This is a genomic window from Nocardiopsis sp. CC223A (assembly GCF_030766825.1).
GTDB lineage: Bacteria > Actinomycetota > Actinomycetes > Streptosporangiales > Streptosporangiaceae > Nocardiopsis.
This window is the reverse complement of sequence record NZ_JASFDV010000002.1, coordinates 1-112,884: the sequence shown is the minus strand read 5'-3', so window position 1 is coordinate 112,884 and position 112,884 is coordinate 1. Positions and strand designations below refer to the sequence as shown.

Annotated in this window: 102 protein-coding genes, 1 tRNA gene, 2 pseudogenes and 1 CRISPR repeat array (2 of these 106 cut by a window edge); of the genes and pseudogenes, 35 read left to right on the top strand and 70 right to left on the bottom strand. The window is 72.1% G+C overall.

Annotated elements, in window-relative coordinates; genetic code table 11:
• On the bottom strand, positions 1-2 hold a 2-nt sliver of the coding sequence (gene prmC, locus QJS33_RS01555) for a peptide chain release factor N(5)-glutamine methyltransferase (RefSeq protein ID WP_306366005.1). It extends 862 nt beyond the left edge of the window; a 2-nt sliver of its 864-nt coding sequence is all that appears in the window; its start codon straddles the left edge of the window (only 2 of its three bases are visible, at positions 1-2); its stop codon lies beyond the left edge, outside the window.
• On the bottom strand, positions 1-1,069 hold the 5' portion of the coding sequence (gene prfA, locus QJS33_RS01550) for a peptide chain release factor 1 (protein WP_306366064.1). It extends 2 nt beyond the left edge of the window; 1,069 of the gene's 1,071 nt are visible here — the first part of the coding sequence; its start codon is at positions 1,067-1,069; only part of the stop codon is in view: it crosses the left edge, with 1 base visible at position 1. Before prfA ends, prmC begins: the two co-directional genes overlap by 4 nt.
• A 109-nt stretch (positions 1,070-1,178) precedes the next feature.
• Complete coding sequence (rpmE, locus tag QJS33_RS01545) at positions 1,179-1,391, bottom strand: 50S ribosomal protein L31 (RefSeq protein ID WP_306366004.1); 213 nt, start codon at positions 1,389-1,391, stop codon at positions 1,179-1,181.
• Positions 1,392-1,728: 337 nt separating this feature from the next.
• Complete coding sequence (rho, locus tag QJS33_RS01540; protein WP_306366003.1) at positions 1,729-3,690, bottom strand: transcription termination factor Rho; 1,962 nt, start codon at positions 3,688-3,690, stop codon at positions 1,729-1,731.
• A 442-nt stretch (positions 3,691-4,132) separates the two neighbouring features.
• On the bottom strand, positions 4,133-5,095 hold the full coding sequence (thrB, locus tag QJS33_RS01535) for a homoserine kinase (protein WP_306366002.1): 963 nt from the start codon (positions 5,093-5,095) through the stop codon (positions 4,133-4,135).
• 78 nt (positions 5,096-5,173) lie between these two features.
• The gene (thrC, locus tag QJS33_RS01530; protein ID WP_306366001.1) at positions 5,174-6,238 is read right to left on the bottom strand and encodes a threonine synthase; all 1,065 of its coding nucleotides are present in this window, start codon (positions 6,236-6,238) and stop codon (positions 5,174-5,176) included.
• A gap of 232 nt (positions 6,239-6,470) precedes the next feature.
• Positions 6,471-7,757: a homoserine dehydrogenase gene (locus QJS33_RS01525; protein ID WP_306366000.1), complete on the bottom strand. Its 1,287-nt coding sequence runs from the start codon at positions 7,755-7,757 to the stop codon at positions 6,471-6,473.
• Positions 7,758-7,812: 55 nt separating this feature from the next.
• Positions 7,813-9,198, bottom strand: a complete 1,386-nt coding sequence (lysA, locus tag QJS33_RS01520) for a diaminopimelate decarboxylase (protein WP_306365999.1) — start codon at positions 9,196-9,198, stop codon at positions 7,813-7,815.
• A 111-nt stretch (positions 9,199-9,309) separates the two neighbouring features.
• A complete protein-coding gene (locus QJS33_RS01515) occupies positions 9,310-10,398 on the bottom strand; it encodes a DALR anticodon-binding domain-containing protein (protein WP_306365998.1) in 1,089 nt (362 codons plus the stop codon).
• A complete protein-coding gene (locus tag QJS33_RS01510) occupies positions 10,395-10,778 on the bottom strand; it encodes a response regulator (RefSeq protein WP_306365997.1) in 384 nt (127 codons plus the stop codon). Before QJS33_RS01510 ends, QJS33_RS01515 begins: the two co-directional genes overlap by 4 nt.
• 118 nt (positions 10,779-10,896) lie before the next feature.
• On the opposite strand from QJS33_RS01510, the gene QJS33_RS01505 reads away from it, so the two are divergent.
• Positions 10,897-10,968 (top strand) — tRNA-Arg (locus tag QJS33_RS01505).
• A 231-nt stretch (positions 10,969-11,199) separates the two neighbouring features.
• Here QJS33_RS01505 and QJS33_RS01500 read toward each other — a convergent pair.
• The 20 genes from QJS33_RS01500 to QJS33_RS01405 all read right to left on the bottom strand — a co-directional run bounded on the left by QJS33_RS01500 (position 11,200) and on the right by QJS33_RS01405 (position 29,727).
• Positions 11,200-12,600 (bottom strand): tyrosine-type recombinase/integrase, encoded by a 1,401-nt coding sequence (locus QJS33_RS01500; protein ID WP_306365996.1) that lies wholly within the window; start codon positions 12,598-12,600, stop codon positions 11,200-11,202.
• Positions 12,600-12,806 carry an AlpA family transcriptional regulator gene (locus tag QJS33_RS01495; protein WP_306365995.1) on the bottom strand — a complete coding sequence of 69 codons (207 nt, stop codon included), beginning with the start codon at positions 12,804-12,806 and terminating at the stop codon, positions 12,600-12,602. Before QJS33_RS01495 ends, QJS33_RS01500 begins: the two co-directional genes overlap by 1 nt.
• On the bottom strand, positions 12,803-12,988 hold the full coding sequence (locus tag QJS33_RS01490) for a hypothetical protein (RefSeq protein WP_306365994.1): 186 nt from the start codon (positions 12,986-12,988) through the stop codon (positions 12,803-12,805). The genes QJS33_RS01495 and QJS33_RS01490 overlap by 4 nt, the downstream gene beginning before the upstream one ends.
• A 59-nt stretch (positions 12,989-13,047) precedes the next feature.
• On the bottom strand, positions 13,048-14,796 hold the full coding sequence (locus QJS33_RS01485) for an ATP-binding protein (RefSeq protein WP_306365993.1): 1,749 nt from the start codon (positions 14,794-14,796) through the stop codon (positions 13,048-13,050).
• On the bottom strand, positions 14,797-15,783 hold the full coding sequence (locus QJS33_RS01480) for a bifunctional DNA primase/polymerase (protein WP_306365992.1): 987 nt from the start codon (positions 15,781-15,783) through the stop codon (positions 14,797-14,799).
• Between the two features lie 182 nt (positions 15,784-15,965).
• Positions 15,966-16,391: a hypothetical protein gene (locus QJS33_RS01475; RefSeq protein WP_306365991.1), complete on the bottom strand. Its 426-nt coding sequence runs from the start codon at positions 16,389-16,391 to the stop codon at positions 15,966-15,968.
• Positions 16,392-16,579: 188 nt separating this feature from the next.
• Complete coding sequence (locus tag QJS33_RS31330; RefSeq protein ID WP_372339563.1) at positions 16,580-18,880, bottom strand: DNA cytosine methyltransferase; 2,301 nt, start codon at positions 18,878-18,880, stop codon at positions 16,580-16,582.
• A gap of 131 nt (positions 18,881-19,011) precedes the next feature.
• Positions 19,012-20,163, bottom strand: coding sequence for a DNA polymerase III subunit beta (gene dnaN, locus QJS33_RS01465; RefSeq protein ID WP_306365989.1), 1,152 nt, complete (start codon positions 20,161-20,163; stop codon positions 19,012-19,014).
• Between the two features lie 87 nt (positions 20,164-20,250).
• Complete coding sequence (locus tag QJS33_RS01460) at positions 20,251-20,562, bottom strand: WhiB family transcriptional regulator (protein ID WP_306365988.1); 312 nt, start codon at positions 20,560-20,562, stop codon at positions 20,251-20,253.
• A gap of 68 nt (positions 20,563-20,630) precedes the next feature.
• Complete coding sequence (locus QJS33_RS01455) at positions 20,631-20,882, bottom strand: hypothetical protein (protein WP_306365987.1); 252 nt, start codon at positions 20,880-20,882, stop codon at positions 20,631-20,633.
• A gap of 87 nt (positions 20,883-20,969) precedes the next feature.
• Positions 20,970-21,158 (bottom strand): hypothetical protein, encoded by a 189-nt coding sequence (locus QJS33_RS01450; RefSeq protein WP_306365986.1) that lies wholly within the window; start codon positions 21,156-21,158, stop codon positions 20,970-20,972.
• Positions 21,159-21,401: 243 nt separating this feature from the next.
• Entirely contained in the window at positions 21,402-23,573 is a 2,172-nt protein-coding gene (locus tag QJS33_RS01445; protein ID WP_306365985.1) for an FtsK/SpoIIIE domain-containing protein, read from the bottom strand.
• A gap of 82 nt (positions 23,574-23,655) precedes the next feature.
• The gene (locus QJS33_RS01440; RefSeq protein WP_306365984.1) at positions 23,656-24,330 is read right to left on the bottom strand and encodes a hypothetical protein; all 675 of its coding nucleotides are present in this window, start codon (positions 24,328-24,330) and stop codon (positions 23,656-23,658) included.
• Between the two features lie 982 nt (positions 24,331-25,312).
• Positions 25,313-25,501: a hypothetical protein gene (locus QJS33_RS01435; protein ID WP_306365983.1), complete on the bottom strand. Its 189-nt coding sequence runs from the start codon at positions 25,499-25,501 to the stop codon at positions 25,313-25,315.
• A 19-nt stretch (positions 25,502-25,520) separates the two neighbouring features.
• On the bottom strand, positions 25,521-25,907 hold the full coding sequence (locus tag QJS33_RS01430) for an RRQRL motif-containing zinc-binding protein (RefSeq protein WP_306365982.1): 387 nt from the start codon (positions 25,905-25,907) through the stop codon (positions 25,521-25,523).
• 356 nt (positions 25,908-26,263) lie between these two features.
• On the bottom strand, positions 26,264-27,523 hold the full coding sequence (locus QJS33_RS01425; RefSeq protein WP_306365981.1) for a hypothetical protein: 1,260 nt from the start codon (positions 27,521-27,523) through the stop codon (positions 26,264-26,266).
• Between the two features lie 321 nt (positions 27,524-27,844).
• Positions 27,845-27,973 (bottom strand): hypothetical protein, encoded by a 129-nt coding sequence (locus QJS33_RS01420; protein WP_306365980.1) that lies wholly within the window; start codon positions 27,971-27,973, stop codon positions 27,845-27,847.
• 330 nt (positions 27,974-28,303) lie between these two features.
• Positions 28,304-29,077 carry a hypothetical protein gene (locus QJS33_RS01415; RefSeq protein ID WP_306365979.1) on the bottom strand — a complete coding sequence of 258 codons (774 nt, stop codon included), beginning with the start codon at positions 29,075-29,077 and terminating at the stop codon, positions 28,304-28,306.
• Positions 29,074-29,394, bottom strand: a complete 321-nt coding sequence (locus QJS33_RS01410; RefSeq protein ID WP_306365978.1) for a hypothetical protein — start codon at positions 29,392-29,394, stop codon at positions 29,074-29,076. The genes QJS33_RS01415 and QJS33_RS01410 overlap by 4 nt, the downstream gene beginning before the upstream one ends.
• A gap of 168 nt (positions 29,395-29,562) precedes the next feature.
• Entirely contained in the window at positions 29,563-29,727 is a 165-nt protein-coding gene (locus QJS33_RS01405) for a hypothetical protein (RefSeq protein WP_306365977.1), read from the bottom strand.
• Between the two features lie 506 nt (positions 29,728-30,233).
• On the opposite strand from QJS33_RS01405, the gene QJS33_RS01400 reads away from it, so the two are divergent.
• From QJS33_RS01400 to QJS33_RS01390, 3 genes are read left to right on the top strand one after another with little or no spacing between them, the layout of a single operon-like run.
• Positions 30,234-30,974 carry a GntR family transcriptional regulator gene (locus QJS33_RS01400; protein ID WP_306365976.1) on the top strand — a complete coding sequence of 247 codons (741 nt, stop codon included), beginning with the start codon at positions 30,234-30,236 and terminating at the stop codon, positions 30,972-30,974.
• 8 nt (positions 30,975-30,982) lie between these two features.
• Positions 30,983-31,819 (top strand): phosphoribosylaminoimidazolesuccinocarboxamide synthase, encoded by an 837-nt coding sequence (locus tag QJS33_RS01395; protein ID WP_306365975.1) that lies wholly within the window; start codon positions 30,983-30,985, stop codon positions 31,817-31,819.
• Positions 31,820-31,821: 2 nt separating this feature from the next.
• Positions 31,822-32,058 (top strand): hypothetical protein, encoded by a 237-nt coding sequence (locus QJS33_RS01390; RefSeq protein WP_306365974.1) that lies wholly within the window; start codon positions 31,822-31,824, stop codon positions 32,056-32,058.
• Positions 32,059-32,116: 58 nt separating this feature from the next.
• Here the strand turns inward: QJS33_RS01390 and QJS33_RS01385 are convergent, their stop codons facing one another.
• A complete protein-coding gene (locus QJS33_RS01385) occupies positions 32,117-33,310 on the bottom strand; it encodes a hypothetical protein (protein WP_306365973.1) in 1,194 nt (397 codons plus the stop codon).
• 1,044 nt (positions 33,311-34,354) lie between these two features.
• On the bottom strand, positions 34,355-34,579 hold the full coding sequence (locus QJS33_RS01380) for a hypothetical protein (RefSeq protein WP_306365972.1): 225 nt from the start codon (positions 34,577-34,579) through the stop codon (positions 34,355-34,357).
• A gap of 357 nt (positions 34,580-34,936) precedes the next feature.
• Between QJS33_RS01380 and QJS33_RS01375 the strand changes: the two genes are divergently transcribed.
• Positions 34,937-35,704 carry a FadR/GntR family transcriptional regulator gene (locus QJS33_RS01375; protein WP_306365971.1) on the top strand — a complete coding sequence of 256 codons (768 nt, stop codon included), beginning with the start codon at positions 34,937-34,939 and terminating at the stop codon, positions 35,702-35,704.
• 26 nt (positions 35,705-35,730) lie between these two features.
• On the opposite strand, the gene QJS33_RS01370 is transcribed toward QJS33_RS01375, so the two are convergent.
• Both QJS33_RS01370 and QJS33_RS01365 read right to left on the bottom strand, forming a co-directional pair.
• Positions 35,731-36,432, bottom strand: a complete 702-nt coding sequence (locus QJS33_RS01370) for an exonuclease domain-containing protein (RefSeq protein ID WP_306365970.1) — start codon at positions 36,430-36,432, stop codon at positions 35,731-35,733.
• Between the two features lie 27 nt (positions 36,433-36,459).
• Positions 36,460-37,662 (bottom strand): MFS transporter, encoded by a 1,203-nt coding sequence (locus QJS33_RS01365; RefSeq protein WP_306365969.1) that lies wholly within the window; start codon positions 37,660-37,662, stop codon positions 36,460-36,462.
• A 130-nt stretch (positions 37,663-37,792) separates the two neighbouring features.
• On the opposite strand from QJS33_RS01365, the gene QJS33_RS01360 reads away from it, so the two are divergent.
• Both QJS33_RS01360 and QJS33_RS01355 read left to right on the top strand, forming a co-directional pair.
• On the top strand, positions 37,793-38,248 hold the full coding sequence (locus tag QJS33_RS01360) for a MarR family winged helix-turn-helix transcriptional regulator (protein WP_306366063.1): 456 nt from the start codon (positions 37,793-37,795) through the stop codon (positions 38,246-38,248).
• 79 nt (positions 38,249-38,327) lie between these two features.
• Entirely contained in the window at positions 38,328-38,849 is a 522-nt protein-coding gene (locus tag QJS33_RS01355; protein WP_306365968.1) for an LURP-one-related/scramblase family protein, read from the top strand.
• Positions 38,850-38,906: 57 nt separating this feature from the next.
• Here QJS33_RS01355 and QJS33_RS01350 read toward each other — a convergent pair whose 3' ends face one another.
• On the bottom strand, positions 38,907-39,407 hold the full coding sequence (locus QJS33_RS01350) for a hypothetical protein (RefSeq protein ID WP_306365967.1): 501 nt from the start codon (positions 39,405-39,407) through the stop codon (positions 38,907-38,909).
• Positions 39,408-39,541: 134 nt separating this feature from the next.
• Positions 39,542-39,906 (bottom strand): annotated as a pseudogene (locus QJS33_RS01345) (LuxR C-terminal-related transcriptional regulator); the annotation flags it as partial.
• 131 nt (positions 39,907-40,037) lie between these two features.
• Here QJS33_RS01345 and QJS33_RS01340 point away from each other — a divergent pair.
• Positions 40,038-40,577, top strand: coding sequence for a DinB family protein (locus tag QJS33_RS01340; RefSeq protein WP_306365966.1), 540 nt, complete (start codon positions 40,038-40,040; stop codon positions 40,575-40,577).
• A gap of 316 nt (positions 40,578-40,893) precedes the next feature.
• Here the strand turns inward: QJS33_RS01340 and QJS33_RS01335 are convergent, their stop codons facing one another.
• From QJS33_RS01335 to QJS33_RS01320, 4 genes are all read right to left on the bottom strand, one after another.
• Positions 40,894-41,790: a bile acid:sodium symporter family protein gene (locus QJS33_RS01335; RefSeq protein WP_306365965.1), complete on the bottom strand. Its 897-nt coding sequence runs from the start codon at positions 41,788-41,790 to the stop codon at positions 40,894-40,896.
• 226 nt (positions 41,791-42,016) lie between these two features.
• On the bottom strand, positions 42,017-42,550 hold the full coding sequence (locus tag QJS33_RS01330; protein WP_306365964.1) for an ATP-binding protein: 534 nt from the start codon (positions 42,548-42,550) through the stop codon (positions 42,017-42,019).
• A gap of 268 nt (positions 42,551-42,818) precedes the next feature.
• Positions 42,819-44,345 carry a glycerol-3-phosphate dehydrogenase/oxidase gene (locus QJS33_RS01325; protein WP_306365963.1) on the bottom strand — a complete coding sequence of 509 codons (1,527 nt, stop codon included), beginning with the start codon at positions 44,343-44,345 and terminating at the stop codon, positions 42,819-42,821.
• Positions 44,346-44,390: 45 nt separating this feature from the next.
• A complete protein-coding gene (locus QJS33_RS01320; RefSeq protein WP_306365962.1) occupies positions 44,391-44,978 on the bottom strand; it encodes a TetR/AcrR family transcriptional regulator in 588 nt (195 codons plus the stop codon).
• Positions 44,979-44,995: 17 nt separating this feature from the next.
• Here QJS33_RS01320 and QJS33_RS01315 point away from each other — a divergent pair, with 17 nt between their 5' ends.
• Positions 44,996-46,612: an FAD-binding oxidoreductase gene (locus QJS33_RS01315; protein WP_306365961.1), complete on the top strand. Its 1,617-nt coding sequence runs from the start codon at positions 44,996-44,998 to the stop codon at positions 46,610-46,612.
• A 48-nt stretch (positions 46,613-46,660) separates the two neighbouring features.
• Here QJS33_RS01315 and QJS33_RS01310 read toward each other — a convergent pair whose 3' ends face one another.
• Both QJS33_RS01310 and QJS33_RS01305 read right to left on the bottom strand, forming a co-directional pair.
• A complete protein-coding gene (locus QJS33_RS01310; protein WP_306365960.1) occupies positions 46,661-47,260 on the bottom strand; it encodes a hypothetical protein in 600 nt (199 codons plus the stop codon).
• Positions 47,261-47,652: 392 nt separating this feature from the next.
• Positions 47,653-48,264, bottom strand: coding sequence for a hypothetical protein (locus QJS33_RS01305; RefSeq protein WP_306365959.1), 612 nt, complete (start codon positions 48,262-48,264; stop codon positions 47,653-47,655).
• Positions 48,265-48,783: 519 nt separating this feature from the next.
• Between QJS33_RS01305 and QJS33_RS01300 the strand changes: the two genes are divergently transcribed.
• A complete protein-coding gene (locus QJS33_RS01300) occupies positions 48,784-51,408 on the top strand; it encodes an ATP-binding protein (protein WP_306365958.1) in 2,625 nt (874 codons plus the stop codon).
• Positions 51,389-52,066 carry a response regulator gene (locus tag QJS33_RS01295; protein WP_306365957.1) on the top strand — a complete coding sequence of 226 codons (678 nt, stop codon included), beginning with the start codon at positions 51,389-51,391 and terminating at the stop codon, positions 52,064-52,066. Before QJS33_RS01300 ends, QJS33_RS01295 begins: the two co-directional genes overlap by 20 nt.
• A gap of 44 nt (positions 52,067-52,110) precedes the next feature.
• Here QJS33_RS01295 and QJS33_RS01290 read toward each other — a convergent pair whose 3' ends face one another.
• Positions 52,111-53,043 carry an aminoglycoside phosphotransferase family protein gene (locus tag QJS33_RS01290; protein ID WP_306365956.1) on the bottom strand — a complete coding sequence of 311 codons (933 nt, stop codon included), beginning with the start codon at positions 53,041-53,043 and terminating at the stop codon, positions 52,111-52,113.
• 352 nt (positions 53,044-53,395) lie between these two features.
• Positions 53,396-54,073: a sirohydrochlorin chelatase gene (locus QJS33_RS01285; RefSeq protein ID WP_306365955.1), complete on the bottom strand. Its 678-nt coding sequence runs from the start codon at positions 54,071-54,073 to the stop codon at positions 53,396-53,398.
• An 818-nt stretch (positions 54,074-54,891) separates the two neighbouring features.
• Between QJS33_RS01285 and QJS33_RS01280 the strand changes: the two genes are divergently transcribed.
• The 3 genes from QJS33_RS01280 to QJS33_RS01270 all read left to right on the top strand — a co-directional run bounded on the left by QJS33_RS01280 (position 54,892) and on the right by QJS33_RS01270 (position 57,815).
• Complete coding sequence (locus tag QJS33_RS01280) at positions 54,892-55,707, top strand: nucleotidyltransferase domain-containing protein (protein WP_306365954.1); 816 nt, start codon at positions 54,892-54,894, stop codon at positions 55,705-55,707.
• 396 nt (positions 55,708-56,103) lie between these two features.
• Positions 56,104-56,655 carry a peptide deformylase gene (locus tag QJS33_RS01275; RefSeq protein ID WP_306365953.1) on the top strand — a complete coding sequence of 184 codons (552 nt, stop codon included), beginning with the start codon at positions 56,104-56,106 and terminating at the stop codon, positions 56,653-56,655.
• 185 nt (positions 56,656-56,840) lie between these two features.
• Positions 56,841-57,815, top strand: coding sequence for a hypothetical protein (locus QJS33_RS01270; protein WP_306365952.1), 975 nt, complete (start codon positions 56,841-56,843; stop codon positions 57,813-57,815).
• On the opposite strand, the gene QJS33_RS01265 is transcribed toward QJS33_RS01270, so the two are convergent.
• The 3 genes from QJS33_RS01265 to QJS33_RS01255 all read right to left on the bottom strand — a co-directional run bounded on the left by QJS33_RS01265 (position 57,802) and on the right by QJS33_RS01255 (position 61,671).
• Complete coding sequence (locus QJS33_RS01265) at positions 57,802-58,980, bottom strand: MFS transporter (protein ID WP_306365951.1); 1,179 nt, start codon at positions 58,978-58,980, stop codon at positions 57,802-57,804. The genes QJS33_RS01270 and QJS33_RS01265 overlap by 14 nt on opposite strands.
• A gap of 22 nt (positions 58,981-59,002) precedes the next feature.
• Positions 59,003-59,782: an alpha/beta hydrolase gene (locus QJS33_RS01260; protein WP_306365950.1), complete on the bottom strand. Its 780-nt coding sequence runs from the start codon at positions 59,780-59,782 to the stop codon at positions 59,003-59,005.
• Positions 59,783-59,922: 140 nt separating this feature from the next.
• Positions 59,923-61,671, bottom strand: a complete 1,749-nt coding sequence (locus QJS33_RS01255) for a type II CAAX prenyl endopeptidase Rce1 family protein (protein WP_306365949.1) — start codon at positions 61,669-61,671, stop codon at positions 59,923-59,925.
• A 159-nt stretch (positions 61,672-61,830) separates the two neighbouring features.
• On the opposite strand from QJS33_RS01255, the gene QJS33_RS01250 reads away from it, so the two are divergent.
• Positions 61,831-63,981 carry an elongation factor G-like protein EF-G2 gene (locus tag QJS33_RS01250; protein WP_306365948.1) on the top strand — a complete coding sequence of 717 codons (2,151 nt, stop codon included), beginning with the start codon at positions 61,831-61,833 and terminating at the stop codon, positions 63,979-63,981.
• A gap of 3 nt (positions 63,982-63,984) precedes the next feature.
• Here QJS33_RS01250 and QJS33_RS01245 read toward each other — a convergent pair whose 3' ends face one another.
• Positions 63,985-64,707 (bottom strand): M48 family metallopeptidase, encoded by a 723-nt coding sequence (locus tag QJS33_RS01245; RefSeq protein WP_306366062.1) that lies wholly within the window; start codon positions 64,705-64,707, stop codon positions 63,985-63,987.
• Between the two features lie 87 nt (positions 64,708-64,794).
• Positions 64,795-66,531 carry an amidohydrolase gene (locus QJS33_RS01240; protein WP_306366061.1) on the bottom strand — a complete coding sequence of 579 codons (1,737 nt, stop codon included), beginning with the start codon at positions 66,529-66,531 and terminating at the stop codon, positions 64,795-64,797.
• Positions 66,532-67,071: 540 nt separating this feature from the next.
• Between QJS33_RS01240 and QJS33_RS01235 the strand changes: the two genes are divergently transcribed.
• A complete protein-coding gene (locus QJS33_RS01235) occupies positions 67,072-68,226 on the top strand; it encodes an acyltransferase family protein (protein WP_306365947.1) in 1,155 nt (384 codons plus the stop codon).
• 94 nt (positions 68,227-68,320) lie between these two features.
• Here the strand turns inward: QJS33_RS01235 and QJS33_RS01230 are convergent, their stop codons facing one another.
• On the bottom strand, positions 68,321-69,271 hold the full coding sequence (locus QJS33_RS01230; protein WP_306365946.1) for a CDP-alcohol phosphatidyltransferase family protein: 951 nt from the start codon (positions 69,269-69,271) through the stop codon (positions 68,321-68,323).
• 228 nt (positions 69,272-69,499) lie between these two features.
• Here QJS33_RS01230 and QJS33_RS01225 point away from each other — a divergent pair, with 228 nt between their 5' ends.
• Positions 69,500-70,939, top strand: a complete 1,440-nt coding sequence (locus QJS33_RS01225; protein ID WP_306365945.1) for a GuaB1 family IMP dehydrogenase-related protein — start codon at positions 69,500-69,502, stop codon at positions 70,937-70,939.
• A gap of 94 nt (positions 70,940-71,033) precedes the next feature.
• Here the strand turns inward: QJS33_RS01225 and QJS33_RS01220 are convergent, their stop codons facing one another.
• On the bottom strand, positions 71,034-71,810 hold the full coding sequence (locus QJS33_RS01220; RefSeq protein WP_306365944.1) for an endonuclease V: 777 nt from the start codon (positions 71,808-71,810) through the stop codon (positions 71,034-71,036).
• Positions 71,811-72,077: 267 nt separating this feature from the next.
• On the opposite strand from QJS33_RS01220, the gene QJS33_RS01215 reads away from it, so the two are divergent.
• The 4 genes from QJS33_RS01215 (at position 72,078) to QJS33_RS01200 (ending at position 76,112) form a co-directional block, all read left to right on the top strand.
• Positions 72,078-72,872, top strand: coding sequence for an ATP-binding cassette domain-containing protein (locus QJS33_RS01215; protein WP_306365943.1), 795 nt, complete (start codon positions 72,078-72,080; stop codon positions 72,870-72,872).
• 55 nt (positions 72,873-72,927) lie between these two features.
• Complete coding sequence (locus tag QJS33_RS01210) at positions 72,928-74,970, top strand: YhgE/Pip domain-containing protein (RefSeq protein ID WP_306366060.1); 2,043 nt, start codon at positions 72,928-72,930, stop codon at positions 74,968-74,970.
• Positions 74,971-75,046: 76 nt separating this feature from the next.
• The gene (locus QJS33_RS01205) at positions 75,047-75,682 is read left to right on the top strand and encodes a TetR/AcrR family transcriptional regulator (RefSeq protein ID WP_372339561.1); all 636 of its coding nucleotides are present in this window, start codon (positions 75,047-75,049) and stop codon (positions 75,680-75,682) included.
• Between the two features lie 13 nt (positions 75,683-75,695).
• Positions 75,696-76,112 carry a DUF3592 domain-containing protein gene (locus QJS33_RS01200; RefSeq protein ID WP_306365941.1) on the top strand — a complete coding sequence of 139 codons (417 nt, stop codon included), beginning with the start codon at positions 75,696-75,698 and terminating at the stop codon, positions 76,110-76,112.
• On the opposite strand, the gene QJS33_RS01195 is transcribed toward QJS33_RS01200, so the two are convergent.
• A complete protein-coding gene (locus tag QJS33_RS01195; protein ID WP_306365940.1) occupies positions 76,109-77,182 on the bottom strand; it encodes an antibiotic resistance protein VanZ in 1,074 nt (357 codons plus the stop codon). The genes QJS33_RS01200 and QJS33_RS01195 overlap by 4 nt on opposite strands.
• A 524-nt stretch (positions 77,183-77,706) precedes the next feature.
• Here QJS33_RS01195 and QJS33_RS01190 point away from each other — a divergent pair.
• The 7 genes from QJS33_RS01190 (at position 77,707) to QJS33_RS01160 (ending at position 85,357) form a co-directional block, all read left to right on the top strand.
• On the top strand, positions 77,707-80,271 hold the full coding sequence (locus tag QJS33_RS01190; protein WP_306365939.1) for a nitrate- and nitrite sensing domain-containing protein: 2,565 nt from the start codon (positions 77,707-77,709) through the stop codon (positions 80,269-80,271).
• Positions 80,272-80,273: 2 nt separating this feature from the next.
• A complete protein-coding gene (locus QJS33_RS01185) occupies positions 80,274-80,720 on the top strand; it encodes a roadblock/LC7 domain-containing protein (protein WP_306365938.1) in 447 nt (148 codons plus the stop codon).
• Between the two features lie 9 nt (positions 80,721-80,729).
• Positions 80,730-81,179, top strand: a complete 450-nt coding sequence (locus QJS33_RS01180) for a DUF742 domain-containing protein (protein ID WP_306365937.1) — start codon at positions 80,730-80,732, stop codon at positions 81,177-81,179.
• Entirely contained in the window at positions 81,160-81,741 is a 582-nt protein-coding gene (locus QJS33_RS01175; protein WP_306365936.1) for an ATP/GTP-binding protein, read from the top strand. The genes QJS33_RS01180 and QJS33_RS01175 overlap by 20 nt, the downstream gene beginning before the upstream one ends.
• A 254-nt stretch (positions 81,742-81,995) precedes the next feature.
• On the top strand, positions 81,996-82,976 hold the full coding sequence (locus QJS33_RS01170; protein WP_306365935.1) for an oxygenase MpaB family protein: 981 nt from the start codon (positions 81,996-81,998) through the stop codon (positions 82,974-82,976).
• A gap of 45 nt (positions 82,977-83,021) precedes the next feature.
• Positions 83,022-83,987: an oxygenase MpaB family protein gene (locus tag QJS33_RS01165; RefSeq protein WP_306365934.1), complete on the top strand. Its 966-nt coding sequence runs from the start codon at positions 83,022-83,024 to the stop codon at positions 83,985-83,987.
• A complete protein-coding gene (locus QJS33_RS01160; RefSeq protein ID WP_306365933.1) occupies positions 83,984-85,357 on the top strand; it encodes an MFS transporter in 1,374 nt (457 codons plus the stop codon). Before QJS33_RS01165 ends, QJS33_RS01160 begins: the two co-directional genes overlap by 4 nt.
• 189 nt (positions 85,358-85,546) lie before the next feature.
• Here QJS33_RS01160 and QJS33_RS01155 read toward each other — a convergent pair whose 3' ends face one another.
• From QJS33_RS01155 to QJS33_RS01140, 4 genes are all read right to left on the bottom strand, one after another.
• Positions 85,547-86,299, bottom strand: a complete 753-nt coding sequence (locus tag QJS33_RS01155; protein ID WP_306365932.1) for an SDR family NAD(P)-dependent oxidoreductase — start codon at positions 86,297-86,299, stop codon at positions 85,547-85,549.
• A gap of 36 nt (positions 86,300-86,335) precedes the next feature.
• The gene (locus QJS33_RS01150; RefSeq protein ID WP_306365931.1) at positions 86,336-87,706 is read right to left on the bottom strand and encodes an FAD-binding oxidoreductase; all 1,371 of its coding nucleotides are present in this window, start codon (positions 87,704-87,706) and stop codon (positions 86,336-86,338) included.
• Between the two features lie 13 nt (positions 87,707-87,719).
• A complete protein-coding gene (locus tag QJS33_RS01145; protein ID WP_306365930.1) occupies positions 87,720-88,658 on the bottom strand; it encodes a decaprenyl-phosphate phosphoribosyltransferase in 939 nt (312 codons plus the stop codon).
• A 72-nt stretch (positions 88,659-88,730) separates the two neighbouring features.
• Positions 88,731-89,654: a DUF3068 domain-containing protein gene (locus QJS33_RS01140; RefSeq protein WP_306365929.1), complete on the bottom strand. Its 924-nt coding sequence runs from the start codon at positions 89,652-89,654 to the stop codon at positions 88,731-88,733.
• A gap of 171 nt (positions 89,655-89,825) precedes the next feature.
• Between QJS33_RS01140 and QJS33_RS01135 the strand changes: the two genes are divergently transcribed.
• On the top strand, positions 89,826-91,151 hold the full coding sequence (locus QJS33_RS01135) for an acyltransferase (protein WP_306365928.1): 1,326 nt from the start codon (positions 89,826-89,828) through the stop codon (positions 91,149-91,151).
• A gap of 73 nt (positions 91,152-91,224) precedes the next feature.
• Here QJS33_RS01135 and QJS33_RS01130 read toward each other — a convergent pair whose 3' ends face one another.
• Positions 91,225-93,276 (bottom strand): hypothetical protein, encoded by a 2,052-nt coding sequence (locus QJS33_RS01130; RefSeq protein ID WP_306365927.1) that lies wholly within the window; start codon positions 93,274-93,276, stop codon positions 91,225-91,227.
• A 151-nt stretch (positions 93,277-93,427) separates the two neighbouring features.
• Between QJS33_RS01130 and QJS33_RS01125 the strand changes: the two genes are divergently transcribed.
• Both QJS33_RS01125 and QJS33_RS01120 read left to right on the top strand, forming a co-directional pair.
• Entirely contained in the window at positions 93,428-94,156 is a 729-nt protein-coding gene (locus QJS33_RS01125; RefSeq protein WP_306365926.1) for a class I SAM-dependent methyltransferase, read from the top strand.
• Entirely contained in the window at positions 94,153-94,911 is a 759-nt protein-coding gene (locus QJS33_RS01120) for a class I SAM-dependent methyltransferase (protein WP_306365925.1), read from the top strand. Before QJS33_RS01125 ends, QJS33_RS01120 begins: the two co-directional genes overlap by 4 nt.
• Here the strand turns inward: QJS33_RS01120 and QJS33_RS01115 are convergent.
• Both QJS33_RS01115 and QJS33_RS01110 read right to left on the bottom strand, forming a co-directional pair.
• Positions 94,885-96,168 (bottom strand): hemolysin family protein, encoded by a 1,284-nt coding sequence (locus QJS33_RS01115; RefSeq protein WP_306365924.1) that lies wholly within the window; start codon positions 96,166-96,168, stop codon positions 94,885-94,887. The two genes, QJS33_RS01120 and QJS33_RS01115, sit on opposite strands and share 27 nt — an antisense overlap.
• An 85-nt stretch (positions 96,169-96,253) precedes the next feature.
• A complete protein-coding gene (locus tag QJS33_RS01110) occupies positions 96,254-97,258 on the bottom strand; it encodes a LacI family DNA-binding transcriptional regulator (RefSeq protein WP_306365923.1) in 1,005 nt (334 codons plus the stop codon).
• Positions 97,259-97,506: 248 nt separating this feature from the next.
• Here QJS33_RS01110 and QJS33_RS01105 point away from each other — a divergent pair, with 248 nt between their 5' ends.
• On the top strand, positions 97,507-98,481 hold the full coding sequence (locus tag QJS33_RS01105) for a glycoside hydrolase family 6 protein (RefSeq protein ID WP_306365922.1): 975 nt from the start codon (positions 97,507-97,509) through the stop codon (positions 98,479-98,481).
• Between the two features lie 39 nt (positions 98,482-98,520).
• Here the strand turns inward: QJS33_RS01105 and QJS33_RS01100 are convergent.
• The 3 genes and pseudogenes from QJS33_RS01100 to QJS33_RS01090 form a co-directional block, all read right to left on the bottom strand.
• A pseudogene (locus QJS33_RS01100) lies at positions 98,521-99,220 on the bottom strand (DNA polymerase domain-containing protein).
• A 147-nt stretch (positions 99,221-99,367) separates the two neighbouring features.
• A complete protein-coding gene (locus tag QJS33_RS01095; RefSeq protein ID WP_306365921.1) occupies positions 99,368-99,535 on the bottom strand; it encodes a DUF397 domain-containing protein in 168 nt (55 codons plus the stop codon).
• On the bottom strand, positions 99,528-100,304 hold the full coding sequence (locus tag QJS33_RS01090; RefSeq protein ID WP_306365920.1) for a helix-turn-helix transcriptional regulator: 777 nt from the start codon (positions 100,302-100,304) through the stop codon (positions 99,528-99,530). Before QJS33_RS01090 ends, QJS33_RS01095 begins: the two co-directional genes overlap by 8 nt.
• Before the next feature lie 347 nt (positions 100,305-100,651).
• Between QJS33_RS01090 and QJS33_RS01085 the strand changes: the two genes are divergently transcribed.
• The 3 genes from QJS33_RS01085 to QJS33_RS01075 are packed head-to-tail and all read left to right on the top strand — an operon-like array spanning position 100,652 to position 101,768.
• The gene (locus QJS33_RS01085; RefSeq protein ID WP_306365919.1) at positions 100,652-101,191 is read left to right on the top strand and encodes a hypothetical protein; all 540 of its coding nucleotides are present in this window, start codon (positions 100,652-100,654) and stop codon (positions 101,189-101,191) included.
• Complete coding sequence (locus QJS33_RS01080) at positions 101,191-101,451, top strand: hypothetical protein (protein ID WP_306365918.1); 261 nt, start codon at positions 101,191-101,193, stop codon at positions 101,449-101,451. The genes QJS33_RS01085 and QJS33_RS01080 overlap by 1 nt, the downstream gene beginning before the upstream one ends.
• Positions 101,448-101,768 carry a hypothetical protein gene (locus tag QJS33_RS01075; protein ID WP_306365917.1) on the top strand — a complete coding sequence of 107 codons (321 nt, stop codon included), beginning with the start codon at positions 101,448-101,450 and terminating at the stop codon, positions 101,766-101,768. Before QJS33_RS01080 ends, QJS33_RS01075 begins: the two co-directional genes overlap by 4 nt.
• A gap of 176 nt (positions 101,769-101,944) precedes the next feature.
• Positions 101,945-102,399: a CRISPR direct-repeat array (repeat unit 28 nt; unit sequence GTGAGCCCCGCGCACGCGGGGATGGACC).
• Positions 102,400-102,466: 67 nt separating this feature from the next.
• On the opposite strand, the gene QJS33_RS01070 is transcribed toward QJS33_RS01075, so the two are convergent.
• From QJS33_RS01070 to QJS33_RS01035, 8 genes are all read right to left on the bottom strand, one after another.
• Complete coding sequence (locus tag QJS33_RS01070) at positions 102,467-102,661, bottom strand: hypothetical protein (protein ID WP_306365916.1); 195 nt, start codon at positions 102,659-102,661, stop codon at positions 102,467-102,469.
• Between the two features lie 557 nt (positions 102,662-103,218).
• The gene (locus tag QJS33_RS01065; RefSeq protein WP_306365915.1) at positions 103,219-104,973 is read right to left on the bottom strand and encodes a bifunctional (p)ppGpp synthetase/guanosine-3',5'-bis(diphosphate) 3'-pyrophosphohydrolase; all 1,755 of its coding nucleotides are present in this window, start codon (positions 104,971-104,973) and stop codon (positions 103,219-103,221) included.
• A gap of 327 nt (positions 104,974-105,300) precedes the next feature.
• Positions 105,301-106,245 carry an electron transfer flavoprotein subunit alpha/FixB family protein gene (locus QJS33_RS01060; protein WP_306365914.1) on the bottom strand — a complete coding sequence of 315 codons (945 nt, stop codon included), beginning with the start codon at positions 106,243-106,245 and terminating at the stop codon, positions 105,301-105,303.
• 33 nt (positions 106,246-106,278) lie between these two features.
• Positions 106,279-107,058 carry an electron transfer flavoprotein subunit beta/FixA family protein gene (locus tag QJS33_RS01055; protein WP_306365913.1) on the bottom strand — a complete coding sequence of 260 codons (780 nt, stop codon included), beginning with the start codon at positions 107,056-107,058 and terminating at the stop codon, positions 106,279-106,281.
• 551 nt (positions 107,059-107,609) lie between these two features.
• Complete coding sequence (locus tag QJS33_RS01050) at positions 107,610-110,051, bottom strand: protein kinase (protein ID WP_306365912.1); 2,442 nt, start codon at positions 110,049-110,051, stop codon at positions 107,610-107,612.
• Positions 110,052-110,587: 536 nt separating this feature from the next.
• The gene (locus QJS33_RS01045; protein WP_306365911.1) at positions 110,588-111,376 is read right to left on the bottom strand and encodes an enoyl-CoA hydratase/isomerase family protein; all 789 of its coding nucleotides are present in this window, start codon (positions 111,374-111,376) and stop codon (positions 110,588-110,590) included.
• Positions 111,377-111,438: 62 nt separating this feature from the next.
• Positions 111,439-112,224, bottom strand: coding sequence for an energy-coupling factor transporter transmembrane protein EcfT (locus QJS33_RS01040; protein WP_306365910.1), 786 nt, complete (start codon positions 112,222-112,224; stop codon positions 111,439-111,441).
• On the bottom strand, positions 112,211-112,884 hold a 674-nt coding region (locus QJS33_RS01035), incomplete at its 5' end, for an ABC transporter ATP-binding protein (protein WP_306365909.1). The genes QJS33_RS01040 and QJS33_RS01035, both read right to left, overlap by 14 nt.

Genomic DNA, 112,884 nt, shown 5'->3' with positions numbered 1-112,884 from the left:
ATGATCCCTGGGCCGCTTCGAGCCTTTCCTTGGTGTCCGCGTCCACGAGGGCCTTGACGACGCCGTCCAGCTCCCCGTCGAGGACCTGGTCGAGGTTGTAGGCCTTGTAGCCGACCCGGTGGTCGGAGATGCGGTTCTCCGGGAAATTGTAGGTGCGCACGCGCTCGGAGCGGTCCACCGTGCGGACCTGGCTCTTGCGCTCGGCGGCGGCCTCGGCGTCCGCGCTGGCCTGGGCCTCGGCGTAGATGCGGGCGCGCAGGATGCGCATGGCCTGCTCCTTGTTCTGGAGCTGGCTCTTCTCGTTCTGGCAGGAGGCCACGATGCCGGTGGGCAGGTGGGTGATGCGCACCGCGGAGTCGGTGGTGTTGACGCTCTGGCCGCCGGGGCCGGAGGAGCGGTACACGTCGATGCGCAGATCCTTGTCGTGGATCTCGACCTCGATGTCCTCGGCCTCGGGGACCACCAGGACGCCGGCCGCGGAGGTGTGGATGCGGCCCTGCGACTCGGTGACGGGGACGCGCTGGACGCGGTGGACGCCGCCCTCGAACTTGAGCATCGGCCAGACGCCGGCCCCCGGCTCGGGGGTGCCCTTGTTCTTGAAGGCGATGGTGATGTCCTTGTAGCCGCCCAGGTCGGAGTGCGTGGTGTCGATGACCTCGGTCTTCCAGCCCTGGCGTTCGGCGTAGCGCAGGTACATGCGGACCAGGTCGGCGGCGAACAGGGCGGACTCCTCGCCGCCCTCGCCGGCCTTGACCTCCATGATGAGGTTCTTGTCGTCGGCGGGGTCGCGCGGGACGAGCAGGAAGCGCAGCCGCTCGGTGAGGCGTTCGGCCTCGGCGGTCAGGCGGTCGGCCTCCTCGGCGAAGGAGGAGTCCTCGGCGGCGAGCTCGCGGGCGGCCTCGATGTCGCTCTCGGTCTCCTTGAGCGCGCGGTACGTCTCGATGATGGGGGTGAGCTGCGCGTAGCGCTTGCCCAGTGTGCGCGCCCGGCCCTGGTCGGCGTGCACCTCCGGGTCGGCGAGCTGCTGCTCCAGCTCGTAGTACTCCCCCAGGAGGTCGTCCAGCTTCACTTGTGCCACCCCGTCTTGATTCGCGTGCCTCGCCTGCCGTGTCGCCCCCGCGGGGGCCGTGGGTCCCGTGGCGCCGGATGCACCGGCGCCACGGGCGGAGCGGGCGCCGCTACTTGGTGCGCTTGCCGAAACGCTTCTCGAAGCGGGCGACCCGGCCACCGGTGTCGAGGATCTTCTGCTTGCCCGTGTAGAACGGGTGGCACTCGGAGCACACCTCGGCGCGGATCTTGCCCTCGGTCACCGTGCTGCGGGTCACGAACTGGGCACCGCAGGTGCAGGTCACCTCGGTGGTGACGTACTCGGGGTGAATGTCGGCCTTCATCGTGTGTCTCCTTGTTCATGCGCGGCCGCCGGACGCACGCCTGACGCACCACCGCTGCGGTGGGGCGTCGTGAGGTCATGCGCGAACCGGTGCCGCGGCGATCCAGGTAAGGGCGGCGGGTCCTCGTGGAGGAGGACGGGCCGTATCCCCGACTACCAGTTTGCCAGAACCACAACCGTGCCGTGACCGGTGTCTATTCCGTTGCCGATTCCGTGGTCGGACACCGGCGTCCCGGACGTCTCCGCCCGGAAGGTCCGTGCCGGTCACCGGGCACCGACGACGCACGGCGGCCCTCCCCGGTCGGGAAGGGCCGCCGTGTCCGTCACGGGACGGGCGCTCAGGTGGTCTTCTGCACCTGGAGCAGGAACTCCGCGTTGCTCTTGGACTCCTTCATCTTGTCCAGGAGCAGCTCGATGGCCTGCTGGGTGTCCAGCGCGTGCAGGACCCGGCGCAGCTTCCAGACGACGTTGAGCTCCTCCTGCGACATGAGGATCTCCTCCTTGCGGGTGCTGGAGGCGTCCACGTCGACCGCGGGGAAGATGCGCTTGTCGGCCAGGGAGCGGCTGAGCTTGAGCTCCATGTTGCCGGTGCCCTTGAACTCCTCGAAGATCACCTCGTCGGCGCGCGAGCCGGTCTCCACCAGCGCGGTCGCCAGGATGGTGAGCGAGCCGCCGCCCTCGATGTTGCGGGCGGCGCCGAAGAAGCGCTTGGGCGGGTACAGCGCCGTGGAGTCCACACCGCCGGACATGATGCGCCCGCTGGCCGGGGCGGCCAGGTTGTAGGCGCGGCCCAGGCGGGTGATGGAGTCCAGCAGGACGACGACGTCCATGCCCATCTCGACCAGGCGCTTGGCCCGCTCGATGGCCAGGTCGGCGACGACCGTGTGGTCCTCGGCCGGCCGGTCGAAGGTCGAGTGGATGACCTCGCCCTTGACCGTGCGCTGCATGTCGGTGACCTCCTCGGGACGTTCGTCCACGAGGATCACCATCAGGTAGCACTCCGGGTTGTTCTCGGTGATGGCGTTGGCGATCGCCTGCATCACCATCGTCTTGCCCGCCTTGGGCGGGGAGACGATCAGCCCGCGCTGGCCCTTGCCGATCGGTGCGACCAGGTCGATGATGCGCGTGGTCAGCACGCCCGGCTCGGTCTCCAGCCGCAGCCGCTCCTGCGGGTACAGCGGGACGAGCTTGGAGAACTCCTGGCGGTTCTTGGCCTGGTCGGGCGACATGCCGTTGACCGAGTCCAGGCGCACCAGGGCGTTGAACTTCTCCTTGCGCTCGCCGTCGCGGGGCTGGCGGACCGCACCGATGATGTGGTCGCCCTTGCGCAGGCCGTGCTTGCGCACCTGGGCCAGGGAGACGTAGACGTCGCTGGACCCGGGCAGGTAGCCCGTGGTGCGGACGAAGGCGTAGTTGTCGAGGATGTCGAGGATGCCCGCGACCGGCAGCAGGACGTCGTCCTCGCCGATCACCGGCTCCGGCTCCTGGCCGCCCCGTCCGCCGCGCCGGTCCCTGCGGTCCCGGCGGCGTCCCCGGCGGCGTCCGCCGAACTCGTCGTCGTCGGCGTTGCCGCCTCCGCCGCCGCGTCCCTGCGGGCCACCGCCCTGGCCGCCGCCCTGCTGGGCGCCTCCGGCGCTCTGGTCGTCGCCGCCGCGGTTGCGGTTGCGGCGGTTGCGCTGGCGCTCACGACCCTGCCCGGACCGGCCTTCGCGGTCCTCGGAGCTGTCGGAGCCGGTCTTCTGGGGGGTGCTGGATGTCTTGGTCACGCTGCTCGCGGAGGTAGAGGAGTCGGTGCCGTCCACCGATCGGGGCTGGTCGCCGCCCTCGTCCCCGCGCCTGCGGGTGGAGCGACGGCTTCGGGGCGCCTTCTCGCCCCGCCCCTGGGGGTCGGTCACGGCCTGGTCCGACGACCGGTCGGCGCGCGTGCGCGCCTCGTCCGAGCCCGACGGCTCCTGGGACCGGCTGTCGGTTGCCTCGACCTTACCGGCCTCGGGCCCGGTCTCGGTCTTCTTCGGCGATTTGGCCTTGGCCGGCGCGCCCACGGGACCGCCCTGCTTGGCCTCGATGGCGGCGATGACGTCGCTCTTGCGCATGCGCCCCGTACCGGTGATGCCCAGGCTCGACGCGAGCTTCTGCAGCTCGGGGAGCTTCAGGGCGGCGAGACCGGTACCGCGCGCCGCGGCGCGGGACCTGCTCGGCGACGTCGTGGCCGAAGCGTCGCCGGCCTCCGTTCCGGAGGCGCCGGTGCCGTTCTTGCTGTCGACCGCCGCGTCCGTTCGGAGTTCGGTGGTGTCGCTCACTAAGGGTCCTTCCCAAGGAGCGGGCTTCGGCCGTCAGCGGGTGCTGGAGCGGCCGGCCCGGTGGTGCGAACCGGCTGGGCCGGGTAGGGCGTGCCCCACGTGGATGTCGGAAACCGGCGAGAAGACGGTCCCCTACCCGATCGCGGCGGGCTCTGGGTACAGCCGGACGTCGGGGCGGGTGGCTCGGTGGTACTGCCGATCGACCGCGGCGGAACGCTCATCCGGGGAGGAGGAGCGGACAGCGGAGACGTCGACACGTTCGCGGAGAATCCGCGGAATCGACACATCGGCCACCGCTTCCGGACGGTCGTGGGACCGGACCACCGGAGTATGGGATGCGGAGGCCGCTGTGGCGGATGAGCACTCGCCCCGCAACGGGGCATCTGGTGCTTCACCTAGCCTAACATCACCAGAGGCCACGGCTATTCCTCGACACATGGTGCTACGGATGGGGAGATGGGGACCGCACCCCCGCCTGCTCGACTGACAGGGGGCGTATGTCCCAATCATTACCCGCACTGCGACGGATTGAATCAAGCACTTCGGTGATTTCCGGCGAATCGACCCGGGCCTCCCCCTCCGCCACGGAGCACAGCACCAGGACCGTGGGGCCCGCTCCGGAGACCACGGCGGGAAGTTCCCACTGGTCACGCAGGTCGCGGATGAGGTCGAGGGTGCGCGGCATGGCGGGCGTCCGATACTCCTCGTGTAGCCGATCCCGGGTGGCCGCGTACAGGGTTTCGGGGTGGCCACAAACGGCCGCCGTCATCAGCGCGGCGCGGCCCGCGTTGAAGGCCGCGTCGGCGTGCGGGACGCTCTCGGGCAGCAGTCCGCGGGCGCGTTCGGTGGACAGCCGCCACCCCGGTACGCACAGCACCGGGAGCAGCCGCGGGTCCGGGGCGAGGGAGACGGCACCCCAGCGGTCGGCCTCGCGGTAGGCGACGGTGTAGCCGCCGAAGACGCACGGGGCGACGTTGTCGGGGTGGCCCTCCAGGTCGGCGGCGACCTGGTAGATCCAGTCGCGGTCCGGGCCGCCGTCGGGTCCGGTGCGCCCCAGCAGGGCCGCCGCCGCGGCGACGCCGCCGACGATCGCGGAGGACGACGATCCCAGGCCGCGCGCGTGCGGGATGCGGTTGACACAGGTCAGGGTGAGGCCGGGCGGCTTCTCCCCGGCGCGCTCGAAGGCCGCGGCGATGGAGCGGACGACGAGGTGGCGGTGGTCTGCGGGGACCTCGCCCGCGCCCTCCCCGCTCACCTCCACCCGGAGTTCGCCGTCGTCGCGCGGCACGACCTCGAAGTCGTTGAACAGGGACAGCGCGATGCCCAGAGCGTCGAAGCCCGGACCCAGGTTGGCGCTGGTGGCCGGAGCGCGGACGAACACCCGCTCGGGACGCGGTGGGGTCATGGTGGGGTCTCTCAGTCTTGCGTGTTCACGGCGGGGCCGCTCCCGCGGGGGCGTGCGCACTCCCCCGCGGGAGAACGCTCAGGCCAGGTCCAGGGCCCGGGCCGCGGCCAGGGCGTCGACCGGCACGGTGGTGGCGGAGGCGGCTCCGGCCAGGGCCCAGTCGGGGTCCTTGAGGCCGTTGCCGGTGACGGTGCAGACGATCCGGCTGCCGCGCTCGACCAGCCCGGCCTCGACGGCCTGGAGCAGGCCGGCGACGGAGGCCGCGGAGGCGAGTTCGACGAACACGCCCTCCTCGGCGGCCAGCAGCCGGTAGGCGGCCATGATCTGGCGGTCGGTGACCTTGTCGATGATCCCGCCGGACTCGTCGCGCGCCTGCTCGGCCAGGCTCCAGGAGGCCGGGTTGCCGATGCGGATCGCGGTGGCGATGGTGCTGGGGCTGGTGACCGGGGCGCCGTTGACGATCGGGGCGGCGCCGCTGGCCTGGAAGCCGAACATGCGCGGGTTGCGGGTGGAGATCCCGTCGCGGCCGTACTCGGTGTAGCCCATCCAGTAGGCGGAGATGTTCCCGGCGTTGCCGACGGGGATGCAGTGGACGTCCGGGGCGTCGCCCAGGGCGTCGACGATCTCGAAGGCGGCGGTCTTCTGGCCCTGGAGGCGGTAGGGGTTGACCGAGTTCACCAGGGCGACCGGGTAGTCGACGCTGAGCTTGCGGGCGAGCTCCAGGCAGTCGTCGAAGTTGCCGTCGACCTGGAGCAGGCGGGCGCCGTGCACGAGGGCCTGGGCGAGCTTGCCCATGGCGATCTTGCCCTGGGGCACCAGGACGGCGCAGGTCATCCCGGCGCGGATCGCGTAGGCGGCGGCACTGGCGCTGGTGTTGCCCGTGGAGGCGCAGATGACGGCCTTGGCGCCGTCCTCGGCGGCCTTGGTGATGGCCATCGTCATGCCGCGGTCCTTGAAGGAGCCGGTGGGGTTGAGGCCCTCCACCTTGAGGAAGACCTCGCATCCGGTGAGCTCGGATACGCGCGTGGCGGGCAGCAGGGGCGTGCCGCCCTCCTGGAGGGTGACGACGGGGGTGCTCTCGTTGACGGGGAGGCGGTCGCGGTACTCCTCGACGATGCCTCGCCACGCCCGTGCCTTGCTCACGACAGTGTCCCTTTCGGGTGGATGCGGATTCCGCTCGATACGCGATGGAGAAGATGGAGAAGAGGTGGGGCGTTGCGGCCCCGAAGCGGACCCGGGGTGCGGCCCCACCTGGAACGAGTCTACGGCCCGGACGGGATCATCTCGAATCGCGGTCGCCTTTGTCCGCATTCCGAGACGACCGGGCCCGGGGGCCGGTGCGGGTACGGCGCCCCGCCCCGGTCCCCGGTCCCGGTCATTCCGCGAAGGTCTCCACGCGCATCACGCTGGCGACCTCGCGGACCATGTCGTGGCCGCGCAGGTCCTCGACCGTGCGGCTGAGCGCGGCGTCCGGCGCGGGGTGGCTGACCAGGACCAGCTGGGCGTCGTCGCCGCGGCCCTCCTGGCGCACGTTCTTGATCGACACCTGGTGGCGGGCGAAGATCTCGGCGACCTTGGACAGCACGCCCGGGCGGTCGGCCACGTCCAGCGCCACGTGGTAGCTGGTGATGGTCTCGCCCATGTCGTGGACGCCCAGGCCGGTGTCGTGGCCGCCCTCGGGGACCGAGGTCCCCGCACGGCGGTTGCGCGCCACCGCCACCACGTCGCCCAGCACCGCTCCGGCGGTCGGGGTGCCGCCCGCACCGGCTCCGTAGAACATCAGCCGGCCCGCCGACTCGGCCTCCACGAACACCGCGTTGTAGGCCTCCTTGACGCCGGCCAGCGGGTGGTCGACCGGCAGCATCACCGGGTGGACGCGCACGCCCACCGACTTGTCGTCCTCCGAGCGCTGGCAGATCGCCAGGAGTTTGACCACGCAGCCCATCGCCCTGGCGCTGGCGATGTCGGCGGCCGTCACCCCCGTGATGCCCTCCCGGTGCACGTCGGCGGCGGTCACCCGCTGGGTGTGGAAGGCCAGCCGCGCCAGGATCGCGGCCTTGGCGGCGGCGTCGAAGCCCTCCACGTCGGCCGTCGGGTCGGCCTCGGCGTAGCCCAGGGCCTGGGCCTCCTCCAGGGACTCGGTGAACCCGGCGCCCAGGGAGTCCATCCGGTCCAGGATGTAGTTGGTGGTGCCGTTGACGATCCCCAGCACCCGGTTGACGCGGTCGCCGGCCAGCGAGTCGCGCAGCGGGCGCAGCAGCGGGATCGCGCCCGCCACCGAAGCCTCGTAGTACAGGTCCACCCCGGCCTTGCGGGCGGCCGCGTGCAGCGTCTGGCCGTCCTCGGCCAGCAGTGCCTTGTTGGCCGTGACCACGGACTTGCCCGACTCGATCGCCGCCAGGATCAGCGAGCGCGCCGGCTCGATCCCGCCGATGACCTCCACCACGACGTCGATGTCGGGCCGGGTGGCCAGGGCCATGGCGTCGGTGGTCAACAGCTCGGGGGCGATGCCGCGGGCGCGGTCGATGCGCCGCACCGCGATCCCGCCGACCTCGATGGGCGTGCCGATCCGTGCGGCCAGCTCCTCGGACTGCTCCTCGATCAGGCGAACGACTTGCGAACCCACAACGCCGCATCCGAGCAGCGCCACCTTCATCGCCATTTGGGCGTGACTCCCAGTTCTCTCGTGATCCTCTGACCGCCGTCGCGCGGACCGGTCAGCCGACGTCCAGGCGGAGGAGGTCCTCCTCGGTCTCCCTGCGCACGATCACGCGGGCGGCACCGTCCCGGACCGCGACCATCGCCGGCCGCGGCAGGTGGTTGTAGTTGCTCGCCATGGAGAGGCAGTAGGCGCCGGTGGCCGCGACCGCGACGAGGTCGCCCGGGCGCAGGTCGGCCGGCAGGTACAGGTCGTGCACGATGATGTCGCCGCTCTCGCAGTGCTTGCCCACCAGGCGGGACAGCATCGGTCCGGCGTCGCTCTCGCGGGAGACGAGGCGGCCGGTGTACTCGGCGCCGTACAGGGCGGTGCGGATGTTGTCGCTCATACCGCCGTCGACGCTGACGTAGGTGCGGATGCCCTCGACGTCCTTGACCGTGCCGACCTCGTAGACGGTGATCCCGGGCGGACCCGCGATGGCGCGGCCCGGCTCCACGGCCAGGCGCGGCACCGGCAGCCCGGCCTCCTCGCACTCGCGGCGCACGATCGACGTCAGGCCGTCCGCGATGGTCTTGGGGTCCAGCGGGTCGTCGTCGGAGGTGTAGGCGATGCCCAGGCCGCCGCCCAGGTCCAGCTCCGCCAGGGTGATCCCCAGGTCGGTGTGGATCCCGGTGAGGAACCGGGTGACGCGCCGGGCCGCCACCTCGAAGCCGGAGGTGTCGAAGATCTGCGAGCCGATGTGCGAGTGCAGGCCCACCAGGTCCAGGTGCGGGGCCGCCAGCACCCGGCGGACCGCCTCGGCGGCCGCGCCCGTGCTCAGCGCGAAGCCGAACTTCTGGTCGTCGTGGGCGGTGGCCACGAACTCGTGGGTGTGGGCCTCCACACCGGTGGTGACGCGGATCAGGACCTTCGGGGTCCGGTCCAGCCCGGCGGCGATGCGCTCCAGGCGCTCGATCTCGTCCAGCGAGTCGATGATGATCCGGCCGACCCCGGCCTCGACCGCGCGGTGCAGCTCGCGCTCCGACTTGTTGTTGCCGTGCATGCCGATGCGGTCGGCGGGCACCCCCGCGGCCAGGGCGACGGCCAGCTCACCGCCCGAGCAGACGTCGAGCTTGAGGCCCTCCTCGATCACCCAGCGGGCGACCGCCTTGGTCAGCAGGGCCTTGCCCGCGTAGTAGACGTCGGACCCGGCGAACGCCATCGCGTAGTCGCGGGCGCGTGCCCGGAAGTCCTCCTCGTCCATGACGAACAGGGGCGTCTCATAGGTGGCCGCCAGCTCGCGCACGCCGACACCGCCCACGACCAGGGCGCCGCCCTCGCGGCGGGCGGTGGCGGGCCACACCCGCGGGTCGAGGGCGTTGAGGTCCTCGGGCGGCAGCGGCGGGTTGTCCTCGGGAAGGATCTCCGCGTGACGGGATCCGGCGGGGTGGGCGTAGCGGCTCATAACGGGCTTTCGGCTGGATCGGTGTGACGGGAGGGACGGCACCCCTCCCCCATTGTCCACTTCTCCGATCGGAACGCAGGGGTCGGGTGCGGTCCATCGGGCGCGGCGGGGTCACAGCCTTGTGGGCGCGGACACCCCGAGCAGGAACAGCCCGGTGCGGAGAATCCCGGCGACGGCGGACGGCAGCGCCGGGTCGGCGGTGGTGTACCCCGCCGGCGTGGTCGCGGCAGAGGGACAGGTCCGCCATTCATCGTAGGCACCGGCCAGCGTTTCCAGGTATCGGACCAGGATATGGGGTTCCTCTCGGCGGGCGGCCCCGGCCAGTGCGCTGGGTCCGTCCACCAGGGCGCGGCGCACCGGGGCGGTGTGCCGCTCGCAGGCCGCGAGCCGGGGCGCCCCCTGGGCCACCCACCGTATTCGGGACACCGCGTGCGCGTGGGCGTAGCGCAGCCGGAAGGCCGGATTGGCGTCGGTCAGGCGGGCCCACGCCCCCGGGTACTCCGCCGAGGGCAGCACCGGCAGGTCGCGGCCGGTGGTCTCGGCCTTGCGGGGATGCTCCGGGACCGACCGGCAGAAGGCGATGCGGGCGCTGTCCTCCCCGACCGCGCCCAGCACCCGGGCCGCGGCGCCGAACAGCTCCGCCCGGTCCCCGTCCAGATAGGGGTCGCGCCAGGACACCTCCTCCGCCGCCGGGAGCGGGGGGGCGGCGCCGCCCGTCGCCAGGGCGATGCGGGCGCGCGCGTCCGCGCGGGCCCACCGGCGGGCCTGCGCCACCGGCCCGGCCTCGTGCAGGGCGGTGCGGGGCCACTCCCCCGTGCCCTCCCACCGTCGGCCGGTGAGGAAGCGGGGGCCGTCCGCGGCCTCCCGGAGCAGGTCGTCGCGCTGGCGCGCGCCCAGGGTCACGTTCAGGAAGCCCCGGTCGTCGGCGTGCAGCCGGGCGTAGGAGAGGCGGCCCCGGTCGCGCAGCTCGGCCATCCGGGCGGCGATGCGCCCGGCCACCCGCAGGTGCGGCCGCCCGGTCCCGGCGGTCAGGCGGTCCCCCAGCGCGCCCGCCAGGCGCGGCGCCAGCGCGGTCGCCGCGTCGGCTCCGTCGGCGGCCTGGTCGCCGCGCGGCCACACGAACGGGATCCGGTCGGCGGGCAGGTCGAAGGCGTCGGCGGCGGCGGCCCGCACGACCGCCTCCAGGTCGGCCGGGGTCACCCGCGCCCCCCGAGCAGGCCGCGGATGACATCGATGAGCGCGTCGGGGTCGAACGGCTTGGTGACGTAGGCGTCCACCCCGATCCGGTCGCCCCGCCGCACGTCCTCCTCCTGGGTGCGCGCGGTGACCAGCACGATGGGCAGCGTCCGTGTCCGTTCATCGGCGCGCAACCGCTCCGCGGTCGTCCAGCCGTCCAGCCGGGGCATCATCACGTCGAGGGTGACCACGTGCGGGTCGATGTGGCCGACCCGGTCGAGGCAGTCCTGCCCGTCCACGGCGGTGAACACCTCGAACCCCTCCAGTTCGAGGTTGAGGCGGATCAGTTCCCGGATCACGTCGTCGTCCTCGACGACGAGAACCCGTGCGGGCAAGGCGTTCACGGCGCGACATTACCGCCGCGGGGGCGGGCCGCACCACCGGAATCGGGGGATCCGCCGCGCGCGCCAAACGGGTGGACGAAGCGCGCGGAGCCCCTGCTACAGTTGTTCACGCAAGCCAGCCCCCTTAGCTCAGGGGATAGAGCAACGGCCTCCGGAGCCGTGTGCGCAGGTTCGAATCCTGCAGGGGGCACAGAACACCGACCACGACAGACGCCGCGCTGACCAGGCAAGACACCTGGTGGGCGGCGTCTCTTCGTATGTCAGGACACGTCATCGTGCAGCACGTTCACCGAGCTTCTGTGGACCACTCGTGGACCGCCTGTGGACCACCGGTGGACCGGGCATAAACGACAAAAAGGGCGGGGGCTCCGAAAGCACTCGGAGCCCCCGCCCTTGGCGCTTCATCAGCATGTGATCCGGGTCACCTGTGATCGCCCATCCGGTCGATCCACACCTCGTCCATCTGCGTCCACACCTGCGCATAGACCCGTTGCAGCACCTCAACGCTGTTCCCGGCCCACTTGGCCACCTGGGTCGCCGGGACCCCGGAGTTGAGCCGGTAGGTGATCCCGGCGTGCCGCAGGTCGTAGGGGCGCTTCAGCAGCAGCCCCTCGTACTCCTCCGGCGTCATCGCCAGCCGACGGGTCCGGTCCCACACCCGCCAGTAGGTGGAGGGCTGGATGGGGTTGTCCCGCTCGCTCCGGAACAGCCGCCCGTCCGGCCCGGCGCCGTAGCGCTCGATGTGCTCCCGCAGCAGGGCCACCAGCGCGGGCGGGATGGGCACGGTCCGGGACGGGCGCTTCCCCCGGCCCTTCCCCTTCTTGCGGCCCTTCAGGCCCCGCTCCTCGTGCGAGGCCCCGGAGTCCGTCCACTTCTTCCCCGGGGCCGGCGAGCTCTCGGAGAAGGTGAGCTTGCCCCAGCCCTGGGCGGGCAGCTCGCAGCCGGAGCGGCGGAGGTTGGCGACCTCTTGGGGGCGCATCATCCCGTAGTACATGCAGCCGAACCAGGCGGCGAACCGAGGCCCCTGGCGGCGGCCGACGTAGCTCACCATCGCGAGCGTCTGCCGGACCCTCACCGGGTTCCCGATCGAGCGGGGGTCCACCTCCTCCTCCGCCTTCGGCGGCCGCCAGTCCGTGGGCAGGTCCCTCTTCCCCAGCGGGTTCTCCGAGAGCCGCTTGAGCAGCACGGCGTGGCCGAGCACGGCCGAGAAGCCGCGCCGGCGGCGGCTGAAGTAGTCGGCCGCGGCCTCTCCCCCATCGAGCAGGCGGCCGCACGCGCGCACGGCGGCCCCCAGGTGTCGGGTGTCGGCGACCTCGCTCACCGGGATGGAGGCCTTCTCCAGCCAGGCGAACACCTCCCGGGCCGGGGGAGGCGGCTCGGGGAAGACCCACTCCCCCGAGCCGTCGCGCTCCATCCGGAAGCCCCAGTCGCGAAGCGCCCGGCGGAGGGAGTCGGCATCCGGCGTGCCCGGGGTGTCGTGCACCAGGACGGGGGTGACCGCGGTCAGGGCCTCCATGGTGCTCACCCGGGTGTTCCCCGCCATGCCGGGCCAGCGCTCGGCCACGTACTCGCGGGCGTGGGTGAACCAGGAGACGTCCCGGAGCTGGCGGAGCTTGGTCTGGGGCAGGCCGGTCTCGACATCGAACATCTCGCCCTTGCGGGCGGCCTCCCGCAGCTCCGACATCCAGTTCGCGGCGAGTTCGGCGGTGAGGAAGGACCGGGGGTGGACCCTCTCCGCCGTGCGCCATCGCGCCTGGTAGGGCCGGGCACCCTTTCCTCGGTCCCGGACCTTGTAGAACTGCACGTCATAGGTCATGGGCATCAGGCGCCGCCCTCTTCCAGCCAGGCGTCGAGCCAGCTCCGGCGGATGCGGATCTCGCCGCGGCGACCGCCCATCCGCTTCATCTTGGGGACCTGTCCAAGGCGGACCATGCGGTCCCAGGTGCTGCGGGAGATGCGGAGTTCCTCGCAGACCTCCCGCACGGTGAGGAAGGAGTTGGGCCGGTCGGTGCGCGTTCCGGTGCTCATTCGGGGGTGACCTCCAGGTAGACGCGGACGTGGCCGGGGTTCTTGCGGCTGGGGTAGGGCTCGGAGGGGTCGATGGCCGGCAGGGCGGTGGTGATCGCGTCGACCACCCGGTCGACGATGTCGGGCGGTCCGATCACGCGGACCTTGGCCAACTCCGGACGGGGTTTGCGGTCATGGGCCATGCTGGTGGTGCCTCTCCTTCGGGTTGGGTTGGGCGGCCCCGGCCAGGGCTTGGTAGGCATCAGGCCGGGGCCGCTTCGTGAGCGGGTTCGTAGGTGCGCCTCGCGTGATGGGCGCAGGAGGTGCACACCTTGGGGTGGGTGGTGGCCTCGAACCGGCGGAAGGCGGCGCTGCAGCGGATGCAGGGGCCGGTCTCCACAGGCTCCTGAGGGTTTTCAGAGAGTTGGGGGAACCCAGCCTCCGCAGGGTCCGCAGCCTCCATCACCTGTTCTGAACTGGCCGAATGTGCGGATGCTGGTGCGGAGGCTGAGCCTCCGGCAGACTCCGCACCAGCCTCCGCAGCTCCCGCCGGGGCGGCCTCGGCGATGCGGTGGGCGGTGAAGGCGTAGAGCTGACGGCGCTGCCGGTCGGCGGAGCGCCCGGCCTCGGTCACGGTGATGCCGATGGACCGCAGCACCGGGGCGTCCCGCTTGAGCTGGCCGGAGGCACGGGTGGCGTCCACCGGCCAGGAGCGGGGCCGCGGATCGGGGACGGCCACCAGGTCCAAGAGCTGGCTGACCGATCCGGTCCAGGTGCCGTGCTGGTCGACGAAGTCGGCCACCGCGGACGTGAACGGCTTGGCATCGAGCAGGTCGGCGGTGGTGACCTGGGAAGCGGCCAGGTAGGTGGCCAGGGTCTCCCAGCCCATGACTCTGTCCAGGGCTCCGAGGACGTGCGCGAAGTCGGCCATGCGCGGCGATTCGGCCAGACGGATGTCGGGCAGGGTGGCCAGCACCTGGCACAGCAGGTCGAACAGCGCGGCCCGGATGGCGGGCGCTGACTGGTCGAAGGCCGCCTTGATCTCGGCGACGGGTCGGCGCTCGCTGCGCTTGATGGGCAGGAACTCCACGGCGAGCATCCGCTCGGACAGGTCCGAGGCCAGGGCTCCGGTGTCGATACTGGTCAGCGCGAGCAGCCGCTGAAAGGACAGCACGGACACGTCGTCGTCGCTGTACAGGGCCCGGTCGACCAGGCTGTCGCCGGTGACGGCCTTGCACAGGGTGTCCGACAGCCACATGGGGATGGCTGAGACGTTGTCCAGGCACACCGCCCAACTCGCCGTGGCGACGGTCGCCCACGTCTTGATGTCCTTGGGCAGGGACCGTAGCGCGGCTGGTGAGGGGTCGACCAGGTTGACCAGCATCTCCAGTGCGGTGGACTTGCCGGTGCCCTGTTCGCCCTTCCCGGCCAGGATCGGGTGCGGGATGTCCGGGAGCAGCCCGGAGACCAGCCATCCGACTATGAGCCGGAACGCGCTCTCGTCGACGTTGAGTAGCCCTCGCAGGGCGGCCAGGCCCTGGTCGGTGTGCCCGGCCGGGCCGGGGTCGGACATGGGGCTGGTCAGCTTGGTGCGCCGGAACAGCACCGGGCTCCGTTCGCGGACCTGCCATCCGTCGGAGCCGACGACCACGCACCGCCCGTCGGGGGTGCCCAGGTCGATGACGACCTGGGCACCCGCTTCGGTGCGGTGGGTGGTCAGCCGCAGGTTGATCTTCTGCGGTTCCTGGTCCACCGCCCGGCCCTCCAACACCGCGATGGCGTCGGTGAGGGCCGACTGCGAGGGAACGGAATGGTGCTCGTCGTAGTACTGGCGGGCGAGTTGGACCCGCAGGCCGTCCTTGCGCAGCAGCGGGAACGCGATCTGGGGTCCGCCCCGCCGAACGGCGTAGGCCTTGCCGCCGGGGCCGGCCACCACGTTGACGTGCCGGTCGGCCATCTCGATCAGCAGGGTGGCCTGGGAGGGCTTCTTCTCGTCGCTGTTCCCGCTCATCTACGCGGCCGTCCTTCCTGGGCGTGGGGTGGTGCGGCGGGGCTCCCGGAGGCCTTTGGCGAGTCCGGAGCGGATGGTGGCCTCGATCTCCCGCACCGGATTTGGGTCACCTGCGGTGTTGGCATCCAGGGCGGCGTTGCGCAGCGCGTCGGCGACCCAGTCGGCATCGAGCAGGCCTTCGCGGGCCAGCTGACCGAGCGAGGCGGCGGCGATGTAGAGGTTCTCGTTGCGCGTCCCGGGAGCGGCGTCCCGAACCCTGGCTAGCTCCCCCTTGACCGCGGCCCGCACGTAGGCGGCACGGCGCCGGTCGTCGGTGAGGATCGCCGACAGGCCACCGGTTGCGAGCCCCGGGGTGGGGCGGGAGCTGGTGGTCGGCTTCTCCTGGGAGTCGGGCCTGCGGAGCAGGCGCCTATGAATCCACCAGGGCAGCGGTGCGGGATCTTCGCGGTGGGTGACTTCGTAGGTGCCGTTGCCGTCGGGTGCGGTGACGGGGCACCCGGGGCCGACGACGTAGCCGCCGTGGGCGCGGGTGTCGATCAGCCATCCGAGCCCGGCGCCCTGGTCGCCGCTGGTGTTGCCCAGCTTCGGCCCGTCGTGGGGGTGGGTGAAGTACAGGTGGGTGCCGCCCCGGCGAGTGCGGACGGTGAAGGTGTCCAGCGGCAGCGGTTCCCCGGCCTGTTCGGCCCGCACCGCCAGCACATCGGCACCGTCGACCACCCCGGGCAGCGCCCACGTCGCGGGCGGGGCCTGTCCGGGCTTGGGGGTGTCGAGGTCGATCACGACCAGGCCCGCGGGGCCGGTGGCGATGCCGTAGTTCGCCGCGGGCCACTGCCGCCACCAGGCGTGGATGCGGGCCGGGTCGGTGGTGGCCGCGCGTTCCCAGTCCTTGACCAGCGGGGGTTTCTTGCTGTTCGGGGTGAGGGGGAAGACCGGCCAGCCGCGGCGGGCGGCGGCCAGGGCGTAGTCGATGGGCTTGAAGGCGTTCATGGGGGCCTCCCGGTGCTCACAAGAGCTTCCTCGGGTCGGGTGGTGCTACAGAAAGGACAAGGCACGGGACCGGCCAGGCTGTGACCGGCCCCGGCGGATTCGGCGGTGGTTCTCGGGACCACCCATCAAGGGCAAGGGGCGGGCCGCCACGGTTGTGACGGCTCGCCCCTGGGGTGGTGCGGTCAGAGCCAGTCGGGCCGGTTGCGGGCGGCCAGGGTGAGGGTGATGCGGTCGTGGTGACCGGTGGCGGCGATGATCGCGGTGAGCACCGCGGCCGTGGTGGTCGCGTCCATGCCGACCAGGGCGTCCCGCAGCTTCACCGGGTGGTCCTCAGCCAGGGACACGGCGATGCTCAGGACGGCGACCTCGGAGGAGGAGGCGGGGAAGGCCTGCCGGTTCAGGGCCTTGGCGGCCTTGTTCCAGTCGATGCACGCCAAGGGGCGGTCGGGCTCGAACAGCTCCGAGTCGGGGACCTGGTGGACGCACCGGCTTACGAAGTCGGTGCGCCGCAGCCACACGTTGTGGTCGATGAGCAGGTTCACGGCTGCCAGCGGGGCGGTGTAGCCCTCAGCCCAGTTGCGCAGGCCCTCGATCAGTTCGGCGGTCATACTGGTGGAACTCCTTCGTTGTAAGGGGTCGGCCCGCCCCGAGGTCCTTGGTCAGAGCCGGGGCGGGCCGTTCTGGTCCGGGCCGGACCGATACGGTCCGGTGGTGGCCCGGGCGGACCCTCCGCCCGCCAGACCGCCCGGTGTGGGCGGGCTGGCGGGCAGAGCGAGCACCCGGGCGGGCGTGCCGGTCAGGCGGCGGGGGTGATCTCTTCGCCGGCCAGGGCTTCGGCCACGGCGGCCACCAGGTCACGGGCCGCAGGCGGGGTGACGGCGTTGCCGGTCATGCGCACCCGCTCGCGCTTGTTACCCAGCAGCACGTAGCCGTCGGGGAAGCTCATGGCCGCGGCGTACTCGCCGGGGGTGAGCATCCGGAACCGCAGTTCCTCGACCGAGGCCACGGTGCCGCCGGGCAGCAGGCCGTGGCGTTCCACCGTGGTGACCGTCGGCAGCGGCTGGTCGGCGGGGCGCGGGGAGGCGGTGCCGTAGTAGGGGGCGATCAGGTCCGGGATGGTCAATCCGTGGTGGTTGCCGGAGGCACACACCGTGGACAACGGACTGGTGAGGGGCCGGTGCTTGGACCCGCCGCCCCGCAGCTCCGCAACGAACGGGGGCACCGCGAGGCCGGTCTCGTTGCAGGTCGTGAGGGTGCGCAGCGGCCCGCAGGCCGGGGCGGCCTTCTTCCCCTGACGGCCTTCCACCGGGACCAACAGCGGCCGCCCGTAGGCGGCCAGCCCGTCGCGGATGCGAGCCATGGTCTTGGCGGCCAGCGGCCGGGCGCGGTCGCCGATGCGTTCGGCGGGCAGGGACCAGTCGACGATCTCGGCCGCGGCCCGCACCGCGGGTTCGACCGGGCGGTGGCGGCACTCGATGCGCGGGCACCGCCACAGGTACTGGCTGCGGTACTTGCCGACCTGCCGTTTGCCCTTCCAGGACTGCACGGCCCGGATCGGGCCGTGGGTGGGGCAGGTGGCGGTGGGGCGGATCCACTTGTCCAGGTCCGGGGCGCGGTCTCCGGACCGCCAGGCCACCACGTACACCCGGTCGCGGGACTGCGGGGCCGCGGGCCCCAGCGCTGCGGCGTGCATGGAGTTGAGCGAGACCACCCGGTGCTCGTAGCCCAGGGCCAGCAGGGCGGTGCACCAGGCGGGCCAGAGCACCCAGGAGCACACGTCGACGACGTTCTCGACGATGAGCGCCCGGTAGCGGTGGTGTTCGGCGAACCGGATCGCGTCCCACATGGTGGCCCGGGAGCGTTCGGCGGCCTCGGTTGCGGCGGTCTCGTCGAACAGGTCCGGCTGTTGGAGTCGGCGGGCGATGCCCTTGGCGATGGAGTGGTTGGTGCACGACGGTGACAGCCACGCGATGTCGGTGGTCGGGTAGCGGCGGGGGTCGACCTGGGACAGGTCCGCGCAGTTCTTCACGACCAGGCCATCAGCAACGTAGCTGTGGTCTTCGGCCACCTCCATGGTGTAGACGGGAACGTCTTCTTGGCCAGGGCTGATCTCTTGGACGTAGGCCCAGCAGTGCAGCTCATCGGTCATCGTGTTTTGCCTGGTCGGCTGTTCTCTCCAGTGCACCGACCAGACTGGCTGGCGGGTGACGGTGCGCCCCTGGATGACGCAGGATGGGCCGCGGTCGATGTAGTGCAGGGAAGCCTTGTAGCCCAAGGAGTGAGCCAGCATTCGGACACTCAACGCCAAGCTTTTGGAAATGGTGGAGGTGCGGGTGACCCCCTCGCGCTGAGAACCGTCAGCTGACACGTACCCGGCCAGGAGTGCCCGGCGGTAACTTTCCGGCATGGTGAGTGCCCACCCGGGGATGCCTTTGCCCGCAGCTCCCGATCCGAAGTGCTCACGCAACCAGTCCGCCAGTTTCCGGTTGTAGTCGTAGAAGACATACGCGGTGTTGGTCTCTCGCCCACGCCAGCGAGGGGGAATCTTCCGCCGAAGCTCTTCAGTCTCGTGACGGCCACAGCAGATCGTGACGTCGCCGTTGTGGTTACCCGACGACCCGTCCCCAAGCCATCGGCCGATGAGCCACCACGCTGCTACTGGGTCTGCTCCCAGCTTCTCGGGAGCCTCCAACCATGGGAGTTCTCCAAAGGCAACCGGGAAAGCGAGCATGTCGCGGTGATGCCCGGCTCGGCGGACTCGATCGACGTGCGCGTCGCCGATTGGGGCCCACCTGGGGGTTCCGTATTCGCGGGCGTAGTCGTTTCCTGCACTGCGAAGCGTGGTGCGCCGCGTCCAGAACTCGTGGTTCGGTGTCACCTCGGTGCCCGCTGCGTGGAGTGCAGCCTTGGCGATCACTGTTCTGTCCTGCTTCTCGAACTTGCGGACCACCGGGCGCCATCGACCCTTGTGGGTGAGCACCAGCTCTCCGGGACGGATCTCCTCGATGGGTCGCATACCAGCGGCGGTCAGGATGAGGGTTCCGGCAACGAAGCAGTCGTGGTCGACGCTGGGGTGGTTGGTGTTGTGGGTGTCCACGGCCAGCCGCCAGTGGTTGGCGGCCAGGCGCACGCTCACCCCGGGAACCTGAACGGCGCCGGAGGAGGATCCGCCGGCGCCGCAGAAGAAGTCGGTCACGGTGAGGGTCAACGGTTTCTCCTTGCCGGGGGTCACTGGCGGACGGGCATGACGACGTGCCAGTAGGTGGCGTCGTCGGTTTCGGGGACCAGCAGGGCCGGGACCGGGGTGCGCCGCAGGAGCAGGCGGACGGTGTCGGCGCGGCAGGCCCGCAGCGCGTCGGTGAGGTAGCGGTGGCTGAACGCCACCGTCACCTTGGGCTCGCCGTCATCAAGGGCGGTGACGGCGGCGGACAGGTCTTCGCTGGCGTCCTCGCCGTCGGCCCCACCGTGCACGGTGACCTGGTCGGGGCCGGTGGTGAGGTGGACGGGGGCGGTGTCGGCGAACAGGCGGGCGCGGTCGATGGCATCGAGTAGCTCGCCGGTGTCGGCCACCACTTGCACGGCGGCCTCGTTCAGGGCCTTGTCGTGAAAGGGTGCGGTCTTGACCCACGCGGCATCCAGGGGGCGCATCACCAGGAACCGGGCCTGGTCGGCCACGGCCAGAACGGTGGCGGTGGCCTCGGTGTCCAGGTCCGCGGACAGGGTGAGGATGCCGGTCATCGACTTGGCGGCCAGCGCCAGTGCGGTGCTGGGGATGAGCGCCGTCACCGGCCTGTCCCCGGCCGGCTCGGAGGGGTCGGGCAGGGTCGGTGACCAGGGCACAGTGCGGTGGCCGATGCGGTACCGGTCGGTGCCTTCCACGACCAGCCCGGTAGGCCCGAACTCCAGGTGCAGCCCGGCCAGCATCGGCAGTGTGGCGTCGTTGGAGACGGCCACGCTGGTGCGGTCCACGGCGTCGGCCAGGTCGGCGGCGGCCATGGTGCCCAGCTCGGTGGCGGGCCGCTCGGGCGGGTCGGGGTAGTCGTCGGTGGGGAAGGTGCGCACGGTCGCCGACACCGGCCCGCAGGCGATGCGCACGCGGGCTTCCTCCGTGGTGAGGGTGAGGGTGCGGGAGGCGGGCAGTCGGGAGACCAGGTCGGCCAGCAGCCGCCCGGGCAGGATCACGGTTCCGGTGTCGGTGGTGTCGGCTTCCAGTGCGGCGGTGCCCCAGACCTCGTAGTCGGTGGCGGTGATGCGCACCTGGTCGGGGGCGATGTCCAGCCGAATCCCGGCCAGGATCGGGATCGCGGGGCGGGCCGGGAGCATCTTGGCGGCCCAGGTGAGCTGTTCGGCCAGTACCCCGGCGGTAGCGGTGATCCGCATCGGGGACCTCCTTCTTGTCAGGTAGAAAAGGGGTGAGGGGCACCTGCCGTGTATGGGTCGGCGGGTGCCCCTCGCGTGTGTTCGGAGTCAGGCGGCAGCGGCCTTGCGGGCGGCGTTCTTGCGGTTGCGGCGCAGGCGCCGCCGGTCGGCGCGGGTGGTGCCACCCCAGATGCCGTGTTCGAGCCACCGGGACCCCATCGCGGCCTCCAAGCAGGCGGCTCGGACGGGGCAGCGGTCGCAGACCTCGATGGCGGCGGCGGTGGCGGCCTGGTCGTCCTCGTCCGGGTACCAGTCGCCGGGCTGGCCGGCACGGGCGCACAGCGCCTGCTCCGCCCACCGGGGCGGGGCCGGGAGCAGGTCGGTGCCGCGCGGGCGCGGCCGCAGGCGGGTGAGAGCCATCAGGTTCGTCTCCTTCCAGGACCGGTCGGGTAACCCGCTCTTGCGGGGCGGGTCGCCCGACGCGGGGGTCACATGCGCAGGTCGCCGTAGAAGTCGCCGCCGACCTGCATTACCCCGGACACGGGGCCGCTGGCGTGGATGGCGTTGTTGCTCGCCTTGCTGTGAAGCGGCCCGAAAGCCAGCTCCAAGACGTCGTCGCAGGAAAAGGCCGCGATGAGAGGCATCCCGAAGACATTGGTGATCTGGGTGTCGTCGTGCATGCTGTCGAGCACGATCCGCAGGTGGGCAACGGTCATCGGGCAGCTGGCGGTGTCGCTCACGGGAGAGGCCTTCCGAGTGGCGTATCGGGGTGAACCGGGCGGTCCCCCGGTGGCCCCGCCCAGCGGGTAGGCGAGGGCACCGGGCCATCACCCGGGTGGGGAGCAGGCAGCGCCCACAGCGAGCAAGAGCGCGACCCCCAGGAGTCCGCCGACTGCGGGCGCGGGGCCGATTGGTCCCGGTTCCAGAGAGCGCCGGGTTTCGATCTCGTCGGCGGCGTAGACCGCCGCGAGGTAGGCCAGGGTGAGCACCCCGGCGGCGAGTAGCCCGTCGGGCATCGAACGAGTCCTTCCTGCCTCCCGGGGCACCCCCGGGTAGGCGTCGCCACAGGGCCCTTCACAAGGCGCCGTGAGGGGTTTCGGCGGCGGCGTTACAACTGCCCGTAACGGCAGCTCAGGTGCCGTTACGGGCCGCTGTTACGGGGGCGTCTCGAAGTGCGTTACAGGGCCTCGTAACGGGATGCGTTACAAGGCTCGTAACGGCCTCGAGACGCCCCTTGTTACGGGCCTTGTAACGGGCCGTTACTCGTCGGTGTCGATGCCGGGAGGGACCCTCAGGTCCCCGGTGAGGACGCGGTCGCGGGCGACCTCCAGGGCCTCGCGCGTGTAGCCGCGCTCGGGCTTGTCGCCCGACCGCCACCGCACCGGCTTGGGCTCTTCGTCGATCTCCAGCGCGGACATCCGGGCCCGGACGGTGGGCCGGGACCACTTCATCTCGGTGGCCAGGTCGACCACCGCCACGCCCTTGGTTCCTTCCGAGAGCTGCAGCGCGGTGTGCAGCAGGAGCGGGAGCTGGTCGCCGTCTCCCAGGGACAGGCCGTCGGTGAGCGCCCGGAAGGTCTCATCGACCGATCCGGGGCCGCCGCTGCCGGGGCGGTTCTGCTGCTCCATCTCCTTACGGGTTCGGCGGATGGCGTCCCCCAGACCTTGGATCATGTCCCCCAGCGGCCCGGCGGCCTTCGGCTCCTCTGCCTCCGAAGAACCGGCGGCCTCCGGGGCCGGGGCCGATGGGGTGGCGGGGCGCCGCTTGGGTGCCTCCCCCAGACCCGGGAGCCACCCGATCTTGCGGGCCCTATCCCACCGGTCCATGTACAGGCCCGGGTTGACCCGCACCGTGACGTCATCGAGTTCGGGTCGCCATTCGGCGGTGGCCTCGGCGACCTCCGAGCCCTTGGCGGGATCGGCGTACAGGCCCCGGAACAGGCGGGGGTTCTCGGCGGCGTCGTGGCGTACCAGCCCGTACCCTTCGGCGGGCATCTCCGAGGCGGACGGGAGCTTGCCCTTCCACCCGAACAGGTGGTTAAGCTCGGTCTCGTCGTTGACCCGCAGCCCCAGACGCACCTTGGCCTGGGAGATCAGCGACTTGGGGACCGCGTCGGAGACCGCCCGCAGGGAGCAGATCAGCGCCCGGATGGACGCCGCCCGCGAGCGGTCCGACAGGTCGGTCAGCTTGTCCTTGATCTCGGTGGGCAGGGACGCGGTCTCGTCGGTGACGATCTCGATGTGCGGTACCGCGCTGCTCACCGGGACCTTGGTGTCATTCGCGGCCCGCATCAGGTCGGCGTAGCCGATCTTGCGGGCCTCAATGGCGGCCAGGGCGAAGTCGAGCATGCGGTGCATCTCCTTGGGACCGGTCGCCACCCAGTCGATGGCGGGCCGGGTGACCTTGCCTTCGACCCAGGGCCGCAGGTAGGGCTCGAAGACGCCGCCGCCGTTGGGGTCGATGCCCCAGATGATGACGTCGTCGCAGCGCAGCAGGGAGGCCATGATCGCGGCCAGTTGGGAGGACTTGCCCGAGCCGGTGGCGCCGATGAGCAGCGCGGTCGCCCACTTCAAGTCCAGGGCGACCTCGGAGCCATCGCGGTAGACGCCGTTGGGGATGCCGTCGTAGATGGATCGGCGGGAGTAGTCCTGCGGGTAGGGCAGGGTTTCGGCCAAGGCGTCCACAGTGGAGATGAACAGCTCGAAGGTGCGCCGGGACTCCGGAAGGCCGGCGACTTCGACACCGCACCCGGAGGGCAGGTCGGCGTCGTCGGCCAGGCGGCGGGTGTTGCGTTCCAGCACGTCCAACCCGGCGGCCGGGGGCAGCTTGCCCTTGACGGTGTAGCCGGTCTTCCAGGTCTGGGAGGGGTCGCGCGGGTCGGGGTAGTCCCAGTCGCGGATGTCGGTGACCACGGTGTCGGTGATCCGGCACACCCGGTCGATGCGCCGCTCCCACTCAACCGCCTTGGACAGGCGCTCCTTCTGTTCGGCTTCGGCGCTCTTGCGGTCCTGGGCTGCGATCTCCCAGGCTGTGGTGGCAGGCCGCAATAGGGCTGAGCCCACCGCGCCGATTCCCAGGGCGGCCAGCATGTCCGCGGACCAGGGGCCGCCGGTGGCCAGCGCGAGCGAGGTCCACCCGGTGAAGGCGGCCCACCGGCCCGGCTTGTACAGCTTGGACAGCAGCGGCAGGTGGGCGGTGGCGGCGCGGGTGTAGGAGGCGGTGGCGCCGATCGCGCCGACGGCGGCCGGGCCCCACCAGGGCAGGCCGACTTCCGGCAGCGATCCGACGGTGGCCGCGGCCAGCGACAGGGAGGCGGCATTGGCGGCGGCCAGGAACGGGCCTTGGCGGTGTGACCACCGGTGGGCGAGTTCTTCTCGGTCGCGCTTCGTCTTCTTCTTGGACTTGCGGGACGACGGTGTGCTGATCGACACGGGATGTGCTCCTTCCTGGGAGAGCAACGGGGCCGCGACCCCGGTCAGAGGTGCGCGGCCCTGCAGCGCGGTGTGGCGGGTGTCAGTCGTCGCGCTGGGAGGCGTCCCAGCGGTGTTCCCCGGCCCGCGGCGCCTCCAGACGCTGCAGCTCGGTCTCATGGGCGGCCCGGAACAGCCCTGGCAGTTCGTCGGCGACCGCGGCGACCTGGTGGACGGCGGCGCTGATCTGGTGCATGTACTGCAGCACCGACGGGTGCAGCGGCTGCTCCCCCTCAGCGATGGAGGACATCTCGTGCAGGCCCTTGCCGATGGTGCGGAGCATGTCGGGCAGCGCCTGCAGGCCGCCCTCGTAGGTGAGCATGTGCACGTCGGCACCACCGAACGCCGCCAGGGCGGCGCGCAACTCGTCGGCGGCGGCCTCGGCTCGGATGATCTCGTTCGGCTTCTTCATGACGTTCCCTTCCAGTGGTGCGCCGGAGGCCTCTCCGGCGCCGATGGCCAGACGCCCCTTGGCGGTGAGTTCGCCCGGAGTGCGGGCAGAGGCGCCGATGACCCGTCCGGTCAGGGCCCGCCGCGGCTGCGAGGCCTTGCGGGAGGGCCCCAGTACGGCCACGGCCAAGGCGGAGGCGGCAGCGGACGCGGACCACATCGGCCCGTAGCGGTCATCGCGGCGGATGCGGGACCACAGCCGCCCCCACCATCCGGCCAGGGCCTGCCAGAACGCGGACACCTTGAGACGGCGGATGCGTTTGCGCATGTAGTCGCGGGTACGCACCGACGCGCGGCGTACCCGGACCCGGCCCCCGCGCATGCGGGGGTGGTTCCAGCCGCGGCGGAACGCGCCCCACGCCCCCCGCAGAGGACGGCGGCCACCCCGCATCGGGATCGCGGGGTCGGAGATCGCGGTGGTGCGGAACCGACCCCGGGTCGGGGACCCGAAGCCGCGAGCGCCGCCTGCGCCACCCCAACGGGGCGAGCGCCCACCGATCCGGCCTACGCCGCGCCCCAGAGCCCCGGAACCCGTGCGGCCAGTCGAGAATCCGGACCCGGTACGGCCCCAGGAACCCGGGCGCGCCCCCAGCCCGACAGAACCAGAGCCGCCCCGGAACGCCCCAAGGCGCCCCGCACCACCCCGGGAGCCCCGCAGTGCAGAACCCCGACCGGCACTGGCCCCAGTACCGAGCCCGGCATCGCCGCGGCGCCCCAGCCCTCCGGAAGCCATCCCGGCCCTGGTCCGACGCCCACCCGGAGTACCGAAGCCGGGGCGGCCCTTCCCGGCGAACCCACCGGTTCGGGCACCAGCGGCCCGGCCGGCGCCTCCGGGCCCGAACAGGCCTCGCAGGCGACCAGTACGGCTGTTGCGCACGCCCGGCGCACCGGCACGCCGCTCGGCAGCGTTGCGGTGGGCGTTACGCGCCATGTAGGCGACCGCTCCGACCGTGGCCACCGCACCCACCGCCAGCAGCCCGGCCGGGCCAGCCACCCCGTAGGCGGCGCCTCCGGCGGTGGCCAGGTTCGACCCGGCCAGTTCCAGCACCGGCGGCAGCGGCGGCGGGCGCCCGCCCCAGGTGTCGTCCTGGTGAGCAGAAGGCGAGACGTCCTCACCGGGTGCGGGGGTGGGGAAGGGTGCGTCGGCTGCGGCGCGTTCGACGTCGTCGATGTCGGGGAGCGGTTCGGCTTCGGGGATCTCCACATCGGAGTCGGTGTCGGTGTCGTGGGTCATGAGGTGTCGCCCCCTTTCAGAGGAGGTTGTTGAACAGCGGCGCCAGCGAGCTAGCGAAGCGCCCCAGCGAGTCGGCACCGCTGATGATCAGGTCGACGAACCCGATGATCAGCGCAGCGACGCTCTCGGGGGCGCGGAAGAACCACAGGACCAGGGCGCCGATGACGAAGATGACGAAGAGCTGGCCCAAGCAGCCGCGGAACATGGTGAATCTCCTTTGCAGGTCAGGCGGCCGCAAGTGCGGCGCATCCGGTGCCGGGCGGGCAGGTGCGCCCCAGCGAGGTGGGCAGGCAGTAGGGGTGTTCGAGGCCGCAGTCGCGGCAGGTGCGCCGCGCCTGCATGGCCTTGTCCAGGGCGGCCCACTTGGCGGGGGTCATGGGCCGCACCGGCTTGGCGGCATCGAGCCGGTACAGGTAGGCGACGCGGACGCCGTGGCGGGAGCCGCCGCAGCGGGAGCGCCACATCAGCTGAGCCGCGAGTTCCTGGCCGCCGGGCCGCAGACCCATCGAGCGGAGCTGGTTCTTGGTGGCCAGGCCAGTGGGGGCCAGGTTGCGGGGGTAGGTGGGGATGCCGTAACGGGTGCCGTCGCGATCGAGGTACTTGCTGGCCAAAAGTCCTCCTTACGGGGGTACGGCTCGGGGCCGCCGGTCACGTTGAGCGGCGGCCCCGAGCCCTGGGGTGTCACCCCGCCGGGGGCGGGGCGCGGATGCGGTCATGGGGGTTGAGGGGCAGTGGCTCCTCCTTCGCGGGGTGGGGGCGGCCAGGTACGGCACCGGGGACTGGTTCGCGCGGCGCCACTTCACCCCGTAGGCGGGGTGGCGGTGGTTCGCGCGGCGCCGGTCGGAGCGGTGCCACAGCCCACCGGCACGAAGCGCGCCGGTGGGCTGTGGCACCCGCCGATCAGGGCGGGGCGACACCCCGGCACCTCCAGGTCAGGGAAGGTGCCGGGGTGCCGGGGTAGTTGGGGTCAGGACGGGTCGGTGAGGGCCTTGAGGTGGCGGCCCACGGTGCGCTCGCTCAGCCCGGTGTGGCGGGCCAGCGCGCCGATGGTGACCTCCCGGTCTTCGGCCAGCAGGGCGGCGCGGGCGTCGGCGACCAGGCGGCGGTTGCGTTCGGCCTCACCCGCCGACGGGTGTCCGCCCCGGTTGCCGAAGCCGCCGAACCCGGCGGTGGGGCCGCCGGGCGGTGGGGTGAGGGCGGAGGCGTCGTCGGGCACGCGGGAGGCGGGCTCGTTGCCGGTCAGCTCGTAGGGGCGGATCAGCCGCAGCTCGCGCTCCAGGGCGAAGCGCTGCTTGAGCAGGTCGGCGTCGGCCTGCTGCACGGCCATCTCCTCTTCGACCCGGCGGCGGATCGCGTCCTGGCGCATCCGGTGCTCGGTCTCCTGCCGGATCCGTTCGGCCTCGGATGTGGCCTCCTGGCGGATGCGGTCGGCTTCGGCCTCGGCTTGGATGACCTCGCGTTCGGCCTCGGCACGGGCCCGGATGCGGCGGGCCTTGCGCCGCAATTCGGCGTGCTCGACTTCCTCAGCCTCGGTCAGTTCCAAGGACAGCGCCTCGGTGCGCTCGCGCTCCCGTTCGGCCTCGGCTGCGGCGGCCTGTTCGGCGTCCCGGACGGCCTGCTCGGCTTGGCGGTGCTTCTCTGCCTCCTGCTCGGCTGCGGTGCGGGCGGTAGCGTCGCGGTGCTGTTCCCAGGCGGTGCGGGCGGCCAGGGCCAGGTGCCACAGCAGCTTGCTGATCAGCGGCACCACCGCGAAGATGACCGCTTCCTGCCCCCAGTGGTGGAAGCCGATCGCGGCGGCGGCGATGGCGGCCAAGACCCAGGAGGCGTTGGAAGCGGTGCGGCGGATCTCCGGGGCGACCCAGGCGATCAGTACCCCGCCGACCAGGGCCACATCGAGCACGACACCGACGGCCAGCGCCACGACGGGGCCGCCGATCGTGATCATGTCCGCGACCGAGGTCGCCGTCCAGATCAGCGACAGCACCGACGGAACCGCTGCCGCGCCGACGATCATCCGGGTGGGGGTGGCCCACGCAGCGAACGCCGCCATCCGCAAGGGCAGCGACCGGGACGCAGTTGCGACCTTGGGCGGGGTGGCAGCGGCGGGCTTGCCCGGGTCGGGAGCGGACCGGAGCGGCACCGGGGCCGGGGGTTCCGGGGAGGGAATGGTGGTCTCGGGTGCGGGGGCGTCGGAGGTGTGCTCCTTGCCCAATCGGAACGGGCGCATCGTGCGCCTCCTTTCAAGGCCGGTTGTGTGGTTGGGTGGGGACAGGCCAGACCCCCGCCACGTCGATTGGCGGGGGTCTGGCCGTGTCCTGGGGTTGAGGGTGGGCGGTCAGCCGCCGTGGATGGCGATCAGCACGATGGCGATGAGCACGGCCGGGGCCAGGATGAACAGGCCGAAGCCGGAGAGCGCCTTCTCGAAGTCCATGTGGAGTCCTCCTTTCTGCGGATCAGCCGCTGGTGCGGCCGGCGATGATGTCGGCGGTCTTGCAGGGCAGGCCCTTCTGGCACGCCGAGCAGTTCTCGGCGTGGAACTCGGCGTCGGTCACGTCGTCTCCTTCTGGCGGGTGCGGGTCTGGGTCATCAGGTGCGGGCCGCCGGTCAAGGCCAGCAGCACCGCTACGAGGGCGAAGACCAGGGCCAGCGCGGCGAGGCCGATCACGGTGCCGATCACCGGGTGTCCCCGCAGGTGCCGCAGACGTAGCAGGCTCGGGGCAGGGGCTCGAAGTCCATCGGGACGCCGCAGCACAGGTAGACGACGGCCGGGTACCAGGTCAGGAAGGTCAGCACGGGTCGACCTCCTTCGTGGTCGCCGGGGTGGTGCGGGGGTTCGTAGACTTGCGGTGGTCGCGCATCCTCATCTCCTTGCAGGCGGGTGCGTGACAGAGCCCGCCCGGGGCGCAATCCCGGGCGGGCTCGTCATGTTCAGCAGGTGGACCCTGGTGGTCCCCCGGACCCCACCGGCTCGGCGGGCTGGTGGGGACGGGCACCCCAGGGGGCGGTCTCAGGCGGTCAGCGCCGCCGGGGAGGTCTTCGCCGACGCCAGATCTGCGGGAGCGGGCAGCGCCCGGTCGATGGCCTCCAGCACCGGGGCGGGGGTCTGCGACCAGCGACGCTTCACCGGGTAGCTGCGTCCCATTCGCTGGCGGGTGAGGGTCTCGCGCTCGGAGCGGTCCACCCTTCCGGACTCGGCTTCCCAGATCCGGCCGCAGGCGCACACCAGATGCGCTCGCTCCGGAGCCGCGGCGTGCCAGACCAGCTCTCGCGTGGACCGCGAGCAGTCCGGGTCCTGGCAGTCCCACCCGGGCACGCCCTCCCAGCCGCTGAACTGCACCCTGGCCAGCAGACGCTCGGTTTCCCCGGCCGGGTTGCCCATCCCGGCGCCTTCGACCAAGGCGTAGGTGCGGGCCAGCATCCCCGCCTCGTGCGCAGCGGCCAGCATCCGGGCCCGGCCCAACGCGAACCAGTCCACGTAGGCGTTGGTGCGCTCATGCTCAGTGCGGACCTGGTCGGTGAGCCGGTCGATCTCGCACAGCCGCTCGCGGACCTTGTCGGGGACGGCGGCCTCGGTCAGCCCGTACTCCAGGTTCGTGCAGGCGTCGATGATCTCCTGCACCTGGTGCTCGGTGGCCCGCAGGTCATCGGCCAGGACCTCGCAGCGGTCGTTCAACCGGTCGGCCTCGGTGGTCAGCCTCGCGGCTTCCTCATTCAGCTCGTGGGCCTGCGCATCGAGCGCGGCGGCCTCGGTGCGGCATCGGCGGTGGGTGAGTCGGATCATGCGGCAGCACTCCCGTGCTCGAAGGGAAGGGTCAGCGCGGTGATGCGGTCGCTGTAGACGGTGACCAGGGCGCTGATCGCGGCCGCAGCCTCCTCCACACCGGACCGCAGCCCGTCGGGGTGGTCGGCCATCGGGCTAGCCAGGGTGGGGTGGTCGACCGCGCGGGTATCCAGCAGGTCGGCGAGGATGTCGTCGCGGGCGGACTCGCGGGCGGCGCGTTCATCCTCGGTCTCCTCGGGCAGGGTCTCGGCACCCAGGTCGGCCAGTAGCTCCAGCCAGGGGTCGACCAGGTCGGCGGTGTTGGGCGTGTTGGGCATGTGGGCTCCAGAAGATGAGGCGGCCCCGGACACGGTGGGCGTGTCCGGGACCGCGAGTGGGCTCCGGTCCGGAAGGTGGACCCGGTCGGTCCCCGCCCGGCCCCGGCCACCCCGCCACCGCAGGGCGGGCGGCGACGGGGTTGTCGGGGGCGGACAGGCATCGGCGGGTCAGCGGTTCAGGTCGGGGAGCTGGCCGGAGATCATCCGGGCCTGGTCGGCATCGAGCCGACGCTCGATCGCGGCGGCTTCGGCGTCGGTGATGTGGCCGGCCGCGAGGTCCTCGGCGAGCATCTGGCGGGCGTAGTCGGCTCCCACGGGCAGCGTGTTCTGCATCGTGTTCCTCCAAGAGGTGTGGGTGTGGACCCGGGTGGTCCCCGCCCGGCCCTCGGTCCGCCGTGTTGTGCCAGCGGGGTGAGGACCGGACGGGCACCCCTGGGGGTGCAGGGTGAAGCGCGGCCATTCCGTACCGCCCTGGTGAAGGCGGTGCACGAGGTCTGGGTGCCGTGGCCGGTGCCGTTCGCCGTCCCTTGGGAGCTCGGGATGGGGTCGGGGCGTGCGCGCTATTGAGGAAGGAGGACTCCCGATCACCAAGCGGGGAGCCGACCCCGGGGCGGTCTCACGGTGGACAGGGATCACCCCTGGACACCGGTCTTCCGTCTCCGGTCGGCGGTTGCAGCGAACCGCCGTGGAACTGTTATAGCACGCTAGCCTCCGGTGTACTAGTACAGATCGCATAGTCTCTTTTTCGCGGAAGCCACAGGCAGGGAGAGTGTCAGCTCACAGGCTTACGCCCGTCATGTACTAGTACACTGGCCCCGTTCGCCAGCGAAGGAGACATCGTGTCCCCCGAGATTCACCGCCCCGACCCGCCGTACATGCAGGTCGTCAAGCACATCCGCGCCAAGATCGAGTCCGGAGCCCTCCGGGATGGGGACCGCATCGACTCGGTTCGCACGATCGCCAACGAATGGCGCATCTCCCTGGCCACGGCGACCAAGGCCATGGGGGCTCTCAAAGCCGAAGGCCTGGTGCGCGGCGAGCCCGGCAAAGGCACCGTCGTGTCCCTGGGGAACTCGGAGGACAGCCCCAAGGACCGTGTTGCCAGAAGCATCGGCGGCAAGATCTACCCGGCCAACGAGCGCGCCGAGATCCAGGTAGCCGAACTGATCGAGGCCCCGGACGAGATCGCCGAAGCCCTGAATGTGTCGAAGGGGTCCCGGGCTATCCGACGCCGCCGGGTCACCTTCCGAGACGACATCCCTTCCTCTGCCAGCACCTCCTGGTTCAAGGGCGAGCTGGCCGATACCTCCCCCCTGCTCCTGGTGGCCGAACGGCTTCCCCAGGGCACCCCGAAGTACATCGAGGAGACCTCCTCCCTCACCGCGGCGACCGGCAAGGACCAGGTCCGCGCCGACATCGCCGGGGAAGAGGACTCCGAGGCCCTGCGCATCCCGCTGGGGTCCCCCGTGCTGCGCAAGCAGAACTGGGTGTACGACGCCGACGGCGAGGTGATCGAGTTCGGGCAGTCCGTGTCGATCGCCCGCCGCTGGTCCACCTACAACTACGAGATCTCCAGGTAGGGAGCGAAATGGAACTGGTGCACTCGGGCAAGGTGCGCGACGTCTACGCGGATGGCGACGACCTCATCCTGGTCGCCTCCGACCGGGTGAGCGTCTACGACGTCGTCCTGCCCACCCCCGTCCCGGACAAGGGCAAGATCCTCACCCAGCTCTCGCTGTGGTGGTTCGACCAGCTCGCGGACGTGGTGCCCAACCACGTCGTCTCTGCCACCGACGTCCCGGAGGAGTGGACGGGGCGTGCGGTGCGCTGCCGCAAGCTCACCATGCTCCCTGTGGAGTGGATCGCCCGCGGCTACCTGGCGGGGCTGGGGCTGAAGGAGTACGAGAAGCAAGGCACCGTCTCCGGCATCCGGCTGCCGGAGGGGCTCGTTGAGGCGTCCAAGCTCCCGGAGCCGATCTTTACCCCGACGACCAAGGCGACCGAGGGGCACGACGAGTTCATCACCTTCGACGACGTCGTTCAGGAGATCGGCCAGGAGACCGCCGACCACCTGCGGGAGGTCACGCTGGAGGTGTACAAGCGCGGGGCTGAGATCGCAGCCGAGCGCGGGATCATCATCGCGGACACCAAGTTGGAGTTCGGCCGGGCCACCGACGGCACGCTGATGCTGGCCGATGAGGTGCTCACCTCGGACTCGTCCCGGTTCTGGCCGGCCGACGACTGGCAGCCGGGGCGGCCGCAGCACGCCTTCGACAAGCAGTTCGTCCGAGACTGGTCCAGCACTATCACCGGCTGGGACCGCACCCCTCCGGGCCCGGAGATCCCGGACGAGATCGTCGAGGCCACCCGCGCCCGCTATATCGAGGTGTATGAGAGGCTCACCGGGAAGACCTGGGAGGCGTGACCATGTACCAGACCTACGACCGTGACCGCCTGCTCCGGCAGGTCCGTGAACTGCTCCGTGAGGAGGGCATTCGGCCGATCAACCAGACCGACCCGGCTCCGGAACACGCGGCGGCGCTCCTGCTGCGCTCCCTCGGTGTGGAACCGGTCCTCGACCATGTCGAAGTCCTCAAGCGGAACATGGACCGCACCTGGGAGGACCTTGACGACTCGAAAGCGGATCGCCTAGCCAAAGACTAAGAAAAAGAAATTAGAGCCTGGGTCTATCCGACCCAGGCTTTTTTTCTCAGAGCAAGCATTAGACATAGAGACGATACCAAGAATACTTACAGCACTTACTAAAACTGGCCCCATCAAGACCACAAGGACATTTTTCTAGATCTCCAACCACACCCCCTGGATCCTCCAAAGTATGCCAAATTTCTGGATTAATGACATGATTTATCATAATATCAGCCTGTCGAATATTCCAACCAGCCCCATCCCTGAGAACAAAACCTCTTGAGGAATCAACGGAATCGACAGCGAGAATGGGACTCCACCCCTTCCTTGCCTTCACCCTCGGAGAAGTTCTAAAAAGACACTGCCAATCCCATCCCGCCATCAACAGCTCGTAGCAATAGAGACCTCGAACAGTTCCCAGATTGGGAATCATGATCGCCCTCGGATTAACCCCGTCCGCCAATCTTGAGTAATGCCGAGTTGCGACTATATCAAATTTATACATAGTCGACTCGGATTTCCCCAGCAAGTATAGCCTTATTTCCTCAAGCCAGAGTTCGTCTAGCCTTATTTTCCTCCAACAGGTAGAATCGGAAAAATGCCCCTTAAATAGAACACCCAGAAGAAATTTTGTAACCTTCTCTCGACTCACACCATGGAGAGTCGGACCCGGATGCGGAACCACTCCTATTTTTGATAGATACCTTGGAGCCCCCTTCGAAAGATCAGCAGCATACTTCTCCCAGGGACTCATCAGCTGTTCGCACTCATAGCAAAGGAGATAATGCTTGGTGCCATCATCCGCCTTTGCCGAATAATTCTCAGAAGTCATTTTGTGAACTATATGTCCCTCGGATTTTGCCCACTTGTAGCACCACTTCGGAGCGACGTGACTAAGCATCAACCTCTTCTCCTCTTGGCAGAGTCGGCAAACTCCAGTTATTTTCTGCCCCGGAGAGTCGCTTCCGTAGACAATCTTCCCAAGATCCCCTTCGGTAACTTTAATTCTCATCCTCTTTGGAGCAAACTCAACCCCCTCCACAACTCCTCGATTGGAGCCATCTCCAAAATCAGAAAACTTGCCATTCGAATACATTAATCCAGCCCCCAAAAGCATTATCTTGATAGAAATTTCCCTGCCCAACCAATATATCTCAAGAATACCCCAGGGAAAGGTGAGTCGGTAGTCATTATCCGATCCTGGTTGACAAGAAGGCCGACAGAGGAGCTCAACCTCCGCAGTGTTTGAACAAGTGAACGGTATCAGCATCGAGTTAGCGGAGGTCGATCCTTCTTACCTTCCAGAAAGGTGAGCGCAGCAGCAGCCACGGGGGCACCGCCGGGAAGCAGGTCTTCGAGAGGGCTCTGCGGACGGGCTCTGGTCAGGTGGTGGACGAGGGGAGCGCCTGCGGCGGTTTTCAGGCAAGGTCAGCACGATTCAGCCTGACGGCCTCCGAGACCGTGACACAGCCATCCCTGCGTGCGCGGGGAGCACGCTTCCTTGGGGATCATGGCTCGTGCAAACGAGCAGCCATCCCTGCGTGCGCGGGGAGCACAGTCAACGACCTGCAAAGATTCCACCGGAAACCAGCCAAATTTATGACTTCTCAAGAAACGGACATTCGCCCCATACGGACGGCTGCTGTCCACCGATGCCTCCCAAGGCTACTCAGGAGGGGACTGAACCGGTAGCCGCTGCTTCAGGCAAACGGCAGCGGAGGCTGAAGCGGAGCCTGCGGAGGCTAGCGGAGGCTGAGGAGCGCGCTCAGCCTCCGCAGTGTTTGGGCAGGTGAGCGGTACCGGTGGCGGCATTGCGGAGGCTGCGGAGGCTGGTTCTTCTTACTCTCTAAGAAGGTGAAGTACAGCAGGCGCCCACCCCCCACTGGCTAGCCATGGAGGGGTGAGCGCTCCGCCGGAAAGCGGGCCTTCGAGGGAGCTATGTGGGCGGCCTCTGGTCGGGTGGTGGACAGAGGGGGCGCCTGCGGCGGTGTTCGGGCAGGTCAGCGCGATTCAGCTCTACGGCCTCCGGAGCCGTGTGCGCAGGTTCGAATCCTGCAGGGGGCACACAAGACGGGCCAGCGGAATCACTCCGCTGACCAGGCGAGACGGCGTCCTTCGGGGCGCCTTTCGTGTTTCATGACGCGTCATCTTCCAGCAGGTTCCCCGAGCCTCTGTGGTCGAGCCGTGGTCAGGACACCGAGACACAAAAAGGGGCGGGGACTCCGATCGCTCGGAGTCCCCGCCCTTGGTGCTGCCCCGGCCCGGGGTCCGGGTCGCTCAGCGGTGGTCGCCCGTCCGGTCGATCCGCACGTCGTCAGTGCCCCGGCCCGGACACATGGCCGTTGGCGGAGCGCCGCCGCCGGTAGGCGACGGTCACCGCTCCCAGGAGAGAACCCCCGAGCAGGAGGTGGGCAGCGTAGAAGGCGGCCAACGGCCAGCCGGTCAGTGCCCCGGTGGGGAAGCCGGGGGGTGCGGGGTCGCCCTGAACGGTGACCCCGAGCCAGGTGGAGACCCGCCCGGCGGTCCACAGCAACGTCACCGCGACCGTGCGCAGTGCGGCCGGAATGACGGCGGCGAGGGTGGGGACCCGTCGGCCGCGCAGACCCGGGTGCGGCGCCGGTGGCCGCCGCAGCAGTCGCGCCGGGGGCGCGCGGGGGCGTCGGTCGGGGCCTCCCGCACGACGCGGCGCGCGACCGGGTCGGCACTGCCGCGGGAGGGGGCCGGTGCGCCCTCCTCGGTGAACTCCGCCGACCGAGGGGACCGCCGTGCGACGCGCGGCGTGGTGTCGAGTGCCCTCCGCCACAGGTGCGGGGTCTCCCGATGGGGTGCCGCGGGAACGCGGACCATAGGATGACGGCACCGCGACGCTACGAGGGGAAAGCGGAGGGCCGCCGGCGTGAACGAGGCGAGTACGGGCGATGCGACCCGGGCGGAACCGGCCTGGCGGCCGGTGTCCCGCAGCCGGGCCTACGAGCTCGTGGTCGATCGCATCGAGGAGCAGATCGTCAACGGGGCCCTCCGGGTCGGCGACCACCTGCCCCCCGAACGCGAGCTCGCCTCCTGGCTGGAGGTCAGCCGCGCCGCCGTGCGCGAGGCGATCCGGACCCTGGAGGCGCACGGGGTGGTCAGTTCCTCGGTCGGCTCCGGCAAGGGGGCGGGCACCGTGGTCACCGCGCTGACCAGCGGTGCGCTCACCCGGATGCTGCGGCTGCACGTGGCGCTGACGAGCTTCCCGCTGGTCGACGTGATCGAGGCGCGGGTGATGCTCGAACGCACCAGCGCCGCGCTGGCCGCGCGTGCGGCCTCCGCCGAGGACCTGGAACTGATGCGCTCCCTGGTGGACGCCATGGACGACCCGGCGCTCAGCCGCGAGGAGTTCAACGAGTTCGACACCCGCTTCCACGTGGCGATCGCCGAGGCGGCCGGGAACCGGCTGGTCGCGGACATGACCATCGCCATCCGCGAGTCGATGAAGCACCGGGTGCTGGCGGGTTTCCGCGGTGCACCGGACTGGCCGGCCACGTCGGAGGTGCTGCGCGGCCACCACCGGGGGATCATGGAGGCCGTGGAGGCGCGCCGGGGGGAGTCGGCGGCGGACCTGGTGGAGGAGCACATCCGCTACGCGTTCGCGCACCTCCCGGGGTTCCGGTCCGGCGGGGACTGACGGCGGCCCCGCCCGGCCCCGGCCGGTCAGCCCCCGGCCAGGGGCCAGCTCCCGTCGATGACGGCCTGCGGGTCGCGGCCGCGCCTCAGGTAGGCCTGGAAGGACGCGGCCTGCTCGGCCTTCCAGGCCACCTGGGCGGCGTGCAGCGCGTCCAGGTCCAGGGACGCGAGTTCCTCGTGGGTCGCACCCAGCCGCCAGGCCAGCCGCGCCGCGGCCAGCGCGTCGGCGGCGGCCCCGTGCGCCTGGCTCTCGTCCAGGGGCACCCCGTGGTGGGCGCACACGTCGGTGAGCTTGCGGCCGCCCCGCCGGTAGGGGTCGGTGTGCTTGTCGAGCACCAAGGGGTCGATCACCCGCAGGTCCCGGAGGAACCCGGCGGACAGACCGTGGCGCTCCAGTTCCGCGGACAGCAGCCCGAGGTCGTAGGGCGCGTTGTAGACGACCGCCGGCAGCCCGTCGGCGGCGACCTTCTCCAGCGCGGCGGCGATCTCGGTGACCACCTCCACCGCGGGGCGCCCGTTCTGGCGGGCGTGCTCCGTGGTGATGCCGTGGATGGCGGTCACCTCCTCGGGGATCTCCACACCCGGGTCGGCCAGCCAGGACAGCTTCTCCTTGGTACCGGCGGCCGGATCGACGCGCCACAGCGCGGCGGTGACGATCCGGTCGGTGGCGACGTCGAGTCCGGTGGACTCGAAGTCCAGCGCGGCCATGGGGCGGGTGTGCCAGCTCATGTGGGCCCTTCCGTTCGGGGTGCAGTCCTATCGTGCCCCCTCGCGGTGACGTTCGGTGCCCGCTTCCGCCGAAGGACGGGCGTGTTCTCCGCCGGGCAGCCGGGTGGCGGCGACCATGACGGCGAGGCCGACCAGGGTGATGAGCGCCCCGGCCCACAGCGGTGAGGTGTACCCGAAGCCGGCTGCCAGGCCCAGTCCCCCGGCCCAGGCGCCGAGCGCGTTGCCGACGTTGAACGCGGCGATGTTGGCGCCCGAGGCGAGCGTGGGCGCGGCGGAGGCGAACCCCATGACACGTGACTGGAGCCCGGGGACGGTGGCGAACCCGAGGCCGCCCATGAGCAGCAGCGCGATCACGGCCGCCCAGGGAATGTGCGCGACCAGGGAGAACGCCGCGAGGACCGCGGTGAGGGCGGCGAGCAGTCCGACCAGGGTCCGGCCGGGGTCGCGGTCGGCGGCCCGGCCGCCCAGCAGGTTCCCGGCGAACAGCCCGACGCCGAACAGCACGAGCAGCCACGGCACGGTCCCGGCGGCGAACCCGCTCACCTCGGTGAGGGTGAACGCGATGTAGGTGAAGCCGCCGAACATGCCGCCGAAGCCGAGCACGGTGACCGCGAGGGACAGCCACACCTGGGCGCTGCGGAAGGCGGAGAACTCCGGGCGCAGGCCGCCGGGGCCGGACTCCTCGCGCACGGCGGGCACCAGGGCGAGGATGCCGACGAAGGCGACGACGCCGATGGCGGTGATGGCCCAGAAGGTGGAGCGCCACCCGGCGGCCTGGCCGAGGAAGGTGCCGAAGGGGACGCCCAGGACGTTCGCGGTGGTCAGCCCGGCGAACATGATCGAGATCGCGGCGGCCCCGCGGCCGGGCGGGACGATGCGGGAGGCGAGTACCGCGCCGATGCCGAAGAACGCGCCGTGGCACAGGGCGGCGATGACGCGGCCGAGCATCATGATGCCGTAGTCGGTGGCCAGGGCGGAGACGGCGTTGCCCGCGATGAACAGGAGCATGAGCAGCAGCAGGGCGTGTTTGCGGTCGACGCGGTGGAGCAGTGCGGTCAGGCCCACGCCGCCGACCGCGACGGCCAGGGCGTAGCCCGAGATGAGGTGTCCGGCGACCGTGGGTGTGACGCCGAAGTCGGCGCCGACCTCGGGCAGCAGGCCCATGATGACGAATTCGGTGAGGCCGATGCCGAAGCCCCCGAGGGCGAGGGCGTAGAGCGCGAGCGGCATGAGGAGTGCTCCCCGGAGAGACGACGAATCGTTGCGCTTGCACTAGTTGCAGACGCAACGAAAATAGTTGCACACGCGCTCTACCTGCGCAAGCTGGTATCCTGTGGCCCCTGACACCGGGAGGCTGAACATGGGGATCGCCGACGACGCCGTCGAGGTCCGGGCCCACGGTTGGCGGACCCTCGCCGCCGTGCACTCCCTCATCGAGACCGCACTGGAGCGGGCGCTACAGGGGGAGCACGGGCTCTCCGTCGTCGAGTACACCGTCCTGGACGCCCTCGACCGGCAGGACGGCTGGCACATGCGGATGCGCCAGCTGGCCCGCGCCGCCGCCCTGTCCAACAGCGCCACCACCCGGCTGGTCACCCGGCTGGAGGACCGCGGGCTGCTCACGCGGGTGCTGTGCGCGGACGACCGCCGGGGCATCTACACCGAGCTCACCCCGGCCGGGATGGAACTGCTGGAGCGGGCCCGCCCCACCCACGACCGGGTGCTGCGCGAGGCGCTCGCCGAGGCGGAGGCCACCCCGGAGCTGGCTCCGCTGGCGGGCGCCCTGCGCGAGCTGGAACCCCGCCCGCTCCGCTGACCCGCGGCCCACGGGTCCCGCTGTCCACAGGCGGCCCCTCCCCCTGGTGCGCCGGGACGGCGCCCTCTAGGTTGGGGGCATGAAATTCCTGGTACGCGAACGTTTCTTCGACATCGGCGACGACTTCTGGGTGACCACCGAGGACGGCGAGAAGGTCTACCACATCGACGGTAAGGCCCTGCGCATCCGCACCACGTTCCACCTTGAGGACACCGACGGCAACGTCCTCACCACCATCCGCCGCAAGCTCTTCAAGGTACGCGACCAGATGCGCATCGAACGCGACGGCGAGACGGTGGCCACCGTGCGCGAGCGCCTCTTCGACCCGCTCAAGGAGAAGCTCATAGTGGAGATCGAGGGCGGTCCGGAGTGGGAGGTGACCGGCGACTTCTTCGGCAAGGAGTACGTGGTCTCCGACGAGCACGGCACCGTCGCGCACATCTCCCGCAAGCTGCTGAGCATCCGCGACACCTACGCGGTGGACGTCAACACCCACCGATCCGACCTCGGCGGCGACCCGGTGCTGGCGCTCAGCGTCGCGGTGGCGGTGGACGCCCTCACCGCCGACGACGGGGACGATGAGGACGACTCGGACGGGTGACCGCCGAGTGACGCCCCGGCCCCCGGTACACGCCCCCGACCCCGGCGTGCCCGGCGGTCAGTCGCCGACGGAGACGACCAGTCCGCGTTCCCAGGGGAGGTAGGGCTCCCGGCGGCTGCGCAGCACCGGCCTGGGCAGGCCGCCCTCCACCGCGCAGCGGGCGATCTCGCGCGCGGCCATGGAACCGGCCACCCTGAAGGACATCGGGGTGGAGTCCTCCGCGTGCCAGCGGGCGTCGACCAACCGCACCAGGGCGGCCAGCGGGTACGACCCGTCCTCGGCGCGGTACTCGTCGGTCTCCTCGGCGGTGAGGGGCGTCCAGGACTGTCGCACACCCTCGGCGAAGGCACGGGCCAGCTCCGGGGGCATCCGCTCGCCCCGCGGGCCGTGCGGCGGCACCGCGTCGACGAACGCGAAGCCGTCGGGGGTCCCGGCCGGCAGCGGTTCGGCCTCCGCCCAGGCCGCGGCGAAGTGACCGCCCCCGCAGGTGTGGCGGATACTGCGCACGTAGACGCCGGCGATGGGGCGCGTCAGGGGTATGCGGTTCCGGGAAGGCACTCGACCTCTCCTTCCGGAGTGTGGGGCGACTCGGATGCAGTCCTGTATTCCCACTGAAAGGACCGAAGATACCCCGCCGTTCCCCTTCCTTCGCCCTCCGGGGCCGGAGCCGGTCAGCCGCGGGCCGGAAGCGGTCACCGCCGCTCGCCGTCGAGGCAGGCGAGCACGGCGCGGACCCGGCGGTGCCCGGGGACGGCGGGGGCCATCCCCAGCTTGGCGAAGATATCGCCGATGTGCTTGTGCACGGCGTCGTCCCCGATCACGAGCCGTTCGGCGATCCCCCGGTCGTCCGCGCGCTCGGCCATCAGCGCCGGCACTTCGCGCTCGCGCCGGGTGAGCGACTCCACCGGATCACCGTACGGCGGGCCGACAGCCGGGCCGCCGCCTCCGGGTCCATCACGGCGCCCCCGGCCGCCACCCGGTGCAGGGCGTCCACGAACTCCCCGACCCGGCCCACCCGGTCCTTGAGCAGGTGGCCCCCCACGTCTCGCCCATCCGTCGTCCTCCTTCGCCCGCACCGTCGTACATCCGACAGTTTGGGGCATGCGGTGCGCACCGGACACTACAGCGCGCACCCGGAAACGGCCGCCCGCCGACCGGAGTGTCACCGGCGCGGGGGATGCTGACGGCATGGAACACGTTCCGCCGCAGAACCTGGCGCGGCCCATGTCCGCCGACCGCCCTCCCCTGCCCTCGGCCGGCGACGAGAGGGAGGTGCTCACCGCCCACCTGGACTGGCACCGCGCCACCTTCGAGGCCAAGTGCGCCGGGCTCACCGCCGAGCAGCTGTCGCTGCGGGCGGTCCCGCCCTCCACGCTGTCCCTGCACGGGCTGCTCCGCCATCTGGCGGGGGTGGAGCGGTGGTGGTTCCGGATCCGGTTCGCGGGCGAGGACCTGCCGCTGCTGTACTACTCCGACGACGACCCCGACCAGGACTTCGACGACCTGGCCGGCGATCCGGCGCGGGCGCTGGCCCGGTGGCGGGAGGAGGTCGCGCACGCCCGGCGGATCACGGCGGGCTCCCCGCTGGACGCGCTGGGGGCCGACGCCGACCGGGGCGGTCCCACCCAGCTGCGGGTGTGCCTGGTCAAGCTGGTCGCGGAGTACGCCCGCCACAACGGGCACGCCGACCTGCTGCGCGAGTGCGTCGACGGGGCGACCGGGTACTGAGGCTCCGACGGTGTCCCACCGGGTGGTGTGCCCCCGTTCGACTTCGGAGGCGACGACGCGCTGGTCGGCGGTTCGTTCTTGTTCGGGCGGCCGTTGTTCCCACACCACTCGACGGGACGTGGCCGAGGCCCCGGCCGGGTGGACGGACAGGACAGTGATGGGACCTTTGGCCAGGCTCCTATGAGGTCACGGACACCCGGTCGGCCGCGCGTGTGGCGGCACCGCCCGGTGGGTCGACGATTCCCCATCAGGACAGCCGGGGCGTCGGTCAGGCGGCGGGGCAGACCCGCGAGCGGTGCCATCTACATCCTCACTGTCAGGCGGGCGCCTGTTCCGCCGCGGCGGCGTCCTCGCGGGCCGAGCGCCGGGCGAGCAGGGTTCCGGTGGCGGCGGCGGTGAAGAACATCAGCACCCCGTAGACCGCCGAGGGGACGGCGATCTCACTGCTGTCGAGCAGCGCCGGGCTGAGGGCGATGGCCAGGGACAGCGTGGTGTTGTGCAGGCCGATCTCCATGCAGGAGGCGATGGACTCGGGGCGGCCGGTGCCGACCAGGCGCGGCGCCCAGTAGCCGATGGTGAGGCTGGCGATGTTGAACAGCAGCACCAGCAGGCCGACCGCGACGATGTAGTCGCCGATGTTCTCCCGCTCCTGGTAGATGGCCACGGCCACGACGCCCAGCAGCACGAACACCGAGGCGATCTTGACCGGCTTCTCCAGGCCGCGCGCGACCGACTCCGCCTTGGCCCGGATGAGCATGCCGATGCCGACGGGGATGAGGATGATCGCGAAGACCTGGAGGATCTTGTCGAATTGCAGGCCCAGGGTGTCGCCGTCGCTCATGAAGTAGGCCAGCGACAGGTTGGTGATGAGGGGCAGCGTGAACAGCGCGGTGAGGGAGTTGAGCGCGGTCAGCGAGATGTTGAGCGCGACGTTGCCGCGGAACAGATAGCTGAACAGGCTGGCGGTGGTGCCGCCGGGCGAGGCGGCCAGCAGCATCATGCCGACCGCGAGGGCGGGCGGCGGCCGGAAGAGCAGGACCAGGCCGAAGCAGACCAGCGGCAGCAGGACGATCTGGCAGCCCAGGATGAGGGCGACGGTGCCGGGGATGCGGGCCAGCCGGGTGAAGTCGGGGACGGTCAGGCTCAGTCCCAGGCCCAGCATGATGATGGCGAGCGCGGCGGGGAGCGCGATCGTGGCGATGGTGGAGTCCAAGGGGGCCGGCTCCTCGTGGTCGGGCCGCCGGGGGTGCGGCTCGGGGGACGGGGGTCGCGGACCGCGTTCGGTGACGGTGCGGTGCAGTGCCGGGGGGACACCCGGATCGCGCCTTCCGGTGATATGCGTCACACCCGACCTACTGGCCGGTATGTTCCCACGCCGCGACCGGATATGACAAGACCCCGGTCAGGGCCGGGGTCGGGGGTGCGGTGGGGGGGCGGTGTCAGGCGGCGGGCCAGGAGCTGCCGGTCATGTCGTAGGCGAGGTGGAACCAGACCTTGCGGATGCTGGGGTGGCCGTTGTCGCCCCAGGTGGTGGCGAAGCTGTCGACCAGCGCCAGGCCGCGGCCGTTCTCCGCGGTGAGCCGGTCGGCGGCGGGGACCACCGGGGTCAGCGGCCCGTCGTGCGGGGTGCCGTTGTCGCGGCAGACCAGGGTCAGCCCGGTGGGGGTGCGTGTCACCCGCAGCACGAAGGTCTGGCCCTCCTCCCCCGACCTGCTGTGCTTGATCGCGTTGGTCGCCAGCTCCGTGCCCAGGAGCGCGAAGAGGTAGCGGAAATCGCTGTCACGGGCGGCCGCGCAGGTGTCCAGGAAGGCGCGCGCCAGCGGGATGTTCGCGGCCCGGCCCGGGAACTCCCAGTGGCGTTTGACGAAGGGCAGCGGACGACCGTTGAAGTAGTGCCGGTACTCGTCCGGGACCCCCGCCAGGGCGGTGTCCTCGGCCTCGGCCAGGGCGGGCACGGAAACGAGTGAGGGCATGGCTGACTCCTTGGGCGGGCGGCTCAGTGGGCAGGCGAGCCGTGGGAGGGGGCGGCTGCGGGAGTGTCCGACGGCACCGCGGGGGACGGGCGGTGCGGGACCGGTATGACCATACGCGATCCGGCTCCCCTGGGACAGGGGATGTCGGTGTGGCGCGTTCCTCGGCACTCCCCGAAAACCCCTCCCCCGCACCGCCGGGCGCGCTCCGCGGCCGCCCCGCACCGCCGTACCCGACCACCGGGGACCGCCCCGCCCGGCGCCGCGGGCGTCAGACCCGGGCCGCGAGCGCCGCCCGCGCCGCCTCCCGGGCGCGCTCGCGGTCGGCGTCGACCAGCGCGATGCGGGTGCGCCGTTCCAGCAGGTCGTCCACGTCCAGCGCGCCCTCGTGGCGCACCCCGAACCGCAGCTCCGCCCCGGTGATCCCGGCGGCGATCGGTTCCAGCAGGGCGGGGTCGCCCGCGGCCTCGGCCAGCACCGCGGGCGCTTCGTTCCCGTAGCGGTCGACCAGGCGGCGCGGCGCGTCCACGGCGTCCAGCTCCTCCCGGGGGGCGGCGCCCACCAGCGGCAGGGTCCGGGTCCGGCAGGGACCGGCGGGCAGCCTGTGCCGGGCCACCGCGGCGTCCACGGCCTCCTGGGCCATCGCCCGGTAGGTGGTGAGCTTGCCGCCGACCACGGTGACCGTGCCGTTGGGGGCGACCGTCACCGAGTGCTCGCGGGACAGGTCGGTGCTGTCCTCGTCACCGTGCAGCAGCGGGCGCAGCCCGGCGAACGCCCCCAGGACGTCCGACCGGCGGATCGGCGTCCGCAGCGCCCGGTTGGCCTGGTGCAGCAGGAAGTCGACGTCCTCCTCGGGGACCTCGGGCACGTGCGGCGCGGGCCCCTCGACGGGTTCGTCGGTGAGGCCCAGGAAGACCCGCCCGTCCGGCTGCGGCAGGGCGAAGACGAACCGGCCCGGGGCCCCTGCCACCGGAACGGTGAGCGCCACCTTGGGGTGCCCCAGGACGGCGCCGTCGAGCACCAGGTGGCTGCCCCGGCTGGGGCTGAGCCGGACACCCGGGTCGAGCAGGTCGGCGTGGACGCCGGTGGCGTTGACGACGGCGCGCGGGCGCACCGGCAGCGGGAGGCCGGTCTCCTCGTCGCGCAGCACGGCGCCGTCGGTGGTGACGGTCTCGGCCGAGCAGCGCGTGATGATCCGGGCGCCCAGCCCGGCGGCGGTACGGGCCAGGCCCAGTACCAGACGGGCGTCGTCGACGAGCTGGCCGTCGAAGGACAGGACGCCGCCGAGCAGCCCCTCGGCCTCCACCGCGGGCAGGAGCCGACGGGTGCGGGCGGCGTCCAGCAGGCGGGGGCGGGGCAGCACCGACGCGGGGGTCCCGGCCAGTCGGCGCAGCACGTCGCCCATGCCCATCCCGGCACGGGCGAACAGCCCGCCGGGCAGCCCGCCCAGGTCGCGGTGGACGGGGACGACCATGGGCAGCGGGCGCACCAGGTGGGGGGCGGTGGTCCGCATGAGGACGTCGCGTTCGCGGGCGCTCTCGTAGGCGATGCCGACCCGGCCCTTGGCGAGGTAGCGCAGGCCGCCGTGGACCAGCTTGGAACTCCACCGGCTGGTGCCGAAGGCCAGGTCGCGGCGTTCGACGAGCACGGTGGACAGCCCCCGGGAGGCGGCGTCCAGGGCCACGCCCGCACCGGTCACCCCGCCGCCGATGACGAGGACGTCGATTCTCGGGTCGGACTCCAGGGCGGTGAGGTCGGCGGCCCGGCGGGCGGCGTTCAGGGAGGTGCTGCTGCTCATGGGAGAGCGGTCCTTTCCGGGGGATGCGGTCGGCGGAGGCCCAGATCAGGGGGTCAGGTAGCCGTCGACGAGGGTGGCCAGCTCGTCGACGAGCGCCTCCTCGTCCAAGAGGTCGGCGAACAGGTGGCGCGAGGTGACGGTGTTCTGCGCGGTGACCATGACCAGGCGGGCCAGGACCGCCGGGTCCCCGGCGCGGATCGACCCCTCGGCCTGTCCCTGGGCGACCACGGGTTCGAGGATCTCCAGGGCGGCCCGGTGGCTCGTGCCCAGGCGCTGGAACGTGTAGGTGGTCATGAGCTCGGGCTCGGTGTCGACGATGCGGGTGAACAGCGGGTGGTGCAGCATCGCCCGGGCCACCCCGGCCACGTGCAGCACCAGCCGGACCCGAACGCTCTCCTCGGCGAGGTCGTGCTCGGCGGCCATCTCCTCCTCCAGGAGGATCCGCCGCAGCTCCCGGGTGAGCAGGTCCGCGACCAGGGCCGTGACGTCGGGCCAGTGCCGGTAGACGGTCGGCCGGCTGACACCGGCGCGGCGGGCGACGTCGGTCAGCGTGGTGCGGCGCACCCCGAAGTCCACGACACAGGCGCGCGCCGCGTCGAGGATGCTGTCTTCAACGTTACGTTTTGACGACATGTGTAAAACTGTAGAGCATGGCTGACGACACCACACCCCGCACCGCCCCCGAGATGAGCTGGTTCGCCTGGGGTGACCCCGACCGGGCCCGGGAACTGGACCCCGGTCTGCGCGACCTCATCGCCCAGGTGCTGCGCGCCCGGCTCACCGAACGTCCCCCCGTCCCCGAGGAGGCGGTGGAGCTGGCGCCCCCCGTTCTCACCGGGCGGGCCCGCGCCGCGCTGGCCGCGGTCGTGGGCGACGACCACGTCCGCACCGACGACGCGACCCGGCTGCGCCACGCGGGCGGCAAGAGCACCCCCGACCTGCTGCTGCGCCGCTCGGGGGCGGCCGACCCCGCACCCGACGCCGTCCTGTACCCCGCCGACCACGACGAGGTGCAGGCATTGCTGGAGGTCTGCTCCGCCGAGCGGATCGCCGTGGTGCCCTTCGGCGGCGGCACCAGCGTCGTGGGCGGGCTGACCCCGCTGCGCGGCCGTTTCGGCTCCGTCGTGGCACTGGACCTGCGCCGCCTGGACCGGCTGGTCTCCCTGGACCCCACCTCGATGACCGCCGTCCTGGGCGCGGGTGTGCGCGGCCCGGCGGCCGAGGCACTGCTGGCCGAGCACGGGCTGATGCTCGGCCACCTGCCGCAGAGCCACGAGTACGCGACCATCGGCGGGTACGCCGCCACCCGTTCCAGCGGGCAGGCGTCCTCCGGTTACGGCCGGTTCGAGGACATGGTGGTGTCGCTGCGCGCGGCCACCCCGCGCGGGACCCTGGAGGCGGGCGGTGCCCCGGCGTCGGCGGCGGGCCCCGACCTGCGCCGGCTGCTGCTCGGCTCGGAGGGCACCCTGGGCGTGATCACCGAGGTCGGTGTACGTGTGCGGCCGATCCCCGAGGCGGTCCTGGACGAGGCGTGGTCGTTCCCCGACTTCGTCACCGGGGTGGACGCCCTGCGCACCCTGGCCCAGTCGGACACCCGGCCCACCATGGCGCGGGTCCTGGACGAGTCCGAGACGTTCGTGGGCGCCGCCCTGGGCGGGCACGAGGCGCGGCCGGGCTGCCAGGCCGTGCTCGGGTTCGAGGGCACCGACGCCGAGGTCACCGCCCGCTCCGCGGTGGTGCGCGAGGTGCTGTCCCGGGCGGGCGGGACCCTGCTGGGCGCGGGGCCGGTGGCGCACTGGCGGGAGAACCGGTTCTCCTCCCCCTACCTGCGCGACACCCTGCTGTCGGCGGGCGTGCTCGCCGAGACCCTGGAGACCGCGGCGAGCTGGACCGACCTGCTCCCGCTGTACTCCGCCGTCACCGGCGCCCTGACCGGGGCGCTGGAGGGGGACGAGGGCGGGGTCGTGGTGATGTGCCACGTGTCGCACACCTATCCGACCGGGGCGTCCCTGTACTTCACGGTGGCGACGGCGGCGGGCGAGGACCCGCTGACGCGCTGGGAGGGCGCCAAGCGCGCCGCCTCCGACGCGATCGTCGCGAACGGGGGGACCATCACCCACCACCACGCGGTGGGCACCGACCACCGGCCGTGGCTGGCCGCGGAGATCGGCCCGCTGGGCGCCGAGGTGCTGCGGGCGGTCAAGGCGGCGCTGGACCCGGAGGGCGTGCTCAACCCGGGCAAGCTCATCCCGGACGCGCGGGACTGACCGGCCACGGGTGCGCGGGCGGGCCGCCCGCGCACCCGTCCGGCCGGGTCAGACCCTCTCCGAGTCGCGCGCGAGCCCGCGGCGGACCTGCCCGGAGAAGTCCTCCAGGAACTCCACGGCCTCGGTGTCGTCCACGTCCTCGGGGACCGGGTAGTGGACGTACACGAACACGTTGACGTCGCGGAAGACGGCGCTGGCGGACCGTTCGCCCTCGAAGTCGTGGAGGGTCACGAGTCCGCCGTCGCCCACCGAGGTGCGCGCCCATTCCAGGACGTCATCGTCGTCGCGGCCGCGTTCCAGGTCGCTCACGCGGTCCTCGAACCTCTCGTCGTCGTCCTCGATGAACTCCTGGGAGAGCTCGTGGTCGAACAGGGAGACGTCGACGCCGAGGCTCCACTCGTCGTCCCGGTCCAGGACCTGGCAGGACAGCTGACCGAGGTAGCCGGCGTCCACCAGGTCGTCGTTGTCGGAATACCACTCGTCCTCCTCCGCCGGGGTGTACCCGCCCTCGGCCCGGGGGCGGTCGGCGCCGGGAATGGTGTCGACCACCCGGGCGGGCAGCAGGTCGCGGCAGGAGGCCAACTCGGCGTAGGGGCGTCCGCCCGCCGCCTCCCACACCACGAAGCCCAGCAGTCCGGCCACCAGCACCGCCGCGACCGCGCCGGCGCCGATCGCCAGCCCCTTGCGGGAACGGCGCGGCGGCGGGCCGGGGGGCGGATACGGGCCGCCGGACGGTGGATACGGACCGCCTCCGGGCGGGCCGGGGGGCGGGAAGCGGGCACCGGAACCGGGCGGCGGGCCGTATCCGGGCGGCCCGGGAACGCCGGGGGTCCCGGGCCCGCCGGGAAAGGCCCGGCCGCCGGGTGGGCCGGGGAAGGAGCGGTCGTCGGGGGGATACGTCATCGGTTCCGCGGCGCCGGCCCGTGTGGACCGCGCCGCACCTCCTCGCCGGGGGCGTCGTCGTTGCCGGGAGCGGCGGGGGCCGCTCCCCGGGGGATACCCGCCCCCGCCGGGAACGCATCCCGCCGGGGGCACCGGGTTCAGGCGGTCTCGCCCGTGCGGCGCAGCGCGGTCTCGACGCCGCCGCCCAGGGAGTGGACCATGTCCATCGCCTCTTCCAGCTCAAGGTCCCCGGGCTCGAACCCGTAGACGATGCCCACCGCCAGGTTGTCGACGAAGAAGACGTTCGTGGCCGTGGCGACGGAGAAGAACGCCGACTCTTCGGCGAACCCGATCACGATGCCGGTGTCCCCGGCGGAACTGGTCCGCCACATGGCGTCCTCGGACGTCTCGCCGTCGATGGTCAGCGGGCCCCGTTCACCCTGGGACAACTGCTCGGGGACCTCCTCCCGGATCTCCTCGATCGCGCCGAAAGCCTCCTCCCACTGGTCCCCCTCGGGGTCGAGAGCCTCCGCCGAGACGCTGAACGCGCCGAAGCTCTCGTCGCCGTAGCCCGAGACGATCTCGCACTGGAGGTCGCCATGGTCCTCACCGTCGTCCTCGGTGAACTCGCCGGAGACCGTCAGGCCGGTGACCTGTGCCGCGTTCTCGAAGATCACCGGGTCGAAGACCTCGTAGCAGTCGGGGAAGGAGACGTACTCCCGCGGCATGTTCAGGGCGACGGCCGCGCCCGCGCCGGCGAGGAGGACCACCGCGCCCGCGATCGCGCCGCCGACGATCAGCCCGGTCCGCCTGGGCTTGGGCGCCGGAGCACCCGGGAACCCGCCCTGGGGGGCACCGGGCGGGAAGGGCCCCTGCGGGCCACCGGGATGACCGGGGCCGGGGCCGCCGGGGTACCCGGGAGGTCCGGGGTGCCCGGGGCCTCCCGGGGCGCCGGGGGGCGGGAACCCGCCCTGCGGCGGCTGTTGCGGGTATCCCGGCGGCACGGGCCCGTGGCCCTGGCCGTGAGGGCCCTGCGGCCCTCCCTGCGGGTGGCGGTGGCCCTGGTTCGGGTCCGGGAAGCCGTAGGGCGGCTGAACCGACATCGGAAGGCACTCCAGAACAGTGATTCTCGGGGGAGAACGGGCGTGGGGGCGCGTCCCGGTGAACAGGACGCCGCGTGCGGCGCACGAAGCGCTGTCACAGGTTTGCACGGATTGCGCGCGCACCCCGACCCACGGGACCCGCTTTTCCGGCCGATACCGGCCACAGAGCGTTCCCGCGGCCCGACAATGGATGCCGTGGGACGAGGAAAACTCCGTATCTATCTGGGCTCGGCACCCGGGGTCGGCACCACGCACGGCGCGCTGGCCGAGGCCTGCCGCCGGGCCGCCGACGGCGTCTCCGTGGTGGTCACGGCGGTCGACACGCACCGGCGGGAGCGTACGGCAGAGCTGCTCTCCCGGCTGGAGTCGGTCCCGCTCCACCCCTCGGGATCGGTCGACACCGCGGCCGTGATATCCCGCACACCCCGGCTGGCGGTGGTGGACGACCTGGCCAGGCCCAATCCGCCCGGCTCCCCCAACCCGACCCGCTGGCAGGACGTCGAGGAGCTGCTGGAGGCGGGCATCGACGTGCTGTCCACCGTGGGCATCCACCACCTGGAGTCGCTCAACGACGTCGTCCACCAGATCACCGGTGTCCGCCCCGACCGCACCGTCCCCGACCACGTGGTGCGCCGGGCCGCCGAGGTCGAACTGGTCGACGTCACCCCCCAGGAGCTGCGCCGCCGGATGGCGCACGGCGACATCCACCCGGCCGAACGGGTGGACGCCGCGCTGGCCGACTACTACCGCGAGGGCAACCTGGCCGCGCTGCGCGAGCTGGCGCTGCTGTGGACCGCCGACCAGGTGGAGGCGGGGCTGGCCCGGTACCGGGGCGAGCACGAGATCCGCCGCACCTGGGAGGCGCGCGAGCGGGTCGTGGTCGCGCTGACCGGCGGCCCCGAGGGCGAGACCCTGATCCGCCGGGCCGCCCGGGTGGCGGCCCGCTCCCGGGGCGGCCACCCCCAGCCCAGCCACCTGCTGGCCGTGCACGTGGTCCCCCCGCAGGGGATCTCCCGGGCGCCCGGCGACGATCTGCTGCGGCAGCGGCGGCTGCTCGCCGAGCTGGGCGGCACCTACCACCAGGTGGTCGCCAACGACGTGCCGACGGGGCTGCTGGAGTTCGCCCGCGGGGTGCACGCCACCCAGATCGTGCTGGGCTCGTCGCGGCGGCGCGCCTGGCAGTACATGTTCGGGCCCGGCGTGGGCGCGATCGTCGCCCGTGAGTCCGGCGACATCGACGTGCACATCGTCACGCACGAGGAGGTGGGCAGCGGGCGCTGGCCGCTGCCGCCGCCGGGGCGGGGGCTGGGCGAGCACCGCAGGCTGGCGGGCTGGTCGCTGGCCCTGCTGGCGCCCACCCTGATGTCCCTGGTGCTGGCACTGCCGCCGTTCACCGACAGCGGCCCGGCCTCCGACGCGATGCTGCTGCTCCTCATCACCGTGTCCACGGCGGCGGTGGGCGGCCTGCGTCCGGCGCTGGTGTCGGCGCTGTGGAGCGCGATCCTGCTCACCGCCCTGCTGTCGCCGCTGCACGGGCGGCCCTCGGTGTCGGTGGACAACATGCTGGCGCTGGTGGCGTTCACCCTGGTCGGAACGCTGGTGGCGATCGTCGTGGAGATGGCGGCCCGCCGGTCGGCGCAGGCGGCGCGGGCCCGGGCCGAGGCCGACGCCGTGACGCTGCTGGCCGGCAGCGTCCTGTCCGGCAACGAACCCCTGCACGCGCTGCTGCGGCGCATCCGGGAGACCTTCGGGCAGCGGTCGGCGACCCTGCTGGAACGGGTGGACGCCACCGCCGAGGACGGGGGCGGCGACGACGGCGGACCGCTGGACGGCGAACGGTGGCGGCCGGTGCACAGCGTCGGGTCCCCCGCGGCCGACTCCCCCGAGGAGGCGGACGTGCTGGTGTCGATCTCCGACACCCTGGCCCTGGCGCTGCGCGGGCGGGTGCTGCCCGCCGCCGACCGGGGGGTGCTGCGGGCGTTCGCGGCGCACATCGGGATCGCCCTGGAGCACCAGCGGCTGGAGTGGGACGCGGCCGAGGCCCGGCGTCAGGCGGCGGGCCACAAGATACGCACCGCCCTGCTGGCCGCGGTCTCGCACGACCTGCGCACCCCGCTGACCTCGATCAAGGCGAGCCTGTCGAGCCTGCGGGCCACCGACATCACACTGGCCGAGGAGGACCGGGAGGCGCTGCTGGAGACCGTGGAGGAGTCCACCGACCGGCTCAACCGGCTCATCGACAACCTGCTCGACATGAGCCGGGTGCACACCGACAGCGTGCGGCCCAAACTGGGCCCGGTGGGCCTGGAGGAGGTCGTCCCGATCACGCTGCTGGGGCTGCCGCACGGCGCCGTCACCGTCGACGTCCCCGATTGCCTGCCCCGGGTGGTGGCCGACGCCGGGCTGCTGGAGCGGGCGGTCGCCAACGTGGTCTCCAACGCGGTGCGCCACAACCCCGATCCGCGCACCCCGGTGCTGGTGGCGGCCAGCGCCCACGGCGACGGTGTGCAGCTGCGGGTGGTGGACCGCGGCCCCGGCGTCTCCGACGAGGCCAAACAGCGGATGTTCGAGGCGTTCCAGCGTCTGGGGGACGCACCCCAGGGCACGGGGGTGGGGCTGGGGCTGGCGGTCGCCCGTGGTTTCGTTGAGGCGATGCACGGCACCCTCACGCCCGAGGACACCCCCGGAGGCGGGCTGACGATGGTGTTCACCCTGAGAGCGGTGGAACCGGGCGGTGACGAGGCCGCGACCGGTACCGGCGGCACGGACGACGAGAGTGCGAGGGGGACCGATGCGGGTCCTGGTCGTTGACGACGACATCCAGATCATCCGGGCCATGACGATCAACCTGCGGGCGCGCGGGCACGACGTGGACACCGCCGGCGACGGCGCCCGCGCGCTGCGGCTGGCCGCCGACCACAATCCCGACGTGGTCCTGCTCGACCTGGGGCTGCCCGACATGGAGGGGCTGGAGGTCATCCGGCGGCTGCGCGGCTGGTCGCAGGTCCCGATCATCGTGCTGTCGGCGCGGCACTCGGCCGGGGAGAAGGTGCGCTGCCTGGACTCGGGCGCCGACGACTACGTGACCAAGCCGTTCGGGATGGACGAACTGCTGGCCCGGATGCGGGCGGCGGAGCGGCGGTCGGTGCGCGCGGAGGAGGCGCCGGTGGTGCGCACCGACTCCTTCAGCGTGGACCTGGGCGCCAAGCGGGTGGTGCGCGACGGCGAGGAGGTGCGGCTCACCCCCACCGAGTGGCACATCCTGGAGATCCTGGCCCGCAACGCCGGACAGCTGGTGAGCCAGCGCCGTCTGCTGCACGACGTGTGGGGGCCCGCCTACCAGAGCGAGACGAACTACCTGCGGGTGTACATGGCGCAGCTGCGGCGCAAACTGGAGCCCGACCCGGGCCGCCCCCGTTACCTCATCACGGAGGCCGGCCGGGGGTACCGGTTCGAGAACACGACCTGATCCCGGGCCGGTCCGGGGCCGCCGCCGGGCCCCGCGGCCCGGGGTCAGCGCGCGGGGGCGGGGTCCCCCGCGGCCAGCCCCATGAGCAGGTCGAACTCGCCGGCCCGCAGGTGTCCCCGGTTGATCTTGGAGACGGCCAGGCAGGGCGCGAAGGCGCGCACCCAGAGCATCATGCGCTCGGCGTCCACGTCCATCACGCGGGACAGGACGGACACCCGGCGCTCCACCTCGTCGTTGTCGCCGGCCTGCCACATCGCCCAGTCCACCGCGTCCACGGCGCCGTCGCCCAGGCAGCCGCGCGGGTCCAGCGCGACCAGGCCGCGCTCTCCCCCGTCGATGACGTTGCCGGGGTGGAGGTCGCCGTGCAGGGGGACGCCCCCCTCACGGCCGTTGGCGAGGTCGCGGGCCAGGGCGCGGGCGCGGTGCATGACCGAGGCCGGGACGGCCTCGGCGGCCGGGCCCTCGCAGCGTTCGCGTTCCCACAGGTCGAAGACGAACTGCACCCGGGAGGTGAGCGGCGGCAGCTCCTGGAGCCGCGCGCGGGACACCTCGACCGCTTGCAGGTCGGCGATGAGCGCCCCGACGGTCTCCATCTCCGGGACCTCTCCCTTGGCCGCGACGGTGTCGCCCTCCACGCGCTCCATGAACACCGCGCCGTGGCGCGGGTCCAGCCCCCAGACCCGCGGCACCCTCCCGGTGGGCTCCCACAGGCGCAGCAGCCCGGCCTCGGCGACCGCCAGGCCGCTGTCCGGGGAGAGCTTGACCACACCCTTGCGCCCGTCGGCGCCCAGGACGTGCAGGACCACCGAGGTGCGGCCGTGGGGCGCCGTGCCCTCGACGGTGAGCCGCCACTCGGCGGCGAGCTTGTCGACGACGGCGGGCAGTCCGGCCAGCCAGTCACCGACATGGGCGCCGAAGCGCCGTTCCAGCCGACGGCGCTGCGGTTCGTCCACGAACTGCATCGTGACGTCGTTCATACATCCACCTTCGGTCCGCTCACGTCGATGCCTGCCGGGGTCGAGCCGCCGACGCGCGAGCGTTTCCGGGGCTCAGGGCCGTTCACCGGGTCGCACGTGCCCCGCGTCCCGGCCGCGGGGTCGGGGAGGGGACAGTCCGGGCGGTCGCGCGCCCCCCTGGGTGCGGGCACGGTACGGGCCGTGCCGCGGGTGCGGGGAGTTCCCGCCCTCCAGGCCCATACCCAGACCCGTCGAGGGGGTAACGGCCCGCGGCCGTCCCGGATCCGGGATGTTCGCCCGGTCCGCCTCCGTCACCACCCTCGGAGTTCATCATGTCACCTCGGGTGAGGTTCGCGCGGTCGTTCCGGACATCTCACACGAGCCGCCCCTTCGCCGCCCGGTGCTGGGCCAGGAGGGTGTCCACGACCAGTTCCGACGGCCACAGCGGCGCGGTGATGGCGGTGACGTCCAGTCCGCGCAGGAGGTCGAAGTCGGGGCCGTCCACGAGCCTCCAGGCGGCGACCGCCACGTTCTCGTGACCGTCGCGGCGCAGCCGGTCGACCGCGTCGAACACCGAGGGCGCCCAGGTGCGCAGGTAGCCCACCTGCACCGGGGAGCCCAGGCGGCGGCTGAGCATACGGGCCACGTCCATCACGACCTGGCGCTCCTCGGTGCCGGTGGTGCCGTCGGCGGCCAGCACGACACCGTCCCCGCTCCCCCAGCCGGAGTCGGACAGGCGGGCGGCCAGGTCGGCGACGATCGAGGGCACCGCGCCCAGGGGCGGGGTGTGGCAGGCGTCGGGCATCCCGCCGAGGTCGAGACGGGAGAGCAGGTGGGCGCTGGCGACGTCCCCTCCGGCGACGAACGCCGGGACGACCACCTTGGGGCCGCGGACGGAACGCAGTGCGGCGGCCACCTCGTCGGGGCTGCCGAAGGCGGCCGTGACGGGCGCCTCCCCCCGACCGGCCACCGCTTCGGCCAGGCCGCACAGGGCCTCTCGCCGTTGGGCGTCACGCGAGTCGTCGGCTACGAGAACCATCGTCGGGACCATGCGCGGCTCCTTCGTCGTCTTTCGGATCGCTGCCGTTCTCTGCGAGGGTAAAGGGGCACAGTTTCAGGGGAGTGGCCCCGTGTTACGCACAGGAAAACAGCGGACAATGGCTGTGATGGTTATCACCAGAGCATCTCTTGGTGAACCATAACAATCGTCGAAAAACCGGGCCCTGTCCACTTGTTCGCACAGTGGTCTACACCTCACCGGCTCTCCTGCCCCTCCGACACTTCTCCCACATCTCGCGTACACTCCGGCCACCACCTGGCCGAACTTCGCGAGAACCGACCCCCTACAGGGGTTACCGATCGGTAGGACATGACGGAGAACACCTCGGTGGAACCATCCCCGGGAACGCCGGAATTTGCCGGGAAGTTCTCTGGAGAAATTCCCGGCAAAGTAATTCCCATGCATTCGCCTCGTGCGGATGCACGTGCCACAGAATGTGCCCGCCGGACCGCCTGACATGACACCCGAAATGACACCGGGTACCGATTTGCCGTCGAATGCCCGGAAAGCACCCCAAAGGCACCACCCCGCGCATGCATCGGATAGCACAGGATCGACCATCAAGTCAAGGGTGCACAGCCCCCTCTTTCGCCCTGGACCTCGCACCACTCACCCCGTGGGGTCAGGGTGAGAGTGCGGCGCCATCACTTGCCATCGGCCTGAAAAGGGATTCAAACTAAGAAGCGGAACACGGATGTCACCGCAGGCCCGGGGGCCACAACAGCCCCTCCCTGCGCATCGTCCCGGAGCCCCCTCACCCCGGGTCGTGTGTTCCGCCGGAGCACCGCATCGTCCAGACTGGAGTGAGCATGGCCGTCCACCCTCGGGTACGGACACTCGCGCAGACCTTCCTCGAACACGCCGACCGGGTCTCCCCCGGCCTGGTCGAGGGCCTCTACCTGACCGGTTCGGTGGCCCTGGGAGACTTCCGCCCGCACACCAGCGACGTCGACTTCGTCATCGTCACCTCCCGGCGCCCCGATCCGCGGGAGAGCGACCTGCTCCGCCAGGCACACGCCCGCACCCGCGCCGACGTCCCCCGCCCCCAGTTCAACGGCATCCACGTGACCTGGGACGACCTCACCCGCGACCCCTCCGCCTGCGGCTCCGTCCCCTCCGTCATCGGCGGCCGCTTCCGCGACCGGGCCGCCTCCGACGTCAACCCGGTCACCTGGCACATCCTGGCCTGTCACGGAGTCACCCTGCGCGGCCCCCACCCGCTCGAACTCGACGTGTGGGACGAACGCGAGAGCCTGCGCACCTGGTCGCTGGGCTCCCTCGACGAGCAGTGGCGCCGCTGGCGGGAGAAGGCCGGCCGCCTCGTCACCCCGCGCGGCCTCGCCGTCCTGGGCTCCCTGGCACCCTCCTGGAGCGTGCTCAGCGTCAGCCGCCTGCACTTCACCCTCAAGACCGGCGAGATCACCTCCAAGTCCAGCGCCGGCGCCTACGCCCTGCACGCCTTCCCCGAACGCTGGCAGCGCATCGTCAACGAGTGCCTGCGCGTCCGCCGCGGCAGCGGTGCGCCCTCCCTGTACGAGAGCGCCCTGGCCCGCCGCCGGGCCGCTCTGGACTACATCGAGATGGTCCTCGACGACGCCCTGCGCCCCGGTCTGGCCGCCGCCTGAAACCGTTGGTCCCCCGGACCTCCGCTGCGGTTCGCGCCCGACCCCCTTCGCGGGCGGGAACGGCTTTCGGAAGACACGGTCGCCCCTCCGGCGCGGTCCCCGCCCTCCCGTCGCCCACCACCCCCAACGGGTGACCCACGGCCACGGGCCCCTCCTCCGGGACCACCCCTGCGGGTCCTCCGAAACCCCGCAGACGACTCGCACCCCCGGAACGGCTTTCGGAAGACACGGTGGCCCCTCCGGCGGGGTCCCCGCCCTCCCGTCGCCCACCACCCCCAACGGGTGACCCACGGCCACGGGCCCCTCCTCCGGGACCACCCCTGCGGGTCCTCCGAAACCCCGCAGACGACTCGCACCCCCGGAACGGCCACGTGGCGCAGCGACTACCCTGTGGGCATGACCCTGCGCCCCATCGTCCGCTTCGGCGACCCCGTCCTCGTCACCCCGACCACGCCCGTCACCAGGTTCGACCGGCACACCGAGGCCCTGGTCAAGGATCTGCTGGACACCGTCGACGCACCCGGCCGCGCCGGGGTGGCCGCCACCCAGATCGGGGTGGGCCTGCGGGTGTTCGGCTACAACGTCGAGGGGCGCATCGGCTACGTCATCAACCCCGAGCTGGCCGAGCTCTCCGAGGAGACCCAGGACGGCGAGGAGGGCTGCCTGTCCATCCCCCGGCTCTGGTACCCCACGCGGCGGGCCATGCGCGCGGTCGTCACCGGTGTGGACCTGCGCAACGAGCCGGTCACCGTGTCCGGCGAGGGCCTCATGGCGCGCGCCCTACAGCACGAGACCCAGCACCTGGACGGGGTGCTGTACATCGACCGGCTCACCCCCGAGCTGCGCAAGAAGGCGCTGCGCGACATCCGGCGTTCGGACTGGTTCATGCCGCAGGGGGAGACCAAGGCCGCGGGACCGCTGCCGAGCGCCTTCGGTGGGACCGGCTGAACCAGGAGCAAAAGGGTCACTCCGGTCCTTCGGTACGGGTATCTTCGGACACATCCCCGCGCACTCCCCCACAGTCCCGTGAGTCAACGCACTAGGCATGTAACGCCACGATCTCATAGGGTCGGCTGAGCATCCTCCGCCACGGTGCCCCCGTCCGGATGCCCCCTGACCCTCTCGGAGCAGACATGACACCCACGCCCCGTTCACGGCGCGGTAGGCGCGCCGCGCTGTCGCTGGCGTCAGCCGTCGCCGCCCTCGCCGTCGCCATGCCCGGAACCGCCCTCGCGGAGCCGGACGACGACGAGGTGGACATCGAGGAGTTGGAGCGGCGAGCCGACGAGCTCGAAGAGACCTACCAGGGCGAACTGCTCCAGTTCACCGAGGTCAAGGAGCGCGTCAAGAAGGCCGAGGAGGACCTTGAGGAGATCGAGGAGCGGCTCGACGGCTCGCGCGCGGGGGTGTCGGCCATCGTCGCCACCCAGTACAAGTCCAGCAGCAACGGCTTCGACCCCGCGTTCTCCGTGATCTTCTCCAGCGAACCCCAGGACATGTACGGGGACGCCGCCACCCTCACCTACCTCGGCGCGAGCCAGGCCGAGCAGATCTCCGGTCTGATCGAGACCCGCGACGAGGCCCAGGAGGTCCGCGACGAGCTCGAAGTCGAGCTCAAGGACGCCGAGGAACTCATCGAGGAACTCGAAGAGAACAAGGAGGAGGTCGCGGCCAAGATCAAGGAGTACGAGGAGTCACAGGTGCCCGAACCGCCCGCGGGCGGCGGCACCGGCGACATCCCGCAGAGCGCCGTCGGCAATGGGTGGGCGCAGACCACCCCCCGCATGGCCGCGATCCGCGACGAGATCATCCGCAACGTCGGCGTCCCGCTCCCGGTTGGCTGCTGGCGCAACAGCGCCGACGACCACGGCCAGGGGCGGGCCTGCGACTTCATGGTGAGCTACGGCACCCACCCCTCGGCGGACAACAAGGCCTGGGGGCAGCGGATCGCCGACTACGCGATCAACAACGCCGACCGGCTCGGCGTGGAGTACGTGATCTGGGAGCAGCAGATCTGGCACTCGGCCAACCGGTCGTGGCGGTTCATGAACGACCGGGGCAGCATCACCCAGAACCACTACGACCACGTGCACATCACCGCCTACTGACCCGCGCCAGGGGCAGGACGGCCGCCAGCGCCACGGCCAGCGCCGCGAAGGCCGGACCGTAGCCCAGCGTCTGGATGAGCAGGCCCAGCGACATCGCGCCGGCCCCGGCGCCGGCGTCGTAGCCGATGTTCCACACCGCGCTGGCCCGACCCTGACCGGTCGGGCCGGCGCGGTTCAGCATGAGGGTGACGGTCTCGTTCTGGACCGCGCCGAACCCCAGGCCGAACAGGGCGGCACCGGCCAGGACCCAGCCGTCCTGGCCCCACAGGCCCGCGGCGATCAGAGCGGTGCCGCAGACGGCGGCCGCCATCCCGGGCAGCAGCAACAGGGTGCGGCCGTAGCGGTCGTAGGAGGACCCAGCGCTCCACCGGCCGACCACCACCAGCGCCGCGTAGGCGGCCAGGGACGCGCCCACGAGCCAGGGGGTATCGGCCAGGGGCACCGCGACGAAGGTGACGACGGCCCCGGCCGACGAGGCGGTCAGCAGCATGAGCACCAGCGGACCGGCCAGGGAGGCGCCGCGGCCGGCGTCCTGGGCCGGGCGCGGCGTCGCGCGCAGCAGCGGGCGGTTGCGGCCGCCGTCGGCGAACCAGACGCCCGCCGACAGGGCGGCGCCGATCAGGGAGCACAGGCCGGTGAGCCAGAACGCCGTGTCGAAGCCGAGGTCGAGCGCCAGGGCGACGCCGCCCGGCAGGATGACGACCTGCGGCAGGCCCACCGCCAGCCCGTAGTAGCCGGTGGCCCGGCCCACCTGCTCGGGCGGGACCAGCCGGGCGGCCAGCGCCGTCCCGGCGACGCTGACCATGCCGAAGCCCACCCCGCGGACCGCGGAGATCGCGATGAGGGGGGCCAGGTCGGTGCTGAGGGCGAACAGCGGGGTGGGCAGGCCCATGATGAGCGAGCCCGCGGGGAAGGCCCAGCGGTAGCCGCCGCGTTCGAGCACCCGGGGCATGGCCAGCTGGGTGAGGACGGTGGTGAGCATGAACGCCGCGGTGGTGGTCCCGGCGCCGAACTCCCCCGCCCCGCCCCGGATCGCCCACAGCGGCACCAGGGGCAGGACGGCGGCGAAGCCGCACAGTCCGACGGCGGTGGCGACGATGAGCAGGGCGAAGCCGCGGCCTCGGAGGCCGGGGGCCGCGCCGACGGAGGAAGAAGAGGGGATCATCCTCCCTTTCTAGCCCATGTGCTCATTCGAGGGCGAGGTGCTCCCGCAGCCACGAGCGCAGCCGGAGCGTCAGCTCCGGGGACACGGCCGGTTCGGCGTGGCCCATGCCGGGGACGATCCACAGCTCCCTGGGGTCGGCGGCGGCCTCGTAGATGGCGGTGGCGTGGGAGGTGGGGAAGTAGGTGTCGGCCTCGCCGTGGACGACCAGCAGCGGAGCGGGCGCGACGTCCCCGGCGATCTCCCGGGGTTCGGCGGGCCGGGTGTCCCAGCCGCGGTCGGCGACGCGGACCTTGCGGAAGCTGCGCAGGAAGAAGCGGCCCGCGGTGCGGCCCACGCCCAGGTGGATCAGCCGCATCCGCCGGGTGCCGCGGTAGTACCAGCGGCTCGGCGCGCTGATGGAGACCGCCGCGGCGACGCCCTTGTAGACCGCGGCGTGGCGCACGACGACGGCGGCGCCCATGGAGAAGCCGACCGTGGCGATGGAGGTGTAGCCGAGTCCCCGCAGGTGGGAGACGACGGCCTCCAGGTCGTGGATCTCGGCGTCGCCGACGGTGCTGTACCCGCCGGAGCCGTGGTGGCCGCGGAAGTCGAAGGTCATGACGTCCGCGATCAGGCTGAAGGATTCGGCGATCGCCCGGGTGTGGGGGCTGCGGTAGCTGCCGGTGAAGCCGTTGGCCAGCACGACGGCAGCGGTGCGGCCGGGGGCGCCGCGCAGCAGCACGGAGTCGATGCCGACACCGTCGGCGGTGGTGAGCCAGTAGCGCTGGGAGGTCGACTGCGGATGGTCGATGGCGTCGGACACACCTCCATCGTGCCCGATCCGTCCCGATCGGAAAACCCGCACCGGGTGTGTCGGACACGACCTCCGAATCCGGAACGCCCGCCCGTCTCCGCCCGACCCGGATACGGGCGGGCCTCGACGGGGTGTCCCCGGCGGTGCGGTCAGTGGTCGCCGAAGCGCCGGTCGATCCGCTCGTCGGGGTAGAGCGGGCGGTTCCCGTACTCGTCGGCGGTGTCCCCGCCGAGGAGGTCGCCGCCGCCGTATCCGCCGAGTGCGTCACCGTTCCACGCGGCGTCCCCGGCGGGCCCGGACGCGCCCCGGTACGGGGCGCCGGGCTGCGGCCCGGTACCCCGGGCCGACGGGTCCGGCCGACGGCCGTCACCGAACGGGGGCGGCCCCCCGGCGGGCGTACCGGGCTGCGGCCGGTTCCCCGGCCCCGCCGCACCCGCACCGTGGGCACCGGGCCGGTACTCCGCCCCGCCCGGGTAGGGAGTTCCGCCGCCCCGGGGCTCGCCCCGATGGTCGTGGCCCGGCCGCGGACCGGTACCCGGTGCCCCGTCGGCACCGTGCGCGCCGGAGTGGAGGCCGGTTCCGCCGTACCCGGGCGCCCCCGGAGCCCCCCATGCCGGTGCACCGGGCCGTGGTCCGCCCTGCGGGTCGGCGCCCCGTACGGGTTCATCCGACCGGCGGCCGATGCCCCGACCCGCGGCATGGACACCGCCGGGGGCGGGCACGCCACCGGCAGGCGTACCCCACGACGCCATCGGACCCGACTGCGGACCACCGCGAGGATCGACGCCCCGAACCGGTGCGGGCGAGGAACCACCATCCGCCCCCGGTGCCCCACCAACACCATGAACACCGAAACCGGACTCCACCCCACCCGGAGCAGGCACGCCACCGGCAGGCGTACCCCACGACACCGCCGAACCCGACTGCGGACCGCCGTGCGCGCCGGCGGGCCGGGGGCCGGTGCCCGGCACGCCGGGAGGCGCTGCGAGGGCGGGCGGGGCCGCGAGGGCCGGGGTGCCGTGCGGAGGGGTCGGAGCGGTGGGGGGACCGGGGGCGTCGTCCTCGTACCCGTCGTCCTCGTACCCGTCGTAGGCGTACGACTCCTCGCGGAGCTCGGCCGGGGGGAAGGCCAGCGAGCGCAGGTTCAGCGCCACGTGGACCAGGACCGGCACCCAGAGGCTGCCCGTGCCCAGGTACAGGACCACGAACAGGGTGCCCGACGCCCCCGCACTGACCAGCCCCCACCAGCCCTGGTACAGGTAGGCCACCGCGAAGAGCAGCACCGACAGCACCGCGCCGATCCACAGGGGCACGCCCATGCTCGCCACCAGGACGATGAACAGCCCCCGGTAGAGCAGCTCCGCGCACAGGCCGCCGGTCACCGCGGCGCCGACCGCGGCCAGGCGCTCGTTGCGCGTGTAGGGGATCAGCAGCCACCGGTCCCGCTCGGGCTCGGGCAGGGACACCGGCCGGTCCGCGGCCACGCGGCGGCCGCCGCGCTTGCGCCCCTTCGGCCTGCCCCGGGGCAGGCGGTCCTTCAGCCACGGCGGCAGCCCGTTGACCAGGACCCACAGCACCACCAGGGCGAGCAGGCCGCCCAGCGCGCCGCCCACCACGGGGCCCAACGCGTGCGGCAGCCGGAGGCCGAGGTCGGCGGCGGCCAGGTCCGGGGAGGTGAACAGCACGACCAGTACCAGCGCCCCCCACAGCGCGTGTACACCCATGGTCACGGCGTGCACCTTGACCAGCGCGTTAGCGTCCGTATCGCGGCGGCGGGACAGCCAGGCGAAGGTCCGCCTGCCGAGGTAGGGCTCGCCGAACGCCGCGAAGAAGAGCAGCAGGACCGTCAGCAGGGTCCCCGCGAGGCTGAACTGAGGAAGTGTCTCGGACCATGGCACGGGGCAATAGTAGAGGTCCGAAACGAGCCATAGAGCACATGCCGGACATCGTCCTCTTGTGGTTATCCGGACCAGAGGCGACCGTAGAGAGTGTCACAGGTCACATCGAGGTCGGTGACCGGCCGGCCCCGTACGGATCCCGAAGGGCAGGGCAGTGGGATGGTCGATCGAACCGTAGACGTACCGAGGGCCGCAGGGCCCGCGCACATCCGCAACATCGCGCTGGTCGGACCGACCGGCGCCGGCAAGACGAGCCTGGTCGAGGCCCTCCTCTCGGCTGCCGGGACGATCCACCGGCCCGGCAGCGTGGAGGAGGGCACGACCGTCAGCGATCGTGACGAGGTGGAGATCCGCCAGAAGCGCTCGGTGCACCTGACCGTCAACCCGGTCATGGTCGGCGACGTCAAGGTGAACCTTCTGGACACCCCCGGCTACGCCGACTTCATCGGCGCCATGCGCGCCGGGCTGCGCGGCGCCGACGCCGCCCTGTTCGTCGTCTCCGCCCTGGAGGGCGTCGACGGCCGCACCCGGGTGCTGTGGGAGGAGTGCGCCGCGGTGGGCATGCCGCGCGCGGTCGCGGTCACCAAGGTGGACCACCCCCGCGCCGACTTCGAGGACGTGGTGGCCCAGTGCCGCAAGGCCTTCGGCGACGGCGTCCACGCCGCCTACCTCCCGGCCTTCGAGGGCTCCGGCGAGGACCGGCGGCTGGTCGGCCTGTGGGGCCTGGTCTCCGAGCGCTACCACGACTACGACTCCGCCGAGGGGCACACCCCGCCGGAGAACCTGAGCGACCGGGCCGCGGCATTGCGGGAGACCCTCGTGGAGGAGGTCATCACCGAGAGCGAGGACGAGGTCCTCATGGAGCGCTACATGGAGGGCGGCGCACTCGACCCGGACCTGCTCATCGCCGACCTCCAGAAGGCCGTGGCCGCGGGCGGCTTCCACCCGGTGCTGGCGATCGGCACCACCACGGGCGTGGGCGTGCGCGAACTCCTGCGCGAGCTCCCGGTCTCCTGCCCGGACCCGACCCGCCGCCCCTTCCCGGAGGTGGTGGACCTACAGACCCGCCCGGTGCGCGGCCTGTCCTGCGACCCGGACGGCCCGCTGGTGGCGGAGGTGCTGGCGACCGCCAGCGACCCGTACGTGGGCCGCACCAGCCTGGTCCGGGTGTTCTCGGGGACCCTGTCCCCGGACTCGGTGGTCCACCTGCACGGCCACGGCGTCCCGTCGGGGCTGACCGGCTCGGACGACCTGGACACCTCTGGCCGCGACGAGCGGGCGGGCGGCCTGTCGGTGCCGGTCGGACGGGACAACCACCCGGTGGGCGCGGTGGGGGCGGGCGACGTCTGCCTGGTGGCCAAGCTGCCCGACGCCCGCACCGGTGACACGCTCTCCTCGCCGGAGCGCCCGCTACGGGTGGCGCCGTGGCACTTCCCGCAACCGCTGCTGCCGGTGGCGATCTCCGCGGCGTCCTCCGCCGACGAGGACAAACTGTCGCACTCGGTGGCGCGGCTGGTGGCCGAGGACCCGTCGCTGCGGGTGGAGGTGAACCCGGAGACCCACCAGATGGTGCTGTGGACCCTGGGCGAGGCGCACCTGGACGCGGCACTGGACCGGCTGGGGCACCGGTACGGGGTGCGGGTGGAGACCGACGAGGTGCGCGTCCCGCTGCGCACCACGTTCTCCTGTCCGGCCGAGGGCATGGGACGCAACGTCAAGCAGAGCGGCGGCCACGGCGAGTTCGGCATCTGCCGGATCAAGGTGGAGCCGCTGGAGTCGGGCGCGGGCCTGGAGTTCGTCGACAGGATCGTGGGCGGTGTGGTCCCGCGCCAGTACATCCCGTCCGTGGAGAAGGGCGTACGCGCCCAGATGGCCGACGGCGTGGACACCGGCTACCCGCTGGTGGACATCCGGGTGACCCTCTACGACGGCAAGGCCCACTCGGTGGACTCCTCCGACATGGCGTTCCAGAAGGCGGCCCGGCTGGCGCTCAAGGACGCGGCGGCCGCCGCGGAGCTGGCGATGCTGGAGCCGGTGGACTCGGTGGAGGTGGAGGTCGACGACGAGCTGCTGGGGACCGTGATGAGCGACCTGTCGGCGCGCCGCGGCCGGGTGGTGGGCTCCGAGCCGGCCCCGGGCGGCCGGGCGGTCATCCGGGCGGAGGTCCCCGAGCTGGAGATCACCCGCTACGCGGTGGAGCTGCGTTCGCTGTCGCACGGAACGGGTGTGTTCACCCGCCGCTACCTGCGCCACGAGCCGCTGCCGCCGCAGGTGGCGGCCAGGCTGCCCCGGCAGCGCGACGACGCCTGAACGTCAGAACACCCGGCCGGGCCGGCTGCGGTCGGCCAGGGCGGCGAACCTGAACGTGTTGACGGGGTGGCCGGACAGGAGGTTGACCAGGAGCACGAAGAACCCGGTGTCGGTGTGGGCGCGGTCGGCGATGTCCTGGAAGTCGACGGAGCGGTACAGGTACTTGCCCGCGGCCATCACCCGGAACCCCTGCACGCCCTCGGGGCAGAACGCGTAGGCGTGGTTGTCGGCCGTGTACTCCTGCGCCCGCCCCAGACTGCTGCCCACCCCGGGGATGACGTTGGCGACGGAGATCCCGAACTGCCGCCAGAACGACGTGTGCCCGGCGGCGATGTGGCCGACCTCGTGCCCGATGAAGAACCGCAGCGCGTCCGGGTCGCCCAGTCGCACGCCCACCTCGAACAGGTCGCTGTTGACGGCGACGTACCGCCGCGACCCGTGCCCGGAGGCGAAGGCGTTCAGCACCCCGTTGCCGGGCACCACGTACGCCTCGGGTACCCGCCGCATCCCGAACGCCCGCGCGGCCTCGACCACCATCCGGTGCACCTCGGGGAACTGCCCCTCGGTGATCCGCACCCCGTTGACCCGCTGGCGCGCGTACAGCTGGCCGCGCACGAAGTACACCAGCGCGGGGATGCTGAGCAGCAGCAGCGGTTCGTTGGGGTCACCGGAGTAGGCGCGGCTGACCGCGCCCGCCACGGTGAACAGGGTCGCTCCGACGCACATCGCCAGCAGCGGGACCTCCCGCGGGTGCCGCAGCGAGCGGGTGTTCCCGGGGTCGCCCCAGCGGCGGGGGAGGACCCCCACCCCCGGTCAGTAGCGGTGGTCGGGGCCGGGCCGGTCCTCCTCCGGCCCGGGGGGCGGCGCGTGGTGGGCGCTGCCCTGGGGCGGCGGTCCGCCGAACGCCGGACCGGCGGGGGGCCGGCGCGGTTCCTCGTCCTCGTCGAGGAACGCGGCCATGTCCGCCGAGAGGGTCGACTCCTCGACCTTCTCGTTGCGCCACTCCTCGCGCAGTTCCTCGTCCTGGGCGTTGAACACGGCGCCCATGTCGGCGTCGTGGGTGGAGTCGGCCTCCCTGGGCGGCGTGTCCCAGGAGGAGGCCAGGAAGGCGCTGTCGTAGGCGTCGTTGCCGTAGTCCCCCGCCTCCTGGGGGCCGGAGGGCTGCCCGATCGGGTCGATCGTGGGCTCCTCGTGGGCCGGGCGCACGTCGGCGACGGGCACGGGCACCGGGACGTCGTCGGGCGCGGGGCCGGGGAACATCGCGCCGGAGGGCGCGGGGGCGGGCGCGTCCTCGCGGTCACTGCCCAGGTAGGACAGTGCGGCGACGGTGAGGGCGGCCAGCCCGGCCCGCAGCGCGGGCTCGCGGGCGGGCGCGAAGAACGGCGAGTGGTTGCTGGGCACGTTGCCGAGCTTCTCGTAGGGCGTGTCGCCGGGGGCGGCGTCCCACACGTCGTGCGGGGTGGCGCCGACGAACCAGTACACGTACGGGATGGGCCGCGGGTCGTCGGGCAGCCCGTAGTACCCGAAGTCCTCGGTGGAGGGGGACGGGTCGGGCAGGTGGATGACGTACTGGTCGCCGAAGTAGGCGCGGTGGGCGGAGGCGACCGCGGACACGCTCTCGGGGTCGTTGCGGGTCACCCCGGCGCCCTGGAAGCGTTCGATCTCGGGTTCGCGGACGGCCCCGGAGGCAGCGGCCTCGGCGCGCACGATGCGCTGGATGGACTCCTCCAGCCGGTCGGCGACCGCGTCGTTGAGGGCCCGGGTGTTGATCTCCAGGTAGGCCTCGTCGGGGATGATGTTGGCCTTGGTCCCGGCCTGGATGCGGCCGACGGTGAGGACGGCCATCTCGCTGGGGCTGACCTCGCGGGACACCACGCCCTGGAGGCGGGTGACGATGTTGGCGGCGATCAGCACCGGGTCGACGGCGGTGTGCGGCTGGGAGGCGTGTCCGCCCTCGCCGTACACGCGGACCCGGTAGGAGGCCGAGGAGCCGAGGATGACCCCGGCGCGGTGGGAGATGAGCCCGGCGGGCTGCGGGCCCAGGTGCTGGCCCAGGACGACGTCGGGGCGGCCGAACCGCTCGAAGAGCCCGTCGGCCAGCATCTTCTGGGCGCCGTCGAGGGTCTCCTCACCGGGCTGGGCGACGATCATCACGGTGCCGGACCATTCCTCGCGGGTCTCCGAGAGGAGGTCGGCGGCGCCGACCAGGCAGGCGGTGTGGGCGTCGTGGCCGCAGGCGTGCATGACGGGGACCTCGGCCCCGGTCTCGTCCTCGGTGCGCAGGGTGCTGGCGTAGGGCAGCCCGGTCCTCTCCTCGACGGGGAGCGCGTCCATGTCGGCGCGGAGCATCACCGTGGGGCCGGGTCCGTTGCGCAGGACACCGACGACGCCGGTGCCGCCGACGCCCTTGTGGACCTCGTAGCCGGTGCGGGTCAGCCATTCGGCGACACCGCTGGCGGTGCGGTGCTCCGCGTGGGAGAGTTCCGGGTTCTTGTGGAGGTCGACGTAGAACCCCTCCACGAGCGGGAAGAGCTCGTCGAGGAGTCGCATGACCACGCCCCCGTGCTGGGCTGCACGGTTGGGGTCCACCGCGTGCGGCACGGTATTCCACCGCCTTCTTCAATACTCGACCGGGCCTGTCGCGCCCGGCGGGCGCCACCTGACGGCACAGCTTATCGGCGTGACCGCCACGTCCCCACACTGACACGTTCGTGCCGGTCCGCACCACCGCCGTGGTCCCCGGGTGCGGTCCGGTGACTCGGATGGGTTAGTGTCTGCACACGGAACGGCGTCTTCTGGCCCGAAACATGCTCATGTGTCACACGAGCCATCTCGCTCCCCGCTCGCACCGCGGACCGGGAGGAGATTTCGCCGAATTCCGGAGAACCGCTGGCGCACCTTCCTACATCACAGTAGGGTAACGCAGCACGATTCGATTCATCCGATGTTCCGGTGCCTCCCCTCGCGCGCCACGCGGCACCGCGACACCCCCGGACGGCGTGGGACCCCCGCCGGAGCCCTGGGACGGAACCGCAATGAACACACCTCTGTGAAGTCCACCGAACCCGGAGTCCACTTGTGGCCTCATTCATGACCAGACCGTCGACCGGCACAGAGCCCGGAGCCACCGCCCCGGCGGGGGACGGCGCTGCGACCGGCACGGCCCCGTACCGCGACGCCCGTCTGGACAACGCGAAGTTCCTCCTGGTCGTGCTGGTCGTCGTCGGCCACGCGATCGAGCCGATGCGGGACATCCCGGCCGTCGGCGCGCTGTACTACTGGATCTACTTCTTCCACATGCCCGCGTTCATCGTGATCAGCGGGTACCTCTCCAGATCCTTCGACGGGTCCTCCAACCGCGTGGAGAAGCTGGTCCTGACCGTCGCGGTCCCCTACCTGATCTTCTGGACGATCCACCAGTCCATCTACGCCGTCGAACGCGGCGGGCCGGGCGACTCCCTGTCGCTGCTCAAGCCGACCTGGACCCTGTGGTTCCTCGTCGCGCTGTTCCTGTGGCGGCTGAGCGTCCCGGTGTGGAAGCGGCTGCGCGCCCCGGTCCTCGTCGCGTTCGCGATCTCGCTGTTCGCCGCCACCACCAGCCTCAGCGACACCCTGTCCCTGGGCCGTGTGGTGAGCTTCCTGCCGTTCTTCGTGCTGGGCCTGAGCCTGCGCCGCGAGCACTTCCTGTGGCTGGACAGGCTGTGGCTGCGGCTGGCCTCCCTGGTCGTGCTGGGCACCACCGCCGCGCTGGCGGTGCCCATCTCCGACGGGCTCAGCAGCGACTGGCTGTTCTGGCGGGACAGCCTGACCGACCGCGACATCGACCCGCTGATCCCGAGCCTGGGCATCCGGCTGGCCTTCATGGGCCTGGCCCTGGCGATGACCGTCGCGTTCCTGGCGCTGACCCCCAAGAGGCGGACCTGGTTCACGGCTCTGGGCTCCTACACCCTGTACGTCTACCTCGGCCACTCGGTGGTGTTCATCCTCCTCAAGGCGTCGCCCTGGTACGACGCCATGGACGACATGGTCGGCGCGGCGGTCACCGTCGCCCTCGGCCTGGCGGTCGCGCTGCTGCTGTGCACCCCGTGGGTGCGGGCCGGCATGCGCTGGGCGGTGGAGCCGCAGATGTCCTGGTTCCTCAAGCGCGACGAGCCGCAGGCCACCCCCGTCCCCCCGGGCGGCGGGGACGGGGAGGTCGGGAACAAGGAGAACGGGAACAGGGAGAAGAGGACCGCCGAGGTCTGACACCTCCCGCTCCGCCGGGTCCCGGAACCGCGAAGGGGCGGTGCGCCGACGCGCACCGCCCCTTCGTCGTCGCCGGGTCCGGCGGGCCCGCGGGTCAGCTGCCGCCGGCCCGCGCCCCCTCCGGGACCGCCCCGGCCGCGATCAGCTCGCGGCGGCGCACCTCGAAGCGGCGGGTGTCCTTCCACAGCCGGGCGACCAGCACGACCTCGAAGAACCCCAGGGCCAGCACCGAGAACACCGCGACCGGGATGATGAGGCTGTTCAGCGGGGTGAACAGGGAGACCAGGACCGTGACCGGCGCGACCACGCACAGGAACATCTCATACTCGATGCCGCTGAACAGGTGCGGGCGCACGCGGTGGCGCAGCAGGAAGTGGCGTACCCGGCCATAGAGCCCGCTCGGCACCGGAGCCTGCTCCGGGTCGGCCGCACCGGACACGGCGTCGCCCTCGTCGTCCTCGGCGCCGTCGTCGCCCAGGTCCGAGGCGGCGTCGGCGTGCAGCCGGTCGGTGTCGCCGGCCAGTTCGGCCAGGGTCCGGTGCATCCCGCGGCGGGTCTTGGCGACCTGGGAGCCGTTGAGGTAGCGCAGCAGGTCGAAGAACACGATGACCGGGGCCGCGATCAGGTAGGCGGCCTGGCCGGTCACCAGCCACTGGCCGACGAGCAGCGCCATGATGCAGACGAAGAACCGGATGCGGTCGAACACGAAGTCGACCCAGCTGCCGAAGACCGAGCCGGTGCCCTTGAGGCGGGCGATCTTCCCGTCCATGCAGTCCAGCACGAAGCTGAGGTGGAACAGCAGGGCGCCGGCCACCGCCCAGGCCCAGTCCGCGCCGACCCCGGACACCGGCATGACGAAGCACACCGCGGACAGCAGGCCCAGGACCCCCGCCCCCAGGGTCAGCTGGTTGGGGGTGACGTCGGTGCGGTTGGCGGTCCAGACCACCAGTCGACCGGCGAGCGGGTCGACCAGGAAGACGGTCCACCAGGCGTCCTTCGCCTTGTAGGTCTCTTCCTTCACCTGCGCGAACGTGAAACGCGGCATGCGTGTGTCTCCAGGGAGGCGACGCCCCGAACCCGCACCCTGCGACAGCGCTCTGCCAGGGGCCGAGGGAGGGGCCGTGTCAGCGGAATCGAGTCATCATGCCAGATGGGGGGTCGTCCGAGCCAATCGGTGACGGCATACTTGACTGGTAAGAGGGGGATCAACAGGCGGCCGTGTGCGCTGGCACAGGATGGTCCACCCCCTTCGGTCTCGACCGAGGTAGAGGCATTGCGTTTTCTCAACGACCAGGCGCCCCAGCAGGACCTGACCTACAGTGACGTGTTCATGGTCCCGAACCGGAGCGCCGTGGGCTCCCGGCTCAGTGTGGACCTGTCCTCGCCGGACGGCACCGGCACCACCATCCCGCTGGTGGTGGCGAACATGACGGCGGTCGCGGGCCGCCGGATGGCCGAGACCACCGCCCGGCGCGGCGGTATCACGGTCATCCCGCAGGACATCCCCATCGAGGTGGTCTCCGACGTCATCGCCTGGACCAAGCGGCGGCACCTGGTCCACGACACCGCGATCACCCTGAACCCGGGCAGCACCGTGGGCGAGGCCCTCAACCTGCTGCCCAAGCGGGCGCACAACGCGGTCATCGTCGTCGACGAGGCCCGCCGCCCGGTCGGCGTGGTCACCGACGCCGACTGCGCCGGCGTCGACCGGTTCTCCCAGCTGCGCGACGTCATGTCCACGGAGCTGGTGACCATCCCGGCCGACACCGACCCCGAGGCGGCGTTCGCGATCCTGCACGACTCCCGGCACCGGCTGGCGCCGGTGGTGGACGGCGAGGGCGCCCTGGTGGGCGTGCTGACCCGTACCGGGGCGCTGCGCTCCACTTTGTACAGTCCGGCCGTGGACGGCCGGGGCCGACTGCGGGTGGCCGCGGCCGTCGGCATCAACGGCGACGTGGCGGGCAAGGCCGCCGACCTGCTGGCCGCCGGGGCGGACACCCTGGTGATCGACACCGCGCACGGCCACCAGGAGAAGATGGTCTCCGCGATCGCCAAGGTGCGGGCGCTGGCCCCTTCGGTGCCGATCGTGGCGGGCAACATCGTCACCGCGCAGGGCACCCGCGACCTCATCGAGGCCGGGGCCGACATCGTCAAGGTCGGTGTGGGCCCGGGCGCGATGTGCACCACCCGCATGATGACCGCGGTGGGCCGCCCCCAGTTCTCGGCGGTGCTGGAGTGCGCCGCCGCCGCGCGCGAGCTCGGCGGGCACGTGTGGGCGGACGGCGGTGTGCGCCACCCGCGCGACGTGGCCCTGGCGCTGGCCGCGGGCGCGTCCAACGTGATGATCGGCTCCTGGTTCGCGGGCACCTACGAGTCGCCGGGCGATGTCATGCGCGACGCCGAGGGCCGCCAGTACAAGGAGAGCTTCGGTATGGCGTCGGCGCGCGCGGTCCGGCTGCGCACCGCCGACGACTCGCCGTTCGAGCGGGCCCGCAAGGCGCTGTTCGAGGAGGGCATCTCCACCGGCCGCATGTACCTGGACCCCGAGCGCCCCGGTGTGGAGGACCTGATCGACCAGATCATCGCGGGCGTGCGCAGCTCCATGACCTACGCGGGCGCGAGCTCGCTGGAGGAGTTCCACGAGCGCGCCGTGGTGGGCGTGCAGAGCTCGGCGGGCTACGCCGAGGGCCGCCCGGTCCCCACCAGCTGGTGACCCGGGCCCGCGGGTGAGCCGACGGACCCCGGGGAGGCGCCGCGGCGCCTCCCCTTTCCCGTTCCCGGGGCCGGCGCTGTTCCCGGGGCGGCCCTCACTCCTCGGACGCGGTCCGGGCGGCCAGGACCTGCCTGCGGTGTTCGCCGCACAGCCGGTCGGCGTGGCGTACCGGCTCGGGCACCCGGTACTTCGGTGACAGGCGCATCACCAGGTCGGCGGCGCCGTCCAGGTCCACCCGGTGGCCCACGGAGACGTAGACGGGCTTGACCCCGGTGCGGGTGCGCAGGGCCCGGCCGATCACCTCGGCGCCGCCGGCGGCCAGGGCGGCGGAGTCGGGGACGACCTCCGAGCGCCCGGCGACCATGGGGGCCCACGATCCGCGCTCCGGCCCCGGAACCGAGTGCCTGCCGTAGAGCACCGACTTGGCCGAGCCGACGACCGGCAGGTCGAGCAGGACCCCCAGGTGGGAGGCGACCCCGAAGCGGCGCGGGTGGGCCAGCCCGAACCCGTCGCACAGGTACACGTCGGGCGTGGTCTCCAGCCGTCCGAGGGCCTCCAGCACGGGCGGCAGCTCCCGGAAGGAGAACAGCCCGGAGATGTAGGGGAAGGACACCTCGGAGGCGATGGCGACCGACTCCACGACCTCCAGGGTGGCGGTGTCCAGGACCACGGCGGCCGCCGACAGCGCCGAGTCGTCCTTGGCGTAGCTGACATCGAGCCCGGCGACCGTGCGGACCGCCGCCGCGTCCAGCGGTTCCTCGCGCACCAGGTCGGCCATGCGGCGCTGGAGCGCCACGGCCTCCCCGGGGTCGCCCGGCCAGTTCTCCGGGTCGTCCAGGATCCGGCCGACCCGTTCGGCGATGTCCGACACCCGACGCCTCCTCATCCGGCCCGCCGGCCGCGGGCGGCCCGCTCGTTCGACCCGGCCCGTTCCGGCCGCTCCCCCATCCAACCGCACCCGCGCCGTGGTCGCGCGCGGGGCAACCCTCTCGTCAAATCCTCACGTGTTCCCCGCCGCCGCAGCGTGCGTCGCGTTGTGCGCGGAGTCACGGCGGCCGATGCTCGAAGCGGCCGGCCGTGGCGGTACGGTGAACCCGTTGGTTTTGCACTGACCAGTCAGTTCAAAAGGAGGCGGAGAATGCGTCTGGCCACCGGGGCCAGGGTCGTGGCGGAGGACGTCGCGCTGGTCACCCGCGAAGGCCCCGTGTACACGGGCGTGGACTTCACCGCGCGCCCGGGCACCCTCACCGTGTTCCAGGCCGATTCCGGCGGCGGACGCAGCGCCCTGCTGCTGACCCTCACCGGCCGGATGCGGCCCACCTCGGGGAACGTGTACGTGGACGGCCACGAACTGCCCAAGCGGGCGCGCCGGGTGCGCCGGATCAGCGCGCTGGGCCTGATGACCGAGGTCAACTCCCTGGACGAGCGGCTGCGGGTGAGCGAGCACCTGTCCGAGGCGGCGCTGCTGCGTTTCCGGCCCGCCGCGCGGGGACTGGCCGACTTCGCCCTGGAGGCCACCGACCTGGGCGACCTGGACCGGCGCACCCTGGTCAAGGAACTGGACGCACTACAGCGCCGCAGGCTGGGCGTGGCGCTGGCCCTGATGGCCGAACCCCGGCTGCTGGCCGTGGACGACGTCGACGGCGGGCTGTCCGACGAGCACCAGGCGCTGATGTGGCACAGCCTCAAGCGGCTGACCGACGCCGGGCTGACCGTGATCGCCACCTGCGCCGACGCCGCCGCCCTGGCCGAGGTCGCCGACACCGACACCCAGGGACCGCTGCCCATCGACCAGGGCGGGCCCCCGGAGGAGGGCCCCGAAGACACCGCGGACACCGGCGAAGCCGGGGAGATGCGCCTCTCCGAGCTGTTCGCCGACCGCGACACCGCCACCGCCGACGGAGAGGACGGGAACGAGCACCGTGACCGATGAGACCAGCCGCCCCCGGTTCCGCCCCTTCGCCGTCCCCCGCCTCGGTCTGCTCACCATGCGGTCCTTCCTCCGCTCCCCCCTGCCCACCGCGGCGCTGGCCGCCCTGCTGCTCATCCCCCTGCTCTACTCCGGGATGTACCTGTGGTCCTTCTGGGACCCCTTCGGCCGGATGGAGCACCTGCCCGTCGCCCTCGTCAACGAGGACCGGACCGTCGTGGTGGACGGCGAGGAGGTGAACGCGGGCGAGGAGCTGGCCGACACCCTGGTGGAGCGCGGCGACCTCGACTGGCACCTCGTGGACGCGCGGGAGGCCGCCCGCGGGGTCACCGACGGCGACTACTACGTGTCCCTGACCATCCCCGCGAACTTCAGCGCCGACCTCACCTCGCCCTCCCGCGACCGCGAGGCCCCGGTGCAGGCGATGCTGGTCGCCCACTACAACGACGCCAACAGCTTCGTCGTGCGCCAGCTCGCGGGCTCGGCCTTCAAGGAGGTCCGCGACGCCGCCGAGCAGACCGCGATCAGGGGCTACCTCGACGAGATCTTCCTGGGCTTCAACGAGATCCACGGCAAGACCGAGGAGGCCGCCGAGGGCGCCGGGCTGCTGTCGGAGGGCGCGGGCGACGCCTACGACGGGTCCGGCGAGCTGTCGACCAACCTGGGCACCGCCGGCGAGGGCATGGGCGAGCTGGACACCGGGCTGGGCGAGCTGTACGCGGGCTCGCAGGCCCTGGCCACCGGCGCATCGACCGCCTCGACCGAGGTGTCCGCGCAGGTCGAGAAGATCGACGAGCTCGCCGACGAGTGGCTGCCCCGGCTGGAGGAGGACACCCCCGACATCCAGGAGCGGGCCGAGCTGGTCGCCGACGTCTCCGGCGGCATCGCCGACCTCCTGCACGGGCTCCCCGAGGAGATCGACACCGCGGGTCTGGAGGAGCTGGACGGGCGGCTGGACACCTACCTGCGGGAGCACCCGGAGCTGGAGACCGAGCAGCCCGACCTCTACCTGCTGCTGTGCGACCTCCAGGAGGGGATGGACGTGGCGCTGTCCACGGCGACGTTCGTCGAGGACAACCGCGAGGACATCGTCTCCACCGCCGACGAGGCCGCCGACCTGAGCGAGAAGGCCGCCGAGCTGGCCGAGGACCTGCCCGGTTACATCGAGGACGCCGAGGACGCCCGCGAGAGGCTCGACGAGCTGGACGAGGGCCTGGAGGAGCTGTCCGAGGGCGCCGGGGAGCTGCGCGACGGCCTGGAGGAGGCGTCCATCGCCTCCGGTGAGCTCGACGAGGGCCTGGAGCTGCTCGGTGAGGGCTCCGGCGAACTCCACGAGGGGCTGGGCGAACTCTCCGAGGGCTCCGACGAGCTGGCCGGGGGGCTGGAGGACGGGGTCGGGCAGATCCCCACCTACAGTGACACCGGCAGGCAGGACGCGGGCGACATGATGAGCGCCCCGGTCCGGCTGAGCAGCGAGATCGACAACGAGGCGCCCGACTACGGCACCGGGTTCGCGCCGTTCTTCGTCCCCCTGTCCCTGTGGGTGGGCGCGATGGTGGTGTTCATGGTGCTGCCCGCGCTGTCCACGCGCGCGCTGGCCTCCTCCGCCCCCTCGTGGCGGGTGGCGCTGGCCGGGCGGATGGTCCCGATGCTGCTGGGGTTCGGGCAGGTGGCCGTCATGATGGCGGCGCTGCATCTGCTGCTGGGTCTGCGGTCCTGGAACTGGCCGGTGCTCATCGCGTTCCTGCTGCTGACCGCCGCGGCGTTCGCCGCCACGGTCCAGTACCTGAACGTGCGGTTCGGCGCGGCCGGCCGGGTGGTGGCGCTGGCCCTGCTGGTGCTCCAGCTGACTTCGGCCGGCGGCACCTACCCGATCGAGACCAGTCCGGCGTTCTTCCAGGCGATCGGCCCCTACCTGCCGCTGCACTGGGGGGTGACCGCCCTGCGCAACCTGATGGGCGGCGGCGACCTGTCCCTGGTCTGGCCCGCGTTCGGGGTCATGGCCCTGTGGCTCGTCGTGCCCCTGCTGCTGACCTGGATGACCGTCGAACGCAAGCGGATGTGGACGATGAGCGCCCTGTACCCCTCCCTGAAGCTCTGACCGGAGCCCGCGGGAGCAACGAGCCCGGATCGGCGCCGGAAGGGTTCCGGCGCCGATCGGGGGCAGAATGGACCGGATGAGTGTGAGCACCCCCGACCGCCCCGTGAGCGGCCGCCGCGAGGCCACCCGCAGGCGGCTGTTCGAGGCCGCCGTGACCCTGATCTCCGAGCAGGGGTACGGCGCCACCACCGTCGACGAGATCGCCGAGCGCGCCGGTGTCGCCAAGGGCACCGTCTACTACAACTTCGGCGGCAAGAGCGAGCTCTACACGGCGCTGATGGAATGGGGCATCACCCGGCTGGCCGACACCCTCAAGGAGGCGGCCCCGGACCCCGGCGCCGATCCGGCCGAGGCGCTGACCGCGGTCCTGCGGGCCGGGGTGGAGTTCATCGGCGAGCACGAGGCCCTGGCCCGGCTGCTCATGGCCGAGGCCTGGCGGACCAACCGGACCTGGTACGCCACGGTCCGCCAGATCCGCACGGAGGCGATCGGCGTCGTCACCGCGCGGCTGGACGCGCTGGCCGCCGCCGGACTCCTCCGGCCGGACCTGGACACGGGGCTTGTGGGATCCGCGCTGTTCGGCATGGTGGTGACGGTGGCCCTCGACTGGCGGACCCTCCAACCGGACCGGCCGGTGGAGGAGATCCACGCCACCCTGGCCCGAATGGTCCACGGCTTCCTGGGGACGCCCGTCTCCCCCACAGATCCCTGAGAGGACGCCCGACATGGCCTCGCTGTACCCACTGCTCCCCCTGCTGTCCGGGCTGGCCATCCTGGCGGTGGTCACCCGCGACACCCGGCTCGAACTGCGCCTGATACGCCACGGTGTGCGCGCCAAGGGGCGGGTCATCGGCTACAACGAGACCTCGACGGCCTCGCGGATGATCGTGCAGTTCCGCACCGAGGACGGCCAGGAGGTGCACGCCGAGCACGAGAACACGGGTTGGACGGCGTCCCGGGCGGGTGAGATCGTCACCGTCTCCTACGACCCGGAAAGCCCGGAGCTGGCCCGTATCGTGTCGGCGCCCTGGCTGTCGCACTGGGTGCGCGGCATGTTCGCCACCCTGGGCACGATCCTGATCGCCGCCGGGGTGCTGCTGGGCTACTTCGCCTGGGACCTCGACTGGGATCTGAGGGGTTAGGGCGCGGCCGCCGGCTCGCGGGGTTCGGTGTAGCGGACCAGGCGGGAGGGCAGCGAGCCGTCGGTGATCGCGCGGGTGCGCACCCGGGTACCGCAGAGCAGGTCGACCAGGCCGACCCGGTCCGGGCGGACCAGCGCGGAGCTGGCGTGCACGACCACGACGGCGAGCGCGATCCACGGGTGTCCGAACGCGATGAACAGCACCACCGGGACGGTGAGCAGCGCGGTGCGCGCCAGCACCCGCGGGCGGGCGGCGGGGGCCGGCCGGGCGGGCTCGGTGAGCGCCAGCCGGACGGCGGCGCGGCCGGGGGTGCAGCGGTCCCGGCGCAGCTGCGGCACGAACACCCCGAAGACGGCGGCGGTGCCCAGCAGGACGGCGGTGCGGACGTGCCCGTCGGAGTCGGCGCCGATCACGCCCACGGCGGTCATGGCGGCGGTCAGGGTGCTCGCCCCGTACCACCACAGCCCCAGGTCGAGCAGGGTGCCCAGGGTGCGGCGGGTGAGGTCGGGGGCGACCCGGTCGGGCACGGCGCCCGGCCAGCCGCGGGTGTCGCCCCAGGGCCACAGCGGCAGCAGGAACCGGGCGAGCAGCCAGCCGACGGCGGTCCCGGCGACGCCGAGCGCGACGAACAGCGGGGAGGCCTCGGCGTAGGCGCAGGGGTACACGCCCAGCAGGCCGGTGCCGCGGACGGCGTCGGCGGCCAGGGCCAGGGCGGCCCCCAGCAGCAGGGTGACCACCGGGCCGCGGCGGAAGCGGTCGCGGGCCAGCCAGCCGACGGGCAGGAAGAGCGCGAAGGCCAGGGCCGGTCCGTACCGGCCGGCGGGGTCCTGTCCCGCCCCGGGCCAGCACAGCCCGTCGACGGCGGCGGGCAGCGGCCAGACCGCGTAGGCGGCCAGGGCCAGGCCGGTCAGCAGCGCCGCGAGGCTGGCGCGCCCGGGGCGGCCGTACAGCCGCCCGTAACGCCGGTGCTGTCCGCGCAGGTAGAGGGCGGCGGCGAGGAGGACGAGCAGGGGCACGGCGACGACGGCCACGTCCACGGCCTCCTGCCCGGTGCCGAACGGTCGGATCACACGCACTGCCCTCCCTGCTCCCTGTCCAGGGCGCAACGGTAGTACGACGGGCGCCTCCCCGGGTGTCGAACGCCGCTTTGAACCGATATGGTCGCCCTCGGACGCCGTCACACGGGGCACTCCTTGCGCTTCACTCCGCAATATGTGACATTCGTCCCATAGAACCCATGAGGCCGCACACCACGCTAGCCCCCACCCTCCAGGTGGACATTCCGCCTCGTCATGGCAGACTGCCTCCACCACCCGGATATTTCGTCGTTTCTCTGCCGAGATACGATCCCCAGCGCCGAAATACCGCTTTTGTGGTTACCCTGCGGTAGGTCCCGTGTCGAGACACCCCCGAACGGACACGGCCCGCAGGGCGGGCGACCCCCCCGGGGCCTGCGGTGTCGACGACCGGGCACCGGTCGGGACGGCGCCCCTGATACCGCACCCCGAGAAGAGTTTCGACGCGGATCGACAGGAGAACCGTGCAGGCAGTACCCCCGAGACGCGGGCGGACGATCGCGTCCCGCATCCGCGCAATGGTCACGATCCCCACGGCGGCTCTGCTCGCCCTGTGGCTGATCCTCACGCTGGTGCTGGGCTACGGCGCCGTGATGCAGCTGATCCGCTCCTCGGCGACCGACGACATGGTCACCCCGGCCGCCGTCGGCCTGGTGGACGCCATGCGCGAGCGCGCCCGCAGCATCGCCTTCATCGAGCACCCCGAGAACCAGGAGCTGGCAGCCGATCTGTCCGAGGCCCGCCAGGACACGGACGCCTCCCTCGGCGCGGTCATCGGCGAGCTGATCGGGTTCGCGGACCTGGCCCCGGGACAGGCCGGCCACCACATCACCATGCTCCACGAGCAGTACGGGCGGATCGACGAGATCCGGGCGGGCGTGGACGACGGCTCCCTCTCCCGTGACGAGGTCCTGGAGTACTACAACCAGCTGATCCTGCACGGCGCCGACACGTTCGACAGCCAGGGCCGTTCGGGCGCCACGGACGCGGCCGTCGACCCCGGCTTCACCGCCGTGTACATGTTCCGCACCGTCGACCTGTTCGCCCGCACCGACGCCCAACTCGCCCGCGCCTTCGCGAACGACGAGCTCACCTGGGAGGACCAGGTCGTCTTCACCGAGCTCGTCGGCTCCTACCGCCACCTGATCGAGGCCAACGGCCCCTACCTCAGCGGGCCGGGCCAGGCCGACCGGTTCGAAGCGGTGCTGGACAGCCCCGAGTACGCGCGGCTCACCGAGATGGAGACGCGGATCATCGAGCGGCGGATCCGGACCGAGTCCGTCACCGACCCGACCACCCTGGCCGTCACCGAGGTCGAGGACCTCTCCATGCCGGTGAACGGCGACGAATGGGACGCCGACCACGCGTACGTGCTGAGCGAGCTCACCGACATCGGCGCCGACGAGGCCCTGTACTCCGCGGACGTCACCCGGAACCAGGCCAACCGGTCCGTGCTCGTCGCCGTCGGCGGCAGTCTGGGCGTCGCCGCCGTCTTCACCGCCGCCTTCCTGCTGGCCCGCCGCTCCTCCCGGTCGCTCACCGGCCGCCTACTGCGCCTGCGCGACGACGCCAACGCCCTGGCCGAGGAACGCCTGCCCGACCTCATGGACCGGCTGCACCGCGGCGAACGGGTGGACACCGACGCGATGCTGCCGCTCATCGCGACCAGCGACGACGAGATCGGCGACGTGGCCCGCGCGTTCAACTCCGCCCAGCGGGCCGCGGTCGACGAGGCCGTCCAGCAGACCGAGCTGCGCCAGGGCATCAACCGGGTGTTCCTCAACATCGCCCACCGCAGCCAGACCCTGGTCCACCGCCAGCTGCGCCTCCTGGACAAGATGGAGCGCGAGCAGGAGGACCCCGAGCAGCTCGCCCAGCTGTTCAAGCTCGACCACCTGGCCACCCGGTCCCGCCGCAACGCGGAGAACCTGCTCATCCTCGGCGGCGAGGCGCCCGGGCGGACCTGGCACCGGCCGATGCCGCTCATCGACGTGCTGCGCGGCGCCATCTCCGAGTCCGGCGACTACACCCGGGTCAAGCGCGAGCGCATCGCCCGCGTGCACCTCAACGGCCCGGCCGTCGCCGACGTCATCCACCTGGTCGCCGAGCTGGTCGACAACGCCGCCATGTTCTCGCCCCCGCACACCCAGGTGCGGCTGAGCAGCGACGACGTGCCCAACGGTGTGACCATCGAGATCGAGGACCGCGGCCTGGGCATGACCGAGGAGGAGCTGGCCGCCGCCAACCGGCTGCTGGCCGACCCGCCCGAGTTCGACGTCATGCGCCTCAACGAGAAGATGCGCCTGGGCCTGTTCGTGGTCTCCCGCCTGGCGCACCGGCACGGCATCAAGGTGCACCTGCGCCCCTCCCCGTACGGCGGTGTGCAGGCGATCGTCCTGCTGCCGCACGACATCATCACCGGCGAGCGCTCCCCGCTGCCCGCCGCCGAGGAGCAGGACGGCGACATCTGGGAGGTGCGCGAGATCATCGACCACGCCCCCGGCGGCGCCCTGGGGTCCGGGTCCGCCCCGGTCCTGGCCCCGGTGCCCGCGCCCGATGCCCCCGCCCCCGCCCCCGCCCCCGCGGCGGACCCCCTGGAGGCCGGGGTCTCCCCGTCCGCCGACACGGGCTCCGGCGACGACGCGGCCGGGAACGGCGCGGCGCCCCACTCCGCCGACGGTGTCAACGGAGCCGACGGTGCCAACGGGGCGAACGGCGCCGACGTCCTCGCCGGGGGCTTCGACCCCCGTCCCGCCCTGCCCACCCGCCGGCCCACCATCAGCGCGGTGCCCGCCCCCGCTTCCGGGGCGGCGGAGCCGGAACGGGTCGAGGCGGGCGGCGGACGGCCCGCCCTCCCCAAACGCCGTCCCCAGGAGAACCTGGCCCCGCAACTGGCCGCCGACCCCGAACCCCCCTCCCGGAGCGGGGACGCCGAAGGGGCTCCGGCCCCCGGTGCGGGCGGCATCGACGGTGCCGAGCGGCTGGCGCGCCTGCGCCGGAACATGACCGCGTTCCAGAAGGGGACCGATCGCGGTCGGCGCGAAGGCAAGCATCAGACCCACGAGACCGACAAGGACGACTGACAGTGACGAGTACTCCCGAACGCATCGAGCGCGAAGGCTCGGGCAAGAAGGACATCGACTGGCTGCTGGACGAGTTGCTCGAACGCGCGGTGGGCTCCCGGCACGCCATCGTCCTCTCCGCGGACGGCCTGTTGATCGGCCGCTCGCACGAACTGGCCAAGGAGGACGCCGAGCACCTGTCGGCGGTCGCCTCCGCCTTCCAGAGCCTGGCCCGGGGCACCGGGCGGCACTTCAACGGCGGCGACGTCCTACAGACCGTGGTCGAGATGGAGAGCGCCTACCTCTTCGTCACGGGTGCCGGCCGGGGCGCCTGCCTGGCGGTCCTGGCCGAGGAGAGCGCCGACGTGGGCCTCATCGCCTATGAGATGAACGTCCTGGTCGAGCAGGTGGGCCGCTACCTCGACGCGGCGCCCCGCCATGAGGGAGCGACCGGAGAAGCCACGCGATAGGGGACGGCCATGCAAGCGCACGACGTATTCGACCCGGGCGGGGATCCCCACGGCCTGCCGCACCGCGACGCGGTCGGCGGGTACGGGGACGCGGAACCCGGCGATCCGGACGGCCCGGAGGCCGGACCGCTGGTCCGCCCGTACGTGATCGCCCAGGGGCGGGACCACGCCGACACGGTCAAGCTGGACATGATCAGCGTGGTCATCGCGGCCAAGCGGGCCGAGGTCGACGAGATGGCCCTGGAGCCCGAACAGCTCCGGATCCTGGAACTGTGCCGCCGCCCCCTGTCGGTCGCCGAGCTGTCGGCCCACCTGGACATCCCGGTGGCCGTCGTGAAGGTCCTGCTCAGCGACCTCCTCAACCGCGGGCTGGCCCTGGCCCGCGCCCCCTACACAGCGAAGAGCCCGGTCAGCCGGGACGTACTCCAGGCGGTTCTCGATGGCATCCAGCGACTCTGACCTCTCCCGGGACACCGTTCCGTCCGCGTTGAAGATCCTGGTCGCGGGCGGCTTCGGGGCCGGCAAGACCACCCTGGTGGGCTCGGTGAGCGAGATCGCCCCGCTCAGCACCGAGGAGGTGATGACCGAGGCCAGTTACGGTGTGGACGACCTGTCGGGGGTGGAGTCCAAGACGACCACGACGGTGGCGCTGGACTTCGGGCGCATCACCATCAGCCCCAGCCTGGTGCTGTACCTGTTCGGCACGCCCGGCCAGGAGCGCTTCTGGTTCATGTGGGAGGAGCTGTCGGAGGGCGCCCTGGGCGCGATCGTCATCGCCGACACCCGCCGGCTGGAGACCTGCTTCGCCGCCGTGGACTTCTTCGAGCGGCGGGGGGTGCCGTTCGTCGTCGCGGTGAACTGCTTCGACGGCGCGCACGAGTACGAGGCGGAGGAGGTGCGGGCGGCGCTGACCCTGGACCCGGCGATCCCGGTGATCCTGTGCGACGCGCGCGTGCGCTCCTCGGCCAAGCAGGTCCTGCTCACCCTGGTCACCCGGGTCGCCGAGCGCATGGCCGCCTGACCTGGAACGACGTCTCCTCTCGGGGCGGGCGGGTCATCGACCCGCCCGCCCCGGCGCGTTGCGGGGGCGGGTACGGGGGGATACGAACCGGACACGGTTAGGGTTCGGCGGAGTGGCCACGGCACCCGGACCGCCTGTACAAAAGGACATTCCAGGTAAAGTGCGCCCCGTGGCACGTCCCGGATGTGCCCCGCCCCGCAGACCATGGACCCGTCCCGGGCGGGCCCGCACGAGGTGACTGGAGTGACACCCCCATGAAGCGGTTCGAGTGGCGCGACCGTATCCACGCCCTGGACGCCGAGGCCGACTGCGAGGAGATCGTGCGCATCCTGGGGACCCACGAGTTCCCCTGGGACATCGAGCAGGCGCTCGGGCTGGCCCTGTACCGGACCTACGCGGTGCCGAGCATCGGGGAGCTGCTGGCGCACACGCGCGAGTTCACCGAGCGCACCCAGCACCGCTACGACGACACCGCGCTCATCCTCAACGACATCATGGAGCACGGGTTCGGCCCCGGGCGGGGCCGCGACGCCCTGCGGCGCATGAACCAGATGCACCGGTCCTACGACATCTCCAACGACGACTACCGCTACGTGCTCAGCACCTTCGTCGTCATGCCGGTCCGCTGGCTCAACGACCTCGGGTACGGCTGGCGCCGGCTGTCCGACCACGAGATCGCCGCGAGCACCAACTACTACCGCAGGCTCGGCAGGCACATGGGCATCAAGGAGATCCCCGAGACCTACGCGGAGTTCCACGAGCTGTTCGACTCCTACGAGCGCGAGCACTTCGCCTACACCGAGGGCGGCCGGGCCGTCTCCGACGCCACCCTCGGGCTGATGGTGGACTTCTACCCGGCCTGGCAGCGACCGCTGGTGCGCCCCTTCACCAAGGCGCTGCTGGACGACCGCCTCATCACCGCGTTCCGCTACCCCGAGCCGTCCGCGGCCTGGCGCGCCCTGGCCGCGGGCGCGCTGCGCCTGCGGGCGAGGGTGGTCCGGTTCATGCCGCCGCGCACCGAGTCGCGCTGGGCCCGCCAGAGCCCGAACATCCGCAGCTACCCCGGCGGCTACGACCCCTCGCGCATCGGCACCTTCCCCAAGGGCTGCCCCGTCCCCCACGGCATGGACACCGTGGAGGTGCCCGCCACCGGCGCCCGGGTCCCCGCACCCGGCCAGGCTCTGGCCACCGAGGGCGCACCCGTCGAGGCCCCCGAGGCCACCGGCGCCGACTGACCCCCACACACCCCCCGTCTCTCCCCTGATACGAAGGAGCCGCTGATGAAGCGTTTCGATTTCCGCGACGAGATCCACCGTCTGGACGCCGAGGCCGACTGCGTGCGGATCATGCAGATCCTCAACGCCCACGAGTTCCCCTGGGACATGGGCCGGGCCCTGGGCATCGCCCTGTACCGGACCTACGCGGTGCCGAGCATCGGCGAACTGCTCGGGAAGACCGACGAGTTCACCGGCCGGACCCAGAAGCGCTACGACGACACCGCGCTCATCCTCAACAGCATGATGCGGTACGGGTTCGAGCCCGGCCAGGGCCGTGACTCGCTGCGGCGCATGAACCAGATGCACCGGTCCTACGACATCTCCAACGACGACTACCGCTACGTGCTCAGCACCTTCGTCGTCATGCCGGTCCGCTGGCTCAACGACTACGGGTACGGCTGGCGCCGGCTGTCCGACCACGAGGTCTCGGCGATCACCAACTACTACCGCAGGCTCGGCAAGTACATGGGCATCAAGGAGATCCCCGAGACCTACACGGAGTTCCGGGACCTGCTCGACGCCTACGAGAAGGAGCACTTCGCCTACACCGAGGGCGGCCGCAGGGTCTCCGACGCCACCCTCGACCTCATGGTGACCTTCTACCCGCCCCGGGTGGCCGGGCTGGCCCGCAGGTTCTCCATGGCGATCCTGGACGAGTCGCTGATCGAGGCCTTCCGCTACGAGCCGCCGTCCAAGGCCTGGCGCAGGTCCGCGGACATCGCGCTGAAGATCCGCGCCAAGGTCGTGCGCCGGATGAAGCCGCGCGAGGAGCCGTTCTGGGCCGACCAGAACCCGAACATCCGCAGCTACCCCGGCGGCTACGACGTCAACAGGATCGGTACGTTCCCGGCGGGCTGCCCGGTCGCCCACGACGTGGACCCGGTCGCGCACGAGGAGCTGTACGGGAAGAAGGACGGCGCCGCCGAGTCCGCCGAGTCCGCCGAGGCCACCGCGGACGGGCACGCGTGACCGCCACCTCCGATCCCGCCACCGCCGCGCCCGCGGCGGCGACCGGCCCCCTGCCCCGCTCGGTGCACGCCTGGTACGGCAGCGGCGCGGTGGCCACCGGCGTCTTCAACACGGTCCCCGGCCTGCTGCTGCTCATCTACCTCACCGACACGCTCGCGGTGAGCCCGGCGGTGGCCGGGCTGGTGGTGCTGCTGCCCAAGCTGGTGGACCTGGCGGTCAGCCCCTACATCGGGGTCTGGTCGGACCGGACGCGCTCCTCCTGGGGGCCGCGGCGGCCGTGGATGCTGGCCGGTGCGCTGACCCTGCCGCTGCTGTTCGCCGCGATGTTCGCCGGCCCGCCGCTCCAGGGGAACGGAGCGGCGGTGTACGTGGCGGCGGTGTTCGTCGCCGCGGCGCTGGCGTCGTCGGCCTTCCAGGTGCCGCACGCGGCGATGCCCGGGGAGATCACCTCGGACTACCACGAGCGGTCGACGTTCACCGCGTGGCGGACCGTGTTCGTGGGCCTGGCCCTGATGCTGGGCGGGGCGCTGGCCCCGGTGATCCAGACCGCGCCCGCCGACGAGGTGACCGGGTACCGGCTCATGGGCGTGTTCATGGGCGTCGTGCTGCTGGTGTCCATGCTGGGCACGGTGATCGGCACCCGCCGGGCGCCGCGCACCGTGTTCCCGCACCGCACCGAGGGGATGGCCGCCCAGCTGCGGACGGCGCTGACGCACCGGCACTTCCGGGTGCTCTTCCCCGCCCAGCTGCTGATGTCCGTGGCCGGCGGGACGATGGTGGCGGGCGTGCCGTACGTGACCGCGAACGTCATGGGCGAGCCCGCCTACACGAGCATCCTCATGGTGTGCGTACTGGTCCCGCTGATGGCCGCCGCCCCGCTGTGGCGGCGGCTCTCCGTGCGGGTGGACAAGCGCCGGGCGGCCGCCTACTCGGCCGCGGTGTTCTCCCTGGGCGGCCTGGGGCTGCTGTGCATCCCGCTGGGGGGCGTACCGATCGCGGTCGCCTCCTCGGTGCTGGTGGGGATCGGCCTGTCGGGGACGATGCTGCTGCCGTGGTCGATGCTGGCCGACTGCCTGGCCGCCACCGACGACGGCCGCCGCCAGGGCGGCGTGCTGTCGGGGGTGTGGACGGCGGGCGAGGCGCTGGCCCAGTCGGTGGGCACCGGCCTGCTGTCACTGTCGCTGGCGCTGAGCGGCTACGTGGAGTCGGGTGCGGGCGAGGTCGTCCGGCAGAGCGACGAGGCGCTGCGGGGCATGCTGATCGGCAGCACGCTGGTCCCGGCCGCGGTGATGCTGCTGTGCCTGGTGCCGCTGGCGTTCTACCGCCTCACCGAGGCCGACACCGCGTCGGCCGCCGACACCGCGAGGTGATCCGCGGGGCCCGCCGGAGCGCGGGCCCCGCCCGGAGCGGGATGGTGTCCCACCGAGTGGTGCGACGTCGTTCCACCCCGGGCCCCGGAGGCGACGACGCACCGGTCCGCGATCCGTTCTCGTTCGAACAGCCGTTGTTCCCACACCACTCCACGGGACGTGACCCGGAGCGGGGCCGGGGAACGCGGTTCAGCGGCCCAGGCGGCGCCAGATCGGGCGCGGCATCAGTCGCATGCCCGCGAACACCGGGGCGAGCACGCGCGGCGCCCACACCGTGGTCGCCCCGGAGCGCAGCCCCGCCGACACCGCCTCGGCCACCCGGCCCGGGGTGGCCGGGAAGGGTGCCGGGTCCACGTGCGCCGACATCCGGGTGGGCACGTAGCCCGGGCGCACCACCAGCACCCGCGCCCCGCTGCCGTGCAGGGAGTCGGCCAGCCCCTGGGCGAACCCGTCCAGGCCGGCCTTGGCCGACCCGTACACGAAGTTGAACCTGCGCACCCGCACCCCGGCCACCGACGACAGCACCACCAGCGCGCCGTGGCCCTGCTCGCGCAGGCGGGCGGCGACCGCCAGCCCCGCGGAGACGTGCCCGGTGTAGTTGACCGCCGCCGCCCGGGCCGCGGCCGCCGGGTCGGCCTCGTAGTCGGACTGCGTGCCGAGCACGCCGAACGCGTCCACCACCACGTCGAGGTCGCCCACCAGGGCCACCGCCGCGTCGACCGTGGCGGTGTGGGTGTCGGGGGCGGTCGCGTCGAACTCCAGCGAGTGGACCTTCGCGCCCAGGGCGGTCAGCGCGCCCGGGGGTTCGGCGACACCGCCGCGGGCGGCCAGCACCACCTCGCGGGCGCCCTCGCGCACCAGACGTTCGACGATGGCCAGGCCGATCTCGCTGCGGCCGCCGAGCAGCAGCACGGTCCGCACCGTTCCCACCGAGTCGCGCATGTGCCTTGGATGTCCTTCCGGATGACGAATGGGGTGTCAGAGCAGCCGCAGGCGGCGGGCCAGGTCGGAGACGAGCACCCCGTCGGGGTCGACCCGCTCCCGGACCTTGCGCCAGGCGGGCAGGTCGGGGTACATGGCGTGGACCGTCTCCGCGTCGGCCCGGCCGTCCTTGGCCAGGTAGAGGCGGCCGTCCGCGGCCAGCAGGCGCTCGTCGAAGCGGCGCAGCATCCGGCCCAGGCCCGGCAGGTCGGCGGGCAGGTCCACGGCCAGCGTCCACCCGGGCCGGGGGAACGACAGGTGGCCGCCGGTGCCCTCGCCCAGCCGCTTGAGCACGGTGAGGAACGACGGCGCGCCCGCCCGGGACAGCCCCTCCATGATCCGGACCAGCGTGTCCTCGGCCCCGAGCGGCACCACGAACTGGTACTGCACCAGCCCGCGCGGGCCGTACAGCCGGTTCCAGTCGCGGACGGCGTCCAGCGGGTGGAAGAACCCGGCGATGGGCTGGGCCTCCCCGCGCCTGCGCCGGGGCGCGGCGCCGCGGTACACGGTGTTGAACGCGCCCACCGTCCAGGAGTTGAGCAGCCCCGGCGGCGCCCACGGCGGGGCGGCCAGCGGGCTGCCCGCGCGGTGGCGCAGCGGGGCTCGGCGCAGGGCGGGCGGCAGGTCGCGCAGGCCCGCGTGGTCGGCGCGGGTCAGCACCCCGCGCCCCATCGCGCTCCCCCTGGCGAGCAGGTCCACCCAGCACACCGTGTACCGGTAGTCGGCGTCGGTGCGCGCCATCAGGTCCAGGGTGGCGTCCAGGGAGTCGGTGCGGTCGGTGTCCACCCGCATGTAGGAGGTCTCCACCGGCAGCACGGCCAGGGTCGCCTCGGTGATGACCCCGGTCAGCCCCATCCCGCCCAGCGTCGCCCGGAACAGTTCGGCGTCCGGGCCGTCGGGGGTGAGCGTCAGCGCCTCCCCGGTGGGCGCCGCCAGGGTCAGGGAGCGCACGTGCGCGCCCAGCGAGGAGTCGGCGTGGTGGTTCTTGCCGTGCACGTCGGCGGCGATCGCCCCGCCCACGGTGACCTGCCGCGTCCCGGGGGTGACCGGTACGAAGTACCCGCGTTCGAGCAGGTGGGCGATGAGCCGGTCGAAGGACGCCCCGGCCGGGACGGTGACCTCGCCGCGGTCGGCGTCCAACCGGATCGGCCCGGTCAGCCCGGTGCAGTCCAGGACGGTGCCCCCGGCCGCCTGGGCGGCGTCGCCGTAGGAGCGGCCCAGGCCGCGGGCGAGCACTCCGCGCGGGCCGGCGTCGGCCAGGGCGTGTGCCACCTGTGCGGCGGTGCGGGGGCGCACGACGCGGGCGGCGGTCGGCGCGGTGCGGCCCCACCCGGTGAGGAGCACGGGGCGTTCGGGCTGCGAGGCCACGACGGGGTCCCCCTTAGAGGTAGATGCCCAGCCCCACCAGGAGGGCGAGGGAGACGATGATGACCTGGAGGGGGCGGTCGCGCAGGGCGATCTCCTCCGGTTCCTCGCCCACACCCCGGTCCACCAGCAGGTTGTAGCGCAGGACGAACATGATGAAGGGAACGATACTGCCCACGTGGAACAGGTTCTGCGCGCCGCCGTCCTGCTCCAGCGCCCACAGGCAGTAGGTGACGATCATCGCCGCCGACGCCATGGTGCGGGTCTGGGACAGGTACGTGGGCGTGTAGGCGCGCAGGGTGGCCCGGACCGGGCCGCCGGTGTCCTGGGCGTCCAGGGCGCGCAGCTCGGCCTCGCGTTTGCCGACCACGACCAGCAGCGCCGCCAGGGACACCACGATGACGAACCAGGAGGTCAGCGGGACGCCGACGGCGACGCCCCCGGCGACCGCGCGCAGCACGTGGCAGGCGGCGACGGCGACCAGGTCGCAGATCGCGACGTCCTTGAGGTAGCGGGTGTAGGCGAGGGTGAGCAGGACGTACCCGGCCAGGACGCCGGTGAGCAGCGGCTCGCCCAGGGCGAGGGAGGCCGCCGGGGCCAGGGCGCACAGGGAGATCCCCACGGTCACCGCCAGGGGCACCGGGACCAGCCCGGCGGCGATGGGGCGGTGCCGTTTGCGCTCGTGGGCGCGGTCGCGCTCGACGTCGCGGACGTCGTTGAGCAGGTAGGTGCCGGCCGCCGCCGCACAGAACAGCGCGAAGGCCGCCGCGCACAGCAGCAGGGCGCGCGGTTCGGCCAGCGCCCCGGCGGCCGCCGGGGCGGCCAGGACCAGCAGGTTCTTCAGCCACTGGCGCGGACGGCAGGCCCGCACCAGGGCGAAGGGCAGGGTGTCGCGCACGCGGCGGCCGCCGGACGGGGTTCCCCCGGTCCCGGTCCCCGGCAGCACCGACGTCATAGGCCCGCCCTCCCGGCCGTGCGGACGGCCCCGCCCCGCCGGTCGCGGCGGGGGCGGGGTCCGACGGGCCCTTCAGTTGTGGTGGGCACGGGATCGGCCGGTGAGGTACAGGACGACGCCGATCCCGATGAAGCCGACGCCGACGATGAGGGCGGCGAGCGGGATCGTCGTGTGGATCAGCGGCAGCATGGTGCGGCCCTGCTCGGAGTTGGCCACGGCCTGCTGGACCGAGGCCTCGTCGAAGACCAGCTCGGCGTCGAGCAGGGTCAGGACCTCCTGGCCGTCCACGACGACCACGCGGTTCTGGTCCTCGCTGACCTTGAGCGGGGAGCCGGTGGTGGGCTCGATCCAGTAGGTGCGGGTGATGGAGAAGACCTCGTCGCCGGTCACGTCGCCGTCGCCCTCCAGCCCGGCGACCGAGCGCGGCAGGGTGCGCTCGCCGGTGACCGCGCCGTCGACGACCTGCTCGAAGCGGTAGACCTCGACGCCCTCGATCTCCTCGACGCCCTGGAACTCCATGGGGACGACCTCCCTGACGGTCGTCTCGAAGAAGTCGTAGTCGCGCTGCTCGGTGAAGAAGGGGAACTTCCACAGCTGTCCGCTCTGGACGGTGGCCTCCTCGTTGACCATCGCGTCGCAGCAGTCGACGGCCTCGCCGGTGACCCGGTCGTGGCCGGCGCGGCGGCTGTTGGAGGTGATGCCGAAGTCGGTGTCGGCGTCCTTGAGCCAGGTGAACTGGTCCCAGACCACGACCTCGTCGGTGCTGGAGGCCACGTCGGCGCGGATGGTCGAATGCGCCTCCAGGGTGGCGTTCTCGACGAGTTCGACCTCCTCGATGTTGAAGTAGGTCGCCCCCTCGGCGACGTTGACGGTCTCGCTGTAGTAGGTCAGGGGGGTCTTCATCAGGGAGCTGGACACCCACGTGCGCATGAGGGGTGCAACGGCGAGGAAGAAGACTCCAAACCCGATGAGAACGACCGCTATGGCACGGCGCATTTGCCCTCCTGGGCGATGTGAGTCTGGATCTGAAACGGGCTTCAGTGGAACTAGCTTCAGTTCCGGGTAGAGTACTGCCCAGTAGTGAACGACGTCACCAGGGCGTGTCTGAATTTTTATAACACGTTCTAGTGGACCGTGTTCCAGCCCCTCCCCGTCCTGGAAGGCCCCATGGCGCCCACTCCCTTCGCGCCCGAGGACCCCACCGGCACCCCCTCCGGCGGCGCGCGCACCTCCCCCGCGGTCCCCGACCCCGCCCGGCTCCTGCCGCAGGTCGACGGCCGCCACGAGACCCTCGACGGCATCCGCGCCGTGGCCGCCCTCATGGTCCTGGTCTTCCACGTCGCCACCGAGACCGGCGACTCGCTGGCACCCGGTGTGCTGGGCGGTGCGCTGTCGGCGTTCGACCTGGCGGTACCGCTGTTCTTCACCCTGTCCGGGGTGCTGCTGTACCGCCCCTGGGCGCGGGCCGCCCTGGCCGGGACACCCGCCCCCTCCTCCCGCACCTACCTGTGGCGGCGGGTCGTGCGCGTGTTCCCCGCCTACTGGGTGGTGGCCCTGGCCGCACTGCTGCTGTACTCGCGCGAGCACCTGGACTCGCCGCGGTACTGGCTGGAGGCCATGACCCTCACCTTCCCGTTCAACACCGACCCGTCGTGGGTGGGCACCGGCCCCTACGGCCTCGGGCAGATGTGGAGCCTGTCCGTCGAGGTGAGCTTCTACCTGCTGCTGCCGGTGTTCGCCCTGCTGCTGTCGCTGTGGGCCCGGCGCGGCCGGACCCCCGACGCCCGGGGCCGCCGCCTGCTGTGGGGTCTGGGCGTCATGGCGCTGCTGGGGTTCGCGGCGCTGCTGCCGCAGTTCCTGCCCGAGCCGCGCCACTACATGCACGCCTGGCTGCCGCGCACGCTGGGCATGTTCGCCGGCGGGATGGCACTGGCCGTGCTGTCGGAGTGGGCCTGGCGGGAGTCCGGTCCCGACGGCCCGGTGCGGCGCTTCTGCCGCACCGTCGCCTCCTCGCCCGGGGTGTGCTGGCTGGCCGCGGGCGGGTTCTTCGCCCTGGCCGCCACCGACGCCACCGGCGGCCGGTTCATCGGCTCGGGCGACCTGTGGACCTCGGCCTTCTCCTCGGCGGCCGACATCGGCTTCGCGTTCTGGATCATCGCCCCCGCCGCACTGGCCCCCCGGCCGACGGGCCCGCCGGCCCCGCTGCGCTCGGCCGCGGCCTGGCGCGGGGGCCGGTGGCTGGAGGCGCTGCTGCGGCACCGGGTGTGCCAGTACCTGGCCAAGGTGTCCTACGGGGTGTTCCTGTGGCAGTTCCTGGCGCTGTACCTGTGGCGGGACTTCACCGGACAGGAGATCTTCACCGGCACGTTCTGGCTGGACATGGTGCCGGTGACGCTCGTGACGGTGCTGCTGGCCGCCGCCACGTACCGCTGGGTGGAGGAGCCGTCCCGGCGCTGGTCGCGCCGGTTCTTCCGGGAGGACCGCCGGGCCTGAGAGGGCCCGGGGACGCCGAACCCCCGTGGATGCCGCCGAGCGGCTCAGGCGAGGCCACCGCACACCCTCGCCTTCAGCCCTCGCCCTCGTCCCCGGCGTCCTCCGCGGGGTCGGCGGGTTCCTCCTGCGAGAGCGGGATCGGGTGGCCGCCGTCGGCGTCCGGGGCCAGCTTGCCGATGGCCACCGCCGTCATGCACAGGGCGTCCACCTCGGTGAGCAGGGAGAGCCGGTCCCCCTGCTGGGGCACCGGCAGGTGCCAGAATCCACCGTCGGGGGCCGCCGGCAGCACCGCCTCGATCCAGCCGCCGCCCACCGACACCACCAGGTCGGTGTCCGCGTCCGAGGTGTAGGCGAGCGTCGCCACCTGTTCGGGGCCGCCCATCGCCAGTGCGGGCCAGGACACCGCGCCCTCCAGCGTCCCCAGGCACTCGTCCTCCGGACCGGGCAGGAACGTGCTGCTGAACAGGGTGTGCTCGCCCGGGACCAGGGTCCCCTCGTCGTCGAACACGTACGCCGCGGCCCCCTGCCCCGGGTACGCGAACCGGTCCCCGTCGTCCCCCGGGGCCAGCGGCGGCAGCACGTGGGAGGTGAGCCGCAGGTCGCCGTTCCAGTCCAGGACCACGTCCTCCGGGACCGGGCGCGGGTAGAACGCGCCCTCCTCCGGCAGGTCCGCCATGGAGGCCCGCACGTTGTCCATGTACTCGCGCAGCCGGTCACCGCTCAGCGTTCCGGCGTAGGTGTAGGTGGAGTACAGGGCGCCCGCCGCGTAGCCGACCGTCAGCACCGCGGCCGCGACCGCCCGGTTGCGCCGGGCCCGGCGGCCGGGTGCCGCCCGTGTGGTGAGCGGGACCCCGGCCGCTGAGACCGACTCCCGGGCGCGCTGCTCGTGCACCACGAGGAAGGCCAGCGCCAGGCACAGGGCGAAGATCAGCGCCGCGTCGGCCACGTACCGGGGGTCGGCCCCGGCCAGGCCGTGCCCGCGCCCGCGCGCGATCACCGTCGGGACGGCGTCCACGAACACCAGGTAGCCCAGCAGCAGCGCCCACGCCCGCCAGGCGCGCCCGCGCAGCCACAGGCTGCTCAGGACGATGGCCAGCCACATCACGCCCGCGCCCAGCACCACGAACCCGCGCGGTTCGACCAGGCCGCCCGCCGGGGTGATGAGCGCCCACTCGTAGGGGCCGCCCAGCGCGCCCACCGGGAACACCTGCCCCAGCATGCGCCGCAGCAACTCGGTGGCCGCCTCGGCCTCGGGCACCCCGGCGCCCTCGGTGCCGCTGCCGGTGTTCTGGCTGACCAGGTACAGGACCAGGTAGCCCAGGGTCAGGGCGACCATCGCGCCCCAGAACGCGCGGTGTGCGCGGAACGCCCGCACCGTGCCCGCCCAGAGGTGGCCCGGGTACAGGAACGCGACGGCGAACACGAACAGCAGCGAGGGCAGGAACAGCGCCTTCACCGAGAAGAACATGCCGAAGACCACCGCCGCCGTCGTCCACCAGCCGTAGCGGGGGTCGCCGGTGCGCACGTAGCGGACCGTCCACAGCAGGGACAGCAGGATGGCCAGCTGGAACGGCACCGCGTTCAGCGCCGCCGCCCACCAGCCCAGCACCGGGATGGTGAGCGGGGCCAGCGCGTAGACCGAGAACGGGATCAGCAGCGCCCAGCGGCGGCCGAACAGCTCCCACATCAGCCGCAGGAACGTCAGCAGCGCCAGGGTCTGGAACACCAGCATCACCCCGGCGCTCACCCACCAGTTGTACGGCCAGAAGGCCGTCTGGAGGTAGACCAGGAACATCGCCCCGGGCATGAAGTGGCCCTTGTGCAGGGAGAACAGGTAGTCCGGGGTGAGGTCGGTGGCGTAGGCGGCACCGAAGAACAGGAAGTCGTCCTCGACGAAGTAGGACGCGTTCAGCACGTACACCTTGGCGGCCAGCGCCACCAGCAGGACCGCCATCGCCGCACGGAACACGGCGTCGCGGGAGACCTCCCGCAGACCGCGCAGGGCATCGGCCGCCAGTGCGCCGATGCCGGGTCCCTCGTCCTCGGGCTCCTCGACCGGGCGGCGTACCCTGACCTCGACCTCCGGTTCCCGATCCGGACCGGTCGTGGGGGTGGTGGACGGCATCGGTACTCTCCCCGCCGCTGGTTGGCCAAGCCGGAAAACGGATGCCAGAATACAACAGGTTCCAGTTTCAGCCCTCACTGTTGACACTGGTCTTTCCACTCGGAATGCTCCGAACGGGAACTTGATTCAGAACGCCCCTGGAGGTGATGTGGTGGGACTCGAACAGGTCCGCCGCGACTGGACCCGGCTGGGGGCCGCCGAACCCCTGTGGGCGGTGTGCGTCGACCCCGCCAAGCGCGACGGCGGCTGGGACGACGACGAGTTCCTCGCCTCCGGCCGCGCCGCCGTCGACCCGGCGGTGGCCCGCCTGGACGAACTGGGGCTGCGGCCCCGGGGCGGCCGGGTGCTCGACTTCGGCTGCGGTGCGGGACGGCTGTCCAACGCGCTGGCCGCGCACTTCGACCGGGTGGTGGGCGTCGACATCTCCGCGCCCATGCTGGAGCAGGCGCGGCGGCTGGACCGCTCCGGCGGGCGCATCGAGTTCGTGCTCAACGAGCGGCCCGACCTGTCGCTGTTCGAGGACGACTCCTTCGACCTCGTCTACACCGACCTGGTGCTCCAGCACCTGCCCCCGGAGCTGGCCGAGGGGTACGTGCGCGAGTTCGCCCGGGTCGTGCGCCCGGGCGGGGCCATGGTGCTGGGCGTCCCCGAAGGCGAGCGCCGCACCTTCAAGGGGCTGGTGTTCCGGTACGCGCCCTGGCCCCTGGTGGCCTGGGCCCAGAAGACGCTGCTGCGCTACCCGGCGCCGATGCGGATGCACACCCTGCGCACCGAGCGGCTGGCCGGGCTCCTCCCCCAGTCGCGCATCGCCGCCTCCGACGAGTACTGGGGCGGCGACCACTGGCGGCACCTGCGCCACTACGTGGCGGTGGGCGGATGAGGACCGCCACCCACCCCGACGGCACGGTGCCGTTCCGCGCCACACTGGGCCGGTCGGTCGCCCTGTTCTCCGCGTTCCGCAGGGAGCAGACCGACCCGGCGTTCTTCTACGGCGCCCTCGCCCGCGACACCGTCGCCCAGCTGCGCTCGTACACGCCGCTGGACGGGAGGCTGGTCGTGGACGTGGGCGGCGGGCCCGGGTACTTCGCCGACGCGCTGCGCGAGGCGGGCGCCCGCTGCCTGTGCGTCGACTCCGACGCCCACGAGATGACCCTGCACGGCCGCTCCGCGGACGCCTTCGCCCTCCAGGGCAGCGCGCTGGACCTGCCGCTGCGCACCGGCTCCGTCGACGTGTGCTTCTCCTCCAACGTGCTGGAGCACGTCCCGGACCGGACCCGCATGGCCGACGAGATGGTGCGGGTCACCCGTCCGGGAGGGCTCGTGTACCTGTCGTACACGCTGTGGTTCTCCCCCTGGGGCGGCCACGAGACCTCGCCCTGGCACTACCTCGGCGGCCGGTACGCCGCCGAGCGGTTCGCCCGCCGCAACGGGCGCCGACCCAAGAACGACTTCGGCCGCACCATGTACGCGGCCCACGCCGGCGAGATGCTGCGCTGGGCGCGCACCCGCACCGACGTCGACCCGGTGGACATCCGGCCCCGCTACCTGCCGACCTGGGCCAAACCGGTCGTACACGTCCCGGGGCTGCGCGAGGTCGTCACCTGGAACCTACTCCTGGTGCTGCGCAAGCGTTGACGGCGCCAGCACCAGGCTGCTGATCACCCGGCCGTCGGCCGCCTCCACCGTCGCGCTCCACCCGCCCAGCTCGACCCGCTCCCCCGGCCCCCCGGGGATGTGGCCGAGCAGGACCAGCACCATCCCGGCGACCGTGACGTAGGAGCCCCGGGGCGCGTCGGTGACCTCCACCCCCAGCAGGGGCAGCTCGTGCACGGGGTAGGCGCCCGGGACGCGCAGCGCACCGCCGTCCAGCCGGTCCACCCCGGGGTCGTCGTCGGTCTCGTCGACGATGTCGCCGACGATCTCCTCCAGCAGGTCCTCCATGGAGACGATCCCGCCGACCTCCCCGGCCTCGCCGATGACCACGGCGAGCTGGCGGCGGCCGGCGGTCATCCGGCGCAGGGCCTCGGAGACCGACAGCGAGTCGGGCAGCAGCAGCGGTTCGTGGGCCAGCTCGACGACGTCGGTGCCGCCCCCGCCGATCAGGTCAGACCAGTGGACCACCCCGAGCACGTCGTCCACGTCCCCGGCCGCCACCACCGGGGCCCGCGAGTGCCCGTGCTCGGCGAGCATGCGCAGCGCGTCCCCGGCACCGGTCCCGGCGGGGACCACGTCGACCTCGGGGCGCGGGACCAGCACCTGGCGGACCTTGCGCTCACGGATGTCGAACGCTCCGGCCAGGATGTGCCGCTGCTCGGGGGTGATGTCGCCGCGCGAGACGATCATGTCGCGCAGCTCCTCCTCGGTGACGTCCTCCCGCTCCGCCTTCGGGTCGCCCCCGGACACCCGCACCACCAGGTCGGTGGACACCCCGAGCAGCCACACCACCGGGCGCGACAGCGCCGCGAGGAGGTCCAGGGGCCGCGCCACCAGCACCGACCACGCCTCTGCGCGCTGCATGGCGATGCGTTTGGGTGCGAGTTCGCCCAGGACCAGGGTGAGGAAGGTCAGCAGCAGGGTGACCAGGACGACGGCCGTCGGGGCGGCGTAGGAGCCGAGGAAGTCCAGCGGACCGACCAACGGGCCGGCGAGCGTGACGGCGGCGGTCGCGGAGGCGAGGAAACCGGCGAGCGTGATGAAGATCTGGATGGTGGCGAGGAAGCGGTTGGGGTCGCGGGCGAGCCTGGCGACGGCCCGGCCGCCCCGGCCGCCCGCCTCCAGGCGGCGGATCTGGCCTTCGCGCAGGGTGACCAGCGCGATCTCGCTACCGGCGAACAGGGCGTTCACCACGACCAAGACCAGCACGAGGCCGATCTGGGCCCCGTAGCCCTCCATGGGGTGCTCCCGTGGATCGGTTGTGTCGGAGATGGGTGTCTTCCCCGATTCCCCACCGGTCACACCAGGAACGGAACGGGATCGCTCAGGACGTGGAGCGGACGACCAGCGAGGTGGGCAGGATGAGGGGGGTGGCCTCCCCTCCCCCGAGGAGGGTGAGGAGCATCCGGGCCGTCTCGCGTCCCAGTGCCCGGACGGGCTGGTGCACGGTGGTCAGCGCGGGCTCGCAGGTGCGGGCGGTGTCCAGGTCGTCGAACCCCACCAGGGAGACGTCCCCGGGGACGTCCCGGCCCGCCGCGTGCAGGGCGCGCAGGGCTCCCGCGGCCATGTTGTCGTTGGCGGCGAACACCCCGTCCACGTCCGGGAGGCGCTCCAGGAGGCGGGACATGGCGGCGGCGCCGCCGGCCTCGGTGAAGTCCCCGCGTTCGGGGGCGAGGGGTTCCCGTCCGGCCAGGGCGAGGGCCTCGCGGTGGCCGCGCTCCCGGGCGCGGGCCACCTCGGTGTCGGCGGGGCCGGAGATCATGGCCACGCGGCGGCGCCCGCGGGCGAGCAGGTGCTCGGTGGCCTGGCGTCCGCCGCCGGCGTTGTCGACGTCGACGTACCAGCGGGGGGAGGAACCGGCGGGCAGTCCCCCGAAGACGACCGGCACCTCGGCCTTCGCGAACACCGGGAGCAGGGGGTCGCCCTCGCGGACGGCCATCGGCATCACCCCGTCGGTTCCCCGGGAGCGCAGCAGCTCCTCCACCCTGCGCCGCCCGCGCTCGGAGGCGGCCAGGCACAGCATCAGGTGCAGGTCGCCCTCCTCCAGCGCGGCGGACAGGCCCACGATGACCTGTGCGAAGAACGGGTCGGCGAAGATCGACGGGTCCTCGCCGGAGATGACCAGGGAGGCCGTGCCGCTGCGCCGGGTGGCCAGGGCGCGGGCCCTGGTGTCGGGCACGTATCCCAGCTCCCGGACGGCGCGCCGGACGGCCTCGCGCTTGTCCCGGCTGACGTTGGGTGCGCCGTTGAGCGCGCGGGAGGCGACGGAGCGGGACACCCCGGCCCGGGCGGCCACCGCGTCGAGGGTGGGCGGGCGCTGCTCGGCCATCGTGATCGTTCTCCCGTCGTGGACGCCACTGGAAGCGCTTCCAGTTTACCGACCACAGGCTGCGCTTTGTTCATCGACCGAGATTTTGTTTCACCCTCTTGACGCGCAGGTAAAGGAAATCCATGATGTGAGTCACCTCACCGGTTCGAGCTTCTTCGACTGGAAGCGGTTCCATATGGGAGCGCTTCCACGCAGAGTTGGAACCGCACGGCGTCCCCCAGGAACAGCACAGAGACACAGGTGCAACCATGCGTCGCCTCACCCGCTCGATCGCGGCCGCGATCCTCGCCCTGCCGTTGGCTCTCGCCATCGCCCAACCCGCCAACGCCGCCCGCGCCGGAGACCCGGTCGCCATGACCAGCGGCTTCTACGTCGACCCGAACTCCCCGCCGGCCGAATGGGTCGCCGCCAACCCCGGCGACGGCCGGGCCGCGGCGATCGACTCCTCGATCGCCTCCGTGCCCATGGCCCGCTGGTTCGGGTCCTGGAGCGGGAGCATCGGCCCGGCCACCGGCTCCTACGTCGGCAGCGCCGACTACCACGACAAGCTGCCGATCCTCGTCGCCTACAACATGTACGGCCGCGACGCCTGCGGCGGGCACTCCTCCGGCGGGGCGGCCTCCCCGGCCGAGTACGCGACCTGGATCGGCGCCTTCGCCGGGGGCATCGGGAACCGCCCGGCCGTCGTGGTCCTCGAACCGGACTCCCTCGGCGACTACGACTGCATGAGCCCGGGCGAGATCGCCGAGCGTCGGGGCATGCTGTCCAACGCCCTCACGCAGTTCCGGAACCAGGCGCCCAACACCTGGGTGTATATGGACGCGGGCAACCCGGGGTGGCTCGACGCCGCGACCGTGGCCGAGCGCCTGCACGAGGCGGGGCTCCCCCAGGCCCGCGGGTTCTCGCTGAACGTGTCGAACTACTTCACCACCGCGGAGAACATCGTCTACGCCCAGCAGATCAACCGGGAACTCTCCTCCCGGTACGGGTACAGGAAGCCGTTCGTGGTGGACACCAGCCGCAACGGCAACGGGTCCAACGGCGAGTGGTGCAACCCGGCCGGGCGCAAGCTCGGCACTCCCACGCGACTGAACGGCGGAGCGGAGATGCTCCTGTGGATCAAGACGCCGGGGCAGTCCGACGGTGACTGCGGCGTCGGCCAGGGGTCCAGGGCCGGGGACTTCCTGCCGGAGGTCACCTACAAGATGATCTACGGCTACTAGCCACCGGCCGTGCGCCGCCCGTGACCGGGCGGCGCACGGTCACCCCGGCCGGTCCCGCACCCGCTTCGGGGAGCGGGCCCGGAGGGGGCACTCCTCGCGCTCCAGGCACAGGCGTCCCTCCCGCGCACGGACCGAGTACGGGGCGACGGCCGACTGCTCCCGTCCGTTGCGCAGGTAGTCGACGAACGGGCGGCCCTCCCGCTCGTCCTTGCGGACTTCGGTGGTGCGCTCCCCGGGAGCCCGCTCCGCCGGCGCCTCGGCCAGGTCCCCGACCTCCCGGTCGTCCGGTTCGGGGCGCAGCGGCGAGTGGACGTACAGGCCCTCGGAGCCGGTGGCCATCACGTAGGCGGCCGGGCCCGCCTCCTCCCGCGCCGCCGCCTTGCAGTCGGCGAACCCCTCCGGCCCGCCCTCGGAGGGGTCCAGGACCAGGAGGTCGGGGCGGCCCAGCCGCGGTTCCCTGGACTGCCAGGCGTGCAGGGTGATCGCGGCCTGCTCGGCGCACCGGACCAGGGTGGCGGCGTCGCGGACCTCCAACATCGTTCCGCCGCCGGTCTCCAGGAGGTGGGCCCGGCGACGCCGCCGGGGTAGCGCTCCAGCGCGACCGGACGGCCCCGCAGGTGCGGCAGCATCAGCGGCACGATCCGCACGTGGTGGGGGCCAGGTCCTCCTTGGTGGGGCCGCCCGCCCCGAACAGCTCCTCGACCACCCGCCGCCCCGCCCGGATCCTCACAACACCCACCTCCCGAGGACCCCCACCAGCCGGAGAACCCTTCGCCCCCGCACACACCCTCGTCCGGTGCCCCGGCCCCAAACGGACACCGCCTGTCGGAGAACAAGGACCGGCCCCGCCGAGACGCCCTCGGCGGGGCCGGTTGGCGCTCGGTGACTACTTCACGGAGAGGGTGTTGAGGACGGCGGTCCACTCCCCGGCCGTGAACGCGAGATGCCCCGACTCCCGGTACTGCGTGTCCCGAACGAGGATGATCCGCCCCTCCGCGACCTCGACACAGTTGTCCGTACCAGCGCTGTAGCTGGACTTGTGCCACTCAGGCATCGGCGTACTCCTTCATCACCTCATGCAGGAAGCGCCTGGAATCGGCTTCTGTCCTAGCGTTCGCCTGCAACTTGGCAAACAGCATGCCATACCGCCTAACGGTGGCCGTGTCGTAGAAGGATTGACCCAGGTAGACCGATTCGGCGTGGAACACTTCAGGCGCGGCTTCCGAGGCGATCAACGCGAGAGGACCGTTCAGACCGGCATGCGGCCTACTGTCCCAGGGGAAGAACTGGAGATTAACCCTCCTGGAATCCACCAGGTCAAGAAGGTGCCGACACTGCTGGACCATGACCTCAGCCCCGACCGACGGCCGCTTGATCACCAGGTCGTCCAGGACCACGTACAGATGGGGAAGGCTGGATTCCAAAATTCTCCGGGAGCGTTCCATTCGCTCACCGGCACGCTTGTCGATCTCTTCTTGCAGCAGCCACGGACCGCCGGCGGCGATCACCTCTTTCGCGTAATCCTCGCACTGGAGCAGACCGGGAACCAATGTGTTCTGGTACTCGCGGATCACTTCAGCCTGGGATTGAAGTTGGTGGAGATGGTCCTGCCAGTCCAGAGTCTGAGTCTCGTACAGCTCGTCGTGCAGGCGGAGTAGGGCCCCGCCCTGCTCCAGGGCGTTGTCCGCTGCTTCGGCGTCGATGCGCTGGAGTTTTCGTTCACCCGACTCGACGCAGCTGATGTGGCTCTTGCTGCACTCCAGGCGACTTGCCAGCCATGTCTGATTCTTCCCTTTTGCACGCCTGGCGCGCCCCATGGCCATTCCAAACCTCGCGTGCCTCGTATCCCTCTGCTGACTCACACATCACCTCCGAAGGCGGGTCACCAGAAAGAATATCCCAGTTCCAAGAAGTTTCAAGTTTTCCACCAAGGAATCAAATCGTCTCGGAATTATCCTTCCCCCTTCCCTTGACTCGACTGCGGTGCAAGCTTGTGATCAGCAGGTTCACTGGCCTTCGAGGCCGCGAACGACGCGACTCAGCACCAGAATTAGAAATCGCACAAACCCCCCAAGGCGCCCATGTCGCCCACAAAAAGGCCCTGAGGTCGATTGCGACGACCCCAGGGCGCGTGTCCCTACCAGGCATGTACCTATCGAGGTGAGACGGAATGCAGTGTATCGCCGGAAAGTACGCCCCTCCGGGGGCCGACCAGAGCACATCGGTGGTGGTGCGGGGACGGGCGGGGGTGCGTCACCTGCGCCCGACAGAACTCGCCGCCGTGCGCCGCACCGCCAGGGCGGCGACGGCGTTCGCACTCAACCACACAGGCGGCGGTGATCTGCTGTCCCCAGAGTTCTCCCCCCACCCCCGGCCACTCCCGAACCGACCGGCCAAAACCACCAACCTGACTCCGGGGCGGGTGATCCCGCTGCGGCCCGACCTGGCGGGCTGGACCCGGCCCCTGACCGGCGGCGGACCCCTGCACCCCACCCCTGGGCGCGGACGCCACCACCGGCCGGAGGCCCCGCTCCACCTCACCCTGGCGGGCTACGCCCACCACACCCCGGCACGACAGGCCCTCCCGCAGCCCCGACCGCGCGTCCGCCGCTGTGCGTCCCGAGTGCGTGCCTACGTCGCCCACCCCGCCCGGGACCTGGCCCCGCTCGCCCTCGCGGTCCGCACCTACCTCTCCCAGGGAGTGCGCTGATGCTCGCCGGAGACATCCACATCACGGACCTGTTCGACGCCATCGGCGACGCCCTGGCCCTGCCGCCCGCCGCCACCGAAGCCGACCAGGCCATCCGCCGCACCGTGCTGGACCACCGCATCGCGGCCGTGTGCGCGGCCGTCGACCACATCCGCACCACCGGCGACCCGGCCGAAGCCATCGGCCTCCTCGACACGGCGGTGGAGACCCACCCGGTCACCTACACCCCTCGGCCCCCGCACCCGAGGAGCGCGCCATGATCCCGAACCCCTGCGGGGAGAGCGCACTCAACCCCGGCGGGGCCCGCCGCACCTGTGTCCTGGACGCCGACCACCCCGGCCACCACGAGGACCTCACCGGTTGGCGCTGGGAGCCCCCGTTCCCAGTGCTGGAACGGTTGCGCGCCACCTGGGGCACCACCCACCGCATCGCCTGGACCGGCTCGCTATGGGTCGCGGTCCACCGCGACCCGGCCGCTTCTTGGCGCACGCATGTCGAACCCACACCGGCCCAGCTCGAAGACCGCCTCCGCCGACACGCGGCGCCCTCGTCCGCCCAGCCACACCCCCGACCATGACAGGCGCCCGCCCAACCGGGTCGAGGACCGCACAGCCCGCAGTCCTGGCCCCTCAACCGTGCCTGCCTGTTCTTCTTGAGTGCCTGCATGTCCTCGTGCCAAAGTGGACGCAGCCGTACGACCCCCAGGCTTTATAACGCGGGGATAACGCCCCGCGTTTTCCCAGGTCGTGAACTGTGAGCCCCGCGCACGCGGGGATGGACCGTCCGCGTGGCTGGGTTATGTGGAGCGCGAGTAGTGAGCCCCGCGCACGCGGGGATGGACCGGTGAGTAAGTGAGTGGGCAGACCGAGGGTATGGTGAGCCCCGCGCACGCGGGGATGGACCGGGCCACTTCACGCGGACCACGTACCCGGACCGGTGAGCCCCGCGCACGCGGGGATGGACCGTCGTAGCCGTACTGGCGGGGTGTGTAGTAGGCGTGAGCCCCGCGCACGCGGGGATGGACCTCCGCAGATAGGAGCGGTGATGCTGCTACGGAGTGAGCCCCGCGCACGCGGGGATGGACCGATCATCGACTGGATGGCGTACCGGGTGGAATCGTGAGCCCCGCGCACGCGGGGATGGACCGAACAGGCCGGTCGGGTTGAGGACAGCGAGTCCGTGAGCCCCGCACACGCGGGGATGGACCGGACTGCGCCGCACGGTGACTGTGATCGCCTACTCCGCGACCGGCGGCACCCTGCTCACCGGCATCCTTCAGACCTGGTTCAGATCGATCCAGGGAGACTTCTGGTTCAACGCCTGCGACTTCACCCCGGGCACCATCGCCGCGCCGATCATCGGCTTCGCCTCACTGCTGGAACACGCCGGGACCGCCGTCGGACCGGTCGTCCGGAAGACATCGCGCCTCCGCCGCAGGGGGTTGTCCACCCGCCCGGAAATCCCGGCCATAGCCGTGTCACACCACCAGGGTCCCCGACCCCAGGGGGTCTTCGCGACAGAGCCGCAGCTTTCCAAAAGCGCAACCGCTTGGAAAGGGCGGCCTGCGGAGCGTGGTTCCGGCCCCGGCCGCAGTCGGCGCACCGGCAGAGTGCCAGGCGGTTTCGTTGGGCGCACACCCTGGGCGGCGGGGGTGTCATCGCCGGAGCCGGTTCCGCGCGAGGCATGCCCCGCCCGGCCCCGTGGACACGGAGGAATGGTCCGCCTGCAAAGGAACCGTTGCTCCGACGGGTCTGTGGAACGAACGTGCACACACCCATGCCCTCCCGCCGGTCAGGGAGTGAAAGCCGCGCGCACCCACGACACCAGCCCCCGCCGGAAGGAGAACCGCATCCGCCGACCCTAGGGGGTAAAGCCAGGCATCCCCTCGGCCCCTCCCCCGGGGGTGAAGGCCGTAGATCTCCACTCCGCCCCCGCCACAGCGGGATCGGGGAGAAAGAACCACCGCCCCCACCACCCAAGGGTGAGACCCGAGCCCCGACCAGCCGACCCCAGCCCAGCCCCGACCGCTACTCCCCCGGACTGCCAGCGGAAGGGTCGGCCAAACGATCCGCAGCAGGCTCGGAGGCCGATCGGCCCAAGGTGTCCGCGGGGTCGATCTGCCCGTACCCCATCGCCACGTAGTACTCCTCCAGCGTCGCGTACCCCGCCCGTCGCGCCACGCTGATCATGTCCCCCGACGACTCCGCCTCGATCAGGCTCCGGTCGCCGCCCATGAACTCCGCCATCGTGCGCCGCCCCGCGACCTCGGCGCGCTCCCGGTCCCGGGTGCGGTGCCACGCCCCGATCGCCACCCGCGCCTTGCCGGTGCGCGCCGACTCCAACCACGCCCGGTCCGGGCCCGGCTCGGCCTTGGTGATGATCTGGACGGTGTCACCCTCCCGCACCTGGGCGCTGGGCAGCGCCAGCCGCCCGTTGACCGTCGCCGCCGAGAACCGGTCGCCGATGTCGTTGTCCAGGGCGTAGGCCACGTCCACCGGGGTCGACCCCTCGGGCAGCGTGAGGATCACGCCGTCCGCGGTGAGCACCGTGATGCTGTCCGCCAGGTCGGTGCGCACCCCCTCCAGCAGTTCCTCCGCCGAGGCGCCCTCCTGCCAGCGCAGCAGCCGGGTCAGCCACTCCGGGTCGGTGGTGCCCCCGGCGACCAACCGCCCGTCGCGACCGGTGTGCTCGTGGATCTCGGCGATGATCCCGTACTCCGACACCTGCTGGGCGCGGTTGTCGCAGATGATGATCTGCACCCGGTGCCCGCTGTCGGTCAGCACGGTCGTGTGCAGCGCCCGGTACAGGTTGTACTTGGGCGAGGCGATGAAGTCGCGGAACTTCCCCCCGACCGGCTGCCACCTCCCGTGGACCGCCCCGAGGGCCAGGTAGGCGTTGCGCTCCTCACCGCGGACCACCACCAGGTACCGCACGGTCGCCTGCGGGTCCAGGGAGGCCAGCGGGGCGCCGGAGTGGAACACCGACGCCAGGTGGCGCGGGCGCACCTCCACGTCCGCTTTGACCCGGAACGCCGCCAGGCAGTCGCGCAGCGCCCCCGTCAGCGCCTCGGTCTCCGGCCGTGCCCGCCCCCGGGCCAGGGCGGCGCACTCACGGGTGCGCTCGAACTCCTCGGTCTCCAGGTACTCGAAACACAGGTCCTCAAGCTCGCGTTTGAGCTTGTACACGCCCAGCCGCTCCGCCAGCGGGATGAGCAGCTCCCGTGTGCCCCTGGCGATCTTCACCCGCTTGTGCGGCGGCTGGAACTGAAGGGTGCGCAGGTTGTGCACCCGGTCGGCGAGCTTGATCAGCAGGACCCGCAGGTCGTCGCGGGCGGCCACGACCATCTTGCGGAAGGTCTCCCCGGCCGCGGCGCTGCCGTACATCGACCGGTCGACCTTGGTGACCCCGTCGACCATGACGCCCACCTCGGTGCCGAACTCCGCGGCGAGGTGGGCGAGGCTGAACGGGGTGTCCTCCACGGTGTCGTGCAGGAGCGCGGCGACGAGGGTGGCGGTGTCCAGGCCGAGTTCGGCGAGGATGGTGGCGACGGCCAGGGGGTGGATGATGAACGGCTCACCGCTCTTGCGTTTCTGCTCCCGGTGCAGGTGCTCGGCGACGGCGTAGGCGCGCGCCAGCAGCGCGGTGTCGGCCTTGGGGTACCAGCGCAGGTGCTCGGCGATGAGCGGTTCGGCCTCGTTCGCGGGGCGGGTCGTGGCCTTGGCCTGGTTGAGCCCGCGCCACCACTCGGTGGAGGCCGTCACATCCACATCGGGAGCACCCATATGGACCCCTTCCCATCGCGCTGCGGACCGGGTATTCCGACAAGCCTACTTACCCCCGGGCACCGCCGACCCACGAACCCCGCAACCCGCACCGCAACCGGCGACGGGCGCGGGCATCCCGCACGCGGGAGCGGCGTACATGGACGTCAGGGCTTCCCGCACACGGGAGCGGTGGATCACCCGGGCCCCGAAGCCCCCGGAACCCGAGAACCCCGGGTACCCGCCCCCGCCCCACCCCTCACCCCTCCCCCGGACGCGCGAACACCCGGCCAGGACCCTGGCCGGGCGTTCGGGGTCGCGGAGCGCCGTGTCGGTACTGCTGTCCGACTACTTGCGCTTCTTGATCTCCTCGGTCAGCTGCGGGGCGACGGTGTGCAGGTCGCCCACGACACCGAAGTCCACCAGCTCGAAGATCGGCGCCTCGGGGTCCTTGTTGACCGCGACGATGTTCTTCGAGGTCTGCATGCCGGCCCGGTGCTGGATCGCGCCGGAGATGCCCAGGGCGACGTACAGGTTCGGGCTGACCGTCTTACCGGTCTGGCCGACCTGGAACTGGTTCGGGTACCAGCCGGAGTCGACGGCGGCGCGGGACGCACCCACCGCCGCACCGAGCGAGTCCGCGAGGTTCTCGACGACGGTGAAGTCGTCGGAGCCCACACCGCGGCCGCCGGAGACCACGATGGCGGCCTCGGTCAGCTCGGGGCGCTCGCCCTGCTCCTGGACGACGCGCTCGACGACCTTGGCGGCCTTGGCGGCGTCCGACAGCTCGACGGAGACGGCCTCCTCGGCGGCGGCGCCGGCGGCGGCCTCGGCCGGGACGGAGTTCGGGCGGACCGCGATGACCGGGACACCGGTCTTGACGCGGCCGTGGGTGACGGTGGCGCCACCGAAGATGCTGTGCTCGGTGACCAGGTCGGCGTTGACGTCGACCACGTCGGTGAGCACGCCCGAGCCCAGCTTGACGGCGGTGCGGCCGGCGATCTCCTTGTTCTCGGCGGTGGCCGAGACGAGGATGGCGGCGGCGCCCTTGTCCTGGGCGAGCTTGGCGAGCAGCTCGGCCTTGGGCGCGACGACGTAGTCGTTGAGCTCGGCCGGAGCGACGTACACCTTCTCGGCGCCGAACTCGGCCAGCGCGGCCTTGCCCGACTCCACACCTTCGCCGACCCAGACCGCGGCGGGCTCGCCGATGCGGCGCGCGGCGGTCAGCAGCTCGGTGGTGACCTTCTTGACCTGTCCGTCGACGTGGTCGACGAGGACGAGGACCTCAGCCATAATCCTTGAACCTTCCTGAGTCTCTCGCCTGACCTACACGAACTTCTTCTCGGCGAGGAAGTCGGCGATCTTCACGCCGCCGTCGCCCTCGTCCTTGACGATCGTGCCCGCGGCGCGCGGCGGCGCGGCGGCGAAGTCGACGGTCTCGGTGGTGGCGTTGGCCAGTCCGACCTTGGCGGTGTCGATGCCGGCGTCGGCCGCGGACTTCTTGTCCACCGGCTTCTTCTTCGCCTGCATGATCAGCTTGAAGGACGGGTAGCGCGGCTCGTTGATCTTCTCCACGACGGAGACGACGGCGGGCAGCTGCGCCTCGACGACGTCGTAGCCGTAGTCGGTCTGCCGCTGGATCTTGATGGCGCCGCCGTCCACGTCGACCTTGCCGGCCAGCGTGAGCTGGGGCAGGCCGAGGTACTCGGCGAGCGCGGCGCCGACGACGCCGGTGCGGGCGTCGGTGGACTCCGAGCCCAGGACGACCAGGTCGAACTCCAGGGTGCCCAGGGCCTGCGCGAGCGCGTAGGCGGTCTGGAGGGAGTCCGAGCCGTGGAGGGCGTCGTCGTTGACGAAGACGGCCTTGTCGGCGCCCATGGACAGCGCCTTGCGGATCGAGTCCGTGGCCTGGTCCGGTCCCATCGTCAGGATGGTGACCTCGCCGCCGTGCTTCTCCTTGAGCAGGAGGGCTTCCTCGATCGCGTACTCGTCGAGCTCGTTGACGACGCCGTCGGACGCTGCGCGGTCCAGCGTGTTGTCGGCGGCGTTGAGCTTCCGTTCGGTCGCCGTGTCCGGGACCTGCTTGACCAAAACGACAATATTCATGGCCGGTGGCCGACCTCCCTGCACTCCATGATCCGCCGTGCGGCGGTCGGACGCTGGCGCGCCCCGTATGCCAACAATGCCGAATGACGTTCGGTCATCCGACGGCGGGTCCGGTCTTTCCGGTCGATCGTCCCCGCGGTGTGCTCATAGTCCAGATGTTACTGGCTAGTAGCATGAAGGCCAACCCGCGGCCCCCGCTTTTACTTAGGAAACCCTAACCCCTACGGATAGCGCGAACCGAACGAGCGGCGCCATCAGGCGTTCCACCGGTCTTGCGGGCCGTGCGCACGCGGGGTCGGAGGCCCTTCTCACACCTTAACCACCACACGCCGCGGCCCCGCCGTCGCACCGCCCCTGCGCCCGGGCGCCCCACCCGGAGGACACCCCGGCGCCGGCGTCCCCGCCCGGACACCCGTGCCCCGAACCGGCGCCCCCACTCCGGGGCGCCCCCTGCCGCCCCCACCGCTCCTCGCCCCGCCGCTCCCCGTCCCCTCACCCCCGGACACGGAGGCGCCCCCGCTCCTCCAGGGAACGGGGGCGCCCGGAACGCATCAGCCGAACCAGTCGGCCGGTCCCTGGAGCGGACCCAGCCGCCAGTCCGGCGCGGAGCCGAAGCCGAACGACAGGATGAGCATCGCCAGCAGCACCACGGCGACGATCACACCGATGTACAGGTACAGGTTGCGGAACCGGACCCGCTCCGTCAGCCACACCGCCTGGTGCCGGGCCTGGCGGCCGCTGGGCATCAGGTAGCTGAGCAGCATCGTCACGAACACCGCGAACCCGCCGATGTAGTTGGCCCCCTGGTCGCTGGTCTCCACGATCTGGGCGTAGACCAGGCCCAGGAGAATGCCCGCCACCAGGTACACCAGGCCGAACCCGACGGTGCGCAGCAGCATCCGGCCGAACGCCCACGGGAAGCTGAGCGCCACCACCACGCTGTCGGAGTTGCGCGGACCGCGCGTCTGGAGCCGCTTGGCGTGCTCGGCCTTGACCACGTCCAGCGCGCTCAGACCGGCGATGACCAGGATGCCCAGCCCGATACCGATCCACGGGAACACCAGGCCCAGCCCGGCCAGCGCCAGCACCACCGGGATGAGGATCAGCGGGTGCATCCGGTACACCCGCTCCTCGTACTCCTCGCCCTCCCCGTCCTCGTAGAGGGAGTCGTACTCGTCGTACTCGCCGGTGTCGGTGTCGCCCCGGAAGTAGCCGCCCATCCGGTCGTTGCCGCCGCGCCGGAAGCGGTTCAGCCAGCCGCTCTGCTCCTCGTAGTCGTCCTCGTCGAACTCCTGCGTCTGCTTTCCGCGCCCGCTTCCGTCGTCGACGGGGGTGAGGATGTCCGAGAAGTCGCCCTTGTACAGCGGCGTGTTGAAGAACTGGGTCTGCGGCGAGTCGTACTGCTGGTCGTACGGCTCCTCGTAGTCGAGGGAGGAGCGCTCGCCGCCCCGCGCCGCCTCGTGCGGGTCGAGCATCATCGTGCCCTGCGGGTCGCCCGCGTCGGCGCCCGCCGGGTCGATCCGCACGGTGCCCTGGTCGTCGTCGGCGGGCACCGGGGTGAAGCGCTGCGTGCCCGCGTCGTCGGCGAGCGGGTTGATCCGCATGGTGCCCTGCGGGTCGTCCAGGTCGTCCGCACCGGCGGGGGCGATCCGCTCCGTGCCCTGATCGCCCGGTTCGCCGTAGCGGCCGGGGGCGATGCGCTCGGTACCCCGGTCGTGCGGTGCCCCGGAGGCGATGCGCTCGGTTCCGAGCCCGCCCAGGTCGTCGGTGGCGTCCTCCTCGGCACCCCGGCCGCCCCGGCCGCCGGACAGGTCGTCCGTGGCCTCGTCCTGCCAACCCCGGTCGCGACCGCCCGACAGGTCGTCGGTGGCCTCGTCGTCGTACCCGCCGACCGACTCCGAACGCGCCTCCTGGCGCTGGTCGTTCGGCGCGGACCAGGCGCTGGCGGTGGGGTTGGGGCCGCTGTTCCAGCCCTCGCCCCCGCCCCCGCCCTGCGTCATCCGGCTGGCCAGGTACCCGGCCGCGCCGCCCAGCGCCGCACCGCCCAGGGCCGCGCCCGCGGCGCCCGCACCGGAACCGCCCGGGTCCGCGGCGCGGCGGCCGGAGTCCGTCCCGGGGATCGGCGCGTGGTAGACGGTGTGGCTGTTGGTCAGACCCGACGACTTGGCACCGGGGTCCTCGGTCCAGGGCAGGTCGAGGTTGAGCCGCCCGGCCTCGTCCACCAGCTCGGCGGCGGTGGGCCGACGGCGCATGTCGCGGGAGACGGCGCGCGTGACCAGCGGCCGCAGCGCCTCGTGCATCCCGTCCATGTCGATCTCGCCGTTGAGGATGCGGAAGAAGATCACCTCGAAGGCGCCCGCGCCGTAGGGCGGGCGGCCGGTGGAGGCGAAGGCGACCGTGCCGCCCCAGGCGTGGATGTCGGTGGCCGGACCCAGCGCGGTGCCCTCGATGACCTCCGGGGAGAGGTAGCTGGGCGTACCGACGAAGGTACCGGTCTGGGTGAGCTTGGCGCCGTCGACGGCGTGCGCGATGCCGAAGTCGATGACGATCGGCTCGCCGTTGGAGATGATGACGTTGCCGGGCTTGAGGTCGCGGTGGATGACGTCGACCGCGTGGATGTCCTTGATCGCCCGGGCCAGGCCGGTGATGAACCGGGTGAGCGCGCGCCCGCGCAGCGGCCCGTGGTCGGTGACGGTGGCGTCCAGGGTGGGACCGGGGATGTACTCGGTGACCACCCAGGGCAGCTCGGTGTCGATGTTGGCGTCGATGACCTCGGCGACGTTGGGGCTCTGCACCCGGCGCATCGTCTCGACCTCGCGGGCGAGCCGGGCGCGGGCGATGCGGTCTCCGGCGACCTCCGGCTTGAGGACCTTCACCGCGACGAACTGCTGGGTCCGGGGATCTTCGGCCTGGTACACCACGCCCATGCCGCCCGATCCGATGCGGCGGCGGATCACGTAGTGGCCGATGCGCTCCGGCAGCTCCTCACCCATGGGGAAACCTGCCGACATTGCCATCGAGTACTCATCCCCTCAAAAGACCGCATAACCGCCACGTCCAGCTTATCGGCCGGGGGAATGGGTCACCATTGGCTTGTACGGACCCCGACGGGGCCTTGTGGTCTGTTCGGCGCCGCCGGGAAGTCTGGGGGCTCCGGCGGTCGGCCCCTCGTCGGGCGACCACCACCGAGTATGACGGAAAATCCGGGCGTGCGGTTCCCCGCAGCCCGCCCGAACTGGCCGGTTTCGGACTCCGGGGCGTGTGTTTCGGTCCCTGTATGTCCGTCCCACCCGCCCCGTCCTCCGTGTCGGGTCTCACCGTGCGCCTCGTCACCCGGGACCCCGTCGGCGGCCCTTGTCGGCACCCCTTCGACGGGCCCCGCCCGGTACCCCGTGGACGGCCACGTGGACGGGCCCCGCCCGTGCCCGCGCCGGCGGGCCCGCCCATGACCGCATCGGCGCCCCGCGGCCGGTGCGCCGCGGCACCGGCCACACGGCACCGGCCACGGGGTACCGGTGCCCGCGGCGCGTCAGCGGCCGTTGAAGGTCGCCTTGCCCGGGCCCTGCTCGATGAAGCTGCGCATGCCGTTCTTCTGGTCCTCGGTGGCGAACAGCCCGGCGAAGTGCAGCCGCTCGATCTCCAGCCCGGTGTCCAGGTCGGTCTCCAGGCCGCGGTCCACCGACTCCTTGGCGGCGGCCAGCGCCACCGCGGGACCGTCGGCGAAGCGGGCGACGAAGGCCACCGCCTCGGCGTAGACGTCCTCGTCGGCGACGACCGCGTCCGCCAGGCCGATCTCCTGCGCCTCGGCGGCGTCCACGTGGCGGCCGCTGAAGATCATCTCCTTGGCGCGGGCCGGGCCGATGAGCCGGGGCAGCCGCTGGGTGCCGCCCGCCCCGGGGATCACACCGAGCTGGATCTCGGGGACGCCCAGCTTGGCCTTGCTCCCCACCACCCGGAAGTCGGCGGCCAGCGCCAGCTCCAGGCCGCCGCCCAGGGCGTAGCCGGTGACGGCCGCGACCACGGGCTTGGGGATGCGGGCCACGGCGGTCAGCGCGTTCTGTAGGCCGCGGGCGTACTCCAGCATCTCCGCGTGGGTGCGCTCGGCCATCTCCTTGATGTCGGCGCCCGCCACGAAGAACCGCTCGCCGCCGTAGACCACGACCGCCCGGGCCGCCGGATCGGCGGCGACCTGCGCGGCGGCCTCGGCGATCTCGGCGGTCAGCACCGCGTTGAGCGCGTTCACCTTGGGTCGGTCCAGCCGGATCACGGCGACCGCCGGGTGCTCGGGGTCGGTCTCCACGCGCACGAACTCGGCCACGTACTCCACCTCTTCGCTTGTCTGACGTCAGTGTCTCGGTCTCCGGATTCCTATCACCCGGGTCACGAGAACAGCAGTACCAGGGTGCCCAGCCGCGCGGACAACGTGTAGGCCGCCGCCAGCAGCAGGAGCGCACCGACCGGCAGCAGGGTGTCGGCGGTGCGCCAGCGGCTGCGCCGGGCGTGGCTGCGCGGCCCGGTGCCGAAGGCGCGGGCGTCCATGGCGGTGGCCATCAGCGTTCCGGTGCGGATGGCCCGCACCAGCAGCGCGAACATCCGCCCGAAGAACAGCGCGACCATCCGCACCGGGTTGCGGCCCGCCTCCAGCCCGCGGGCCCGCCGGGCCAGGGTGATGGTGCGCCACTGGTCGGCCAGCAGGGGGAGCAGCCGCAGCGCGGCCAGCACGCCCATGGCCGGGCGCTCGGGCACCCTCAGCTTCTGCACCAGGCCGTCGGCCAGGTCGGTGGGGTCGCTCCCGGCGGCGGCGAGCAGCCCGGGCAGGGCGATCGCCAGCAGGCGCACCGCCGCACCGACGGCGCCCTCCAGGCCCTCCTCGCCGTACAGGTAGTTGACCAGGCCGCTGGACAGGCCCATGAGGACGAACGGCCCGCCCAGGACCAGCAGGGTGCGCCGGTCCAGGCCGCTGAACGGCACCAGGACCAGCACGCCCAGCAGCACCACGCCGCCGGTGACGGCGTCCACCGCCGGGACCAGCCCCAGGCCCAGGACCAGCGCGGCCAGGAGTTTGGCCGCGGGGTTGAACCGGGTCAGCCAGGCGCGGGCGCCGCCCCCGGGCGCGTCGAAGGTCAGCGTGTCCGCGACCGGTGCCGGGGTCTCACGGTCGGCCACGGGTGCCCCCCTCCGCCGCGCCGGTGCGGCCCGTCTCCTCGGCCCGGCCGTCGGCGACCCGGACCCGCACGTCGGTCAGGCGGCGCAGCAGCAGGTCGTCGTGGGTGGCCATGACGACGGCGCGCCCCTCCGCCCGCAGTTCGCCGAGCAGTTCCACCAGCTCGGTCCAGGTCCGGGTGTCCTGGCCGAAGGTGGGCTCGTCCAGGACCAGCACGTCGGGTGCGTGCGAAGGTCCGGAACTCAGTGCGGTGGCGACCGAAAGCCGCCGTTTCTCTCCCCCGGAGAGCGTGTACGGATGCACGTCCGCCAGCGCGGTCAACCGCAGGCGCTCCAGCAGTTCGTCGACCCACGCCTCGGTCTCCGCCGTGTCCCTCCCGGCGCGCAGCGGGGCGAACCGCAGCTCGTCGCGGACGGTGCCGGTGACGAACTGGTCCTCGGCGTGCTGGAACACGGTGCCCACGTGCCGGGCCAGCCTGCGCGCGGGCCAGCGCGCCAGCGGCCGGCGGTCGGCGGCGGCCAGCGGGCCGCGCGGTAGGACGGCGCCGCGGTAGGGCCGGGACAGTCCGGCCAGGAGGGTGAGCAGCGTGGACTTCCCGGCCCCGTTGGGCCCGGTCAGCGCGGTGGCGGTCCCGGCCTTCACCGCCACGTCCACCCCCTCCA

Excerpts from the sequence above, each read along its gene's own strand:
- QJS33_RS01355 (WP_306365968.1), top strand. The coding sequence starts at position 38,328 with ATGAAATTCCTGGTACGCGAACGTTTCTTCGACATCGGCGACGACTTC.
- QJS33_RS01440 (WP_306365984.1), bottom strand. The coding sequence starts at position 24,330 with ATGCGCAAACGCATCCGCCGTCTCAAGGTGTCCGCGTTCTGGCAGGCC.
- thrB (WP_306366002.1), bottom strand. The coding sequence starts at position 5,095 with ATGACCCCACCGCGTCCCGAGCGGGTGTTCGTCCGCGCTCCGGCCACC.
- QJS33_RS01285 (WP_306365955.1), bottom strand. The coding sequence starts at position 54,073 with ATGGTCCCGACGATGGTTCTCGTAGCCGACGACTCGCGTGACGCCCAA.
- QJS33_RS01130 (WP_306365927.1), bottom strand. The coding sequence starts at position 93,276 with ATGCCGTCCACCACCCCCACGACCGGTCCGGATCGGGAACCGGAGGTC.
- QJS33_RS01110 (WP_306365923.1), bottom strand. The coding sequence starts at position 97,258 with ATGGCCGAGCAGCGCCCGCCCACCCTCGACGCGGTGGCCGCCCGGGCC.
- QJS33_RS01425 (WP_306365981.1), bottom strand. The coding sequence starts at position 27,523 with ATGCGCCCGTTCCGATTGGGCAAGGAGCACACCTCCGACGCCCCCGCA.
- QJS33_RS01325 (WP_306365963.1), bottom strand. The coding sequence starts at position 44,345 with ATGAGCAGCAGCACCTCCCTGAACGCCGCCCGCCGGGCCGCCGACCTC.
- QJS33_RS01205 (WP_372339561.1), top strand. The coding sequence starts at position 75,047 with ATGAGTGTGAGCACCCCCGACCGCCCCGTGAGCGGCCGCCGCGAGGCC.
- QJS33_RS01080 (WP_306365918.1), top strand. The coding sequence starts at position 101,191 with ATGCTCGCCGGAGACATCCACATCACGGACCTGTTCGACGCCATCGGC.
- QJS33_RS01300 (WP_306365958.1), top strand. The coding sequence starts at position 48,784 with ATGGATGCCGTGGGACGAGGAAAACTCCGTATCTATCTGGGCTCGGCA.
- QJS33_RS01140 (WP_306365929.1), bottom strand. The coding sequence starts at position 89,654 with ATGCGCCGTGCCATAGCGGTCGTTCTCATCGGGTTTGGAGTCTTCTTC.
- QJS33_RS01525 (WP_306366000.1), bottom strand. The coding sequence starts at position 7,757 with ATGGCGATGAAGGTGGCGCTGCTCGGATGCGGCGTTGTGGGTTCGCAA.
- QJS33_RS01155 (WP_306365932.1), bottom strand. The coding sequence starts at position 86,299 with ATGCGCGACTCGGTGGGAACGGTGCGGACCGTGCTGCTGCTCGGCGGC.
- QJS33_RS01365 (WP_306365969.1), bottom strand. The coding sequence starts at position 37,662 with ATGCCGCTCGCGCTCTACGCCCTCGCCCTCGGGGGCTTCGGCATCGGC.
- QJS33_RS01460 (WP_306365988.1), bottom strand. The coding sequence starts at position 20,562 with ATGGCTCTCACCCGCCTGCGGCCGCGCCCGCGCGGCACCGACCTGCTC.
- QJS33_RS01265 (WP_306365951.1), bottom strand. The coding sequence starts at position 58,980 with ATGATCCCCTCTTCTTCCTCCGTCGGCGCGGCCCCCGGCCTCCGAGGC.
- QJS33_RS01410 (WP_306365978.1), bottom strand. The coding sequence starts at position 29,394 with ATGCCCAACACGCCCAACACCGCCGACCTGGTCGACCCCTGGCTGGAG.
- QJS33_RS01190 (WP_306365939.1), top strand. The coding sequence starts at position 77,707 with ATGGTCACGATCCCCACGGCGGCTCTGCTCGCCCTGTGGCTGATCCTC.
- QJS33_RS01370 (WP_306365970.1), bottom strand. The coding sequence starts at position 36,432 with ATGAGCTGGCACACCCGCCCCATGGCCGCGCTGGACTTCGAGTCCACC.
- QJS33_RS01475 (WP_306365991.1), bottom strand. The coding sequence starts at position 16,391 with ATGACCGCCGAACTGATCGAGGGCCTGCGCAACTGGGCTGAGGGCTAC.
- QJS33_RS01135 (WP_306365928.1), top strand. The coding sequence starts at position 89,826 with ATGGCGCCCACTCCCTTCGCGCCCGAGGACCCCACCGGCACCCCCTCC.
- QJS33_RS01320 (WP_306365962.1), bottom strand. The coding sequence starts at position 44,978 with ATGTCGTCAAAACGTAACGTTGAAGACAGCATCCTCGACGCGGCGCGC.
- QJS33_RS01060 (WP_306365914.1), bottom strand. The coding sequence starts at position 106,245 with ATGGCTGAGGTCCTCGTCCTCGTCGACCACGTCGACGGACAGGTCAAG.
- QJS33_RS01120 (WP_306365925.1), top strand. The coding sequence starts at position 94,153 with ATGAGGACCGCCACCCACCCCGACGGCACGGTGCCGTTCCGCGCCACA.
- QJS33_RS01200 (WP_306365941.1), top strand. The coding sequence starts at position 75,696 with ATGGCCTCGCTGTACCCACTGCTCCCCCTGCTGTCCGGGCTGGCCATC.
- QJS33_RS01435 (WP_306365983.1), bottom strand. The coding sequence starts at position 25,501 with ATGTTCCGCGGCTGCTTGGGCCAGCTCTTCGTCATCTTCGTCATCGGC.
- QJS33_RS01050 (WP_306365912.1), bottom strand. The coding sequence starts at position 110,051 with ATGGGTGAGGAGCTGCCGGAGCGCATCGGCCACTACGTGATCCGCCGC.
- QJS33_RS01085 (WP_306365919.1), top strand. The coding sequence starts at position 100,652 with ATGCAGTGTATCGCCGGAAAGTACGCCCCTCCGGGGGCCGACCAGAGC.
- dnaN (WP_306365989.1), bottom strand. The coding sequence starts at position 20,163 with ATGCGGATCACCGCTACCGCCGGGGTACTGGCCGAACAGCTCACCTGG.
- QJS33_RS01115 (WP_306365924.1), bottom strand. The coding sequence starts at position 96,168 with ATGGAGGGCTACGGGGCCCAGATCGGCCTCGTGCTGGTCTTGGTCGTG.
- QJS33_RS01180 (WP_306365937.1), top strand. The coding sequence starts at position 80,730 with ATGCAAGCGCACGACGTATTCGACCCGGGCGGGGATCCCCACGGCCTG.
- QJS33_RS01315 (WP_306365961.1), top strand. The coding sequence starts at position 44,996 with ATGGCTGACGACACCACACCCCGCACCGCCCCCGAGATGAGCTGGTTC.
- QJS33_RS01295 (WP_306365957.1), top strand. The coding sequence starts at position 51,389 with ATGCGGGTCCTGGTCGTTGACGACGACATCCAGATCATCCGGGCCATG.
- QJS33_RS01290 (WP_306365956.1), bottom strand. The coding sequence starts at position 53,043 with ATGAACGACGTCACGATGCAGTTCGTGGACGAACCGCAGCGCCGTCGG.
- rpmE (WP_306366004.1), bottom strand. The coding sequence starts at position 1,391 with ATGAAGGCCGACATTCACCCCGAGTACGTCACCACCGAGGTGACCTGC.
- QJS33_RS01280 (WP_306365954.1), top strand. The coding sequence starts at position 54,892 with ATGGCCGTCCACCCTCGGGTACGGACACTCGCGCAGACCTTCCTCGAA.
- QJS33_RS01070 (WP_306365916.1), bottom strand. The coding sequence starts at position 102,661 with ATGGCCGGGATTTCCGGGCGGGTGGACAACCCCCTGCGGCGGAGGCGC.
- QJS33_RS01240 (WP_306366061.1), bottom strand. The coding sequence starts at position 66,531 with ATGCGACTCCTCGACGAGCTCTTCCCGCTCGTGGAGGGGTTCTACGTC.
- QJS33_RS01175 (WP_306365936.1), top strand. The coding sequence starts at position 81,160 with ATGGCATCCAGCGACTCTGACCTCTCCCGGGACACCGTTCCGTCCGCG.
- QJS33_RS01390 (WP_306365974.1), top strand. The coding sequence starts at position 31,822 with ATGTACCAGACCTACGACCGTGACCGCCTGCTCCGGCAGGTCCGTGAA.
- QJS33_RS01095 (WP_306365921.1), bottom strand. The coding sequence starts at position 99,535 with ATGCCTGAGTGGCACAAGTCCAGCTACAGCGCTGGTACGGACAACTGT.
- lysA (WP_306365999.1), bottom strand. The coding sequence starts at position 9,198 with ATGAGCCGCTACGCCCACCCCGCCGGATCCCGTCACGCGGAGATCCTT.
- QJS33_RS01235 (WP_306365947.1), top strand. The coding sequence starts at position 67,072 with ATGACCAGACCGTCGACCGGCACAGAGCCCGGAGCCACCGCCCCGGCG.
- QJS33_RS01270 (WP_306365952.1), top strand. The coding sequence starts at position 56,841 with ATGACACCCACGCCCCGTTCACGGCGCGGTAGGCGCGCCGCGCTGTCG.
- QJS33_RS01065 (WP_306365915.1), bottom strand. The coding sequence starts at position 104,973 with ATGGGTGCTCCCGATGTGGATGTGACGGCCTCCACCGAGTGGTGGCGC.
- QJS33_RS01450 (WP_306365986.1), bottom strand. The coding sequence starts at position 21,158 with ATGCCCGACGGGCTACTCGCCGCCGGGGTGCTCACCCTGGCCTACCTC.
- QJS33_RS01490 (WP_306365994.1), bottom strand. The coding sequence starts at position 12,988 with ATGGCCCATGACCGCAAACCCCGTCCGGAGTTGGCCAAGGTCCGCGTG.
- QJS33_RS01210 (WP_306366060.1), top strand. The coding sequence starts at position 72,928 with ATGCGGTCCTTCCTCCGCTCCCCCCTGCCCACCGCGGCGCTGGCCGCC.
- QJS33_RS01360 (WP_306366063.1), top strand. The coding sequence starts at position 37,793 with ATGGGGATCGCCGACGACGCCGTCGAGGTCCGGGCCCACGGTTGGCGG.
- QJS33_RS01245 (WP_306366062.1), bottom strand. The coding sequence starts at position 64,707 with ATGTGCGTCGGAGCGACCCTGTTCACCGTGGCGGGCGCGGTCAGCCGC.
- QJS33_RS01500 (WP_306365996.1), bottom strand. The coding sequence starts at position 12,600 with ATGCCCATGACCTATGACGTGCAGTTCTACAAGGTCCGGGACCGAGGA.
- QJS33_RS01215 (WP_306365943.1), top strand. The coding sequence starts at position 72,078 with ATGCGTCTGGCCACCGGGGCCAGGGTCGTGGCGGAGGACGTCGCGCTG.
- QJS33_RS01385 (WP_306365973.1), bottom strand. The coding sequence starts at position 33,310 with ATGCTGATACCGTTCACTTGTTCAAACACTGCGGAGGTTGAGCTCCTC.
- QJS33_RS01165 (WP_306365934.1), top strand. The coding sequence starts at position 83,022 with ATGAAGCGTTTCGATTTCCGCGACGAGATCCACCGTCTGGACGCCGAG.
- QJS33_RS01495 (WP_306365995.1), bottom strand. The coding sequence starts at position 12,806 with ATGAGCACCGGAACGCGCACCGACCGGCCCAACTCCTTCCTCACCGTG.
- QJS33_RS01055 (WP_306365913.1), bottom strand. The coding sequence starts at position 107,058 with ATGAATATTGTCGTTTTGGTCAAGCAGGTCCCGGACACGGCGACCGAA.
- QJS33_RS01480 (WP_306365992.1), bottom strand. The coding sequence starts at position 15,783 with ATGAACGCCTTCAAGCCCATCGACTACGCCCTGGCCGCCGCCCGCCGC.
- QJS33_RS01405 (WP_306365977.1), bottom strand. The coding sequence starts at position 29,727 with ATGCAGAACACGCTGCCCGTGGGAGCCGACTACGCCCGCCAGATGCTC.
- QJS33_RS01275 (WP_306365953.1), top strand. The coding sequence starts at position 56,104 with ATGACCCTGCGCCCCATCGTCCGCTTCGGCGACCCCGTCCTCGTCACC.
- QJS33_RS01415 (WP_306365979.1), bottom strand. The coding sequence starts at position 29,077 with ATGATCCGACTCACCCACCGCCGATGCCGCACCGAGGCCGCCGCGCTC.
- QJS33_RS01075 (WP_306365917.1), top strand. The coding sequence starts at position 101,448 with ATGATCCCGAACCCCTGCGGGGAGAGCGCACTCAACCCCGGCGGGGCC.
- QJS33_RS01250 (WP_306365948.1), top strand. The coding sequence starts at position 61,831 with ATGGTCGATCGAACCGTAGACGTACCGAGGGCCGCAGGGCCCGCGCAC.
- QJS33_RS01330 (WP_306365964.1), bottom strand. The coding sequence starts at position 42,550 with ATGCCCTCACTCGTTTCCGTGCCCGCCCTGGCCGAGGCCGAGGACACC.
- QJS33_RS01105 (WP_306365922.1), top strand. The coding sequence starts at position 97,507 with ATGCGTCGCCTCACCCGCTCGATCGCGGCCGCGATCCTCGCCCTGCCG.
- QJS33_RS01090 (WP_306365920.1), bottom strand. The coding sequence starts at position 100,304 with ATGGCCATGGGGCGCGCCAGGCGTGCAAAAGGGAAGAATCAGACATGG.
- QJS33_RS01230 (WP_306365946.1), bottom strand. The coding sequence starts at position 69,271 with ATGCCGCGTTTCACGTTCGCGCAGGTGAAGGAAGAGACCTACAAGGCG.
- QJS33_RS01340 (WP_306365966.1), top strand. The coding sequence starts at position 40,038 with ATGGAACACGTTCCGCCGCAGAACCTGGCGCGGCCCATGTCCGCCGAC.
- QJS33_RS01170 (WP_306365935.1), top strand. The coding sequence starts at position 81,996 with ATGAAGCGGTTCGAGTGGCGCGACCGTATCCACGCCCTGGACGCCGAG.
- QJS33_RS01485 (WP_306365993.1), bottom strand. The coding sequence starts at position 14,796 with ATGAGCGGGAACAGCGACGAGAAGAAGCCCTCCCAGGCCACCCTGCTG.
- QJS33_RS01145 (WP_306365930.1), bottom strand. The coding sequence starts at position 88,658 with ATGACGTCGGTGCTGCCGGGGACCGGGACCGGGGGAACCCCGTCCGGC.
- QJS33_RS01395 (WP_306365975.1), top strand. The coding sequence starts at position 30,983 with ATGGAACTGGTGCACTCGGGCAAGGTGCGCGACGTCTACGCGGATGGC.